This is a genomic window from Sporosarcina sp. QA0331 (assembly GCF_055808055.1).
Genome location: NZ_CM147850.1, coordinates 862353 through 977695, shown reverse-complemented (window position 1 = coordinate 977695; position 115343 = coordinate 862353). Strand labels below are relative to the sequence as shown.

The following is a 115343-nucleotide window of genomic DNA, read 5'->3' as shown; positions in this document are numbered from 1 at the left end:
AGTATTATTGTTCCCATTTATGATCCGTTGGCTGTTCTCTGCATTCGGTTGAATTGCGATATTGCATCATTTGCTTGTCCGCGTCCTGTTCGGGCTCGAAGTCTGGGTAACGTTTGGCGTTTGGCATTCCTGTGAATGCTTCTCCCTTTTCATCATTAGGGTTCGTTTGAAAACGGTTGTCCTTCATGGTGAGCAACTCCTCCACTTTCATTCTTACCATAACGATACCCATAATCCTATCTTTTAATCGAAAAGAAGGGCAAGGAATATTCCCTGCTCTTCTTACGATCAACTACTTATTTCAATTGGATGGAGAAGTTAGCGAAACCGTCTTTTGTCGGTGCGACAAATTCGATTCCACTATCTGTCGGGATGAGGTCTTTCGCTTTCTCTGATGTTTCGAATACGATTTTTACATCGCCAGCGACCGGAACGAACTTCCAGTTGTCATCCGTTGACGGGTCGATCGTTTCTTCTGCAATCATGTAATCCATGATCGCTTCACGGTTTTCGTATGCATATTCGATATTATCGGATGCATTGACGACGCCAGGGAAGCTTCCGCTAGCGCGGTAGTTATTCGTTACAACGACAAATTTCTGTTCAGAATCAATATCCTTGCCGTCGTATTGTAAATTGACGATACGGTTTGCATCTGCATTGACCGTTTTGCCAGCATAATCATATTTCGCCGGTTGTGTGACGTCGATTTCATACGTCACGCCGTCAATCACATCGAAATTGTACGTACGGAATTCAGGATTGACCAAATCTTGCTGTTCTGTTGAAGCAGGATCGATTTGATTGAATTGACCCGCAGACATTTCAAGCCATTCCTTCACGTCCGCGCCTGTTAGAACGATTGCATTCACTGTATTGTCGTATACATACAAGTCAGCGACGTTCTTAATGGCGACTTCGCCCGCAGGAATTTCCGTGTAATAGTTTGCCCCATTGCGTCCGCCCGCTTTGAATGGAGCACCTGCGGAAAGGATCGGCAAGCTTTCATACTCTGTGCCTTTCAATTGCTCTTCTACATACCATTTTTGTGCATTTGTTACGATTTGAATGGAAGGATCATCTTTCACTAATGAAAAATAGCTCGTAATCGCAGATGTCGTTTTGCCGACAGGGCTGCGGACATACTCGATTGTGCCTTCATGAGCTTCCTTCACAGCTGCGATCACTTTTTCCGAAGCCGCATCGGACTCGGAATCGATTTCACGGAGTGACCCTTTGCCGCTTACTACTTTCCAGCTATCGCCGTCTTTTTCAAGAATAAGATCCATCACGCCCAAATGGCTTCCGAATTTGCCCGGCATGACGATCGGTGTTCCATTGACAGTACCATTTTCACTGTCGACGTTTTTCAGATCCGCATAATCACCAGGGAATACGGAGTGGTTATGGCCTGTTAGAACTGCATCGACTCCATCGATTGCAGTAATTTGGTAGGCGACATCATCTTCCTCTTTCGTATGGATTTCATCTCCCATACCTGAGTGAGATAGGACGATGACTACATCTGCTCCTGCTTCTTTCATTTCAGGAACGAATTTTTCAACAGTATCCGCCGCGTCTTCTGCAGTCACTTTCCCTTCAAGATGGGAACGGTCCCAACGCATGATGCCTGGAGCTACGACACCGATGACGCCGACTTTCAGCTCATGAGTTTCTCCATTGCCATCTACGACTTCTTTATCAATGATGACGTATGGCGTGTAGCGGTTCTCGCCTGTTTCAGCATCATAGACGTTTGCATTTACTATTGGGAATGGTGATTCTGCCAATACGAGATCCAAATAGTCGAGTCCGTAGTTGAACTCGTGGTTCCCTAATGTGCTAGCATCAAAGTCGAGAGCTTGCAGTGCTGCGAGTGCAGGGTGCAGCTCTCCTTTTTCCAAAGGATCGACAGACACTTTATATCCGCCTAGCGGAGTTCCTTGAATCAAATCTCCATTGTCGAATAATAGGCTGTTCGGGTTTTCTGCACGTGCTGCTTCAATTAGAAGAGCTGTTTTCGCCAATCCGAATTCATTCGTCGGCTTGTCCTGATAATAATCATAGTTTACAAAGTTCGTATGCAAATCGCTCGTGCCGAGAATACGTAAAGCGACTGCGTCTTTATTCGTTTCTTCCACTTCATGTGCAGCATTATACACCGCGAGCATCCTGTCGATTATTTTCTTCACTTGGCCTTTTGTTACGATTTGCTGCGGCTTCGCAGTACCGTCCTCATAGCCTCTAAACAGATCCAAACCGACACTTTTCGCCAGTTCTTCCAGTTCATCAGTTTTGAAGTCCGCCTTATCTTTGAAACGATCTAATAACGTGACCGGATAGGCTTCCTCCGACTTCACTGTACGTGATGCGATTAGAAACGCATGCTCACGAGTCAGCTTCTCATCAGGTTTGAACTCGGTCGAAGTGGCACCTTTTATAAATCCGTGTTGTTGTGCCGCTTCAATGATAGGAGCCAACGTTTCGTCGACATCCGTAAATTCGATCGTGCTTCCATCTCCCACTTCCAGTTCAAGCGCTTCCACGACGGCTGCTATGAATTCCCCGCGTGTCACATCTTGAGCTCCTGCCGCTTTTACGACAGACATTGAAAAACCGCTGAATGCAAGCGCCATGACGGCAATCCACATTCCCGCTTTTCGAATGAAAGACATGATTCCATCTCCCCTACTGTAATTTTATTTTAAGTGCAATGATGCACGTAAAACCATTTCTATTAATCCGATATTCTATATATCCCCATAATTGGAAATATGGATGAATATACATTCACTTATTTCATTCCGAAAAAGCCGTCCGGCAATCGACACTCGATTACCGGACAGCCTATTGTCATTGTTTTGTCTTGTTCGCAATTTCCATTGCACGATTTGTTCCTTCTGCAGCTTTATCAAGCACTTCTTGCGGATCTTTCCCTTGGTATAGTTCTTCCAAGGCCGTTACGATCTGCTGTCTTGATTCAGGGAATACAGAAATGAGCGCACCTTGTGTTGCAAGGCCAGGAATCGTGTCTTGAAGCTGATCTACTGTCACTTTGTATTGTGGGAATTCCGCCCACTTATCTTTAACGCTTTGCTCGTCATATGCTGCAGGGTTGATAGCGAAGTAGCCTGTGTCGAGATGCCATTTCGCTTGGACTTCAGGCGTTGTCATGTATTTCATGAACTCCCAAGCCGCTTCCTGCTCTTCTTCTGCAATTCCTTTTGACATCCATAACGAAGCACCGCCGATAACGACGCCGTTTCGTTGAACTTCATCCGCATGCGGAATGTAAGCAACGCCGACTTCAAATGGAGCGTTATTGATAGCACCTGCTACACCAGCGGAAGAGTCCATATACATCGCAACTTTACCCGTTGCAAATGCGGAACGGATATCATCCCAATTCGTTCCAAAGTTACCAAATGTGCCTGCTTTATTCATCGTATCGAGGAAGCGGAATACATTCAGCCCTTCAGGACCGTTGAATAAAGCCTCAGTTGCATCGCCCGATCTTCCGTTGTCTTCATTGACATACAAGCCGCCTTGCGTCGCTACGAGCTGCTCGAAGAACCAGCCGTATGTCAGCATGGAAAACCCGTACATCTCATCCGTTTTCAGCTTCGCCGCCGCATCGATCACTTCTGCGAACGTTTCAGGAGCTTTTTCCGGATCGAGTCCAGCTGCTTTGAAAGCATCTTTGTTATAGATCATTACCGGCGTTGAGGAGTTGAACGGCATTGAATAAAGCTCGCCATCTACACGGTAGTAGTTCAAAATATTTTCCTCAAGCTGGGAAAGATCATAATTATCTTCGTCGATGAACTTTTGCATCGGCTCGATATAGCCGCTGTCGATCATATATTTCGTTCCGACTTCAAACACTTGTGTAATGGCTGGAGCATCTTTCGTACCGCCGACACCGCGGAGCTTTGTCAACGATTCCTCATAGGATCCTTGGAATTCTGCCTTCACTTCATATTTGTCTTGAGATTCATTGAACCCTTTGACGATGGCGTCAATCGACTCTTGCCCAGTGCCTGACATCGCATGCCAAAATTCGATTGTCACTTTTTCGCCGGACGCGGCGCTATCATCATTTGTCCCTTCCGTTCCGGATGTCGAGTCATTCGTCGTTGGTTCATCCGTATTTTTATCGCTATCGCTGTTCGTACATGCCGTCAAAAGTGCAACCGCAAGAATCAGCATCCAAAATAGAGAAGAACTGATTAGTTTCTTCAATTTCCATGCACCCCTTTTAATTGGTAGAATTGATCACTTTAATGCACCTTGGGATAACCCTTTTTGCAGCTGTTTCTGTCCGATGAACAGTAAAAGCAGCGTCGGTATGATGACTACGATGACTCCTGCCATGACCACCCCCCATTCGGTTGCGATTTCTTGGGACTGCAGCTGCTTCAGGCCGATTTGTACAGTCCGAACAGATTGGTTTGTCGTTATGAGCAGCGGCCATAAATACATATTCCAAGTCGTCAGGAAACCGTAGGCGCCCAACGTGACAAGGCTTGTTTTCGAAATAGGGAGGACAACCCGCCAGAAAAAGCGGAATCGGCTCAGCCCTGCGATTTGAGAAGCTTCGTGCAGTTCCTTCGGTATCGTAAGGAAATGCTGGCGAAGAAGGAATGTACCGAATGCAAGCGCAAAAAACGGTAATGTGAGCCCTTGATACGTGTTGAACCAATCAAGCTTACGGATCGTGAACACGTTCGGAATCATCGTTGCTTCCCAAGGAATCATCATTGTCGATATGAACAGGAAGAAAATGAAATCCCTCCCTTTGAACTTGAAGAAGACGAACGCATAAGCAGCCAGACTACAGACGACGAGCTGACCGAGCATGACACTCACAGAGACGATAAAGCTATTCAGCAAGTAGTTCAGCAACGGCAACCGGCTGAACACTTTGACGTAATTGTCAAAGTTGATCGATTCCGGGAAAAACTTTCCTTGGATGATCTCCGGACCCGTCATGAATGAAATCATGAATGCGTACAATACCGGGAAGAAGACGAATGCCGAAGTGACAATCAGTAAGAAATAGATCCATATTTTCGAAGCGAGCCCCATTTTCATTGATAATGCACCTTCCTTTCACCCAATTTGAATTGGAGGATGGTGACAACTAATATGATGAGGAATAAAATGACGGCTTGCGCACTGGCAGTTCCGAACTGGTAATTGATGAACGCCTCCCGATAGATCGAGTAGACGATTAAGTTCGTCGACTGCGAAGGACCGCCTTTCGTCAAAATATCGATCTGGCCGAATGTCTGGAACGCGTTAATCAAGGAAATGGTGATAATGAAAAACAACGTCGGCGATAGCATCGGCAACGTAATGCGTCTCAACCGATAGAAATAGCCCGCACCGTCGATTCTCGAACTCTCGTAAAGATGCTCGTCGATGTTTTGCAAACCGCCTAAAAGAATGAGGAATGAAAAACCGATATTCATCCAAATTGTCGAAATCGATACGGATAATAGTGCCCATTCCGGATCGAGAAGCCATTGGATTTGCGGGAAATTAAAGACGCTTAGCAATCGGTTGAACATCCCGATGCTCGGATTGAACATGAACAGCCAAATGACGGATGAAGCAGCGACGGAGATGCCCATCGTCGACGAATACATCGTCCGGAAAAATCCAATTCCCTTCAATTTTTCATTAGCGAGCAATGCAAAGAACAACGCCAGAATGATTGTAATCGGAACAGTATACAATACGAAAAGCGCTGTCGCTTTCATACTATTTTGGAATTCGGACGAACCAAGCAAGTATTGAAAGTTTTCAAATCCAACCATGATGGCGGCATTACCCGTTTGATCTGTCAGGAAAAAGCTTAAATAGAGCGTCCGGAACATCGGATAAAAAACGAAGACGGAAAATAGAATGATAGATGGCAATAAATAAAGGGCAGCTGTCCTGCCGTCTATGGATTTCCTCCACATTGTTGCAAACCGGGTCATGACGACACCTCTTGCTGCGTAACATAATTGCCATAGTCAATTGTTTTCTTAATGAGTTCCCCACTCTGCTCGTCAAAGATGGACAATGATTCAAATTCCATCCGAACTGGCAGACGATCGCCGATGCCGATATGCCATTGGCCGGTCCATTTCGCCATCCATTCCTCCTCGCCGAGTTTGAATGAAAAGACCGTTTCATTCCCAAGTATTTCGACATTCGTCACTTCGACATGGAAAACGTCCTCTGACTCAGTTTCAGGCGTTACAGGATGAAGGTTTTCAGGACGAACTCCGACTGTCATAGAAGTCCTTGGGAGTGTTCCGATTTCATCGACAGGGACATTCAGCTTGAATTCATTGCCGATAACGAGCTGTCTAGTCGATTCATTGTATTCCGCCTTAGCGAGATTCATAGGAGGCGATCCGATGAACGTCGCGACGAATGGATTTGCAGGATAATTGTAAATGTCAATCGGCTTGCCGATTTGCTGGATCTTCCCTTCATGGAGAATCATGATTCGATCACCCATCGTCATCGCTTCCACTTGGTCATGGGTGACGTAAATCATCGTAATGCCAAGACTTCTTTGTATCCTTCTAATTTCGGAGCGCATATGGGCACGCAACTTCGCATCAAGATTCGAAAGCGGCTCATCCATCAGGCAGATTGGCGTTTCACTGACGATCGCTCGCGCTAAGGCTACCCGTTGTCGCTGGCCTCCGGAAAGTTCACGCGGCTTCCGGTCGAGATATTCGGTCAAGCCTAGCATTTCTGCCACTTCTTTCGCCTTTTTCCGCTGTTCCTCCTTTTTCATCTTCTTTACATCGAGGCCGAATGTAATGTTTTGCTGGACCGACAAATGCGGGTAAAGGGCATAGTTTTGGAAAACCATAGAAAGGTCACGTTTATCGGGTGATAGATTATTCGCGACTTTCTCTCCAATTTTCAATGTTCCTCCTGTAATTTCTTCAAGGCCTGCAATCATACGGAGCATCGTACTTTTACCGCAGCCTGAAGGACCGACAAGGACAAAAAACTCGCCGGGCTCGATCGTTACGTTTATATTGGATATAACGTCCACTTGCTTATCGTATGATTTAGAGACGTCTATCAGTTCAACCCGTTTCATTGATCAAAATCCTTTCTGCTAAAAGTTTTCTAGTAGTCTGAAAAAGTAGTCTAGTAACACATTTCGCTAAAAGAAGTCATAATTCCTTCCTTTTTTCTCATTCTTTACAATTACTTTACGACCAAGGAGGAAATATACGTGAAAAAAGGAATACTTCTCGTCTTACTCGCCCTTCTTGCAGCATGTTCAACTACTTCAGAAGCGACTTCCTTACCTGAAGATAAATTTTTAGTGATCGCACATCGCGGGGCTTCCGCCTACGCGCCGGAGCATTCTTTATTGTCCTATGGATTGGCAGTCCAGATGGAAGCCGATTATATTGAATTGGATGTTCATATGACGAAGGATGGGGAACTTGTTTCCATGCACGATTCCATCGTTCATACGCCGAACGGCAAGAAGACGGTAGCGCAGGCCGAGTTTCAGGAGTTGAAGGATGTACAGCGCGAATCGGGTTACGACGGGAAGCTGCCGGTTTCTTTCCCACTTGAAATTGACCCGTTGCGGATTGTCAGTACGGAGGAGATTTTTTCGTATTTCCAAGATGATGTCAATTATTATATCGAACTGAAATCACCCGCCTCTTACCCGGGAATCGAGGAAGCGTTGCTCGGGCAGCTGCTGGAGTTCGGGCTGTTACCTTTGGATGACGCAGAAATGCCAAAAGTGATCCTGCAATCATTCGATGCCAATTCTTTGATGAAAATCCATGAACAGGAGCAGGCCATTCCGCTTATACAACTGTATTCGGCGAAAAATGAAACGATGCTAACGAAAAAGAGATTGGGGAATGTTGCGAAGTACGCTTCAGGCATCGGTATCGATAAGACAGTAGCAACAAAAGAATTAGTGGAGAATGCTCACGAAGAAGGGCTGCATGTCCATCCATTCACAGTGAATGAAGAAAAGGACATTAGACATATGATTGAAATCGGCGCAGACGGGATATTTACAGATGTACCGGATGTGGCGGTAAAAGTGTTGAAGGAGTTTCAGGAGGATTGAAAAGCCCCCTATCCCAAGCGATGGAATGGGGGGCTTGATTTTATTAAACGAGCGATGCTGTCGCTTCTTTGAATTGATTAACGGCTTGATCGATCGACACATCGCGACCGGCTTCTTTCAACGCTTCGCCGATCTTTTCGATTGCTGAAATGAGCATTTGTTCCGAAGTGTTGCCCATATGGCCGACGCGGAATGCTTTGCCTGCCAAATGCGCCAACGCGCCTGCGACAACGAGTCCTTCCTTCGCCAAAGCGGCACGGAATTCAGCGTCATTGATTCCTTCCGGATATAGGAAGCAGCTCAATGTCGATGCGGCAACTTCTTCGTTCGCCAATGGCTCCATGCCATATTTACGGAGTGCATCCCTTACGCCGTGTCCATATGCCTCGTGTCTTGCATAACGCTTTTCCAATCCTTCTTCAAGGACAAGTTTCATCCCTTCGTCATAAGCATAAATCAAGTTTACAGGAGGCGTCGCGAAATATTTGGACGGATCGTGCATGATTGGAATCCAATTTTCAATATCGCAATAATAAGCTGGAATGCGTCCGAGCTGTTTGCGCGCTTCCAATGCAGTTTGGTTGAATGCAACAATCGCAAGTCCCGGTGGAACACCAATTGCCTTTTGGGAGCCAGTCAGGACGACATCAATCTTATATCCTGCTTCGCCATAGTCCTTGCTCATATCTTCTTCCATCGCAGCAGTTGCGCAAACCCCGTCCAAAATTACGAGCGCGCCGTGCTTTTTTACGATCGGGACAAGCTTCTCCAAGTTGGCAGCCACTCCGGTGGACGTATCTGCATGCGTGATCGTCACCGCCTTGTATGTATGCTCCGATAATTGGCGCTCCACTTCTTCAGCTGCAACTTGTTTGCCCCACTCAGCTTGGAGGACATCGATTTCAATTCCGAATGCCTTCCCGAGCTGGATGAAACGGTCTCCGAAATAGCCATGGCTGATGACTAACAGCCGCTCTCCGGCACCAACCGTATTAACGAGCGCCATTTCCATGCCGATTGTCCCTGATCCAGCGATGACAAATACTTCCCCGTCCGTTTTGAACATCTCGCGTGTACGCTCAATCGAACGCTTGTAAATTTCGACGAAGCGAGGATCAGTATGCCCTCTTGTCTCACTTGCCATTGCGTCGTAAATCGAATCGACGACCGGCGTAGGTCCAGGAATTAAAAGCATCTCTTCATTACGCATCCTAACATCCCCTTTACATTTACTATTCCCTTCTATCATATCATCATCATTCGCCAGAGAGGGAGTGAAACCCTTTTACTAAAATGACCCGTTCTCCTCTAAGGGAGACCGGGCCACGTCTTATTCCTTATGTTTGCCGATGCAGCGCTCGCACTCATAGAGCAGGGATTCAACTTTCTCGACGATTTCGCACCCGCATTCTTGGCAATACTTTTTCGATTTCCCTTTCACGCCTGTCGTTTTCACCATTATGAACCTCCTCCTTTTCCTATGATAATTTTGTATATCCACGCAGCGTCAGAAATTCCTCGAACTCATCTTGCAGCGTCAATTCGACGAACAGATCGGCTGCCTCGTTAAATTTGCCGAAACGGAACTCCTTTTCGCCTACTGCTTCTTTCAATTTCTTCATTTCATCCGCAAAAATATCTTTGAACAATTCAATATTGATTTCTCTGCCGTCAACTAGCCAGCCTTGTGGGTGACGGATCCATTGCCATACTTGGGAGCGGGAAATTTCCGCAGTTGCTGCGTCTTCCATTAGATGATTGATCGGCACAGCTCCATTCCCTTTCAACCACGAAGCAATGTACTGGATGCCGACGCTGCAATTCATCCGCAATCCTTCCTCCGTTATCGTCCCAATCGGCACTTCCAGCAAATCTGCAGCTGTCACTTGCACATCTTCACGTTTCAGGTGGACTTGATTCGGTGTTTCCATATGAGCATTGAATTCAGCCAACGCAATTGGGACGAGCCCCGGATGTGCGACCCATGTTCCGTCGTGTCCGTCCGTCACTTCACGATGTTTATCTTCTGCGACCTTCCGGAATGCTTCCTCGTTCGCTTCAGGATTATTGCGGATAGGAATTTGTGCCGCCATCCCCCCCATTGCAAACGCGTTGCGCCGGTGGCATGTTTGGATGCAAAGTTGCGTATAAGCTCTCATGAAAGGCGACGTCATCGTCACTTGACCGCGATCCGGCAATATGACATTTGGCTGGCCCTGAAGTCTTTTAATGAAACTAAAAATATAATCCCAACGCCCGCAGTTTAGTCCTGTTATGTGATTTCGCAATTCATACAAGATTTCATCCATCTCGAATGCAGCCGGAATCGTTTCAATTAACACCGTCGCCCGGATCGTGCCTGTCGGTATACCTAACTTTTCCTGTGCGAAGACAAATACTTCATTCCACAGCCTCGCCTCCAAATGGCTTTCGAGCTTCGGTAAGTAAAAGTACGGACCTGTGCCCCGCCCCATCAATTCTTTTACGTTATGAAAGAAATAAAGTCCGAAATCGAAAAACCCTCCCGCCATCGGCTCGCCGTCGATGAGAATATGCTTTTCGTCCAAATGCAGTCCGCGTGCCCTTACCATTAACACTGCTGTTTCTTCATTCAAAAAATAACTCTTTCCATTGGACGCCTGCTCGAATGAAATCGTCCGTCTCACAGCGTCCTTCAGATTAAGCTGTCCTTCAACCATATTCGACCAAGTAGGCGAAGTTGCATCTTCAAAATCCGCCATGAACGCCTTCGCTTCGGAATTAAGGGCGTTGATAATCATTTTCCGATCGACAGGTCCTGTAATTTCAACCCGCCGATCTTGCAGATCAAATGGAATCGGTGCGACCGTCCAATCTCCCTCGCGAATATGCTTTGTTTCCTCGAGAAAGCCAGGTTTCTCGCCAGCATCAAATCTTCGCTGCCTCAATTCCCTCGCTGCAAGCAGTTCTTTCCTCCTGCCATTGAATTGCTCATGCAAGCTATAAATGAATTCAAGCGCTTCAGGCGTTAAAATTTCCTCCGTGGCTACAGTCATCTCACCAAGCACATCCATATTGAAACGCTCCTGTTGAATAGTCAGTTGAATCATCCTTTCGTATAATGTATGGATTTGGATTAGACGAACTGCGCCTCTTCTGTCGACCCTTTCATAGCTGTCGTTGAAGATGTGCCTCCCGAGATAGCTTGTGCAACTTCATCAAAATAGCTCGTTCCGACTTCCCGTTGATGGCGGGTCGCCGTATATCCTTTTGATTCATTCGCAAATTCAGCTTCCTGCAGCTTTGAATACGCCGCCATCCCGTCAGTTTTATAGCCGTGGGCCAATTCAAACATGCTATGGTTCAATGAATGGAAGCCTGCCAACGTGACGAATTGGAATTTATACCCCATCTTGCCGAGCTCCCGCTGAAATTTGGCGATTGTTTCGTCATCCAAATTCGCTTTCCAGTTAAAAGATGGTGAACAATTATAAGCGAGCATTTTGCCTGGAAACTTTTCATGGATAGCGTCCGCAAAACGTTTCGCTTCCTCGAGATCAGGTGTCGACGTTTCACACCAGACGAGATCGGCGTATGGCGCATATGCAAGGCCGCGGGCAATCGCCTGTTCAATACCGGCTTTCGTCCGGTAAAATCCTTCCGGCGTCCGCTCCCCGGTAATGAATTCATGGTCCCGAGCATCGATGTCGCTTGTGATCAGATCCGCTGCATCGGCATCCGTCCTCGCAATGATGATTGTCGGAACACCTAATACGTCAGCCGCTAGTCTCGCTGAAATTAAATTCCGGACTGCGTTTTGTGTCGGGAGAAGAACTTTTCCTCCGAGGTGACCGCATTTCTTTTCGGAAGCGAGTTGATCTTCGAAATGGACGCCTGCAGCTCCCGCTTCAATCATCGCTTTCATTAATTCGAACACATTTAGTGGACCTCCGAATCCGGCTTCCGCGTCAGCGACAATCGGAGCAAACCAATCGAATTCGTCCGTCCTGCCTTCCGCATGATCGATCTGATCTGCACGCTGCAGGGCTTGATTGATCCGCTTCACAACGTTCGGTACGCTGTTCACCGGATATAGGCTTTGATCGGGATACATCTGTCCTGCCACATTCGCATCCGCTGCCACTTGCCAACCGCTTAAGTAAATCGCTTTGAGTCCCGCTTTCACTTGTTGGACGGCTTGATTGCCCGTCAATGCGCCGAGAGCAGCGATGAAATTCTCTTCGTGCAGCGATTTCCAAAGCCGCTCTGCCCCTCTTTCCGCTAACGTATGCTCAATTTGAACAGATCCGCGTAATTTGATGACGTCCTCGGCACTGTATCCGCGCTCGATTCCCGACCAACGTTCCTCCTGCCAGCTTCTTTCCAACTGTTCAATTTGTTCCATTCGTCCTTTCTGATTCGCCATTTCAAACCACACCTTTCGATTAATAGAGTAATTGATACTTTCTTACTGTTCCACAACAGTTAAAGTTGTTATACATTAATATATAACAGAAGATTAAAACTGTCTGTGCATTCCGACAAATGGATAGTTTCAGAGGATGAATGAGGAAATAGCTCGATGAAATCGATGAAGGGGAAGATGGATCAATGGAGAAGAAAAGTTTACACGAGGAAATCTTGCATCAAATAACTAGTCTGCAAGGGGATTGGATGCCGATTGAAATAAACGGGGAACAAGCTGCACTCGTCGTCATCCTTACTCCTGATCAAATTAACCCACTGCGGATGCTTACCGGAAAGCTCGACGACGAATGGTACCCAGTGCCGATTGAACAGATCACCCATATCGAAAGCTATCAGAAAAAGACTTTCTTCTATACAGAGGACGGTCAATTCAGCGTGTCGAGCACGCTGAAGGAATTGGAAAAGCGGCTGCCTGAAATCTTCTTGCGCATTCACCGCTCTTATATTGTGAACACGGCCAGGATTTCACGGATTTCCCGCGATTTCTCTTCGAATCTCGTAGTGACGTTAGTGGATGGGACGGAACTGCCGGTGAGCCAGTCGTATGTGAATGATGTGAAGTGTATGTTGGGGTTTTGATGATGGGAGTTTTGACGTGGGAAGGATTCTTGAGCGCTTACTCCATAAAAAAACGCCGGATAAGCACTTATCCGGCGGCACACTCTATCATTTATTCAACGCATTCGTAAATTGAACAGTTCCATTCATTGCCTCATCATACAGCTTCTTCGACAGCTGTTCGGTTTGCTGCAAAGTCCCCTTCCAATCAGAATTCATTTCATTGAACGCACCGAGGAAATACTCGTCGTTTTCATGGAGTTCATCGATCGGGAATGAAAAGCGATCCAGCCCAGCCAAGCTCATGAAGTCTTTCACTTTATGATGGTATGAAATCGCCATGACTGGAGTTTCGGTGCAAGTCGCTAATATCAACGAGTGCAACCGGGTTCCGATGACGATATCTTGCTGCTCTGTCACTTCTAAAATTTTGGAAGGCAATAGATTTTCGTCGATAATTGTCGTTTTTTCACGTTCCGTCATGAGCTCTTGAATATCCTTCGTCACATTGGCGTCCTGTGGAAATTTCGTTGCGAAAAATGTAATTTCGACGTCTCGTCCAGATGCGAGCTTGTCCAGATTTTTCGCCATGCCTTCAACGTATTTCTGATAGATATCGGGATTCCCTTCCGGCCAGTAATCGGCGTTGTAATAAGGGACAGCGGTCACACCAATTTTAGTCGGTGCATCAGATTTATCTGCAGAGCCTTCTTCACGTAATGAAAACGCAGGATCGCCGATAACATCGACTTGTTCATTGACACCGATCGACCGCAATAACTCAGCGGATTCCGGGTCACGGACAGATACACTTTCCGCATGTTTGCACATATAGCGGATGAACCATTTTCCTAACGACGTATGCAATGGACCAGCCCCGCAACCATAAATGACATATGGCGTATTCGACTGTTTCGCCATCATTGCATACGATCCGTACAATGGCGCTTCCCGGCGGTACAAGTCCATCAAGATGCCGCCACCACCGATAATGAGCAAGTCCAGCTTTTTCACGACTCGTTTATTTTGGCGGAATGTCTCGATGAACGTCTTGACAGCGTTACCTTTTTTATAATAAAGCGGATAACTTTCCACACCGTAGCGCTCTGCCGTCTGCTGCGGATTATTGCTGAAAATGGTGAGCTGTGATGTACTGATATCGAAAGTGGATGTTACTTGTTTTACGAGGCTGAGCAAGATCGCTTCGTCCCCGTTATTATCGTTGCCGTAATTCCCTACAATTCCTATTTTCATAATCCAACATCCTTCTACAAATAGTGAATATATTATAACATGCAAAAGCGAAGGGCGCCTGCCAAAGCCGTCACGAAGAACGGCTTTTGCGAGTAAAAGCGAAGCGTTACGAGCACATCTTAGCACAAGCCGTCTTGTAGAGCGGTTTTTGCAGAAATTAAGGCATCCTTCCAGCGCCCGCAGCTAGATGATAATGCTTCCACCATAAAGAAAAAAATGCCGCGGACCGTCAATGCGATCCGTCGGCAAATCTTTCATTATTGATTAATGGCGCGGTATAGGAATGCGCTGAATTGCGCGCGGTTTACCGGTTTATTCGGTTCGAAGTTTCCTTTTTCATTCCCTGTCGTAATTTTATGGTTTGCCAGGATATGAACTTGTTTGTACGCCCAGTGGCTTGAAGGCACGTCTTTGAATTTCTTCTCGGACTCCCCTTGCAACTCGTAAGCTTTCACAAGAATTGCAGCCATTTGTGCACGCGTCAACTGACCAGCAGGGTCGAATGTGCCGTCCCCTTTACCTCCAACGAGTTTCGCTTCAGCAATGGCGTTGATTTCGTTGAAGTAACGATGTGTTGATGGCACGTCACTGAACTTTTGAGCACCTTTGACAGATGTATCCAAGTTGAAGACACGGCTCAAGATGACAGCGGCGTGTTCCCTTGATAACGTTTGTCCTGGATTGAACTTGCCGTCCAGGTCCCCTTTAATATAACCGAGGTCTTTCAAGAAACGGATTTCCGTATAGTATGCATAATCTGATGGGATATCCGTAAATGCAGGCATTCCATCTGACAATTCAATCGGAAGTGTCGCTGTTTTCGTTCCGAGCTTCACGTTTACGGACCCTTTGCCAGGCACTTTGGACGCTTTGAACGTTCCTGTTTCCGTAATAGCACCGACATCACCGCTGACGCTCCACGTCAATTGTTCAGGTGAATAAATGACCGGCTTTCCTTGAGCATCAGTTGCGGTTGCTTTAAATGTCACTGTCGAACCTGGTTCGATCGACGATGTGCTTGGTGAAATCGTCAACTTCGCAGGTGCTTCGACAATTGTGATCGGGAATGATTGTGTTGCTGTACCATATTGTACGTTGATACGATCAGTTCCTGCTGCTGTTGCTGTAAATGTTGTGCCTGAAACAGACGCTTTGCCGTTAGCTGACGTAATCGACAATTGAGATGGATCTACTTTCAACGGATTGTAATACGTATCCAACACGTAGTTGACCGTCAACGGGACGCTTGCGCCAACGAGCATTTCACCGACTTGTCCACGTGAAACACTAATATGTGCTGGGTCGCTGAGCGGCGCTGTGCTAATCGCTTCGATGATTGCAGACACTTTCCGCTGACTTGAATCTGTCGTTCGATTTGCAAGAACGACCGTATTGCTGCCATGTTTACGGATGCCCATCGTTGTCGAGCCGCCCCCGTCAAAGTTGATCGCACGGTCGTAACCTTGAGCTGCCAAATAATTCGCGAATTGCGTCAGCGTCATGCCGTTGCTGTATCCGCTTTTATTATCCACTGTGACAAGGTCGACTTTCTTTTTATCTTTACTGATGGCAATTGCCGTGCGTGCCGTCATCGCTTTTGCACGCCAGTTTGAAGTATCCATCGTAATGTACGGCTTGCCATCCTTCAACAACATCGGCCCGCTTGCCAACATGAAGGAGGAATCCATCCACTTCGAGTCTATTGATAAATTAAGAGAAACAGTTTCCCCTACTTTGATTTCCTTCAATCTTTCTAATGGCTTTTTACCGTGTGCGGAAATGACAAAGCCTGTTTTCGGAATCGTGATTTTTTCTTTTGACCCATAATCTCTTACTTGCACAACTTTTCCAGTCAATTGCTGCCCGTAATATGTAGACGTAATTGGTTCACCAGTATCTACGACGATTTCGATGCCGAATTCATTCGACCCGGTCGCAGACGAAATATGTTGTGGTGTAAATACGATTGTCTCTTCGGCTTGCCTTTCACGGTTCAACCCAGTCATCTTATAATCCGTGCCTTGATGGTTTATGGATACGTTGAAATTGAACTCGTCGATTTCCGCTCGGCCATCATTCATGACACCGAAAGCAATCGGCTTGTTGACATAATATTCACGTGAACTAGAGATGACGCCGCCGTTGACAATTTCATTTCCTTGTGAAATTAAATACATCGGCAATCCCGATTTCATGTCGAAAAATGAAGCATTCACTGCTCCGACTACACGGTTTCCATCACGTGTATCCCTATTTGCAAGCGTCGTCGTCGCATCCCGTTTCGCAAGAGGTGATGGCAATCCGATATCGAGCTTCGTGTAAGGGTCATTCAAATTGACACTTACATGATTAATATGATTTGTTCCCGAATGCGTGTAATGCGTATACGTCACTCCGGATGAAACCGGATAGCTATCCACTGTCTGCGTGTTCGCAGATGCTCCAGCTGGCACTGCCACTAAAAGTGAAACAGCAGCCGCTGTCATCGCGACCTTTTTCCCGAAATTTTTCAATGAATCTACTTTATTAATGATAAGTCGACACCTTCCTTTCTATGAATCAATGTCCAGCTTACCAAACGTTTCGACAAATTACTATAATCCATAAGAAGGAAATAGCGGCCAAAGTACTGTCATGTCTAGATTTCGACGTATTTCGACTGGTAATTACTGTTTGATTCAGGAAGGAATCGTCATAATTGAATGCAATACTAGGAGACTGGCTGAGGATGTTTTAGAATGGAATTTCAGTAGATTTATTCATTACAAAAAAAAAAGACCACCCAGCGAAGCAGCTGGATGGTGAGTAGTCAAATATCTTTCGTTTTGAATTTCGAGTATTGATTCGTCATGGAAGCGAAGACGCCGAACAAGATGAAATAGAACATCGTGTAAAGCTTCAGCTCCCATATATTATAGTAGAAACCGGAGAATCCAGTTGCGAACCAAAGCGCAATCATGAATTTGCCCATCGGTGTTTTCCGTTCCTTCCAGAACAAGTACAACATGCCAAGCAGGAAGGCTGCGAATAGGATGACGCCGATAATTCCTGTCTCCGTAATAATTTGGATATATTGGTTATCCGAATAGAAATACTTGCCTCCGTAAATATCCGAACGAATTCCATAATGATCGTATATCGGCGAACCGTACGATAATGTAGCGGAGCCGCCAAATGAACCGAATCCGGAACCTGCGACCGGATATTCCTTGAAGATTTCAAAGCCTTTCTTAATATAGAAGAATCGGCCGCTTTCAGACATGAGCGTCAAGTTCTGCTGATCGAACGTTTCACCGAATCGGCCGGCGATGCTGCCTGTGTCTACCTCCTCCGGTTCAAATCCGAATTTTGCCACCAACTTGACGCCCAAGTTCACCGGATAATAGATCAGGATGATCGAAGCGATACCTGCGATGACAAGCCTTTTCAGCAACTGCCAATTCTTTGTAGTTAGGATGAAAATTGCTCCAAGAATGAAAGCAGAAATCCATGTTCCACGTGAATACGTTAAGATGAAAACCCCGACGAACAGCACTAGGTTGATGTTCAAGAACCATTTATATTTTTCGCCTTTATAAATGTTTTGCAAGAACAGCAACGACATGATTCCGAATAGCAATAGTAGCGCCAAAGAGTTCGGATTGCCTGGCAATCCGTAAATGCGCACGAAGTTCGTTGCGCTTAACGTTTTATATTTCCACACATCCGGCAATAGCAGCTGGCGCATCGAAAGCTTTTCAATGAGGCCGTGGATGGAGGAGATCATGCTCGTCCAAACCGTTACCCAAGCGAGCCTTTTCAACCAGTCATCAGGCAATGTCATTCTTGCAATGATGTAATAAAGCAAGTACATGATGACGAATGTCCGAACTTGGAAGATGATTGCTGATGGCAGAACGTCTTGAAGCAACCCGCTGATTGATCCCGCAATCAGTAATGCGAAAAACGCCCATTCGAACCATTTGAATGAAAATAACGTCTTCCAATTACGTCCGCTTGAAATAACAATCTTGATGAACGCTATGAAAGTGATCAAATCACCGATCAGCTTCAGCCCTGAGTTCACTTCCACGAGCAATGGGCGGATGCTTACATAGATGACGAGAAATAACAGGCTCTGCTGCGGCCTAAAAAATGCAAAAAGAACAAAAAACAATGATGTCGCGACGAGTGCAATGGACGACGGAAGGAAAAGTGCGACTATGACGACCGCCAATGCGACTAAGAAATAAACTGTATCTTTTTCCTTCAATTTGTTTGTAAGTGTTGTCATTAACAATAAAACCCTTTCCACGAATGATCTCCAATAGGTTAATGGGTATGACCCTTAGTCATTATAGCATCTTATACGACGTTGCGGCTTACAGTTTAGTTGCATTTTCAAAAAAATCGACATGAAGTTGCCAAAAACCCTCTCCTTCTCACTTCTAGTAAACTATCAGAACAATTTATTTCTAGTGAATCGGTAAATCTCACCAAATTACACCTTATTATTTCATAAAGAATCTGATATTATAATAGATGATGTACAAAAGGAGGTTTATCGGTGAAAAAAATAATAACTTTTGCCTTGATCATGCTACTGATGTTTACTCCTCTATTCCAAAATCCGGTGGAAGCGAGCTCGGTCTCGGGACACCAAATGGAAACGGAGTTAAATTATTGGATCCAGAAAAATGTTATTCGGACAGACAGTAAATTCAATCCGAATAAAGCTGTCACTCGGGGCGAATTTGCTTCGTATCTCGCACGCGCCTTGGAATTGCCTGCATCTACGAAATATACGTTCAAAGATTTAAAAGCAGGTTCAAGTTTGACGATTGAAATCCAAAACGCAGCTGGTGCGGGTCTGCTTTCAGGCTACCCCGACGGTACGTTCAAACCGAATGATAAGATCACTCGTCAACAAATGGCAGGAATGATATATAAAGCATTCCGTTATATGGATCTTCCTATTCAAAAGACGAACTTTACATTCAAAGATACTCATAAGATTTCGCCTAACTTCCGCGAAGCTGTATCAGCGGCAGTGTACTTGGGCATTATCCGAGGAGATCATCAGAAGAACGGTGTTTATTTCAAACCGCAAGATAGCGCAACAATCGCCCATGCAGCAGCATTCCTTTTCAGAATGAATGCAGCAGCCGAGCTTTTGAAGCCGACTGAACCGACAGAACCTACTGTGCCTGAGACGCCTGAAGTGGATCCGGAAATTTACAAAGTAAGCTCGATTTCAAACGGACAAGTCGTCCCGACAATCGCATTGTACAAAACATATGAAGATGCATTGGCAGTCTACAATGCATCTTCATCCATTCGGGTCATCCAAAAAGGAAGCGATGTCATCAAGATGAAAGCGGGCCGTGCATTCGGCGCGCAAAATCCGAAGCAATACACATCCCTTTACAGTGATAAGACATTGCGGAATGAAGTGACGTATGTTACGAAAGGCCGCGAAATGAAGTACATCGGCAGTGGAGCGGACTATGCCATTGTCGAAGTCGCTGGTTCAACCTTTTATGCAAAACATAACGAAGTTGACCTCGTTCCTTCTGAACTTGTCACAGGCTATGATTACTATGAAGTGATCAGTGGCGTTTTGACTCATTCAACCTATGATAATATTAGTAAAACAAGAGGCGTCTATAACGTCGGACCTGCCGCTCCTGGCATGCCAAACGGCAAGAAGTATACGAGCTTAGATGGCGTTCACTTTATGGAATTCGGATCGAAAAACGTGATTACCTATTATCCATATTTCCAATTCCAATCCGTTCGACAGCCGACGACCTATACTGCGGCGGAGCTTGATTCCTATATCAATTGGGCGCTTGCAGACCGACAAAGTACTGGCATCGCGCGTTACAAAGATGCAACAGTCAACTCGAAACTGATCGGTTTAGGTGAATACTTGAAATCGGTGGAAGAGACGTACCGTGTCAACGCAATGTTCATCCTTGCAACAGCAATCCACGAAAGCGATTACGGCATAAGCGCGAATGCACAAACAAAGAATAATATTTTTGGTATCAAAGTCTTTGACTCTACTCCTGAAACAGGAGAAGTTTACGTGACTCCTGAGAATAGTGTTAATGCTTTCATTCAACGCTATATGAACTTGAATTATGCAAACCCTCTCGGTGCACATGCGAATGGCGCGGTTCCCGGCAATAAAGCGGTCGGCATCAACGTGAAATACGCATCCGACCCGAACTGGGGAAGTAAAATCGCAGGCCATATGTGGAAAATGGATACATTCCTTGGCGGGCGCGATTATAAGCAAGTGCAATTAGGAAGCATCAATTACACAGGTCCGACAGGGGTCAATGTCAGAACAAGCCCTGAAGTACGTGCCGACAACAAACTGTTTACATACAAACCGAAAGATCCCGGCTTTGAAGCTTCGTTCGGCTATCCAGTCGTCATCGTCGAAGAAGTCGCGGGCAGCGACGGATATGTATGGTACAAAGTGTTAGCGGATATTAACCCTCCTTCCGATTATGGATGGATCCGCTCCGATCTAGTGAATAAAATCAACTAAACAAATGTCCCGTACGATATTTTCATCGTACGGGACTTTCTTTATTTATAATGCATCGGTATGTTCCGCGCCTGCTGGCAATAATTCCGGCATGCCGATACGGTCGAGACCTTCTTTAATTTTCGTTGTGTAACCTTTATTATTCTTATCCATATAACCTGCCTTCGAACGGATCAACTTCTCAAAGACGGCCGTTTTGGATGGATCGATATTGGACCACATTTCATACGAATGAATGAGATCCTCCAACGTCAAATGCACGTAATCCTCTCCGACAAATGTATGGTCCGGCGAAATTTTATACCAAATATCACCGTTCGGTCGGATCCATTTATCGGCATCCTTCTCAAGAGCGGATTGAATGCTCTCCGCTGTTTGCAAGTAGACAGGATCGCCAAGTTCCTTGTAAGCAAGCAACAGGATGTTCATTCCCCCAAGCAGATGGTTCATCGAACTATGAGTCTTCACGTTTTGCTTCGCAGGGAAGTAGTCTTGGATGTAGAACGAATTTGCATCGACTTTGATAATATTGCCTTTCCCTTTTTGCGATACGAGAAGGTTTGCGTAATTTTTCAAGCCGACCGTATAGTCGTCATGTCCAAACGCCTTTCCTCCATTATATAGGAATAAAGCGATCTGTTCGTTGAATCGCGTATCCACGAATGGAGCTGTAATGCCGAACAGATTTTTTAAATACGTGCTCGTTACTTCGGTTTCCCAATACGTTTGCTCTCCACGGAAAATGTCGAGGTTCGCGAATGAATTGAATAGCAAGCTTTCAAAGTAGCGCTCTTTCGTTTCATTATACATTGCCATCGTGCGGTCCTCTTTCACGAGCAGCAAGTTTCGGCCATATCCTCTGCCTGATTTCGGCATCGGCTCAATAGTCGTCGCCATTTTATTGTACGGTCCGTTTGCTGTATACCATTTATTGCGCTTCTTATAATAAGTAGCGGATTCAAGCATCCACCGATCCATGCTTTGATGGCTGGAGAAGAGAAGCTCGTCGGAAACGAGAAGCCATTGATCGACAATATCATAGCCGCCCGACTTCAATGTATAGACAGAAAGCTGTGTATCTCCAAGAAGGATTCCGCTGAATGACTCACTTTCGTTCAGCAATTCACGAGTATGGCTGCTTGCGCCGTTCGGGTACGATTTTGTCAACTCTTTTGAGCGGTACGCTTTTCCGATCATCCGTTGCGCTTTGTCACCATTGTTTGTTGTCTTTTCAAATACACCTGTCGGATACGTCGTCAGATCGAAACCGAAAGTGCCGTCTGTTTCTTTTTTAATCGGATAGCGGCTGTACTCCCTCAGTATCCCTTTTTCCACATTGCCTTCCGTCTGGACGACATCGATTGTAATCGGCATCCGCTGAGGGTTTCTCAGTTCTGTGAAAATGAAATAGTCGCCGTTTTCCAGCTGTCGTTTTGTAACATTGACTTCGGCTTGGGACAATCCGCCAACTTTATATGTGTAGGTTGTATCCGTTGAATGGGCGTGCTTTCTCGTCTTTTCACCGGCAAATTGTAAATAATAATTGGAACGGAGATATGTTTTACTTGCTCCTGAGATCGGCACTTCGACGAAATTTTGTTCATGTCGGACCGTTTCATAGTTTCCGAGCGTTTGTGGTTTATTAAAGACGATCTCTTTGCTTTCTTCGATCTTTCCGGTTTCGACCATCGCACGATGAAGGAAAACAACATATGTTGCACGATTCACCGCTGTTTTCGGATCGAAGGTGCCGTCTTCTTTTCCGGTTGTAATCCCGTGCTGTGCAAGGATTCTTACACCGTCTTTATGCGATGCGCTAATCCGATTTTCGTCTTTAAAGTGGATTTCTTCGCCTGTATCTTGCAGGTCGAAGGCACGCACGATGACCGTCGCCATTTGTTCACGTGTCAATGAATCCGCGACGCCGAATGTACCGTCTTCTTTTCCAAGGAAAATACCAGCCTTATAAGTAGTCATCGCCCCTTTTAAATGGGAAGACTTGCTGCTGACGTCCTTGAAAACCGGTTCATATGGGGCTTCCGGTAATTGAAGCGCGCTTGAAAGAAGATTTGCCGCCTGGCCACGCGATACTTCAAGAGCCGGTCTGAACTGTTTGTCAGGATATCCATTAATGATGCTCATATCGACAAGCTGCGTCACTTCATTTTTAGCCCAAAACTCATTATGTATGTCAGAAAAGTTTTGGTCGATCGTTATTGTATTCGCATCCGTCGGGCTGCATCCGAATAACACTAACGCTAAAGAGAATACGCTCGTTAGTACGACCGTCGTCATTCTTTTTTTCATCACTATTTTTTCACCCTCCTACTACCATCCTTTTCGTAAATCTTGTCCTATCATACCATAAAATTCGACACAAAAACCCCCTAGATTTTAGGAGGTTGCTAGTTTGTACATTATGCTTTATAAGCTTTTCTGCGTGTTTATGCGCATGTATAGGCTTTTATGAGCTTTTTTGGCGAATTATGCGTTTTTAAATGCGTTTATGCTTCTTTTGATTCATTTATGCGTTTTTCGGGGCATTTATGCTTATATGGCGGTTTTTATGCGTATTTATACGATTCATGTAAAACGTGCAAGCTGGGAGGCTTGCACGTTTCTTGTTACACAATGCTATATTTTCGTTCTGCCGCTTGTTGGTTTAATCTATCCCGTAAAGCATCAAAGCTTGTTTGCGTGTCTGACTGCTCTTTCTTCGCAAACAGCTCCATCGCAAGATTTTGTGTAGTAAACTGGCGGGCGAATTGCTCCACTTTCACGGCAGTCGCTTCCGCAAGTGCAGTTGACGCTTGCTCCACGATTCTGGCACTTTCCACCTGATCATTTTCCTTCACTTCTTCAATAACTGCTTGTTCGACCGGCTTGGCATTGAATGAAGAAGATGCGACATTCCGCTCGTAAGCGCCTTTATTAATGGAGGCGGCAATTTTTACGATATCAGGTCTATATTCTTTCACAGCTTCCAATGCGAAATTCATTTCGTCTGGATGATCCGCAAAATAAGGGTTTTCATACCAATATTTATCTTCAAAACGGCCTTGTGACGCAGCAAGTGCGTTATTATAAGGTGAGTTAAACCAAGCGCTCGATGGCTTCGGTATGCCATGCGCTTCTGCCAATGCTGGATCTTGGGCAAATGCGATGACGTGCGGTACTTCCCCCGGAGCGTTTTTGAAATCTGCAATCAGCTCATTCATATGCGCTTGCCGTTTCGCAATTTCCTCCTTATCGCCTGATTGGATCGCTTCTTTCAACGAACGATTTTGCACATCGATAAGATTGCCGTAATAGAGCTTATTTTGCTTCATAACTCCGCCGACGTTGTCATACCAGGCAGGATGCTGTTTTGCTTGGAAATTGTGGTAGTCCGACCAATCATTCGTACGCACGGCTTCTAGGATTAAGGAATTACGTCCTTGGTTCACAGCAGCTAGCGGATTGATGGCGGCAGCTTCCTTGCCCCACACTTTTCTCCAGCCGTCGCCTGACATGCTATTTGTATCCCGGACTTGCATCGAGACGGATTGTCGATCATTTAATACAGAAACAAACACGTGCCCACCCCTTGTTAAATTTAGTATATATGTCATAGTCATTTATCTGCATGTTTTCATCTATTGTATACTATTTCGACAGTAGTAGACAGAGAATGTGATAGATTCGATGTCAAAATGAGAACTATTTTTGAGATTTATTACAAGAATTGAGAACTTCATTAAAAAATCCGCCTCCAGTAGTGATGGAAGGCGGATCTGTAATTATGCATGCTGTTTTTCATATGCAGCGATATGCTCTTCATATTGGAATGTCAACGAAATTTCGTCCCAACCATTCAACAGCATTTGCTTATAGTACGGGTCGATATCAAATGAATATGTTTTGCCGTCTTCGCCTGTTACCGTCTGCTGTTCAAGATTGATTTCCAATGTATAAGAATCTGTTTGGCCTTTCGATAAAAGCTCTTCGACTTCCTCAACGCGTAGACGAATCGGCAAGATGCCGTTCTTGAAGCAGTTGTTATGGAAAATATCCGCGAATGACGGTGCGATGACAACTTCGAATCCATAGTCAAGGATCGCCCATGGCGCATGTTCCCGGGAGGAACCGCAGCCGAAATTATCGTGCGCAACGAGTATTTTCGAGTCTTTGAAACGGTCGTCGTTCAAGACGAATTCCTTGTTTTCTGTGCCGTCTGCTTGGAAACGCCAATGATAGAAAAGGTATTTTCCGAAGCCGGTCCGTTCGATCCGCTTCAGAAATTCCTTCGATATGATTTGGTCTGTATCTACATTCTTTCGATCGAGCGGGGTCATGACGCTGCGCACTTCATTGATCGGTTTCATCGAATCATCCTTTCTCATGCCAATCGCTTTTATTATCGTCTAGACTCCGGGTGGCAACTGCTCGGGTCATAAGTCAGCTCTGCTACACGGCAAAAAGCGCCGTTTCGCAGATCCGCCTTATGCCTGTCGCAGTTAACCGCCACCCTTCGCTTTTGTTAAGCGTGGGCCAATTTCATTTCTCGAACATCTGTGAAACGTCCCGAAATCGCAGCTGCTGCCGCCATTGCAGGGCTCATTAGATGAGTGCGGGAGCCAGCACCTTGTCTGCCTTCGAAATTTCGGTTCGATGTCGATGCACATCTCTCGCCAGCCGGAACGACATCATCGTTCATTGCGAGGCACATGCTGCAGCCTGATTCGCGCCATTCGAATCCTGATTCGATGAAGACTTTATCCAAGCCTTCCTCTTCCGCCTGCCGTTTCACCGTACGTGAACCTGGTACGACGATCGCTGTCACATTCGGATGCACTTTTTGTCCCGTGATCACTTCCGCAGCAGCCCGTAGATCGCTTAAGCGTGCGTTCGTGCAGGAACCGATGAAGACATGCTGGATTTCAATCGAAGAGAGCGGTGTTCCTTCTTCAAGCCCCATATAAGCGAGCGCTTTTTTCAATGCTTCTTTATCGGATTCATTGTCAAAGTCATCAGTCGACGGGACTTGGGCGCTTATGCCTGAACCCATCGAAGGATTCGTGCCCCACGTAACGAATGGTTCGATTTCATCTGCATCGATTTCAAGAACTGTATCATATACTGCTCCTTCATCAGTTGCCAAAGAGAGCCATTGTTCCGCAGCCTTATCGAACGCTTCTCCTTCAGGGACATGACGACGCACCCTCAAATACTCGATTGTCGTCTCGTCCGGGCTAATCAAACCGGCTTTCGCCCCAGCCTCAATCGACATATTGCAAATGGTCATCCGTTCCTCCATCGTCATGGAACGGATCGCTTCACCTGTATACTCGGCGATATGTCCTGTTCCGACGTCGATGCCAAATTTCGAGATGATCGCAAGGATGACGTCTTTAGCAGTGACGCCGAAGCCAAGCTTCCCATTGATCCGTATTTCCATCGTTTTTGGTTTTGATTGCCATAACGTCTGTGTCGAAAGGACGTGCTCAACTTCGCTCGTGCCGATTCCGAATGCGATGGCGCCGAATGCACCGTGTGTCGATGTATGGCTATCTCCGCAAACAATCGTCTTCCCAGGCTGGGTCAAACCGAGCTCAGGTCCGATTATATGGACGATTCCCTGATCCGGGTGCTCCATATCGGCAAGTTCAATGCCAAACTCCTCACAGTTTTTCTCTAGCGTCGTAATTTGCTTTTTAGCAATTGGATCGTTGATCGTCGGCAAATTCCGAGTTGGAACGTTATGATCCATCGTCGCGAAGCAGAGGTCGGGACGGCGAACTTTCCGTCCCGCGAGCCGCAAACCTTCAAACGCTTGTGGAGAAGTCACTTCATGCAATAAATGAAGGTCGATATATAATAGGTCAGGTTTCCCCTGTTCTTCGTATACAACGTGTTGATCCCAAATTTTTTCGATGATCGTCTTCGCCATTTGAGCTTCTCCTTTCTAATTCATTTTGCTTTTCTTATTTACTTACACATAGGAAAACATGATGCTATTTGAGACGAACTGCAGATCAAGCTCGTTAATCACTTTATCCGTCCATTCAGTTGTCGAAAGGGCACGGTCTGAGTCTCCCGCTAGGTCAATAGTAAAATGACCATCCTCGAACACTGTGTCTACTGCTTTTTCGATCGCTGCCGCTTCCGTTTCCATTCCGAATGAATAGCGCAACATCATTGCGGCTGATAAAATGGCTGCAGCCGGATTTGCAACACCCTTACCCGCAACATCTGGCGCAGATCCGTGAACTGGTTCATAAAGGCCGAACCCATCCGAGCGAACACTTGCGGATGGAAGCAGGCCAAGCGATCCAGTAATGACGGACGCCTCATCGCTTAAAATGTCTCCGAACATATTTTCAGTGACGACAACATCAAAAGATTTCGGGTTCGTAATCAACTTCATGGCCGCTGAATCGACGAGCTGATGCTCGACTTCGACATCCGGATAGCCTTTCCGCTTCTCTTCGACGACTTCCCGCCAAAGCTTGCTAGACTCCAAGACGTTCGCCTTGTCGACAGAAGTGACTTTTCCTCGTCTTAATCGCGCGAGCTCAAATGCCTTTTCAACGATACGTTCGATTTCTTCACGTGTATAGACAAGCGTATCGACTGCGGATGTTTCTGTTTTGCGGCTCGGTTGCCCGAAATAGATGCCGCCCGTTAATTCACGGACGATCATCATATCGACTTCTTGAACAATTTCCTCTTTGAGAGGAGAAGCTTGGAGCAAGGAAGGGACTGCCTTTACCGGTCTTAAGTTCGCAAACAGGTCAAAATGCTTCCTAATGGCGAGCAATCCTTTTTCAGGACGCAATTCCGATGGGTTGTTATCCCATTTAGGACCACCGACTGCCCCTAAGAGTACTGCATCACTTGATTCACAGAGTTCTACTGTCTCCTTCGGAAGCGGATCATTGAATGAATCAATTGCCGCTCCTCCGATTGAACCGTAATTAAATTGGAATGTGTGGTTGAATCGTCTTGCAACCACTTCAAGAACACGTACTGCCGCCGACGTCACTTCTGGTCCAATTCCATCGCCCTGTAATACAGCTACTCTTTTTTCCATTGAACTTCTCCTCCTTGTTGTCATTCCCATTTGCATAACTTTCTGGCTCAGTGATATAAAAATATATATCTAATCGGGATTTCCGCTTCAGGCGGACGCTTTCCGTGGGCGAGCATCAAACCTGCTCGCAACGCTACTGCTTTTGCTCGCAAAAGCCGTTCTTCGTGACGGCTTTCATAGGAGTCGCCGCCTTCCGCTTCAATCCCTTCAAATAATATTTAATATTAATTTTCTTTTAATTCAGAAACTCATAAACAGTTGAATTCACGCATAAATTCCGTGAAAAGCACATAAATCGCAGTAATTACGCATAAAACTTTTTATCCGCGCATAAACGCATTAATTCGCGCATAATCCGCAATTCTCACGCATAAAGCAATTCCCCACACCGTTATTGACTAACTGTTTCCAGTACTTTCACTTGATCTTCCACTAATTTCCTATTAATTGCGTTCAAGTAGGCTTTGGCGGATGCTTCCAGGACGTCTTGGGAGATGTCGCGGCCAGTGAATGTTTCGCCGTTGAAACGCAAGTTAACGACGGCTTCCCCTAGAGCGTCTCGCCCTTTGCCGATAGAAGTTACGCGGTAATCCAATATGTTGACTTGCCCTTTCACGAGCAGTTCGAGTGCATTGAAGATTGCTTCAACGGAGCCAGCGCCTGTTGTTGCAACGACGACGTTTTCCCCGGAAGGAACATTTGCTGAAATGGTCGCTGTCGGGACGTTGGAAGTCCCGTATTGCACTTGCACATTCGTCAGTTCATAAATGTCCGCATCAGCGTTCGCAATTTGCTTTCCTGTGAAAAGGACAAATAGATCGTCTTCGGTAATTTCCTTTTTGCGATCGGCGAGCTTTTTAAATTCCGCAAACGCTTCATTTAATTGTGCGTCGCTTAGCTCGAAGCCCATTGTGATGGCGCGGTCCTTGAATGCGTGGCGTCCGGAATGTTTGCCGAGTGCTAGAGGAGCTGTCGTTTCACCGATCAGTTCCGGAGTGATGATTTCATATGTTTCCCGGTTTTTCAGCATGCCGTCTTGGTGAATTCCCGATTCGTGTGCGAAAGCGTTCTTTCCGACGACTGCTTTATTCGGCTGGATGACGACGCCTGTCAACTGGCTGACCAATTGGCTTGTGCGTTTGATTTCCTGTAGATTGATGCCTGTTTCAAATCCATAAATATCTTTGCGGATATGGAGGGCGACTGCGATTTCTTCGAGCGCTGCATTTCCAGCCCGTTCACCGATCCCGTTAATCGTGCCTTCGACTTGATCGGCACCATTTTCAATCGCTGCGATGGAGTTTGCGACAGCCATCCCTAAATCGTTATGGCAATGTGCAGATAGCTTCACGCGCTCAATGCCCGTCACATTCTCCTTTAAGAATTTGAATAGAGCACCGTATTCTTGCGGCGTTGCATAACCGACCGTGTCAGGGATATTGATTGTCGTCGCACCAGCTTTGATTACTTGATTGATGATCCGGACGAGGAATTCAGGGTCGGAACGGAATGCGTCTTCTGCTGACCATTGAACGAGAGGAAAGAATTTTTTTGCGTATTTTACGGCTTCCACTGCAATATCCACGACTTGGTCAGGCGTCTTCATCAATTTATGTTCCATATGGATTGGAGAAGTTGCCAAAAATACGTGGAGATGTGGTTGCTGTCCGCCTTTCAGCGCTTCCCATGATGTATCGATATCGCTTTTCATGGCACGGGCAAGGCCTGTCACTGTCGAGTTCTTAACTGTATTCGCAATGCGCTGCACTGCTTCGAAATCACCAGGTGAGGAAGCAGGGAATCCTGCTTCGATCACCGTAGCACCAAAACGTTCTAGTTGGCGGGCAATTTCCATCTTTTCTGCCGTGTTCAGATTAATGCCGGCTGATTGTTCACCATCACGAAGTGTCGTATCAAAGATGTCAATTTTTCGCACTACCCACCACTTCCTCCTGTTTTGTTTTCTTGCCTTCATTTACGAATGGCATCATTGCACGAAGCTTTTCACCAACGACTTCAATTTGATGTTTTGCTTCTGATTCTTCATATGCATTGAAGTTCGGACGACCGTTTTCGTTCTCTGCGATCCATCCTTCTGCGAATTTACCTTCTTGGATATCTGTCAAAATGTCTTTCATGCGAGCTTTCGTATCAGCGTCAACTACACGTGGGCCGGATACGAAATCGCCCCATTCAGCAGTGTCGGAAATCGAGTAGCGCATTCCGGACATGCCGCCTTCGTACATGAGGTCAACGATGAGTTTCAATTCATGCATCGTTTCGAAATAAGCAAGCTCAGGCTGATATCCTGCTTCTACCAATGTTTCGAAGCCTGCTTTGACGAGGGAAGTCAATCCGCCGCAAAGTACTGCCTGCTCACCGAATAGATCCGTCTCTGTTTCTTCTTTGAATGAAGTTTCAAGTACGCCAGCACGCGCTGCGCCGATTCCTTTTGCGTATGCAAGTGCTACATCTTTCGCTTGGCCTGAAACATCTTGGAATACTGCGAATAGTGCCGGTACGCCAGCGCCTGCTTCATATGTTCTGCGGACGAGGTGTCCTGGTCCTTTTGGTGCGACGAGGAATACGTCAACGTCTGCTGGTGGTACGATTTGTCCGAAGTGGACGTTGAATCCGTGTGCGAATACGAGTGATTTGCCCGCTTTCAAAGCTGGTTGGATTTCTTCGTCGTACACTTGCTTTTGTCTTTCGTCAGGAAGCAAGATCATGATGATGTCTGCTTGTTCAGCCGCTTCGGCAACTGTTTTTACGTTAAGTCCGTCTTCTTTTGCTTGATCGAAAGATTTACCTGGGCGTACGCCGACAACTACGTTATGTCCTGATTCTTTCAAGTTTTGTGCATGTGCGTGCCCTTGTGAGCCGTAACCGATGATTGCGATCGTTTTTCCTTGTAGTAGTCCTTCATTGATATCCTGGTTGTAATACATTTTAGCCATTGTTAGTTCCTCCTCGATTTTGGGTTTTATTTTTATTATTTAATACTGTTGATTTTCGCTACAAGCGGACATTCCGTTAATCCTGCTCGCAACGCTACGCTTTCGCTACAATCAACTAGAATTACAAAATTTAACAAAGCTTATTTTAAAATGGATAACTGTGGTGAGTTGACCTTTTGGATTTCACGGGTGAATGCCGTTGCTCCGGTCCTTGCTAATTCTTTGATGCCATACGGCTTGACGAGATCGATGAATGCTTCGATCTTTTCCGGGGCACCCGTCACTTGGTAAGTGACGACGTTTTTCCCGGAGTCGATGACAGTTGCGCGAAACGGTTCGACGATGCTGTTGATTTCACTGCGTGCATGCGGTGGTGAGACGACTTTCACGAGTGCGAGTTCCCGCATGACAATTGCTTTATCAGTAATGTCATTCACTTTGATGACATCGATCTGCTTTTGCAGCTGCTTGACGAGCTGTTCGATTTTCTGTTCATCTTCTACGTGGACGATGAATGTCATTTTCGACATGCCCGGCTGTTCAGTATGACCGACGGTTATGCTTTCGATATTGAATTGCCGTTTCATAAGCAATCCCGTCACCCGGTTCAATACTCCGCTTTGATTAATGACTGTAACCGTAATGACTCTTTTCATTCGTTCTTCACCCCGATCATATCTTGTAGTCCTTTTCCTGGCGCCACCATCGGATAGACGTTTTCCAACATTTTCACCCGGCAATCGATAAGCACCGGTTCATCCGATAGGAGGGCTTCCCGGAAAATCTGTTCTGCGTCCTCTTTTTTCGTAATGCGGTATCCTTTCAAGTCATACGCTTCCGCTAGCTTGACGAAATCAGGCTGTATTGGAATCAATGACTGTGAGTAGCGTTCATCGTAGAATGTCTCCTGCCATTGGCGCACCATTCCGAGCGCTCCGTTGTTCAAGATCACGACTTTTACCGGGATTCTCATTTCCTGTAAGAGAGATAGTTCTTGAGCTGTCATTTGGAATCCGCCATCGCCGACGATAGCAATAACTCTTTCATTCGGCTTCGCGATTTGCGCACCGATCGCTGCCGGGAATCCGAAGCCCATCGTTCCGAGGCCGCCAGACGTAACCCAATGATCGGGATTGTTCAATGAATAATATTGAGCCGCCCACATTTGATGCTGTCCGACATCCGTTGTGACGATTGCATTGCCCTTCGTAATGCGATGGATCATTTGGATTGCTTCTTGCGGCAAGACTTCATGCTCGTCGGTGTTGTACCATAACGGCGCCTCTTCTTGTAACCCTTTCAAGTATGAAAGCCAATCTGCAGTGTCCGGTGCATCGAATTCTTGGTTGAGCAATGCTTTCAATGCTTCTTTTGAATCCGCGACGATCGGAATGTCAGTCGGTACATTCTTTCCGATTTCCGCAGGGTCGATGTCGATATGGATCACTTTTGCATGCGGTGCGAATGAATCCAGATTGCCTGTCAATCGGTCGTCGAATCGAGCTCCGACATTGATCAACACGTCGCATTCGCTAATTGCCATGTTTGCCGTGTACGTTCCATGCATGCCTGCCATGCCAAGGAAGTATTCATGATCTCCTGCAATGCTGCCAAGTCCGAGCAATGTGTTCGTAACTGGAATCCGTTTCGTCTCGACTAATGTTTTTAGTTCTTCCATCGCCTGGCCGTGCAACACGCCCGCACCGGCTAGGATAAGCGGTTTCCGTGCAAAGCGGATCGCTTCTACCGCCTTTTGTATTTGCAAGTAATTCGGAGTAGTTGTCGGTTGGTATCCCGGTAGATTCACCTCGGCATTGCGTTCCTCCTCCGTGACGAAAATTTCTGTAGCCACGTTTTTCGGAATGTCGACAACAACTGGGCCGCGTCTGCCCGTTGAAGCGATATGGAATGCCTCTTTGATGATTCGCGGGAGATCCGCAACGTCCTGCACTTGGTAGTTATGCTTTGTGATTGGCTGCGTAATGCCGATGACATCTGCCTCTTGGAATGCATCCGTCCCGATGACGGTGCTAGCCACCTGTCCAGTGAAAACGACGAGCGGCAATGAATCCATCATCGCATCCGTAATTCCTGTCACCAGATTTGTCGCGCCAGGTCCCGATGTCGCAATGACGACGCCCGGTTTGCCGGATACTCGCGCATAGCCTTCCGCTGCATGGATGGCTCCCTGTTCATGACGGGCAAGCACATGTGGAATCGGATCCTTGTATAATGCATCGTAAATTGGTAGGACAGCACCTCCGGGATAACCGAAAATAACTTCGACACCTTGGTCTTTCAACCCTTGAATCAAGACAGCAGATCCATCCATCGGTTGAATATTCCGTCTTTCACCTGTAGGCTCAGGCGCCATTTCCATTACTGCCTGCTTCGTTTGAACTTCCGCACTCATATACGGACCCCTCCTTACTATTCTATTTGATCATTTTATTTAAAAAGAAAAAGCCTTTTCTCCCCACACAAAGAAACCTTGTTCTTCGTATAAGGGATGAAAAAGCTTTTCATGGTACCACCCTTGTTCGCGGCATCCGCCGCCTCGTGAACGGACGTTACAAAACGTCCATTCGCTGATAACGAGCCTGTTTTCCACAAGCCCGGGATTGCCTACTAAGTTTCCTTTTCAGCACTCCACTCCGGGGTGATATCGCGGATAGTTGCATTGCCGGCTTCCAGCACGACCGGCTCTCTGTGAATGCAAGGATCTATCCCCTTTTGCCCCATCATCGATTTATTATATCTTCATGACGCCGCCTGTACTTGCGGACGTAACGAGTTTTGAATATCTGGCTAAATAGCCTTTTTTAATTTTCGGTTCAAATGGCTGCAACTTCGCTCTACGCTCCGCCAGCACTTCGTCTGTAACTTTCAGCTCGATTGTCCGGTTCGTCAAATCGATGTCAATGATATCTCCATCTTCGACTAACGCGATTGGACCACCTTCAGCTGCTTCCGGGGAAATGTGGCCGATGGAAATTCCTCGGGATGCCCCGGAGAAACGACCGTCTGTAATGAGCGCCACTTTTGTTCCTAAGCCTCTTCCTTGAATTGCCGATGTTGGAGCGAGCATTTCCGGCATTCCCGGTCCACCTTTCGGACCTTCGTAGCGGATGACGACGACATACCCTTCACGGACAGTACCGTTGTCGATGTTCTCCTGCGCAGCCTCTTGGGAATCAAAGACGATCGCTTCACCAGTGAATTGTTTGATGGATGGATCGACTGCTCCGACTTTGATGACTCCGCCGTCTGGAGCGATATTTCCGAATAGGACGGATAAGCCGCCTACCGGACTGTACGGATTATCTTTCGTCCGGATTACTTGATCGTTTGTAATATGATAGTCCTGGACGTCTTCCCTCATCGTTTTCCCAGTAATGGTGATTCGATCTGGATGGATGGCTCCAGGAATTTTTGTAAGCTCATTGATGATGGCACTGACTCCGCCTGCTTTAAAAATATCATCCATTGATATATCAGATGCCGGCATGATTTTCGCTAAATACGGAACCCGTTCGGCAACTTTGTTAATATCTTGGACGCTATATTCGATTTCCGCTTCGTGTGCAATCGCCAATGTATGTAAAACTGTATTGGTCGATCCACCCATCGCCATATCGAGCGCGAAAGCATCATCGATCGCTTCTTTCGTGACGATATCTCGTGGTTTGACTCCCTCTTTCACCATGCGGACCAAGTGCTTCGCCGCATCTTTGATGAGTTTATGACGCTCATCGGAAGTGGCGACGATTGTTCCATTGCCCGGAAGCGCCAATCCTAGCATTTCCATGAGGCAGTTCATAGAGTTCGCAGTAAACATTCCCGAACATGAGCCGCAAGTCGGACATGCATTGTTTTCAATGTCGAGAAGCTCTTCTGCTGTCATCTTGCCGGATTTGTATGCGCCGACTCCTTCGAATACAGATGTGAGGGAGAGAGGAGCACCCGATGAAGAGACGCCGGCTTCCATCGGCCCACCGGAGACGAATACAGAAGGGACATTCGTCCGGACTGCCGCCATTAGCATGCCTGGAGTGATCTTGTCACAGTTTGGAATGTAGAACACTCCATCGAACCAGTGTGCATTAATGACAGTTTCGGCAGAGTCTGCAATCAGTTCGCGGCTCGGCAGCGAGTAACGCATTCCGATATGCCCCATCGCGATTCCATCATCTACACCAATCGTGTTGAATTCGAATGGAACTCCGCCTGCTTCCCAAATTGCCTCTTTAACAATTTCAGCAAATTTATTCAAATGTTTATGGCCTGGAATAATATCAATATATGAATTACAGACGCCTATGAAAGGTTTCTCCAAATCTTTCGTTTTGACGCCGGTCGCATATAGCAGACTTCTATGAGGCGCCCGGTCGATCCCTTTTTTAATCATGTCACTTCTCATTGCAATCTCTCCTAATCAAATCATCCAAGACCTTATGAACTGAATGAATTATGTGAAATGAATCACATATCTAAATAGATTGTTGCTATCATATATCGTATTTTAGCTCCCGTCAACCGTCTTTTTATAATTATTGTTCAATTATGAATTATGATTAATTTTGTATCCGCTTACATTAGCGATATATTGCATATTGTAGGAAATATGACAATTTGAAAATATTTTTTAATTTTGTTGTTGACTAGAATGGTTGATGAGTAAAATTTGGAGTAGTGGGAGAAGATCGTTTGGTGGGATAAAGATTTTTATCAAGATTTTTGATGGAATAAAAGAGCACTTCTGCTATTCATTGAATTTATCGATTCGCCAGCCGGATTTTTTTACATAGACGTAGCTGACGATGATCGTTTCGGCTGTTCGGGTATCGCCGATCGGTATAGTAAGTTCGAATGTCATCTTTCTTTTCTTCGACTTAAGCTCCCTTGCCGTTGCAATATCCCATAGCAGCAATGAGTCGGGTGGAGCATCGGTTTCTGGAGACGCCAACTTCCCTTCATGTTTCAAAATGCCGTTTTCTTTCAAGAACCGCTTCGCTTTTTTCTTCGTCACGAATTGCTGCAGCTCCGCCCTCAATTTCTTTTTGGAATCCAAGTAGGCAGCCAAATAACGATATTCCGAACCTTTGTAGGCAAATGTCTTATATTCGCCTTCTTTGTATAATCCACCGGCCTGGATGATCGCTTCCGCTCCTGTCCATGCAGTTGCCAGTTCGACAGCGTCCTTTGGCGTAAGGGCGGATTGACCGACTGCTGATTTTCCTCCGCAAGACGCCATTATGAGCAATAGTAAAATGACAGCCACTACGTTCATTATCCTTTTTTTCAACATGCAACCCCCTGATAGCTAATACTTTAACGTATGAACTATCAAGGGGCTGCATACGCCGTCGTGCTGAATTCATTTACTCATAACTACAGATTCAGTCTTCGGCAATTTAAATTTATTATCAAATAGACTTGCAACGAGCGCTCCAACAGTCAGATTGACGACCATATTGGCAACAGCCGGCACGGCGGCGAGTGAGCTGACGTGCTCCATTGCGAGTGTCGCCGCAAGCGCGGTATTGCATATGCCCGTATGGAACAGGATAGCGCGCGCATTCTGCTCAGCGACCTTCAACAGCTTCGCAATGAAATAGCCGCCTGCCATCGGAATGCACACTTGAAGCACGACTGCTACGAACACTAATGGCAACACTGATAAATTTTGCTGCAATGATTGCTGTGCACTCGAGATGACCGACAAAATAACGATAAATAAAGCGAGCTGGGAGAGGACTGATGTATAAGGCTTAATGACTTCTACCTTTTTCGTCCACTTCCATTGAATGAACAATCCTGCCAATAATGGAATGAACACAATGTAAATGATATTGAGAAACAATGGCCAAAATGCGACCGGTATTAACTTACCAGCAAACACTTGAACGAGAGTCGGTGTCAGGACCGGCGAGATGAATGTATCCATCGTTGCCATCGTGATGCTCAATGCCACTTCGCCACCTGCGATGAATGTGTAAATGTTGGCGGACGTACCACTTGGAACTGTCCCCGCCAAAATGACGCCTGTCGCAATTTCTGCTTCATCTTTAAAGAATAAATACGCAATCACAATCGAGACACCGACTGTCATCGTCCACTTGAGGAAGACGCCGATAAAGGCAAATTTCGGATTTTTGATGACCGTCATCAGTTTATCCGTCGACAAAGAAAGTCCCATCAGAAGAAAGATCGTTCCGAGCCCAACGCCTGTCAACCCACGGATCGGAATAAAGAAATCAGGGACCAAGTATGCGATTACAGATAGAAGGACAATCCATACCGGCAAATATTTCGATACGATTCCTGTCGCCACTTGCAAAGCTTTCAACGGATTCTCTCCTTTATAAAAAGACATGTGCCTAAAATCGACCAAGCCGATTTCAAGCACAAGCCATCATATTTTCGTATATAAATAAGCGCCATCCTCGACCTTTTCAAAGTCGACATTGTCACCGATCTGCACGGGGCTATCCATTCTGGCAGTCACTTTCACATCCGCCTCGTCGAGCTGAATGAGAGCGATCGTGTAAGGAGCGATGCCAGCAAATTCCGCCGGAGCGATATGAATATCCGTAAAGCTGAAAACCGTTCCTTTCGGAGATACTTCTTTCTCTTCAAGCTTGCCAGTTCTGCATTCGGGGCATGTGTATTTCGACGAAACACTTCCGTAATTGCATGAATTGCATTTGTATATCTTCATATCATCACACCCTCTCCAAAATGTGCACAGTTGAATACGAACCAGTTCCGCCCAAGTTTTGCGCCAATGCAAGCCTCGCACCATCCACTTGGTTCGGAGCCGTCCCTCGAAGCTGCCTCACAAGGTGATAAATTTGGGCGATTCCCGTTGCCCCAATCGGATGGCCGCGCGAAAGCAATCCACCGCTCGTATTGACCGGTTTGTCCCCCGTCGATTTCGTCCGTCCCTCTTCAACCGCCTTCCATCCTTCGCGGCTTTTGAAGAAGCCCAATTCCTCGATTGCGAGCACTTCCGTCATTGAGAAGCAATCATGGATTTCGACGACATCGATATCTTCCGGCCCTACACCCGCTTTTTCATAAGCAAGGCGTCCCGATTCCCGGATAGCTGGAATGGATAATAGATCTTGCGCATCCTGCATTTGCGTCGGTCCCGAGCTTTGGGCGGATGAACGGATATGCACACCCGATTGCTTCTTTGAGATGACGAGCGCCGCTGCCCCGTCCGTCATCGGCGAGCAGTCGAACAGGCCTAATGGATTCGTAATGATCCGTGCATTCATGATTTCGTCAAGCGTCGCCGGCTTTTGGAATTGCGCAAGCGGATTATTGAGCGCATGCTCGCGATTCTTCAACGCGACCATCGCCAAATGTTTTTTTGTGGCTCCAGTTTCGTAGAAATATCGGTTTGCCAAGACGCCAAAAAATCCTGGGAACGTCAATCCCGCCTGCTTTTCATTTGAATCATTGTCCATCGCTGCATTGATCGCCTGCGTAACGTCAGATGTTGACGCATGCTTCATCTTTTCCACACCTGCTACTAGGACCGTTTCATATTCTCCGCTCAAAATCCCCATGATACCTTGCCGCAAAGCAATCCCGCCTGAAGCGCAAGCTCCTTCGACTTTCGCTGTCGGAATGAAACCTAGACCGAGCTCATTAGCGACGATTGCACCGAGGATCTCTTGATTATAAATAGCGCCGCCCATGAAATTCCCGACGAATACAGCGTCGACTTTCGGGTTGCCTGCATCCTCCAATGCTTGGATGCAAGCTTCCATAAGCATTTCTTTCATTGACCGGTCGACGAATGTCCCAAATTGCGTCATTCCGATTCCGTGGACATATACATTTGTCATGCCTTGACCTCCTCATGCTTGTTCCGGAGTTCCCGTTTCAGGATTTTTCCGTATGAGCTTTTAGGCAATTCATTCACGATGTGGATTTCCTTAGGCTTTTTGAAGCTTGCCATGTTTTCGATGCATAAAGCGACGAGTTCCTCTTCTGTCACTTCCTCAGTTCCATTCAAAACGACATAAGCGACGACATTCTCGCCCCATTTTTCATCCGGAATGCCTATGACACAAGTCTCCTTCACGCCGGCATGTAAATTGAGCACTTCTTCCACTTCACGCGGATAAATATTTACGCCTCCTGAAATGATGACGTCCTTTTTCCGATCGACAATATGGAGATACCCTTCCGCACTTTTCCAGCCTAAGTCTCCTGTATGGAGCCAGCCGTCCTTCAACGTTTCTTCGGTCGCCTTCTTATTATTCCAATAGCCTTGCATGACGAGGGATCCTTTGCAGATAATCTCGCCCACTTCTCCGTCTGCGACTTCATTCCCTTCGTCATCGACGATTTTCACGTCGACGAAAAGACCTGTACGGCCGCATGACTCAAGTCTTTTCCCCATTTCATTCTTCGGCATCATCGTAATGCACATCGGTGCTTCGACTTGCCCGTATGTTTGGGCGAAAATAGGTCCAGCGAGCGATAATGCCTGTTCGAGCTTACTTGCTGCAATCGCCGAGCCTGCCATATTGATCGTTTTCAACGTCGATAGCTTTGCCGGATCGAAATTCGGATGCTGAATCATTAAGTTTACCATTGTCGGCACGAGGAAAATCGTCGATACTCGTTCTCGCGCCAAGTCATTGACAAACTCTTCGGGCTCGAATTTATCGAACACGACTTGCGTCAAGCCATACAGCCAAGCGACATGCGACAAAAAGTTGCTGCCGTGCGTCAATGGAGCAACATGGCCAATAATGTCGTCATAATTCGTATCGCAAGCGACTGCTAGCGATAAAGCGCCGGATATCATATTGCGGTGTGACAGCATGACGCCTTTCGGATTGCCTGTCGTTCCCGATGTATACATAATCGCAAACAGATCGTCTTCTCCGACTTCTTCCAAATGACGTTTTCCGATATGCGCATTGACCGCTTTTTCATATTCGTCCCCGATTGTCAAGACAGCGACATCCGTCCCGATCGGTTCAATTAATCCTTTATCCCCGATAATGAGACTTACATCAGCATCCTTCAGCATATATTCATGCTCCTTCGGATGTAGACGATAATTCAATGGGACTTTGATGACTCCCGCGAGTGCTGTCGCAACGTCAAGCTCGATATGCTCGATACGATTGGCCATTAGTATTCCGACCCGGTCTCCTTTTTGCAACCCCAGCTCATGGACATATGATGTCAGGGCAAAAACCCGTTCCATCATTTCCCGGTATGTAAATGACCGATCTTTATCTTTCATTGCCACCTTATCCGGATAGGCGGCGGCTGACTTCATTGCCAACTTCCCCAATGTTTCCATGCCCCTCACTCCTTCTCCCTAAATTGAAAAACAGGAATGCCGTAAATCTCATCCAATCCCCGTTGCATACGGATGTCATTCAAAGGTAAGAGTACGAACTCAATCGTGACAGCGACCGGATTTTTTCCGTCAATAAAATGCCCGCCATTCAAACTCTTATTGCAATCGACGAACATGCCGTGAAAATGGACTTCCAATTCCCCTTCCATATCAAGGCCTACAAACCCGGTTCCCGATAACAATTCAACCGGTGTACCGGTTACGACCTCCGATGAGTATTGCAAACTTCCATCTTCATTTTGATCCAATTGGACATATGTGGCGTGCTGGAGAGATCCGAGGCATTGAAATTGAGCCGCTTCCACCCCGAACTCCTTGCAAGCACCTATAATACCTTCAAATAAATCGATTCCTTTCATTAAGCGCCCGGCAATCCGATTAGATGTCTTATCATGTACGGCTTGAATTCGCTTATCCAAAGCTATAGCCCCCATCCACCTTCAAAACTTGTCCGGTCGTATAGCCGGATTCCGGCAATGCGAAGTATAGGACCGCTTCCGCGATATCAGCGGGTGTTCCCATCCGCTTGATCACTTGCTGACTGACATCATAAGGAACCCCTGAAGTGATGCCCGTCTCAGTTGCCCCCGGTGCCACGGAATTGCACGTAATATTGAGAGGGCCCAGCTCTTTTGCAGCCCATTTCGTCAAGGCAATAACTGCCCCTTTCGATGCAGCATAAGCTGGTCCTGAACGTCCATTCGCCCCTTCCCCCGAAGTGACGCCGCCGTTGATCCCGGAAACAGAACTGATATTGATGATTCTTCCATATTGCTGTTCAACCATATGCGGATATACGACCGCCTGGATGAACAGAAATGTGGCTTTGACATTCGTGTCCATGTCACGGTCCCAAATATCGAGTGTCATCGTGTCGATGCCAAGTCTCCCGCAAGTTCCCGCATTGTTCACTAAAATATGAAGTTCTCCGAATGAATCCGAAGCACGCGCGACAGCCGCTTTAACGAATTCCGGGTCACGGATATCTCCTAGACATTCCAAAACTTTCGAATCTGGGTTTTCCGATTGGATGGAATTGATCGTTTTGCTACAAGGATTCAAATCGATCAGGATGATATTAGCGCCTTCTCTTGCAAGACGGATGGCAGATTCGGCACCTATGCCGCTCGCCGCTCCCGTAATGATTGCTGTCTGCCCCTTAAGTTTCATGCCAAACTCCCCCTATTTGACGTTTAACAGATCTGGTAAAAATGTCGATATTTGCGGTATAAACGTTATGAGCATTAGAATGATGAGCGAAGCGACGATAAAAGGAAGAACCCCTATCGACAACCTTCCGATCGATGTATCCGATATGCCTGCCGCGACGAACAAATTCAACCCTACTGGCGGTGTGAATAAACCGATCGCCAAGTTGACAGTCATGAATACGCCGAATACGGTTGGATCAACGTTCAAAAGGAGCATAATCGGTAATAAAATCGGAACGAAAATGTAGTAGGCTGAAATTGCATCGATAAACATCCCCGCAATCAACAGCAAGACGTTGACGAGCAACAAAATGATGATCGGATTTTCCGAAATGCTAAGCATCGCATCGGATATTTGTCTCGCAATCTGCTCCGTTGTAATGATATACGCGTAAACTGACGCCGCACTGACGATGAACATAACTGTCGCAGTCTGAACGGAGGCCGCTACTAAAATGTCATAAAGCTTTTTCAAGTTCAGTTCGCGATAAATGACGAAGCCGACAAACAGGCCGTAAAACACTGCAACAACCGCAGCTTCTGTCGGTGTGAAGTAGCCGCCGTAAATTCCACCTAAAATGATGACAGGAATCAATAATCCCCAAAGCGCATCGACAAACGCTTTTACTCGCTCTTTGCCTGTAGCTTTCTTATTTTGGACAATCCCTTGAATAGGACCTTCTTTACGCTCTTGTTTCCATCTGACATACATTGCGGCAAGGATGAAAGCGCCGCCAAGCAATAACCCCGGGACGATACCAGCGATAAATAGGCGTCCGATCGATACCGGGATCTGATCACCTGCAACGACCGCGAATACGATAAATGCGATACTTGGAGGAATAATGATGCCGATTGCGCCCGAGCTTGCAATTAAGCCGCCCGCAGTTTCCTTTTTATAACCGTTCTTCACCATGGCTGGAATTAGGATTCCTCCGATTGCGGCGACTGTCGCCGGACCTGATCCTGAAATCGCTGCAAAGAAGATTGCGGTCATAACAGTAACGAAGACAATACCGCTTTTTCGATGTCCTACTAATGCTTGCGCAAAATCTATCAACCTTTTTGAAATGCCCGCCTGCTCCATAATGACCCCCGCTAAAATGAAAAACGGGATAGCAAGTAACGTAAACTTGGACACGCTTGAATACATAATATCTGCGACCAATTCAAGGCCGAACATCCCACTGCCTGTAAACAGCACAGCAATGGACGAAATAGCAAGCGCAACAGCAATCGGCAGCCGCAGCATTACGAGCAAGAAAAAGAGACCAAATAAAATTAATGCCATCATACCGATTGCTCCCCTCTCCCATTTTGCTCGCGATATTCTTTGATTGTCGCTTGCACTGTCCTGAATAGGCACAAAGCCGCTCCAATCGGCATTGCCATTGAGAACACCCATTGCGGCCATCCAAGTGCCGGTGTTTTCTGTCCCATTTCAACTTGGAACATAAGCATTTGGATTCCAAAGTAAATTAGAATGACAAATAAAAGCGACATCAACACGCCAACTAGAATCGTAATGATATTTTTAACAACGATATTCGCCAGATCATAAATGAGCGTAAAGCCAAGGTGTGCGTATTGACGCACACCTATGGCTGTTCCGACGAAAGTGAGTGCTACAAACAAGTTCACTGTAACTTCCTCAGCAAAGGAGAACGAGTGGCCTAGAAGACCCCTCGAAACGATATTGACAAAGGCGATGGTGGACATAATGGACAAAACGATTACAACAATCCACTCTTCTAATCTGCTAATCACTCTTTCCATTTATGTTCTCCCCCACTTAATTAATAATCTTGGAACGCCTTCAGCAAATCTTCGCCCCAGATATCTGTATATTTTTCGTAAAGCGGCTGAACTGCTGCCTTAAATTCTTCCATTTCAGCTTCTGTAGGCTGATAGAATTGCATGCCAGCTGCTTTTAATTCTTCAATTTGCTTCGCTTCTTTTTCACGTGCAAGCTCGACTTGGTACGCCGCGGCTTCTTTCCCTAGCTTTTTGAACAGTTCTTGGTCTTCCTTGCTCATTGAGTCGAAAAGCTTTTTATTAATACCAAACACTAATGGATCGTAGGAATAGTTCCACTCCGTCAAATAATCTTGTACTTCATTCAACTTGGAAGAATGGATGACGTCAATCGGATTTTCTTGTCCATTGATTGTTCCTTGCTGCAATGACGTAAATACTTCAGAGAATGCCATTGTCGTTGGGTCTGCACCTAATGCACGATACAAATCGGTGTACATGTTAATGCCCGGGATCCGGATTTTCAGACCTTTCATATCTGCAGGCGATTTGATTTCCTGCTTGCTGTTCGTCACTTGGCGGAAGCCGTTTTCTCCGAAACCAAGCAATTCAACGCCTTTTTCATTCAAGATGTCACCAATCATTTCTCCGCCTTTTCCAGCAAACACTTTATCCGCTTGCGCATGTTCGCTGAACAGGAATGGCGCACTTGCTACCCCGAATCGATCATCCAGAATGGAATAAATGATTGTGGAGTGGACGCTTAGATCTGTCTGCCCTTTCGCGAGCAACTCGACGCCTTTCCCTTGGTCACCGCCTGATAGTTGCTCATTCGGGAACACATCGATATTGATCCTGCCGTCCGTCTCGTCCCTCAAGTCATTGGCGAGCTTCTCTGCGGCTTGGTACCATGTAGAAGAGTCGTTTACTGTTACAGACATTTTCAAATTATATTTTTTATCACTTGCTGCGCTGCCCGTATCATCTTTTGAACAAGCACCGAGCATGAGCATTGCCGTTAGACCGATTGCCCCTAAAATTCTACCTTTTTTCAACTTCATTTCATTTCCCTCCATTGGGTCTCATTATTTTTTCATGAATAAAATCGACAACATGCATGGCGCGAGCAGTTCCAGACAAACCTTCCCTTTCGACGCCGACTTTCATTTGCAGCAAACATCCTGGATTCGTCGTAATGATTGTCGTTGCTTGAACCCGTTTCACCTCTTCCATTTTCGAACCGAGAATTCGTGAAGCCATTTCTGGTTGAAGTAAATTATATACACCGGCGGAACCGCAGCATAAATGCGCGCCGGGCATTTCCACAAATAAACTGCCTTTAGCTGCTTTCAGCATTTCCCTCGGCTCGTCCTTCACCCCATTCACATTCCGCAAATGACATGAATCTTGATAAGTGACGATTTCAGTCGCTTCCACCGTTGGCTGCTTCAAAAGTTCATCGATAATGCCAAGCTTTACGAGCAGCGAGGAAATATCAATCTGTTTTTCTACGAATTGCTGTGCCGACGCGAGCAGCGCCGGTTCATTTTCAAACAGCCTGTCATACTCGGATAAAAACGCACCACACCCTCCAGCATTGTTGACGATGTAGTCAATACCGTTAAGATCGAACGCTTCAAGATTCGCTTTTGCGTTTCGCCTTGCCCGTTCCATTTCGCCGCTATGTCCTTGCAAGGCGCCGCAGCATTGTTGACCTTTCGGAATGATGACTTCGCATCCAAGCCGTTCCAACAAGTCAATCGTATTCCGATTTGTCTCTTGAAACATCGTATCCATGAGGCAACCGGAGAAAAAGGCGACCGTCGTTTTCTTTTCGGTTGATAGAGCTTGTACTCGTCGCTTTTTCGGCGGATCAGGCAGCGACTTTTCCATATCTTTCATGAACGGCGGAAAGAGCTCCATGAAACCGACCTTCCGCACGACTTTCTGCAAGCCCGATTTTTGATAGAACGTCACCAGTTTTACTGCAGTTTTCATCTTTCGCTGGTCTGCGAAAAGATGGTCGAATGCTCCTTTACGGATTGCTTTTTCTTTTAATGATTGCGATTTGACGGATACAATTGCCTCGCGTGTTTCCTCGATAAGTGTTCCGTATTGGACACCCGCGGGACATGCAGGTTCGCACGCCCGGCAGCCGAGGCAAAGATCGAATGCCTCTTCTATGGAACCATCCCATTCGACTTTCCCGTCTCGCACCGCTTTCATAAGGGCAATCCTTCCGCGTGGCGACTGAGTTTCATCATAGTCGGAATGGATATATGTCGGGCATGCCGGCAAACAGAAGCCGCAGCGCATACAGTCCATCAACCTGTTTTCATCAACATGTGTAACGAATGATTGCCTGATCAGCTCCGCCTGTGCGTTACTCATGCTGCACCACTACCCTTTTCTTCGATGACTTGGCGAATATTTTCCCCGGGTTCATAATATTGAGAGGATCGATTGCCTGCTTTATGCTTTTCATCGTGTCAATTCCTGACTTGCCGATTTTCCATTCCAAATATGGCGCTTTCATTTCCCCTACTCCGTGTTCTCCTGTAATCGTTCCGCCAAGTTTAATAGCGTGGTCGAAGATTTCCGCGAACGCCATTTCCACCCTAGCCATTTCTGCATCATCCCTCACATCCGTCAAAATCGTCGGATGCAAATTGCCATCTCCCGCGTGTCCAAATGTGCAGATAAGCAGATCGTATTTCACAGCGATTTCTTGTACTGCCTTCACCATCTTCGCAATTTCAGAACGAGGTACGGTCGCATCTTCAAGAATTGTAGTCGGCCGCTTCCTCGCGAGCGCGGATAAAGCGACCCTTCGAGCAATGCTCAACTGCGCGGCCTCCTCCATCGTTTGCGCCATTTGGGTCGACGTCGCGCCGTGCTCCATGCACAATTTATGGACGAGTTCCATATCTCTTTCGACGATTGCCGGATCCCCATCCTGTTCAATAAGAAGCATTGCTTCGCAATTCGTCGGCAAGCCGATTTTCATGAACTCCTCAACCGCTTCAATTGTTCCTTGGTCCATAAACTCAAGCGTCGCCGGCACAATTTTTGCCGCTATAATCGATGACACCGTCTGTGCAGCCTCTTCAAGTGTGTCGTAAAACACTAATAACGTCTTTTTCGTTTCTGGCTCAGGTATAAGACTTAATGTAATCTCCACAATAATTCCAAGTGTCCCTTCCGAACCGACAAAGAGGCTCGTCAAATCGTAGCCAGCCACGTCTTTCGCAAGTTTGCCGCCCGTCGTAAGCAATTCACCGCTTGGCAGTACGATCTTCAATGCCTTCACGTAATCCCTTGTAACGCCATATTTTAATCCTCGCAAGCCACCGGAGTTTTCGCTAACATTCCCTCCGATTGTCGAAATGCTCATCGAACTCGGATCGGGAGGATAAAACAACCCTTTTTCCGCAACCTTTTCATTTATTGCCTGCGTGATGACACCTGGCTGGACCGTCAACGTCAAATTCTCTTCATCCAGTTCCAAAATCCGATTCATCCGGTGGAATAAAATAACGACCCCCCCTGAAGTCGGTGTCGTCCCCGCTGCAAGATTTGTTCCAGACCCACGAGAGACAATCGGCACGCCGTATTCGCTGCAAACTTTCACAATCTCTTGGATTTCCTCAATGGAAGCAGGAGAAAGGACTAAGTCGGGCAATGCTTGGAAGTTAGCCGTCGCATCATAGGAATACGCCAATTTCTGCGCTGTCGTCGTCCTTGCATGAGCACTGCCAGTAATGGCAATCAATTGCTCCTTCACTTGCACATCCATGAAGCAGCCTCCTTCAAATTTTTAATTCTTTTTTTAATTTTAATAGTGCAACGATTAGGAAGATATAGGTGCATGCACAACCTTTCATTCATAATTCGACATTTTTTTGTTCGGACAAACAAAAAATACATACTGGGTAGAATATTTAGCTATATAAAAAAGATCCCTTTGAATTTGTAAAAGGGATCTTTTACTTCCTTTCATCCAGCAATCTTATTCCTAGATAGAGGAGGAGAACGTCGTGGACATTCGAAACGGAAAGTCCGGTGAGTTGCTCGACCTTTTGCAAGCGATATGAAAGTGTGTTTTTATGGATATGCAATTTTTGAGCGGTATTTTGCATCGATTGGTTTTCATTGAACCAAACTTGGAGATTATGAAGGAGCTCCCTATCTTCGAGCAGCGGGGCAACAGTGCGCTGAATGAATTCCTCGCGGGTCGATTCATCGATACTTTGTAGGATCAATTCAAAACGGAGCTCGTGTTCAAAAAGAATTCGATTCAATTTTTTCGAAGCATTCGCCGCCCTTTCCGCTTGGATGAACGATGTCGATAGATTAAAGCAATCAGTTTTTCCACCGATTCCTGCCGCAGCGATTATCTTTTTTCTCCTCTTAATAGATAAAAGGAAATATTCAAGTTCGCTTTTAAGCATGTCCTGATTCATATCCGGCAACAGTATAAGAATCTTATTTTGTCCCCATCTGATCATTTGCAGATCGGGATGGATGTTTTGATTGGACATGAAACTATCCACTTCGTCTATTGTAAACTGGTCTTCCGTGTTCATTACCTCAATGACGACGACCTGCATATAGATGTCAACATCGATGCCGAGTACAGCTCCCCTTTCACGAAACCGGATATCTTTCTTTGATGAGGTGAGCCAGTCAAACACGAAAAACTCCAAGTCGCGCACTTTTTCCTCTTTCTGCTTTCGCTTCATGGCGTCTTGGATGAACAGCTCCGCAACCCGCAAGATGAGCTGCGCCTGCGGATGGATATGCTTTGGATCCCCCGTTATACCGAGTACGGCAATCGGATTCCCTTCAATGACAATCGGCAGGACAACGCCTTTTCGCACACCTTGTAACTGGTTGAGTTCCTTATCCGTCATATGAAGAATCTTTTTTTCCCGCAAACTTAATAAGGCGCCTTCATGGAATTGGTTCATCCTTTCCGGATCGGTGCTCGCTTGGATGAAACCGCGGCGATCCGTCAGTATCACTTGTTCCTGTATCAAGTGGGAGAGCTCTTCTACAATTTCCTGGCCAAGCGTGTCGAATTGAAACACTTTCCCACTCCCTTTTTAGTTTTTATATAATATTATGTGAATTCCGTCAGAACATCAATAGGATTTCACATAAATATGTACTTTCAGAAAAATCTTTCGACAATTTTCGCGCTTTTCAATATCTGTGGATAACCTTGTCCACGTTATCCACCTTACTCTGCTTGACTTATGCAATTTACAAACAAGTTAACCACAACTTATCCACGGTCAACTGTGGATATCGGAACGGTTGTTCTTACAATTGAAATTTGATAAGGTAAAAACAGCCAAACTTCAAGATATGCAACCGGAAACGATATGATGACAAGGAGGAGAGCCAAATTGTACAGTATACCGGATGATTTTCTTTTGGACTCGTATAAAAAAGCGATTGCACTCAATCTTTGCCCGCAGTTCATTATCCTTCTGGAAAAAGAGATCAAGCGTCGTTCCATCCATTCCTCTAAGCGAGATACAGAGTCTCCCTATAATGAAAATGAGAGCCCATCCATTCATTAACGGACAAGCTCTCACTCTCTTTTTATTTAACTGTCACATCCAAATAGATCCCTTTCTTCATCCCAATTCCAAGCTTATCCCTCCAAGCCGGATGAATAATCAGCATATATTTTTTGCCGGAAAGCAATGGTACTTCAGGAATCACTTCAATCGTCTTACCATCCTTCTCTTCAATACGGACACTGCTCTCTTTTCCACCGATTTCAATTAACTGGACCGATCGGTTTCCGAGTTGCCGCCAATCCATTTCCTTCGTCATCGTCACCGTGAATCTTTTCGTCGTCTTTACATTTTCCAATGAAGGGAATTTCGTATAGCCGTTCAATGTAGCTAGCAGCTGGTCATAATGTGCAGTGGTCAATTCTTCATTTTCAGGCGTCTTGACGTGTGGCGCGACGCCGGCTTTATCCACTGCAATGCCGTGCGGTGAATAAAAACGGGCGGTTGTCATTTTCAACACACTGCCATCGTTGAATTCGAACATCGATTGCATTGTCCCTTTTCCGTAAGTGTTTTCTCCATACAGTGTAGCGGCCTTCTGCTCTTTCAAGTTGACCGCAAGCATTTCAGATGCACTTGCACTATATTCATTGACAAGCAATGATACAGGCCCTTCGATTTTCTGTTTTTGATTCACGGACGGATAAATTGTGGGCTTCTTGTTTTTCTCACGCAATTGAAAAGCTTGCTCCACTCCCGGGAAGAACCCCGCAATTTCCTGTGCAGCGGTAATATAGCCTCCGCCGTTATTTCGGATGTCAACGATGAATCCGTCAGCGCCGGCAAGGGATCGAATGGCTTTTTCCATTTCACTGCTCGATTCGGTGGCAAAACTGTTTAGTCGGATGTAGCCGATATTGCCACCAAGCATTTCTGATTCAATCGTCGGCAAATGGATTTCAGCCCGACGAATCGTCATTTTCATAGGCTTCTCCGATTTTTCTTTTTCAATTGTAAGGGTGACATCCGTGTTTTCTTTTCCGCTGATCAAAGGCACTGCCGCTTGTACCGACTTCCCTTTCAGCGATTTTCCATCTACATGGGTAATGACGTCGCCCGGAACAATACCTGCCTTAAAAGCGGGGCCGTCCGTAATGACCGAAATCACCTTTATGCCGTTTTCGCTTTCCTCCAGCACGACACCGATCCCGACGATACGTTGCTCGATTCCGTTAATGAATGCTTCATATTCCTGCTTGGACATGTAATCGGAATGCGGATCCAGACCATTTGTAATCTCTTTTCCAGTGCTTCTCGATAATACCGTTTCAGGAACATCATCAATATAATAGTTTTTAATAAGCTGCCGAATCTCGTTAATCGGTTCTGCTGCAGCAACTTGCGTGAGCGGCAGCATGACAAAAAGAATGGCAAACAGCATGATGAAGCGTTGCATTTGTATTCTTAACAAGTTATGTTCCCCGTTTCTGAATAGAGTTCCTACTATTATACTGTTTTTAATTAGATTCAGTAAGTGATCATACAAAGAAAATTTTCCATCTAACATCCTACTGCTTCCGTCCGATATACTAAGTAGATTTACTTAATCAAATTCGTGGAGGTGTCGCCGTGTACCGTCGAAATCATTAAACAAGGTATTAAAAGAGGAGAAAATTTTTGAGAACTGGCAGTGGCGGAATCATACATATAAGAGCACAAGCAGTTATACGTATTCGACAAAGATGCCGATCTACTTTATGTATCCCCATCCGTGAAAATTACAGCGAGCGATGTTTTCATGGAGACGGATATCCGCGAAGCTTGCGGAGAAATTGCAAAAGTTATCGTCCGATTTGAATCGACGATAGGGTATGGATTATGAATTGGTACATCGAGGACAGAACAATTATCGATTTATCCGTGGAATTAATGAAATGGAAGATATTCAATTTTATAGAGAAAGACAGTTCCTTGCATATGGCCGTGATGGAAAACGGATCGGTGCAGCACGGACTGTGAATATTGTACCTAGTTGATTGTGCATGAAACCTTTGTGGACAAGACAACTTGTTCATAAAGGTTTTTCCATGTTCATCATCGGGGCGGGAAATGAAAGGGAGTAAGAATTTTGAAGAAAGTTTTTTGGTTGACGCTTCTATTCGTGCTGGCATTTCCATTATTGCCAGAAGCGGGAAGCGTTCAGACCGTCAACATCACAGAAACGACACCTGTTTATAACCAATCACAAAAAGTCGCAGTTTTCATGAAAGGCACTTCCACTTCCATCGTGAAGGAAACGGATCGTTATTATCACACGGTTATCGGCGGAGATGAAGTAATGTTCTCAAAGAAGCGTGCGAAGGCCGTCAAAGATAGCTATGGTTCTTTGAAAGGTGCCTATCCGGTCCGGGCAATTACGAAAAAGCATGTCCCGATTTTGAACTCACCTAACAAAAAAGCAAAAACAATCGGACAGTTGCAGCCGAATCTGACCATCCAACTTCAACGGGCTCAAGGCAATTATTATCCGATCAATTTCGGTGGAAAGACGGCCTATATTGAAAAGAAAGATATCGAGATTGACTCCGGCATCCCTGTGCTTATGTACCATGATTTGACGAGAGTCAAACTGAGCGATAATGTATCCGTTCTTGAAGTGAAGAACTTCGAAGAGCAGATGACCTATTTGAAAAAGAACAATTGGACAACAATTACGCCGAGGCAATTGGAATTATGGGTGCAAGGCAAGATCAATCTCCCCGAAAAGTCAGTTCTCATTACATTTGACGACGGCTATGAGTCAACAATCGAATTGGGTTACCCAATCTTGAAGCGAAATGGACTACAGGCGACTTCTTTTCTAATCACAAGCAGAATCGGCAAGCCGGGAATGGTTTCCGAATATGATTTGCAAAGGACAACAGACGTATATTCCTATGAAAATCATACACATTCTTTCCATATGTTTAATTCGCGTACCGGCTTGAGCTATATGCAATCGGAATCCCGCTATTCCATCGGTGCTGACTTGCAGGAGGCAAATGATACGATTGAACAAATATTGAGCGGCCATAAAGTGCGAGCGCATGCCTATCCATACGGAAAAAACAGCCCTCAAGCCGTTCAAGCTTTGAAAGATGCTGGAATCTCCATCGCTTTCACGATCGAGGAAGGCAATGTCCACCGTGGCGATTCGATTTATGCATTGAATCGGCAGCGAGTCCATTCGCATATGAGTTTGAAGGATTTCGTGGATAAATTGAATGGAATGTAACGAATTAGATGGGGCTCTTATGCGGATTTCTAGGCGTTTATGCGTCGTTTAGGAAGTTTATGCGCGGATTGAAGCGTTTATGCGTGAAGTTTTTCGTTTATGAGCTTTTCTGTAGGTTTATGAGTTTTTGGAAGCATTTATGCGTCAATTCAACCGTTTATGCGTTTTTGAAATAAGAGGAGCCCCTTCTGACTCAAAAAAGGGGCTCCTCTATTATATTGTTGAGTGTACGTTGGAACGCAACGTATGCTTCAACACTTTTCCTGATGCGTTCCTCGGGAGTTCATCTAGGATTTCGATTTCTACAGGGACTTTATATTTTGCGAGATTGTTTGAGCAATAGCTGATTACGTCGGCCTCAGTGAGGGTCGCTCCTTCTTTTACAACGACGTATGCTTTCGGCACTTCGCCTAACACTTCATGAGGAACGCCAACAACTGCTGCTTCGAACAGTCCTGGAATTTGATATAGCACTTCTTCCACTTCCACAGGATAGACGTTTTCTCCACCACGGATGATCATATCTTTCTTTCGGTCAACGATATAGAGAAGTCCGTCTTCATCCATTTTGCCTAGATCTCCTGTATAGAGCCAGCCATCTTTAATCGCCCTTTTCGTTTCTTCCTCGTCTTTTAAATAGCCTTTCATCACTTGCGGTCCGCGCATGACAATTTCACCGACTTGACCAGTCGGAAGCGATTCTCCGAATTCATCGACGACCCGCACTTCAGTTTGTGGCAACGCTTCTCCGACTGAGCCGATTTTGTCTAGCGCCAAATGATCTTTCAACGTCGAAGCTGCCGGCGAGTTCTCCGTTTGGCCGTACAGATTTTGCACTTTCACATTCGGGAATGTTTCTTTCAGCTTTTTCACCATTTCATACGGCATCGGCGCGGCTCCGTAGCAGAACAGCCGTAATGATGAAAGGTCCAAGTGTTTTATTTCCGGCAAGTTCAACATAATGGTATACATCGCCGGAACACCGAAAAACATCGTTGGGGCTGTTTTTTGCAATAAATCAAGTGTTCCTTTCGGCGAAAAGGCCTCCTCGATAATGACCGTCCCACCTTTATACGTTACAGGAATCATGAACACATGGGAGGCTGCGCAATGGAATAACGGCGTTGAAATAAGCATCCTGTCCGCTTCCGTAATTGACATTGCTTCCGACCAAATTTCCGCAGTCGAAATGATATTTTGATGTGTCAGCATAACCCCTTTCGGCTTGCCTGTCGTCCCGGACGTATACATGACGACTGTTGTATCTTCCCCATTCAATGTTACAGGCTTAAACGCCTCCGCATCACTTGCGAGCAATCGATCGATGTCCCCTTCTTCCCGGATCGATAATTTTTCTTTGAATGGATGCTTCGACTGTTGAACGACGTCTTCTAATCTTTTATCATAAATAATCGCTTTTGCCTCTGAATGGTTGTAAATGTATTCCACTTCTCTCGGGGCCAATTTCGTATTGACGGGCATGACGGTAAACCCGCCCAATTGAATGCCGAAATAACAGACGAGAAAGAGATCGGAATTCAGCGCATAAAGAGCGATAATATCCCCTTTTCCATACCCCTCCGCTTGGAAATGCCCCGCCACTTTCTTCGCTTTCTCATAAAACTCGCTATACGTCCACTCTCTGCCATTATATGATATGAAAACTTTGTCCGGCTGACTTTTTGCATATTCTCCCAACACTTCCGTCATGAACATGGACAATCTCCCCTTTACTTTTCACTGTCTATTCATATTCTAGCAAGCGATATTTCAGATTACAATATATATAGTTAATATTCCGATAACAACGCAAGTGTCTATTTCTTTTATTCTCTGCGTAAACTGCTACGAAGCATCTTTATTTATTCTAAAAGAGCGGCGGGAGAGAAAAATGACGGAAGTTAAGAAAAAATCGTATAGGAAGCTTTTATTTTGGATGGGAGGGATTGTCTGTCTTCTTTTTGTCAGCATCGTTTGCTATGCGCTGATTTTCGTGAATGAACTGACGGAAACGGCGAAAGATATCCATGAGCCAATCGAGCGTGTCTTCTCCGAAAAACGGGAGGACCCAATCGTCATTCAAGAGAAAGACCCCTTCTCTGTTCTCATATTAGGTGTGGATGAAAGAGAGGGTGACAAAGGACGTTCTGACACGATGATTGTCCTGACCGTCAATCCAACGCTTCAATCTACGAAAATGCTGAGCATCCCGCGGGATACATATAGTGAGATTGTCGGAATGGGGTTCGATGATAAACTGAATCACGCTTACGCCTTTGGCGGCATCGAAATGTCATTAGCCACTGTAGAGCATTTTCTCGACATTCCAATTGACTATGTCGTTCAAGTGAATATGGAAAGCTTTAAGGAAATCATTGATGCTGTCGGTGGAGTTTCTGTCTCGAATTCGCTCGATTTCAGCGTCGATGAGCATTCATTTCCGAAAGGTGAACTTTTGTTAAACGGAGAGGAAGCACTCGCTTTTGTCCGCATGCGAATGGATGACCCTCGAGGAGATTTCGGTCGGCAAGACAGGCAAAAACAAGTGATTCAAGGAATCTTGCAAAAAGGTGCGAAGCTCTCGAGTTTGTTGAAATATAAAAGTATTTTTGAGGCAATTGGCAAAAATGTACGTACGAATATGACGTTCGATGAAATGGTGGACGTACAAAAAAATTACCGGGATGCCGCAAAGTCTGTCGATCAGATTCGATTTGAAAAAGGCGAAGGAAAACGAATGAAAGGTATTTGGTATTATATGACGGATCCGGATGAGCTTGAAGATGTGAAGAACGAGCTAAGGACCCATTTGGAAATGAAATGACATTGCAGCCCAATAATGATGGGCTGCTTTTTAGTTTTATTTGATAAGCCGTCGGTTGTATTGGATAATCTTATTAGAGCCTGGCTCCTATATGATTATTGAAAGGGGGTATATAAATGAAACGTGCGCTATGGTTTTTATTAATAGTTTCAATATTACTTGTTGCAGGATGCTCGAAAGAAAAAGCTGAACAAACGCCAATCACCGAGGAAGATGAATTAGACGTTGAAGAAGAAGTGCAGGACGATGATGTGCAAGGCGAAGAAGGCACCTACCAAAATATTGGGGCGGAAAATAAACCGCCCATCTTTAATATGGAAGATGACAATTTAGTAGTGTATGGACTGACATTAGGCGATTCTCCTTCAGACGCAGAGGCGATATGGGGAGTTCCTGAAATCTTGGATGAAGAGCCAATGGGAGATGCAGACACATATCATTACTACCCTGCGCTAGGCATGACGGTCGGTTACTACGATGAGAAGCTGACATTTATAGCAGTAGATGCGGATGAAGAAGACCTTAAGGAAATCAGCAGTAAATTCAAAGGTGACCATTATAGGAATCCAGAAGGGGATGCTAATTTCTTCTTCTCACCTGAAAACGGCCAATTGCTCATTTACGGTACTGCAAACAGCGTTGACGGCGATTCTGAATTGCGCCTGCTCATGTCTGATGAAAACTTCTTTTATTATGTAGATGAAGGGATTTATGAGAAAGTTGAATAAAGGATAACTCCGCTCCTATGTTAGATGATTTTGAAACAGGGAATACTCAAAGTATCTCAATGTGACAGGAGTTGGAGAATATGATGCCAATACCAGTGGATAAAGGCCTTGATCATACTTTCGATTTACTGACGGAAGGGTATCATTTTATGCGGAATCGCTTTGATGAACTTGGAAGCGATATTTTTGAGACGAGATTGATGGGGAAAAAGATGATTTGCATGACAGGTCCGGATGCAGTGGAATTAATGTATGATGCTTCGCGGTTCCAACGGTCGGGAGCCGTTCCGAAGCGAATTCAGAAATCGCTGTTCGGGGAAGGTGGTGTGCAGACGCTAGATGGAACGGCACATCAAGTTCGGAAATTGATGTTTTTATCACTTATGACGGAGCCTGCAATAAAGCGAGTACATGAATTGACGGTAGAACAATGGAGATTACGAGCAAGTCAATGGAAGAGCGGACAGAATGTCATTTTATTCGATGAAGCCGAGGAGGTCCTATGCAAGGTCGCTTGTTTATGGGCAGGTGTGCCGTTGAAAGAGTCTGAAGTGTACCAGAGGGCCTATGATTTAGGAGCTTTAATTGATGCGTTCGGTGGTGTCGGGTCAAGATATCGTGAAGGGCGGAATGCACGGAAACGGACGGAGGACTGGATCCGTTCACTCATCGAAGAGTTCCGTTTGGGGGCAGTCACTGGCGCCAATGACGCGCTTGAAGTCATCTCCACTCACCGTGATGAGAACGGGCAATTGCTGGATGCACAAATTGCGGCGGTCGAATTGATCAGCATCCTGCGTCCGATTGTGGCGGTTGCCCGTTTCATTGTTTTTGAAGCCCTTGCCCTGCATGAATATCCACAATTTCGTGAGAGGTTGAATGGAGCGGATGATAATTATTTAGAGGCGTTTGCTCAGGAAGTTCGACGCTATTACCCTTTTACACCTTTTCTAGGCGCGATGGCCCGCCATGATTTTGAATGGAAAGGATACCAATTCACGAAAGGCGATACGGTACTCGTCGATATGTACGGTACAAATCACGATCCAAAGAGTTGGAAGGAGCCTGAAGTGTTCAGGCCAGAGCGCTTTTTCGAGGAGAAAGTGACACTTTATAACTTTGTTCCGCAAGGCGGTGGAGACCCTGCGCGGGGACATCGTTGTCCAGGCGAGGATATAACCGTCGCGATTATGAAGGCGAGTCTTTCCTTCCTTATAAATGAACTTGATTATACAGTCGTCGAAGACCAGGATTTGTCGATTGATCTTGTCCGCATGCCGACCCTTCCGGCAAGTCGCATGGTTATAAAGTTTAACTAGCAAATAAAAAAGATGAGGGAAAATGTAGGTTTTCCTTCATCTTTATCATCCGCCGGTCGACACGCCTCTTAAAAATTCCAATGAAGGGCCATAGCCTTTTTGCGGCACTTCATCTGTCATGCTTTTGATGTATTGCTCAGCGCTGTCTGTAATCGATTCATATGTTACGTCTGCTTCCACTTCTACACGGAAGTCAGTTGTGAAGGTAACTTCAATCCGTTCCTCGTTGCCACCGTTTTCCTTAACTACGTCGCGCACCGTCTGCTTAAAAGAATCTTCAACCCCGTCTACATGCGTCTTAACTAGGGAATGTAATAGGCTATAAGCTGCCATCCTTGGAGGTAGGATTTCATTCATCGCATTGATGTATGCAATATCTTTTGTCAATCCCTGATATTGGTATTCTTGAGCTTTTTCATCAACAAGCACGCTTACAGATTTTCCCTCGTCAACCTCCAGTTGCAATATCACGTCATCTGCGTCCGATTGTTGATCAAACGCTTTTACCGCCTCTTTCCCAGCATTCACCAATACAGACGTCCCGGCAAGCGCTGCAAGTTGTGTTGCATTAGCTGCCTGTTGCTTGACAGCATACACTTTCGCGACATTCAACACAATTACGCAAATGGCAATCGATACGACCATAATCCAAAGCATATACACCAATCCGTTGCCCCGTTCATTTTTCAAATGCTTCACTGGAGCATCACCTTGCCTGCAGCCTTTGAATCAATCGCAACCGACATTGTCGACTTCCATTTTTCGGGTATAAACACGAGAGGATGCTTTGCTGAAATCTTCAAGTCGAATAGGCCGTCTCCGCCTGATGAGACGGTGACAGTCGCATTTGTGAGCAAACTGCTATTGCCGATTGATTCGTTTACAGCTTCCCTCGCTTTGACCTCACTGCCTGTCAATGCATACACTTGAGCCCCGTCATTCGCAGCTGATTTCAAACTGAGCACCGCATAGCCCGAAGCAACAACTTGCCAAAGCAATAGGAAAAACAGGAAGTAAAAAGGGAGTATGCCTATGAACTCAATGCTCATTGATCCTCTTTCATTACGGATTGATTTGAATTTTTTCAGCTTAAACACCCCTTCGATCACTCATATCTATTGATTTTGTATTGCAAATACCAGATGTGAAATAAAATCAATAGCACCCGGTTGAAAATCATGTCGCCGGCTTTTTCTTCAATTGCCTCCGCAACACGGAATACCGAATAGTATGTAATGCCAAGTCCGATGAATGTGATGATAATATTGAATGTATCCATAAAATCAACACCCATCTCGGTCAGGAATGCTCCTCCGATTACAAAATAAAATGCTAGAAACGCATACATGACAAACAGGAATTTCAACCAGTTGTAATTCAATTGCACTTTGCCAAGTTGGCTGATCGAATCTCTACGTGAAATGAACCAATACGGCAAGTACACGCCCATTGTTACATTCGTCAACAGAACAGCGAGCGCGGTATTCGTCTTTTTAAATGTCAGTTCGCCCATTCTTCCACCTCTTCTGTCATGCTTAGTAGTTTTTCAGATAAAGAGAACACTACAAAAGGAAAAACCACTAATGAAAATACTAGTCTCGTCGCATTGAATGCAACATAATTCATTTCCAAGAAGGAAGTGATATAAAGTACGCCAAACCATAACAATGTAGTAAAGCATGACCAAATGATGATTTGTATCCATACTTGAATAAAATTGTTTAGGTAGAATTCAATAGATGTTTTTATCCAATTGCGCAATGTACTATCATGTCGATACATGAAAGGTAATACGAACAAAAGGGGCGCAATCAAAAACCCTGGAATGTAAAATGCGAATATGCCCCCATACACCAAGGCAGCAATCAAAATGCTAACTACTAAGATTGGTCCGATCGACCAAATAAAGCTTTTCACCATTTCCTTGAATTCCATTTCTTCGTCTACACTTACTCTTTTGTATAATAAATATAATGGATGAACAAAAATTGTAAAAAGGATGATATTCAATAATAAGTTGACAAGGCTTTCCCTTCCACCCCAATCGACGGATAACAATGTTAAGCTATAATTGGATATAATCATCCAGACCGGAACCATCACCACAATTCCATACCCGATAAGCTTCAGTAGCTGTGCATTGTAATAATACGCTACCTCTCTCAACTAAGAGCCCTCCTTGCTTCTACCTTCCTAAAAATGAATACACTTACTATCGCAATCACAGTTGCATTGACAAAACTGAACAGCGCAATATCCGGTTCAAACAACATCGGAAGCCCGTAAAAGAATTGAGCAAATAGTGTATTAAAGACAACCAATGCGCATGCCAACATGTAAGCAGAAAAGTATGGAAAATGAAATGACCTTGTCAAATATCCCAATAATCCATATGAAAAAATCATGACAATCGTCGAATGAACCAAGAAATTCGGGATGGCGAGAACCATGATAAAGCTAAATACAATCATTGCTAAAGTTACAATTCCAAGAACCTGTATATATTTCATTTCTCCAAATACCCCTCCTTTACATGGGACTTATAAGCAAGTGAGCTTAGTAGAAACAGGAGCCAGCATGAAAATAGATAAATAATCGTAGAAAAATAAGGCATCATAGTAGTTGTACCAAAATAATCGAATAAAACCCGGATCGCCGAGATATTCCCCCCGACGCCAAGAATTGCAAGCACAAAAGGTATTGTATAATAAGGGTAGGCAATCCACTTCACTTTGTCTGAATCAGGGTAGACGACTGGGACTTCCGTCCGCTGATCGATCCGTGCAAGAAAGTACATACTGACGAATACGCCGATTAAAAGTAATTGAATTACTAAATGCTCTTTCAATACTCTTAATAAGGGGAAAGCGAAAAAGAAGGTGAAAGCGTACAATTGATACATGAGTGTCAATTTATACGCTTTCTCCCTATTGGTCGGGAATCGGAATGATAATAGTATTGGCATCGTTAGCAAAATAGCAAAGACTGCTATCACCCAAACTACTGTAGTGATATCGTAATCTGGAATGAATATTACAATCACTGCCGCCAGTAGCGGTAGAAAGTATCCCATTATCATTGCCTTGTACGGATTTCCCATTCCCTACGACCCCCAACCGAACTTCTTAAACAAGCTTTTCCCTAAATTTACTGCTCCATCGTATACCTTCTTTGCACCTGCCTCGATTGCATCGGTAACCTTTCTGCCCACAGGCGTCGTAGTAAGTACTCCAAATAAAAGTCCAGCTCCGACTCCCACTACAGTACCTAAGCCTGGAACAACACTTCCAAGTGCGGCTCCAGAAAGAGCTGCAGCTCCGACTCCGGCAGCAGCGCTAACAGCTGTTGTAGCCGCTCCTACGATAACATCCTTAGTAATGCCGGCTGCCAAAGAGGTACCTGTCTTACCTTGAGAAAGATTGCTGGTGACGCTTAGAGCAACATTCAATACACCATTGCCCTTCATGATTGTCTTCATTTTGAAGAAATCTTTGTTCGGCACCCAGTTGTTCTTAAAATACGATTTGACATCATTCACAATCTTTTTTGGTGATCCGACTTCCTTCATGAATCCACTTATATGCTTCTTCTTGATCTCTTTACCATCCCGAGGCTTATATACTCCATCGTTATTACCGATGATGACGTCTTTCCTGTTGTCAAATGAGTTAAGATAATCAGAGTACCGCTTATTCACCCATTTGCTAAAACGGTTGTCGCCTTTGAGAATCTGGGCCTTTCCATTAACGCGATACAAATTTCGATTTCCTTTGTGCGTCTTCAAATCTGTAATCTTGAATCCTGCAATCATCGCTAACGTGCCATCTAAGCCTTTAAAAAAACTTTTTTGATAACTATTTAAAGATTTAGCGTGCTCTGCTAGACTTTTTTCTTCGCTCTCTGGTGGGGCATTTTCAATCGTTGGGCCTCCACCTGTCGTATCTCCGGAAGTTCCGTCACCCGAACCGGTTGAGCCGCCCGTCGAACCTGTTCCGTCGGTGGAACCATCTCCACCATTCGGGCCGCCTCCTGTAGAACCGTCTCCACCATTTGGAGCGTCGCCTCCAGCGGAGCCATCTCCGCCATTCGGACCGTCGCCTCCAGTGGAACCATCTCCGCCATTCGGACCGTCGCCTCCAGTGGAACCATCTCCGCCATTCGGGACGTCGCCTCCAGTGGAACCATCTCCGCCATTCGGGACGTCGCCTCCAGCAGAAATATCTCCGCCATTCGGACCGTCGCCTCCAGTGGAACCGTCTCCACCATTCGGATCGTTTCCTCCGATGGAGCCATCTCCACCATTTGGACCGTTGCCTCCGGTGGTGCCATCTCCTCCATTTGGAACTTCACCGCCGTTCGGGACATTGCCTCCGTCCGGACCGTTGCCGCCGCTTCCTGTGTTACCTCCGTTTGGACCGTCGCCACCGGAAGGTCCCTTCCCGCCATTAGGTCCGTCTCCGCCGGTTACATTGTCACCAGAGTTGCCGGATTTCCCGCCATTCGGTCCTTCACCGCCGCTCACCGCTTCCCCGGTTGTAGGCGGTGTTCCGTTAATGTTTGGAACCTGCCCGCCATTCGGCGTCTGTCCTCCTGAAATGATATCTCCCGCTTTTAGGAATTCACCGTATTTTGTACCGTTCAACGTACTAGGAATCAAAAACAATCCATTGTTCTGTGCGGTTACAGGAACAATGACCGTGCCGGATGTAAGGGAAAATGTACCTTCAAAGGTATTTCCATATTTATATACCTCTCCAGGAACTATGAATTCACCAACTGTCATTGGTTTAACACCCGTGATTGCCTCGCCCCCGGTAATCGGTTCCGTAACATCAATTGCTTTTCCTGCTTTCAACCAGTCTGCCATTGCGATTCCAGGCAATACTGTCCAAGACAAGATGATTGTCAGCATGAATATGGCGTAAGATTTTCTTAACCGTCTACTGTTCAAATTCATCCTCCTTTCTTAGTCAGGAGTGTTTTGTAGATACTTCTCTTCTAGTGCTTGAATTGCTTCACTGTATTGCATTTCATTCATGTTCTCTAAATCAGCTTTAAGTGCTTCATATTGGGTTTGCATCCAACTATGATATTCTGTATTCTTCTTTACGAGATAGTCATAGCTTTCAGACGACATTATTTTTTTCGTCTGGTACAGATATTGTAAAGTGAAGCCGACTTGTTGCCTCTCGTCTACGATCTTTGTGAATTGCTGACTATCAAAAACAAATATTTCCAGATCTTTTTTTATTCTTTCATGGCTAAGATTTTGCGCCTCGCGTTTTTTCCACTCAGCCCATTGCTTAGCAATTTCACTTGCTTGATCCAACTCCTTTTGGAGCGTCGCAGCATCTTGGACGTCTTGATAAGTCCCTTCAACCGCCTTTGCCACTTCTTTCAGTTGCCGCTGCCCTTCATTATCGACATTAAACCCAATGACATTAATAATTGGTGTTATGTTGGAATCGTAAAGGTCTTTCGCAGCTGCAACCGGGTCATCATCGCAAGTCGATATCCCATCCCCCACAAGGTAGACAATGTTCGTATTTTGCTCTCCATCAAATTCCGCAAGATCCTTTTTCGCTTCTCTAATGGCAAGCTCTGTCGGAGTCCAGCCTGCAGGCTTCACTTGATCGAGCGACTGCTTAAAGGAAACTTTATCGTATGCTTGCAGCGGATAGAGTAAATCACTGCTAGAGCATGACATCGCCTTATCAGCCGAACTGCCGGTTCCTTCATGACCATAGACGCGGAGGGCTACATTTGCCTCCTTCGGTAAGTTTTCAACAAACTGGACAATAGCCTTTTTTGCAGCCTCCATTTGCGTTTGACCGCCGACATATTTACCCATGCTGCCTGAAGCATCCAAAATGACGAGGACATTCATGTTTTCCTTGAACTGCATGCGTGGGTTGTCGATATCCGGGCTGCCGATTGAATGGAACTTCAATCTTGCAATCAGCTCACTCGGTCCGTTGAAATCCTGTTGGAATACTGCCAAAAGTTCGTTGTAATAGTGATCCAACTCATTTTGGGAAGGCTCCCCTATAATAGAAGGCAAATGGGATGTCAACTCGTCAATTTTCTTCTGCCCTTCCTCATCGAGAATCGAGATAAATGACGTGTACCCCGAAGGCAACTGCTCTAGCTCCTCCAATGATTGCGGCATCGGAGCAGCTGTAACCTCCTCACTCTTGCTCTCCTTTTGCCCGGCTTGTTCCTCTTGAATATCAACGTCCTGTTCTTCTTCTTTTTCATCTGATGAAACAATTTCATCTGCTGGATCCTTTTTATTCTCTTTAGCTTTATCACTGCATGCTGCTAGTAGAAGGAGCATAAGCAAGAGGATGATTGGAACTATTCTTTTTCTATTCATTAGTACTCCTTTTAGTTATCTAGTTGTTTTATTAACCTACCATTCCTTTAATCTTTGTAATGATACTAGTAACCAACTCACCGATTGCTCCTTTTTGATCACTTAATGCTGTTGAAATGATACCCAACACCAAAATAAGCAATGCCGCAATCCCTAACCACTCCAACGATTGTGCTCCTTTTTCATTCTTTACAGGAAACATCATTTTCGTCCAAGCCATCATCAATTTTTCTTTCATCTTCAATTCTCTCCTTGAATAAATGTATTTTAGTTGAATAACTCAAAAATCCCTTTGTTCTGGTTGAATATATTTATAATCATCAAGCCTCCGATTAGGACGAGGGCAGAAGGCAACACGAGGAAAGTAGTCACAAGCGTTACTTTCGGCGATGCTTTGGCAGCCTTCTCCTTGATCAATTCTTTCTTTAGCTTCCTCATCTCTTCGGCTTGTTGTTTAAACGTGTCTGCAATCGGAACACCGAGGCGCTCCCCTTGCAACAATGATTTAATTAAAATCTGAAATTCTTTGCTGTCATTCCGTTCGAGCAATGATTTATACGCTTCCGACCGCGGAACCCCTACACTCAATTCCTGAATGAAACGACCGAACTCCTCTTTGACGGGGCCTTCGAAATAATGCACGATGTCGCGAAGCGCCTGGTCCATTCCGACCCCTGCCTGCAGCGTGACACTCATCGTATCGAGGAAGTCGGGAAGCTGGTAGGAAATTTCCTCTTGTCTCTTCTGCGCCTTGGATCTGAGCCAAAGGACGGTTCCGCCAAATCCCGCAATCGGCATAAGAATAGGCATGAATTGAGAAAGCGGAAACCCGAGGATGAATAAAATCCCCCCGATGAAAAATCCCGCAATCAGCATGAAGATTTTTAACCCCTGGAATCGGGCAACCGTTAATCCGTACGGATAGCCAGCTTGAATAAGATACTTTTTCACTTCAATATTTTCACTGAAGAAGTTGACACGTTGCCCAAGGTCGGAAAAGTCGTCTGCGAACTTGAACAGCTTTTCCAATACTTTCTCTTTCCGCGATTTCTTTTTACGGATCCACGTTTCGATATAGGCGGACTCGTTGATTTCTTCGCGTAAACTTCGTTTTTCATTCAAATAGACGTAGTACGCACGCAATGAGATTCCGATTGTTGCTACAACTAGAAACGTAAATAATGCAATTATGCCATCCATTCATTCACACCCTGATATTCGTAATTTTCCTGACGATGACAAATGTCAGGACGGTCCCGAAAAGGAAGAACGTCAACAGGATCAAGCCGATCCCTGAAAATAAAGGATCGAGGAAGCCGTCGATGATGTTGTTCATCATGAGAACCAAGAAGATCGGGATGACCGGAACGAGCGTCGAGACATACCGTTGTTCCGCAGTCATCGTCTTCACTTCCTGCTTCAATAATTTCCGTTCGTCTAGCGTCTGGCTCATTTCATCTAAGACTGCGGACAAGTTACCTCCCGCTTTTTTTTGGATGAGCATCGTTGCTGCGAACAATTGGAATTCCTTATGATCAATCCGTTTTTCCATCGTTCGAAGTGCCGTTTGGAATTCAATGCCCAATGATAGCTCATGGGCCATCCGTTTGAACTCCCTTTTTGCCGGCTCATTTATTTCCTGCGTGACGAGCTGAATCCCTTGATTCAACGTCATTCCTGAACGAGTCGAGTTTGCGAGTATCCGGCAAATTTCAGGCAGTTGGTCGATGAGCATCTGCTTCTTCTTGTTCTTTCTGAGCAGGAATAATAGTCTTCGCGCTCCTTCAACAAGCAGCATGCCAACAAGTAAAGCTGGAACCAAATCCAAGTTGAACAAGTTAACAAGCAAGAAAATAATACCCATATACCCGACAATGAGAGCTCCAAAGAACTCTGACGGGGTGAATGGAATGTTGGCGTCTGCGAGTTTCGGCTCCAATTCCTTTGCCGTCTCCGTCTCATCGAATTTCGTACCGATTAAGATAATGACACTTTTTCGCTTTTCACCATCCAAATAAAACTGCTCGACTTCCTTCCGCCACTCTCTCTTCGACTTTCGGTAATCCAGCAAGAAATAGACTGCGATCAGGAATATGAAGACAGTCGCAGCGGCAACGAATGCTGCTACCATGTCGCAACCTCCTCTTTCACTCGGAAGTCCGACTTATCCATATGGATGCCGAAAATCTTGAGGCGATCAAGGCAAGCAGGGATTTCGCCGGTTGCTGTGAAGTGTCCAAGGACTGTCCCGTCTTCCAGCATCCCGGTCCGCTTGAATTTAAAGATTTCAACAATACGAAACGTGCCATCCTCTTCATTTTTCTGCACTTCCGAAATCGAGATGATTTTCCGCGTACCGTCCGTTAAGCGAGTCGCCTGGATAATGATATCAAGCGCTCCAACGATGTATTCACGAATGACAGTCGATGGTAGATCCATTCCTGCCATGATGACCATGGACTCAACACGTCGCATTGCGTCAGCAGGCGAGTTAGCATGCACTGTCGTCAAGGATCCTTCATGGCCCGTATTCATGGCCTGGAGCATATCGAACGCTTCCCCGCTTCGGACCTCTCCGACGATGATTCGGTCTGGACGCATCCTTAGAGCGTTACGTACGAGATTTCGAATTGTTACTTCCCCACGGCCTTCCACGTTCGCTGGCCGCGCTTCCATGCCAACGACATTTGGCCGATCGAGGCGTAGCTCCGCAGAGTCTTCAATTGTAATGACCCGTTCGCCATGCGGAATAGCTGTAGCGACGACGTTCAATAATGTCGTCTTCCCTGAGCCCGTACCGCCGGAAATAAGGGTGTTCATCTTTCCTTTCACGACGCCTTGCAGGAACTTTGCCATCGTTTCATTCAAGGAATCGAATCTGAGCAGATCCTCCATTTGGAAAGGCTCTTCCCGAAATTTCCGGATGGAGACCAATGTCCCTGATAAGCTGACAGGCGCGATGACGGCGTTGACACGGCTGCCGTCGGGCAATCTGGCGTCAACCATCGGGGAGCTTTCATCAACACGTCTTCCTAATGGGGCAACGATACGATCGACGATATGCCTGACGTGTTCATCGTCCCTGAAAGCGACATCCACCATTTCAAGGCGACCCGTTCTTTCGATATACACTTCATCGAATCCGTTGATGAGAATTTCAGTTATCGTTGGATCTTTGATGAGCGGCTCCAGCGGCCCGTATCCGACCGCTTCGTCGAGAATCCTTGTGATCAACAGATCTTTATCATTCCGTGAGATGATCACTTTCTCTTCGGACATGAAATGGGAGACATATTGTTCGATTCGTAGACGCATTTCCCCAGATGACAATTGGGTTAGCGCCTCCAGATTCGTATCCCTCAGCAATCTCGCTTTGTAATGGTCGACCAATTCATCGACGAGATGATTTTCATACTTGTAATTCGTTGAATTCTGTTTTGCCAACTTCTCTTTGCGCCGTTCGAATAAAGAGCTCATCCTTCACCACCTCCTACTGCTTTGCGACTTGACGGGCGAATTTCCGAATATCTTTTGCAAACGGGATCAGTTTCCTTTCCTTGGCTTGCTTCCGTATTGGCTGCCCCTGATTGATGAATGATTGAAGACCTTTTGTATCCTGTCTGATCGAAGCGATAATTGGGTAGCGCAATACATTTTTCAAATCCTTCTGTTTCACTTCATAGTTCTTCGATAATTTATTCAGAGCGATTTCCATCCTGCTCGTAAGGACTAGCCCAAGTCTTTCGGACAGCTCCTCGTATTGCTTCATGATTTTCAATGAAGGAGTGTCCGGAGTAAGTACATAATAGATTTTATCCGACTCCTCCATCGCTGTTACGACAAGTCCATTGATTGAGGAAGGCAAATCGACAACTACATAATCGAATGACCTCCTGCACGTTCTGAGCAGCCTTGCGATGAATTCCTCATCAAGCGTTTCCAGTATTTCCGCATCACACGGACTGATCAGCACTTCCATTTTGGAATGTTCCTGCGTTTGAGAGACGTTCCTGATATGGCTTTCATTCAACTCTTCAATGACCGGTTGCAAGTCTGCAAGCGAGCGGTTTGATTCAATGGAAAGCAACGTTTCCACACCTCCGAACTGCCCATTCAAATCGATGAGTATCACTTCCGCAGATGACTCAAGCTTCATCGTCTGGGCAAAGGAAGCGGCAAGTAATGAACAACCGCTTCCGCCCTTCCCGCTATAAAATGAAATGATCTTCCCTCTTCCCCGACCGAAAGTCGGTGTAGCCGATTCCTCGTTCTTCGTTTTTTTGGCAGCATAGCTTTTGACGATATTCGGGAATCTGCTTGAGAAGAGGCCTGCCTCTTCAGGAAAGACGAAGAATTCATCAGCACCAGCCCTCGTCATATTGCGAAGTAAGCCGAAGTCAGATTCATTCGCAATGAACAGGATGAGTGCATTCGGATTTATGATTTTCAACATTTGAACGACTTCGACTGATGTATCGGTATCCGTTTGGCCAAAAATGACGATATGCGCCATTTCCCGGTTCATTTCCCTCACTGCTTCGTTCGAACGTACACCAATGACTTGTTCCGACCTCGTCTCAGCAATGGTCTTCAACTGCGACATGAGTGCTTCTTCATCGGAGACGATCATAATATTCAATTTATTTTCCAACTGCCTCACCCTTCGATAAGTGACTGTTCACCTTTATTCTCCTGAATCTTCCGTCTTTTGTTCTGTTGATTGCTCCGTTTTATCGGTAATGTCTTCTTTATTCTCTGCTTCTTTTGCAGTCGAACCTTCCGTCTCACCTTCAGGCTTTTCTTTCGGTTCTTCCTTCACTTCCGATTTTTCCTCAACTTTGGAAGTCTCTACTTCGTCTCCAAATGACGAAGCCTGCCCGACGTTTGCCTTCAAGACACGGATATGTTCTGCGTAATTTTGCATATGTATTAAGGTCGGTGCCTCATCAGCCGTCACTTCCACTGCGATGCCGGAGAAGCTGTCATTCGTCCCTTGCGCAAACGCGACTAACACGTCTTTCATGAAGACCTCTGTCTTTTTCTTCCCATTGTTATTTGTCGATACGATGATATCGACGCGATCCAAAGCCGTCAGTACTTGATCGAACTGAATCTTATCCGTCCGATACATCGTGACGAGGCGATTGTTGGCATCTTGTAGATTTGAAACTGGTTTGATCATGTTTTTCGTAATGATATCCCCTGGATTCAATGGAACGATTGATACTTGATGTTCGAATTCATCAGCGGAAAGAATATGGCTGTCCGTTACGAACTTATTAGGAATATCCATTTTCGTCACTTGTGAAGCTTCAATCGGTGAACGGGAAGGAATCGACCCTTTCGCAATATAAATCGATGTCATGCCCCCTAATTCAGCATTCAATTCTTTGACCTTTTCCAGCACGAGATAACCTGTCACAGCAGCTAATATGAAGGCCAATATTAAAAATATAGCTGCACGTCTCTTAGCCTCTAACATCCCAATCCCTCTTTCATCCTAACGAAATCGAGAAACCTTCCGTCTCTTTTCCAATTGGTAGATTCCTATGTTCATAATTAATATCATTGTGACGAATGTATGTCAAAACCGTGACGGATGCACTCGAATTTCGCTAAGACAATAGTCATTGGACCAAAGGGAAATGGTGACTTAGTAAGATTTACCAAAGGCATTTCACTTGTAATCCAATAATGAAAAACAAGGTCGAATAGCATAAATTTTATTGCGTTCCGCAACTAATGAATCATTTTCCATAAATTGAAAATCTAGAATTTAAGATATTTAATTTCGAGACTATGGTAACGCTGGATAAATTGCTTTTTTCATATGCTAGAAGGATTCTTATCGTTATTTTTGTATAGGAATGTAGCTACAGGTGCTGGAAGTATAAATGAAATAGTGAAGTACTTTTAGAGGAACAAAAAAGGACCAGAGTATGTTGCTCCTCTGGTCCACTACTTCATTAAGATGCTTTTTTCAGATTGGTAGAACCGGAAGTTTGCCAGATTGACTGCACCCATTCCGGATGGTCGATGAAAGGATTCCGGTTGCCTTGAATTGGCTCGATTACATCATTTCTGTTCATTTCAAATGCATCTACAGGGTCCATTTCATGCCATTCCAAGAGTACGGAAAGCTTGCCATGATAAGGATTGTTGCCGTTGTTGAGCAGTTCATTCAATTCCAAATCAACACGGTCTCCCGCTTCGTAACGGGTTGCCATATAGAATAGCATCCTTGCTACATCACCTTTCACACGATCTGGCGGCTCCCACGAATTGGCGGTTTTGAAACATCCATCACAGCCCTTCACCGAGCTGCCGCCATAATCGAAATCCAAGTTGCCGCGTGCACTGTTCACTTGGACGTCGGTCGGACGCAAATGGTGGATATCTGTTCCTGGCCCTTTGCTCGTGCCAAAGTCGCCATGTGATTTCGCCCAAACATGCTCCCGATTCCAATCCCCGACATTTCCACCGTTCCGATCTTTGGAACGGGGTTCACCTGAATAGAACAGAATAACGTTATTCGGGTTGTTAGGATCTTTATCCGTTTCCTTCAACGCTTCCCACACTTCCGCATAGGATAGCTGGCGGTGATCGGAAATGATATCGTGAAGAGCCGCCTTCAATTCCTGCCCTTCTTTGCCAGTTGCATTTTTATAATAGCCATCCGCAGGCACTTCCTCTTTTGTGACAGTGACTGAGAAGCTTGCCGTTACGGATTTATCCCCGTCTTTCGCCGTCACCCCGACGATGTGCGTGCCTTCCTCCAATTGTAAAGTCAAGATGTTCGTATTTAGATCGACTATCCCTTTCGTCGCAGAAAATGTCAGCTTGTCGCCGTCCGGGTCACTGAAATATTCGGAGAGAGCGATTGAAATCTTCTCGCCGACTTTTGCTTGCTTATTCGGAATCGGTTTCGTGACAATAGGCGCGGTGTTTACTACAGGCACACCAATCCGCTTACCTTTCGAGTTGTAGAAAATGATGCCGGAAGGGTCTGCGCCTTTGACAAAATCAATCCTCTGAATATTTTCAGCGCCTCTAATTTCGAGAGGATGTGTGCCTTCTACGATTACATGGCCCATTTCCGTCCCTTTCATATCGACGATCAAACCTTTTTTCTTCGGCTGCAAAATGACGGTATTCGTTTTAAATCCTTCACCCGTCAGCTCTGCATAGTCCCCTTTCAAGTACATGCCATCCTTCAATGATGACTGCGCGTCCATATAGACAGAGACACTCGGCTCAGCAATCATAATTTGTTTTTTATGTTCATTGATGAGATTGTAAACTTTTTTAATCGGAACAGGTTCCCAAACGACTGGAGCTTCGAAGCCGATTTGCACCATGACAGGATCATGGTCACTTGCACGTCCCGCCATGTCCGTAAAGTCTGCGTTTATGTGTAAAATGTCAATTTCTGTTTGATCGACCAAGTTATTTGACACTAAAATATGGTCGAGTACTTGTGAATTTCCTTGATAGACGTACGAATAGCGGTCAGCCGGTTCGACATGGTTGATCATATTCGTCATCAAGCTTCCTTCGTGGATTTTCAATGCATCCGCAAATTGATAGTCATTGAAATCTCCAAGGGAGACGATATTCGCTTCCGGGTTATCTGTTTTAATTTCAGTAATGAAATCATAGACAAGCTGTGCAATCTGTTTCCGCTGCACTTCACTTCCATAGACCGGCGGCTGAATAGATCCGAATAAAGGAGTATCCCCTGTTTTGGAATTCCAATGGTTCACGATTGCGATGACCGACTCGCCTTGGAAATCAAATTGCGCAGTGAGTGGCTTCCGGCTGCTGTTGAACGCTGGATCATTCGGAGCGATGCGTCCAGGATTAAGCGTCAACTTGCCATTCTCATAGTGAGCAGCTGTCGTTGCATCCCCACGCGGATTGCCTTCCGTCAATGAAACGCGTGCAGGATTGTAAAGGAAACCGACGCGGATATTCGCGTTTGGCTGTCCGCCATCCTCATTGTTTATCGGATCGATATTGACATACTCATACTGGACACCGCCCGCATCAACAATCGCTTGGATGAGGCGTTCATAGCTTTCATTCGCACGGGAATCGCCTGCGTCCGGTCCATTATTATCCTGTACTTCGGTCACGCCGATAATGTCAGGATTTTGCATGTCCTGTACAAATGCTCGAGCTAATTTCTTCGCTTTGTCATTTGAAGTCGTTTTTGTATTGTTCGAGAAGTTCTCCAAGTTGTAGGAGGCGATCGTCAGCTTCTCATCATCTTTCTCAATCGTCGTCTTCTCCGGAACCGCTGCACCTTTCGAATGCGCTTGCTGCATGTCACTCAGAGAAGTGTAGATTTTGTAGTTTTGGAATGAATAGCCGACTACTCCTCTAATCGGTCCTTCGAATCGGTCTCCTGTTGCGACTTCGAAATCACGTGCCGGCCCGTTCGGCTCGAGTCTGAATTGGACCCGCTCTGCATTTTGATCATTTTCCTTGTAAAGAAGTCCCCCATGTATAGTTTCTGTTGCGGTATTTTCGAACACCGTTACAAGGTCGCCATGTTCCTGAGGCGCTACCGCTTTCACATTGCCGACTTCTACGAGCATCGCTTCACGGCTTTCCCAGAAATCCGCGGCATATTTCGTCGGATCGAATTCAGCTAACTGATGGCTGGCAATTTTCTCTTGTGGCAAATTCTCTTTATTGATATTGAATGGCGTTGGAAGCGGGACATTGCGCTCAATAATTCGTACATTACCTCCACGGTCGTCACGGACGTTGATCTGTGTCGTCTTCAAGTCCGTTTCCTGGCGGTCCGCATACCCATCGATCGCATATTCGCTAACTGTTCCAGTGACAGAAACTAAATCTCCTATCGAAAGATTCCAAGCATCCCTGCCACTATACAATACGATCGCTTCGGACGTATTCAAATCGCCGTCTCGCTTATCATCGGGAGTTTGGATATGATAATATGTCGAGCCGTTCAGCTCATACTTGTATGTGACAATCCCTTCAATGCCTTCCACAACTTGCCCGTCAAATGGAGAGGTATGTCCTTCTCCTTGTATATCATGGATTTGCAGGCTTTCCGTAATGACATACGTGAATGTCGATAGGTTGCCAAAACGCCCATCATCCGTTTTCACGACTGCCTTCACTGTCGTGTCTTCATGGATATTAATCGGCGAAGCATACGTTGCTCCGTTTTCAATCGGATTTGTTCCATCCAATGTGTACAGGATTTCCGCACCAGGCGTAGATGTCGTCAAGGAAACCTTCACACTTCCCACGAACGTTCCGCTAGCTGGATTCGCATTGACGGGTTGGATGACGGAGCTGTCTACTATAATATCCAACGTCGAACGCGGTATGATCTGATAATCATTGTCGAACTGCTGGACGATTCCAGTGATCGAATCATAAGCTGTACCGACAGTGAGGCCTAATGACGCTGTCTCATCACGAACGATGAATTCACCTGTTCCATCTGTCGCTGTAAAATTCGCCCATCCGCTGCCGGCTTGTTCATCTGTTAGTATGGCGTTATTTACAGTGACAAGTTGCGATTCTGTAGTTTCACCGACTTCTGATCCTGTAATGATAATAGGTTCAGGAGTTCCGGCACCTTCCGTGACATCAATAATCGCAGCGCCATCCAACTGCAGCAAGCCACGGTAATCGGCAAGCGCTCCCGTTAATGTGACTTCGTCACCGACTTGCACATTCAAACTTGTCGGCCTGACAGCGATTCCACCCGTTCCATCTTGTACCGAAATCGTATTCTTCAATTTGGCCGCAACAGTACCTTTGATCGTTACCGTTTCTCCAAGTGCCTTGGTGCGCGCATCTCCGATTGTTGAAATGTCCCCCGGCTCTTCAGGCTCTCCCGGTTCGCCAGGTTCTGATCCGTTCATTTCATGTGCACCTAAGTAATTGAATGTATCTTTCGGATAAGCCGTCCACTCATCACCACTGTTAAATGCATCCTCTGTATTCGTATCTCCGCTCATTATTGAAGCGTTCCGAACGAGTGTCACATCCGTGCCCCAGTTTGTCCGCACCCCGACTTGACCGAATGAATCAATAGTTGTGCTTCCTTTTTTGAGAACGAGCGCATCATCTCCATTGAAATTAATGACGCTCGAGTTTTCAAGATTTCCTTTGTCCTTTATTTCCGAAGCCGCATCACGATGGTATAAAACATACGTTTCACCATCACCCAATGTACCTGACAACGCCAATTTCGCAGTAGCCGCCGTAGCACCGTTCGCATACAATTCTAACGAATAATTACTCAAATCGACGGCTTGTCCCGATCCGTTATAGAGTTCAACCGCTTTATTAAAACTGCTGCCCTCAACATATTCGGAAATAATCAGATCCGTTGCCCCAGACTCCGCATTTGCAACGGCAGGAATTGACGGTACAACCACCGTTGTAGCAAGTCCAGCCGCCAATAAAGCATTCAAACGCTTCTTCCACCTTTTACTACGCATGAAACCATTCTCCCTTCATCATTGAAAAATATGGTGAACTGCGTGAAGATTGACCGCGAACCGCTCCCTTTCCATAAAAGTTTGATAGATTAATAGACTGCACTCCTATCGTACCATTGCGTCTATGTCGAGACCATGCGACTTTTCTCAATATTTCGCTATTTTTATATCAAACTTTTGACACGTTTTTCTTGGATGGATTTGTGAGATTAGGCGCAATGGCAACAGTTAGGTTAGTTTTTATGGAGTGTTTTAATTGCCACGGGTAAATTCATTTTATTCCATAAAAAAACCCCTAGCCCCGAAGGACTAAGGAGTGCTTCAATCAATACACGATTACTAACTCTTTTACTTCTTCTACACCTTTACCATCAACAATTTTCTGCACTTCAGAGCCGTCCAATGTCTCCTTTTGGAATAAGACATTGACCAATTCCTCGAACTGCGCGGCATTTTCCTGAATGAGCGTTTCGGTTTTTCGCAACGCTTCTCCGAAGAGAGCTTGCATTTTTAATTCTTTTTCACCTTTATTGAAGGTCAGCATGAACCCATCTTGAAGCAAGCCCGTGTCTACCATCCGCTCGATAATATCCTTCGCCTGCTGCACATCTCCACTCACGCCAATGCTATGCTCCCCAAGATATAGCCGCTCTGCGACGCCTCCTGCTAGAATCATGCTCACTTGATCGAGCAACTCGCTTGCTGTCTGCAAATGTAGCTCCTTCTGAATCGGAGCCACATAACCAAGTGCTTGTCCGCGCGGAATGATTGTCGCTTTACGGACAGAGCCCGGTTTTGTGATAGCAGCGATTAACGCATGGCCAGATTCATGAATAGCAACTCTTCTTTTCGTATCAGGATCGTTCAGTGTACGTGATGTACTTCCAAGAATCGTCCTGTCGATTGCGAAATCGAGGTCTCCCTTGCCAATTTCTTCGCGGCCATCACGAATTGCCCGCTTGCTCGCCGTTTCAAATAAAGAGCTGAGCTCCGCACCTGAAAATCCCGATGTGCTTTCAGCCAATACATCAAGTGAAGCATACACTTCTTTCGCCAACAGTCGGCCTTTCGTATGGATGTCGATAATTTCACGACGTCCATGCGTGTCCGGAAGTGGTACATTGAATGTATAATCAATACGACCCGGACGAAGGAACGCTTCATCTAGCATGTCTTTACGGTTCGTCGCCGCGATGAACAAGATCCCTTCATTATCGTTGCCGCCGTCCAACTGAACAAGCAGCTCCGTCAATGTCTTTTCAGACTCTTCACCGCCATGCTCTTTCCGTTTGCCTGCAAGTGCGTCTACTTCATCGATAAAGATAACGGCCGGACGATTTTTACGGGCATTTTGGAATAATGTGCGCACGCGTGAAGCGCCGACCCCGACAAACAGCTCCGTAAACGCAGAACCGCTGGAAGAATAGAAAGTAGCTCCAATTTCACGAGCGATTGCTTGGGCAAGCAATGTTTTTCCGGTCCCCGGAGGCCCATACAAAAGAATCCCTTTTGGCGCTTGGATACCGACTTGTGTTGCACGTTTCGGATCTTTGATGATCGAAAGCGTCTGGTGAATCTCTTCCTTCATCTCTTCCGGAAGCCCACCGATATCGTTAAGAGTAATATCAGGAAGCGGAGTCGCTTTCGAAGCTCCGTTCTTCATCGAAGAAACGCCTACCCCAAGCTTCCCTTTCTTGTGAAGAATTACCAATGTCAAAAACGCTGCTAGAATCAAACCACCGACAATCAAACTGTTATATTGGCTAGCGTCGGCAAATGTATATGAAAGATTATATTTTTCCACTAATTGTTCTGCAAGTTGGCTTTGTGGACGGACTTGCGTTACATACAGTCCATCATTCGTTTCCAAATGCAATGTGCCATCAGCCTTTTCCTTCAAGGACAACGGCTTTCCTTCTTGAGCCTGAATCGTCTTCTCAAAATCAGAAAACGACACATTCATTCCCTTATTTGCACCCGAGACATACCATCCGACACTTGTTACAATTCCAATGACCAAAACGACAAGGACGACAATCTTCGTTGCAAATTTTGAATTCGGCTTCAAGCCATCCCCAACTCCCTTAAGAAAGATATTTTTATTATATAGGAAATAGAGTCATTTAAACAACAAGAATGATGTAGAATTAGTGACAATACTATTGCGTTAACTGGCTAGCTTGCAGGTTTTATCCGTATCTATCAAATTATTCCATAATAAAAACATACTATTTTTCCAGGTAAAGATATTTCCCCCAATCGATAATTCGATGACATACTTAATTTGCAAAACAAGTAGAAACCAGTCGAAAAAAGCATATTTCCCGGGGAATATGTATAAAATCTATGCTCATTTCCCAACAGCACTTGCTTCCCACATATATCTATGCTATAATTAATTAGTTAACGCCATAGTAACTTTTAATTTGACATGGCATTCTACGTACTGTTTTTGAGGACACTTATTCACACTGGCGCGGCTAAAGGGTCGCAAGGACGCAAGAGATGGTAGGGCTTGCGTTGCTTAAGGATAGAAGACACCCAGTGGAAAATGACCGCGGCATTGATCATTTTCAATAGAATCCGGATCACGGATCTTTAGATGGACATAAACTTCAACAATAAAAGTTACTATACAAAATAAGGGTTGCTTCTCATCATGAGAGCAACCCTTTTCCAATTTATGAATATATACGTTCTTCTGTTTCAACATCAAAGAAATGCGCTTTCTCCATATCAAATGCGAGCGGAATCGTGTCTGTTGGTCGGATCGACGTGTCGGAATCGATTCTTGCGATGAAATCAAATCCGTTCAACGCTGCGTATAAATACGTTTCAGCTCCCATTAGTTCCGCCACTTCGATTGTCGCCTGGAAAGTCGCCTTTCCATTCGATTCGATGTCGGACGCTTTCGTATAAATATCTTCCGGCCGGACGCCGAGGATTAATTCCTTCCCTGCATACCCATTCTCTTGAAGCATTTTGCGTTTCCCTTCCGGAATAAAAACCTTTGTTTCCCCAATGGCGAAGCCTTCCTCCGTCATTGTCCCTTTGAAAAAGTTCATTGCTGGTGAACCGATGAAACCTCCGACAAATACATTCCTCGGGAAATCATATACTTCTTTCGGCGTTCCAACTTGTTGGATATAACCGTCTTTCATGACGACGAGTCGTGTCGCCATTGTCATCGCTTCTGTCTGGTCATGCGTTACGTAAATCGTTGTCGTCTGCAGTCGTCTATGCAGCTTTTGGATTTCGGCGCGCATTTGCACCCTCAGCTTAGCGTCCAAATTGGACAGCGGCTCATCCATGAGGAAAATTTTCGCATCCCTTACGATTGCCCGCCCAAGTGCTACCCGTTGACGCTGTCCTCCAGACAATGCTTTCGGCTTACGGTCCAAATACTCCTCCAATCCTAAAATCTTTGCGGCCTCTTGGACTTTCACTTCAATCTCTTTCTTCTTCACTTTCCGAAGCTTTAAACTGAACGCCATATTTTCATAGACGGTCATATGCGGGTAAAGCGCATAGTTTTGGAATACCATCGCGATATCCCGATTTTTCGGGGCTACGTCATTCATCCGCTTGCCGTCGATTTCAAAATCGCCATCCGTTATATCTTCCAAACCGGCAATCATTCGCAACGTCGTCGATTTTCCACAGCCAGAAGGACCGACAAATACGATAAATTCCTTATCTTCTATATTTAAATTGAAATCTTTGACGGCAACGACACCTTTGTCATATTCCTTCGTCAAATTGGTCAACTTCAGTTCAGCCATGCTTTATCCCCCCTAAATATCTTCGGAGCCTGTTCGCTTCCCATATAGAACCGTGACATTCGCATGTCTATGTAAACAGCTCGCCGGAAATTCCTTCGATACGACTTCACTTTTCAACCGCTCGATCGCTTCCGTCTTTTCATCTCCAAATGCAAGAAGGATAATTTCCTTCGCCTCGAGAATTGTTTGGATGCCCATCGTAATCGCTCGCCTCGGGACATCTTCCTCGCAATGAAAATACTTTGCATTCATTGTACGAGTCGATTCCGCCAGATCGACGATATGTGTCCGTGAATGGAATGGTGTTCCCGGTTCATTGAAACCGATATGACTGTTCACCCCGATACCGAGCAATTGTATGTCGATTCCTCCACTTTCATGAATCAATCTTTCATACCGTACACATTCTTCATTCAAATCGGTTGCCTTTCCATCCGGCAAATGCCAATGAGTAGCTGGCAAATCAACCTTCGAAAATAAATGGTCCTCCATATAACTGTGAAAGCTCGTCGGATGGGATGATTCTAGTCCGATATACTCATCCAAATTGAATGTTCGTACTTTTGCAAAGGAAATCCGTCCTTGTACATGCCGTTCCACGAGATGTCGATAAAAGCCGGTAGGACTAGCACCTGTCGCAAGGCCAAGAACACTGTCTGGCTTCCTGTATACCTGCTGTTCAAACAAATCCGCGGCAAGACGACTCATTTCGTCATAGTCAGCTACTTCAACCCAATTGAACTCATAAACTTCATCATTCACGGGAATAACTCACCTTCCCTCTGCAAATGGTCGCCTGAACTTGAAAATCGGTATCCAAGAGTACAAGATCAGCGTCTTTTCCGGTCTCAATGCTTCCTTTTCGGTCAAACACTCCTAACCGTTTGGCTGCATTGGATGAAGACATTTTTATCAAGTCGGACAGATTCGCCCCTATGTTCCGCATCATTTGAACGGCTCCACCCATCTTCAAAACGCTGCCAGCCAATGTACCATTCGCTAATGTCGCTTTAGGACCGACTACTTCCACGGTCTGGCGCGCCAATGTATACGATCCATCCGGCAAACCTTTCGCCCGCATTGAATCCGTAATAAGGGTTATTCGTTCCGGTCCGATTTTATTATACAGAAGACGTAGCATGTCCTTCGACAAATGGATCCCATCTGCAATCACTTCACAATAGAGCTGCTCCAGCAAAAAACCTGCGCCAACCGTCCCGATCTCCCGATGGTGCATGCCAGTCATCGCGTTGCCAAAATGGGTAAGATGCGATAGACCATGATCAACCGCCTGCGCAATTTCCTCAAAAGACGCTTTCGTATGGCCTGCAGAAACGACGATGCCACGATCTGCAAGTCGCCTTGTCATATCTAGATCTTCATCACATTCCGGGGCAAGCGTTACGACTTTCAAATGAGCAAGACTTTCACCGAACCATCTTTCTAAAAGAGCAAAAGAAGGTTTTCGAATAAATTCAATTGGCTGCGCACCTGCTTGTTCCGGGTGAATGAAAGGTCCTTCCAAATGAAATCCGAGCATTTCAGCACCTGTTTCATTCTGCTCTAGGAATCTATAGCCGATATCGACTGCTTTTGCGATATCATCCGTCGACTGGGTCAGCGTCGTCGCAAGAAATGAAGTCGTCCCTTCTATTGGCAAAGCGTTTGAGATCTTTTCAAATGACTCCTCGTTTCCATCCATGAAATCAGCGCCAACCGCTCCATGTATGTGGATATCAATGAATCCTGGAAGGACAAGACAGCCTTGACCGTCCATCCGTTTTCCTGCGAAGTCGTTAATTGCTCTGCTTGAAACGGTTCTGATTTTCCCATCATCCACAACAATTTCGCCTTCCATGACGCCATCCGGCAATGCAATCCGGACATTATGAATGAGCAATGATGTCAAAGCTGTCACCTCCCGAATTATTTTTTCCGTTTCTTGAACGAATCGTTCCGAATATCATCAATCGCTTCACGTGTTGCATCCAAATAAGTAATTGTCGTTTCGAATTGCTTTGAGGCAACCGACATGAACAAGATATCCATAATATGCAGCTGTGCAAGCCTCGACGACGTAGCGCCGCTTCGCAAATTTGCTTCCTTTGCAGGTGATGTATGCAGTTGGATATCTGAAATTCGCGAAATCGGTGTCTGGCCGAATTTCGTCAAACTGATGGTCGTTGCTCCATTCGCTTGCGCAAGCTCAAGAATTTTCCCAACTTCAAATGTCGCTCCCGAGAAGGAGATGCCAACGACAACATCTTTCTCGTCAACATTCGCCATGATCGTTGCCCCCATATGTAAATCCGTGCTGACAGTTGAGGCTTTATGGATCCGCAAAAACTTCTGCTGTGCATCAATTGCCGCAATTCCTGAGGCACCAACGCCGAAAAAGTGGATATTTTGCGCTTTCACAATTGCATCGACAGCACATTCCAATTGCTTATGGTCAAGCAATTCCGCTGTTTCCAGCAATGTATGGACGGCATGCTCCGTCACCTTCTGAATCGTCGTAGCAACTGGTTCATTCGGCTGGATGTCCCGCGTCGTAATTTCCATTTTCCGTCCAAGATCACCGTTAATACGTAATTTCAACTCCTGAAAACCTTTCAATTGCAATGATTTGCATAGTCTCGTGACAGCAGCGCCGCTCGTTTGGCTCACTTCGCCTAGCTCCGAAACGGTCATCGTCACAATATCTTGCGGGTTCGCTAAAATATAGTCGGCTATTTTCTGTTCCGAAGGAGGGAGCAATTGCCTCATTTCTTTCAGCAGCACTAAGCCGCCGCTCGCTATAGCCATATATAACCCTCCATTTTCTTCAATCTAATTCCTTCACCATGACATGGAATATCCGGTATGTCTTAAATCCATTTTTCAAATATAAATGTCCTGCCGAGCTCTTTTCACTCGTCCAAAGGAACCAAGCACCTTGGATAGTCATTTGCTTCATTGAATGTAGAGCCTCATGCAATAATACCTTTCCAAGCCCTTTTCCTTGCTCGCTGTCATCGACTCCGAAAGGACCGAAACGTTCCCGGATCCCTTCGTAGCCGCCATACATTGCAAAGCCTACAATCCTGCCTTCCTTTTTCGCAACTAGAATTTGAGATGGGTCGATCCCTTGCAATAAACCTTCTCGGATTGCACGTCCCCAATCTGGGTTGAAGACGGTATTTGCGAACCAGATAACGGCAGGCAAGTCACCGTCCCGAACCGTTTCAAACATATAACCTTCCTGCTCGCGCTTCAATTTTACTGCCTTCACCGCGTCAGGATAAACATAATCCGTCAACGCTCTATGCATGGCGACCGGTGAATAGGCGCGTTTAAACCCTTCTTTTTGCAAGAAATTGAAACCGGATGGATAGACAGCTTCATCGATTCCCGGAAGGAAATAATTCGGTGCGTAAGAAGAAAAGAACACTTTCTTAGCCCCTTGCCCGCGAATATAATCAATTGCCTTCTCCATAAGCCCATTGCCGATTCCTTTTCTCCCGAAGTCAGGATGCACCATGAAAAAGGTGATCCATCCCGTATCGGGCTCAAGTTCAGTACCGCTCATCGGCAGCTTTCGCGTGATGGCTAAGATCGCTCCGACAATCCGCCCTCCGTCAACCGCGACGATCAAGCCTTCAGGGTCGAAGTTTGCATCGAGAAGCACTTGTGTCCTGAAACGTTTTTCATTGATTGGATCGTGGATCAGAACGTCATTCCATAGTCCGACAATCCCTATTTCATCTCCGCTTTGAAACGTATGATACATAACGTTTACCCTTCTTCCATACTTGCGAGTTTAACGGCTTTGCCTACGAATCCATCCGCCGCTATGATCAATTCTTGAGCTTTTTCTTTATCGACTTGTGCAAGAATCATGACGATGGCAAGCTTAACATTGTAACCGGTCTCTCTCAGAACAGATTCTGCCTTGTCTTCATCCATTTCGGTAATCGTGCAAACCATCTTTTTCGCACGTTCCCGCAATTTGAAATTGCTTGCATTTAAATCGACCATTAAGTTTTGATACACCTTGCCTGTCTTCACCATCGCCGTTGTCGAAATCATATTCAAAATGAGCTTGTGGGAAGTCGCGGCACGCAATCGAGTCGACCCTGTCAATATTTCTGGACCGGTAATGACTTCGATCGGTATATCCGCATAGTTGCTAATGAGCGAGTTTTCATTATTGGAAAGGCTGACAGTCGTTGCGCCGCATGACTTCGCATACACGAGCGCACCTTTCACATAAGGCGTCCTTCCGCTTGCAGCGATGCCGATAATGACATCCTTACTGTTCACTTGAAGATCCTCGACGTCCTTCGCTCCAAGTGTTTCATCATCTTCAGCGCCTTCGACGGCCTGATACATCGCCCCTTCTCCCCCTGCCAATACCGCCTTTACGAGATCGGGGGAAGTTCCAAATGTCGGAGGGCATTCCACTGCATCCATGACGCCGACTCTGCCGCTCGTTCCTGCACCTATATAGAGAAGCCTACCACCATTTTTAAAAGCTTCCACTACTTTTTCAACAGTCTTTTCAATTTCCGGGATCACTTGCCGAACAGCTAAGGCAACGGTCTGATCCTCATCATTCATCGTTCTCAATATGTCCCCGATTGACATTTCATCCAATCTCTTTGTCTTCGGATTGGATCCTTCAGTCGTCAGAAGTGATAATTTTTCCATCGTCCGCCTTCCTATCTGTATCGTAAGTAACGTTCTCTCATTTTCATGAATTTCCCCGTATCTCGACTGCACTCCTGCAAATACCGGTGTATATTCCCTTCCAATAGCCCACGGCGCAATGCATCATTCCCTGCAAGCAGATCGATCATCGGATGCCCCAATTTGCCATACTCCAAAAACTCGAGTTTTCCGGGGTACATCTCTGCAACGACTGCAAGGATTTTAACGAATGACTCCACTGGTTTAAACGTCTGCCGATCCGTTATATGAAGCTGAATCCCCTCGCAAAGTTGTCCATTGTACTTTTGATACATCGGCGTGAAGGAGAGTGCGCGTGCGCGGATCCCTTCCAAGCCTAAAGCATTTACATTATCTTGCAACTTCTCTCCGTCAATGAAAGGAGCGCCGATAATTTCAAACGGTTGTGTCGTCCCACGTCCTTCGGAAAGATTCGTTCCTTCTACCAAACATGTCCCCGGATATAGCAGCATCATATCGAGCGATGTCGTATTTGGCGAAGGCGGTATCCAAGGCAGCCCATTATCCGTTTGGAATGAACGCCTATTCCAGCCTTTCATCTCGACCACTTCCAATTCGCATCCGATGTGAAACTCTTCGTTAAAATAGGTAGCAAGCTCACCGACTGTCATACCATGCCTGTTCGGAATCGGATATAGTCCGACGAAAGACGTGTAATCCGGATCGATTAAATTCCCTTCGACTATGTCTCCGCCAATCGGATTCGGCCGATCGAGGACAATCATTCTTTTTCCTGTTCGAGCGCAAGCTTCCATCATATATGCCATCGTGTAAATATACGTATAATATCTCGCGCCGATGTCTTGTATATCGAAGACGACGATGTCGACTTTTTCCATCATTGCATCCGTCGGTTTTTTCGACTGCCCGTACAGGCTAAATATCGGAATGCCCGTTGAACGATGGATGGCGTCGGTGAATTTCTCGCCTTCCTTCACATTCGTCAACAAGCCGTGCTCCGGCGCGAAAAGCACCGCCAACTGAAGCTCGGGATGCTCATGGAATAAACGAATCGTAGAGACAAGCTCTGCATTTGCACCTGTTTGATTCGTCAATAAACCGAGCCTCTTCCCACGTAGTTCCGACAAGTCCCTCTCAAAAAATGCGTCAACACCCAACTTCACTTGAATGTGCCCCATCATTCTTTCACGCCGCCAAGCGTCAAGCCTTTGACGAAATAACGTTGGAATAAAATGAAGACGATGATCATCGGAATGGCAGCAACTGCAGCACCGCTCATAAGCAATTTAAAGCTTGCCAAGTTCGCGTCCTGCAATGTTTTCAACCCTACAGGCAATGTGTAAAGCTCTGCAGTGTTCAGCACGATGATCGGCCATAGGAATGAATTCCATACGTTCATGAACGTGAAGATGCCAAGCGCGGCAAGTCCCGGTCTTGCGAGCGGCAGGACGACTGTCCAAAATGTCCGCCATTCACTTGCCCCGTCCATTCTGGCAGCCTCAAGCAATTCGTCCGGAATGGAATACATGAACTGCCTCATGAGGAATACGCCGAATACCATGGAAAGATCAGGTAGGATCAATGCCCAATGCGTATCCATCAAACCTAAATTCCCGACCATAATGAATAGTGGGACGAGTGTTACTTGACCAGGGATCATCATCGTCGAAATAATAATCCAGAAGATCAAATTCCGTCCTGGGAATCTCTTCTTCGCCAACACATAGCCTGCCATCGAGTCGATAAGCAAAATGCCTATCGTGACGACAACCGCAATGTAAATACTATTGAAAAACCATTTTCCAACGTCATGCTTCTTGAACAATGTCTTGAAGCTACCGAACGAATTCGAAACGATATGGTCCATCATATCGCGATGATACGCTTCCTCTTTGGCATCCCCAGCTTTAGCCGCATCCCTCGCCTCGCCCCAATGCTTGAAATATAGCGGTATTCCCATCGGATACATTTTCGGCGGATTGGAGTCGACGTATGAAACTGGACGCTCCATATCTTGGGATTGATAGCTGCTTAGCTGAAGAGAAGTCGAGAACACCCAATACAACGGAAGCAATGAAACAATGGCGAAAACAGTAAGCAATCCGAAAATAATTAGTTTATTTAAACGATCGAGCGGTTTTTTCTTCATTTCCTATCCCCCAATCACTCATCATGGCGAAGCACCCGGAATTGGATGACAGAAAAGATGAGGATAATGACAAATAATACGACTGATTGAGCCCCTGCCAAACCGAATTCGAAATCACGGAAGCCCGTTTTATAAATGAGGTGGACGAGCGTTTCTGTCGCGCTCCCCGGTCCTCCCCCGGTCATCATGATGATTTGCGTAAACACTTGGAATGAACCAATCGTGCTCAATAGCACTAAATATAATGTCGTCGGTTTCAATAAAGGAATCGTAATATGGATCCACTGTTTGAATCGGCTTGCACCATCTATCCGCGCGGCTTCATATAACGATTGGGAAATCGATCCCATCGAAGCTAAATACATGATGATCCCAACTCCAAACGGGATGAGACATTGCATAATGATCAGCGCCCATAACGCCGTACTCGACTGTCCAAGCCAGTTGACGGGACCAGCGCCGAACCAACCTAACACATAGTTGAAAAGCCCGAAATCGTAATTGTACATCCAGCGCCACACCATCGCGATGATGACCATCGAGGTGACCGTCGGCAAATAGAACGCAGATCTGAACAAGCTTTGTGATACTTTCCCTAATTCAAAAATGAGTGTGGACAGCACAAGAGCGCTAATAACGCCGAACGGAACTGTTACGACCGTAAATAGCAAAGTGTTTTTCAATGCAATCCGGAATGCTTCGCTCTCAAACACTTTTATGTAGTTCTCTAATCCGACAAATTCACTGCCGAAGATTTTGTATTTCTGAAAGGATAAAATGAACGCCCACACAACGGGGATTGCAACGAAAAGCGTGAAAAGAATAAGCTTTGGCAGCAGGAAGAGGTACGCGCTATAGTTCCGCTTCATCTCGTAAAGCACTTTTTTAGGACTCTTTTTCGATTTTCCGATAACTTTCAGTTTTTCCTTATTCTTTTTCGGCACTGCACCCATAGGCATCTGAGTCATATTGACACCCCCCTAAAAGTGAAGCAGGCGTACGCGATGCATAGCCTGCTTTCTTTTTATCCCGCATTAACTGGCAGTAAGACTCCCACCTATGTGGGAGGTAGACTGCCAGTAAATGCCCGATTGGTTCAACTAACACTCACTGGGGGAAAAGCACCCCCATTGAGTGAAGTTTCACTTTATTACTCCATTATTTGGTCTACTGCTTTTTTAGCATCTGCCATCGCTTGCTCGGCAGTTTTTTCACCATTGAACACGAGTTGCAGTTCACTTTGGATTGCTTCATCAATTTTTTTCCATTCCGGATGACGTGGAAGCATGATAACTTGATCGGACATTTCCATTGCACGTGTCATTTCCGGATTGTCTTTGAACGGATCCATTTCAGCAGCACTAATGCGCGCCGGGAAAATACCGTAATTTTGTGCCATATGATATTGTTCATCAGCTGTAGAAATAAATTTCATGAAATCTGCAACTGCTGCTTTCTTGTTCACATCTTCTTGGTGCATCATGACCCAACCGCCGACGCCGCCGATTGTCGATGCATCTTTATCACCTGACGGATATTCAGCAACCATGAAGTTTGTCGGATATGCACCTTGTGCAGCACCGATTGCCCATGTTGCCCAAGGTTGCATGGCGACTGTACGCTGCTCTTCATTCGCCCACGCTTGGAAAGTACCACCAACATCATTGCCGCCATGCGTCTCTGGAGCAACTTTATGCGTCAATTTCATATCAGCCAAATCTTGAATCGCCTTTACAGCTTCCGGAGAATCGAATGTGAACTCCGTCATATCCTCGTTAAGCGGTGATCCGCCATTTTTATAGAAGAATGGCCAAGCTTCATAATAGCCAGGCATGATGTACGTCGAGAATCCGTATACATCCGTCTTGCCATCGCCATCGCGGTCGAACGTCAATTTTTCTGCTGCTTGTAAAAACTCTTCATATGTCCACTTTCCATCTTTCGGCGGCTCAACGCCTGCCTCTTCGAATAGATCCAAGTTCAACAGCATCGTGTGCAACGTAATACTGTTCGGAATTCCGTATAGCTTTCCATCATACGTATATGCTTCAAGCGCATTGTCGTAGAAGTCCGCTTTTGCATCTTTATCGAAATATGGATCTAGTGATTCGATGACGCCTTGCTCGATATGATCGATGCTTACCGCGCTGCCGCTAATATCGACTGGCGCGATATCCGGCCAAGCTTTACCTGCGATGGCGACGCCGAGCTTATCTCCCATTTCCGCCCATGGCACTTGCACTAATTCGATTTCAATGCCTTCATTTGCTTCTTCGTATTCTTTAATCTTATCTTCTAGCCAATGGAACTTATTATCGTCCGCATCCGGCCATCTTGGTCCATCCCAAATGGTGATCTTTCCTTTGAACTCTTCAGCATTTCCCGCTTCTTCTTTGTCGCCGCAAGCTGCAAGCATCGTCGCGGCAAGCCCTAGCGTTAAGGCCGCAAGAGCGGATTTCTTCCATACTTTCTTCATTTTTTGACCCCCTAAAATTTTTCTCGTGAATTTCCCCATTTTTTAATTTCTAGCAGATAAAACGGTTGTGCCCAAACGCATAAAACAGAGGAAACGCGCATAAATCCCGGAAACGACGCATAAACGTCTACAAATACTCATAACTTGCCAAATTCGTGCATAAACGCCGCGAATCACGCATAAACCATAAAATACACGCATAATTGCCTGCAAGCACTTATGATCCCCAAGCTATTTTCCCCATTATCGTCGCTTTCTCCGCGCCCGTCGCTGCTGGCAATGAATTTGGAATTTTGTTGATGCCCAAATAGCCAAGCAAGGCAAAGACGAACGCTTCCTTCGCATCTGCGTCGATTCCTAGATCACCTGTCGTTGCAAATTTTACATCTTCAGGTAGGAGTGCCTTCAGAAACCCCATTAATGTCTGATTATGCACACCACCTCCGCTGACAATCAATTCTTTCACGTCATGCGTTTCTATATATCTTTGAATCTCTGTAGCTATTGTTTTTGCCGTCAGCATTGTTGCTGTGGCGATTTTATCGGTGGATGATCGACCACGCTCATCCCCTTCCGTCCAAAATGCTTCAACGAAAGAAGATCCGAATAATTCCCTCCCCGTGCTTTTCGGTGCTTGTAAAGCGAAATATTCATGGCTCGTCAGTCGACCTATCCATTCATCGTCGACAGTGCCGCCAGCAGCTAGCTTTCCGTCCTGATCGAAGGAGCTTTGCCCGCCGGTTAGCTTTGCAACACAAGCATCGATCAACATATTTCCAGGACCTGTATCGTAGGCGACAATCGATTGCTCCGACCCACGCCGCGGCAGCACTGTCAAATTGGCGATGCCTCCGATGTTTAGAAGGACACGCCCGATCAGCTCCGATTGGAATAAAACCTGGTCCGCAAATGGAACTAATGGAGCACCTTGCCCACCCGCCGCCATATCACGTGTTCTGAAATCCCCAATGACTGTTTTGCCTATACGCTCCGCTAAAACAGCGATATCACCAATTTGCATCGTATTCGGACGGGCGTACATTCGTTTCAGTTCAACTACCGGCTCATGCCATATTGTCTGACCATGAGAACTGATGAGATCAATCGTATCCAGTCCGATTCCCGCTTGCTGTAAAGCTTCCGTAAGCGACTCTGCATATCGTTCCCCTAAATACATATTCATCGAAGATACTAGATGCAGTGGTGCTGCCGGGTCCATCAACTTATGCAGCTCTTGCTTAAGTCCATCGTCATATGGCATCGTCACGAAATGAAGCAAGTCATGCCGGATATTCCCTTCTTCAAACGAGAAATCGACAATCGCAATATCGAGGCCATCCAAAGAAGTTCCCGACATTAATCCACAGACGCGCATTGGTTTCACGGGCATGCTCCTTTCCAAAATCTCTCATTGAAAACGCTTACTGTCATTTTAGCGTTTCTGAAATTAAATATCAATACTAATTTATTTTTCTAAAAAGAATTTTCACTCATTCGATAGTGACTGGTAATCTACCATTTATTGATGTTGTTCCTGTCAAATATGAAGCTACAACTTCAAACGCAGATTGTGTGAATTCATATGTGCAAATGACCCGATTTGCCTCCGGAAAATATGACGCATCATAAGGCGACCGCACAGCAATAACATCAACTGGCTTGCCACTATCCAATAATTCATCGACGAGCTGCCTCTGTTTTTCATGCTTATCGGCATTCAACGTCAGCACGATAATATGATCGTACTCGCCCGCGAGTTCCTTCATATGGACATCACTCGAACTATTACCGTCGATTTCCATTGATATAACGTTTCCGTGAAGCTTCTTCAACTGCTCCGCCATCGTCAACGTCGCATACCGTTTATCTTCCACCATCATCGCATATTCATTTTTTGGGTGGACGAGCAGCACACGGTCCTCCACTGCAATCGGAATACCCGGACCTTTCACTTCTGTTATGCCTTGCTTATAAATTTCTTCCATTTCATCATGATGCTTCTTCGAGCCGACAAAATCGGCAACCGTTTTATTCGCTTCAATCTCTTCCCATGATGTATATTTACGCGCAACTTTCTCGATTCTTTCAATTGACTCCTCAATCCGACGCTCGGATATCCGGCCGCTTTCGACAGCTTCCGCCAAACGTATGACTGCCTGCTCCTGTAAATCATGCAAATGGGATACCATGACGAAGTCTACTCCCGCCTCAACCGCCTTTACGCATCCTTCCACTGTACCGATCCTTTTCGAAATCGCGTCCATTTCCATGCAATCCGTTGTAATGACGCCGTCGAACCCGAGCTCTTCCCGAAGAAGCCCCGTAATGACTGAATGTGATAACGTCGCCGGGACATTCTCTTTGTCTTCAAGTGCAGGGAAATAAACATGTGCACTCATAACAGCATCCGCACCAGCCGCCATGCATTCCTTGAACGGTACTAGCTCGACAGCGTGCAACCTTTCAAGATCATGATCGATCACCGGTAAATCGAGATGGGAATCAACACTCGTATCTCCATGGCCCGGGAAATGCTTTAACGTCGTCATGACCTCTGCCTCTTGCATTCCGAGCATCGAATGTTTCGCCATTTCCGCTACATTCGCAGTGTCTTCCCCGAAGGAACGGACACCGATGACCGGATTTTTCGGGTTATTGTTAATATCAACGACAGGCGCCAAATTCCAGTTGATGCCAAGCGCTTTTAATTCTTTGCCGGTCATATATCCAGCTTTTCTAGCATTCGCCGGATCATGTGTCGCTCCGAGTAGCATTGCGCCAGGGATGATCGTTGTCCCTTCACCGAGTCTCCTGACGACACCATTTTCCTGATCGATACAAATGAGCAAAGGCGTTTCATATCCCGCCTTCTTCGCTTCCGCTTGGAGGCTGTTCGTCAACGCGAGAATTTCTTCCGGCGTGCCGATATTCCGTCCGAATAGGATGATCCCTCCAATATGATATGTGTGAATCAAATGTTTAATTTCCTCCGACATCGTAATGCCTTTGAATCCGGCAATCAGCAATCGGCCTACCTTTTTTTGCAAATTCATGTTGTTTCCCCCTCTTCACATCTCTTTTACTTAAATCGGAAATCCCGGGATATACCCTTCCCGTCTTACATGCAATCCCCTTGAGTTCTTCAACGTCTGCGCATACGTTGTGCGAGCCAGACAGCCGCGCATCGTCCCTAGCGCTTTATAATAATCGTAATATCGGAAACTAGTAGAATTCATAATGAACCAGTAGCAAGACAAAGCCTTCAAGTAAGCATCGAACGAATCTGTCACATCGACGTAAATATCCGGTTCATACCCATCCATGTCCTCCCAGTTTTCACTATGGAAAACGCGTCGAAGACCGTGCGGGGGCAGTCCTTCAAGATCGAATCCCGGCAAGGAAGCTTTCAGCCATGCATCTTGTACAATCTTTTGACAGAGTGCATGATCAGGATGCATGCTGTTCTCCCAATGTGTAATGACGAATTCTGGCTTTTCCCTCCGAAAAATCGTCGCCACTTCCTTGACGATTTCTTCATTGAACGTCAATTCTGCATCCCGATGTGCGAGTGTGATGCTCGTTCCTCCTAAAATGGCCGCTGCTGCTTCAGCCTCCCGGATCTTTTGCAGACGGTATTTCTCTACATCCATATTCGGCGGTGCTCCCTTCTCCCCTGCCGTTAAATGAAGGAACGTTACTTGATATCCTGCCTGTGCGTATTTATGGGCGATTGCGCCGGCTTGGATTTCCCCATCCCCGCAATGCGCTCCGACGATCATGACACGTTGCATACTAATTCCCCCTATGAAAACAATGTTGTATAGACAATATTATGTAGGCGGGGCCGCAGACGGAGCATTTCAAGATGCCGCCCAAAATACACACGGTTCGTCAGCAGCATGACCGTCAATTCCTTTTCTGGATCAATATAAAAGCTCGTCCCGGTGAATCCCGTATGCCCATACGTGCTTTCCGACATTAAATCTCCTGCTGGACTCGCCCCGCTCCCTTTCAATTGCCATCCGAGACCTCTGCTTTCATCCGCAAACGGTGTGAAGTTGCGTCGCGACAGCGCAAGCCAATGCGGATCGAGGATTTTCTTCCCTTCGTGCACTCCGTCGTTTTCGAGCATTCTTGTGTAAATAGACAAATCGTCCATCGTTGAAAACAATCCCGCATGACCGCTTATCCCGTCCATGAATTCCGTATTATCATCGTGGACGATGCCATATTTATGGCCTTGCAAATGATCGTAATACTCGGTCGGTGCATACCGCTGCCGCTCACACGTCGGCTTATATCCCGTATCCTTCATTCCCATTGGCTCGAATAGATGCTGTTGCGCATATTCGTCAATCTTCTGCCAGCTAACCTTTTCGATAATTTCCATAAGGAGAATGAACCCGAGGTCGCTATAAACGACATTAGTGTCAGGTGTATATTCCAGCTGCTCATCTTCAATCTCCTTCAACACTTGCGCGTCTGAAAGTTTCCTTTCAAAGTAAGGACGATGGGCAATCAAACCCGAAGAATGGGTGAGCAGCTGCTTAATTGTCGTACCTTCTTTCCCGTGTTTTTGGAATGAAGGGATGAATCTCGCAACTTTATCATGCAAATGGATTTCCCCAGCTTCACATAATTGCAAGACGGCAGGCAACGTCACCATCACCTTCGTCAACGACGCCATATCGAACAGATGACTGCTCGTTACGGGTACTTTATCTTCTTCCAAACTATTCGTTCCAACTGCTTCGTCGAGTATGATTTTTCCTTTGTGCCGGACACGGATGACCGCTCCCGGTGTCACTTGCAAATCGATTTCGCGCTGTAAAAAGTCCTTCACCGCTTCTCTCATTCATTCCACCCCAATTGTTTAGACATCGACTGATACTGCTTCCAAGGTGTGAAGCCGAGCTTTTCATAAAATGCAACGAGCTGTGTCCAATCAATGACGATATCCGTCACTCCCCTGCTGATCAGTTCATTCGCCGCAGCCTTCACTAAGTCGATTCCAAAATGATTCCCTCGGATTTCACGGTCAATTCCTAAAGGTCCGATGCCACCCATCTCCCCTTTGCTTAACGCCGACCAATATACGTTTTGCGCAATGACCGGTGATAGTGGGTCGTTTATCCGGCAAAATCCTTGCAGTTCACCGTCAATGAAAAAACCGATAAACTCCCTTCCCGAGCCGGCAATTAATTCATAATGAATAACTTCATAATGCCAGCGACCCGGAAAGACGCGCTCCAAAAACTGGAGCAGAGAAGGGATGTCATCTTTCGTCAATAGACGATAATGCTCACTCGAATTCGTTAGCTTGTATAACTCACTTTCTCGGACATTTTTAATCAAATCCGTTTCAATCCCGCCCTTGATGTATCCACGCTTTTCAAACCAGCCGATCGTTGCTACGTCTTCAACTGGAACGCCAGGGAAGTAATGCCATGGATCACGCCCTAATCGGATTTCATCAACTCCCGCTTCAAGCAGCGCCTGTTCCGCGAGCCGAAGCAACTCCGAGCCGACCCCATCTTTTTGAAATGGCTTCCCGACCAACATGCATTGAATCCATCCGACCGTCTTCGGCATACGGGCATCAAGCTTCTCCACATACCGTTTCGCGACAATAAATCCACAAAGTTGCCCTTCCTTAACGACAGCGAAAGACCCTTCCGTCACCACATTCGGTTCAGTCGTTGTGTTTTGATTCCATAACGCGGCGTTCATCGGAAATCGTTCGCCGATTTCCTTATTCCAAAGCTCCACGATATCAGATGCAAGTATTTCTACTAAAGGCACTACCGTCATGGCGCCACCCTTTCTTGAAGCTGTTCATTCAAACGGCTGGCGAATTCCGGATGGACAGTCTTTTGCCTTTCCGCCAATCCTGCAAGAACCGCCCCTCCGACAGGCGGCACTTGCGTCGATTGGAAGACGGCGTTCGGAATCGATTGATGGGCCAATTCACGGAACCTTTCTGCAAACAGCTCAAATTCGGTGAAGACGCCGCCCGACAATACAATTGCAGTTGGATCGTTTTTATCGAATATACGGTGATGGCAAGCTTCAATTGAATGCATCATTTCCTCGCACGCTCTCTCCACAATCCCTTTTGCAACTTCATCATCCGCCTGCGCTTCTTGAAAAACGAGACGGGCAAGCGGCGCGACGACTGAACGCGGATGTTCTTTCCCGTACACTTTGCCGATAATATCCGGGACGTTTTGGACAGCAAAATACTCCTTGACCCGATCCGTCAATGATGTCGCCGAGCCGCGATTATCAAACGAACGGAACACCGCTTTCAACGCTTCATTCCCTAAATAAAACCCGCTTCCTTCGTCATCGAATAAATAACCCCATCCACCAGAACGGGCGGTTTCCCCGTTTTCATTAATGCCTAATGTGACAGCGCCGGTACCTGCTATCTGGACGATGCCCGGTCCGCCGAGCGTGCCGGAATATAAAGCATTAAACGCATCGTTCCGTACAGTGACTGTCGTTCCGGCTGGCAGCTCCTGTGCTAACAGGGCCGCCACTTCTACATCCCGCCCACTTTCCCCGACGCCTGCAATTCCAGCAAAACAGACGGACAATTGATTGAAAACAGCTTCGTTCTGCTTTTTCAACTCTCTTGCCAATCCGCAAATCACTTCTTCGAATTCTGCCTGCAGCAACGTGTTCGGATTGCTCCGTCCAGTTACTGCATGCATGTAAACGTTTCCAAATACATCGGCGACAATGCCCGTCGTCCTCGTTCCGCCACCGTCGATTCCTAATACATACATCTGTTGACTACCGCCTTTTTTTCCGTCGAATTAATATCTTGTCACTAAATCAATCCCTGTGTAGAAATGCTTCAAAATAACATCATACGTATATCCTTTTTCAGCCATTCCGACCGCACCGACTTGGGACATTCCGACGCCATGGCCCCATCCGCCGCCGTCCACTTTGTATCCGATCGTCTCATTCGTTTCCTTATCGATGACAGGCTCAATAATGAACAATGTGCTTAACAACACTGCCGGATTGCCGTTCGCATCGATATATTGGAGTGCCCAGCGGATGCGGTCCTTGTATTCGTAGAACGTACCGTTGTCCGTAACGAATTCAATGACAGCCGCACGACCCGAGCTGGACCGTTCTGTTACATTGATTTCCAACACTTCGCCGACTTCAGTGTTGAAGTAGGTTCCAACGATTTCGCTGATTTCCTCTGCCGTCCATTCAAAATGCCAACGATAATATTTGGACCAATTCGCTTCGAAATCTCCTGTCTTCACTTCACGCAATGATTCCCCTGCGCCTGTTTTCTTATAAATGTCCAAAGCCGGGACGTATTTTAAGTCATTCCCTTTTTGCGCTACATGCTTTGCTCGTAAATAAGGAGTCGCTTCCGAGTTCCATACATCTTCGTTATTCGCCGTGAAACCGCCGCTCGTTGAATGGAAAACCGCTGTTATGAGCTTCCCTTCATACGTCGCGACAATCCCTCTAGTACCGTCGACAGCTTCATTCGAGATCGGATGCTCCGCGCTAAATCCTCCATACACTTGATCGGAAGTTGTCGGCAATAGATCATAGCCGTCCGCACTCCGCTTGCCCATATTGGATAAAGCATATGTGCGTGCTGCAATCGCCTGTGCTTTTTGTGCTTCCACTTCTGCATATGGAACCGGAGGAAGCTCACGAGGAACGACACCGTATAAATATTGCTCGATGCTCAATTCATTGATACCTGCCAACGTTCCGCTGCTGTTGAAGCCAACTTCCGCAAGTCCGCGATACGTTTGTCCGTTGATTTTAACGAATCCGGACGGCGCTAAAACTTGAACAGGATTCGAAGTTTCCTTCTCTTCCCCGTTTTTCGTCACTTTCAATTGTGTTTCGCCTTCTGCAATCGTTATGATTTTCCAAAATGCGTCGCTCGCAGCCAATCCTTTTGCGACAACTTCATCCTTGAATGCAGTCCTGTCTGCGAATGATGCATCCGCCGCAAATTTGCCAAGATACAAACGCCAACCGCCGTTATAATCTTCTGCGTACGTCGGATACCCTTCAGCATGCGCCCGTCGAAGCCAATCATCTAAATATGCTTGACTCGTCGTGAAAGCGACTTGCAGACGGTAGTGAGTTTGAACAGTTGAAGCGGAACCCAATTCCACGAACACTTCTTCATCCGTTCCGGTAAATATTACCTCTCCTGTGTACTTATCGATCAATTCAAATGCACCTTGCCCGCCGATAGTCAATGAACCGACGGTCGGCACAACGCCAATCCGGATTGTCGGATCCTCGCCGGTTTGTGCAGACGCCGTATGTCCTCCCACCCCTTGGAAAAATAATGCGCACGCCATTAAACTAGCGGCTGCATACTTCAGGACTTTCATCCAATCGTTCATCCTCTCTATTATTGGTATTTTCGTTGCTACCAATAGAGATTCGACGAAGCTATGAAATTCCCTTTTAGATTATCAAACTATTTTTGATATTTATTTTCAGGAAGAACGAATACGCAATTCGGTTTCCTTATCGAAGAAATGGACTTTATCCATCGAAAACGCAAGGTTTACTTGCTCGCCAGGACGGATTGCTGTTTCTGCGCTTAACCGTGCGACGAAGTTCTGCCCTTCCAAACTGGAATAGACCATCGTTTCAGCGCCGGTCAGCTCGGATACATCGACTTGGACAGTTACATTTGATTTCATCCCGCCATCACCGCTGCTTGCAGCTTCCTCAATATGCTCCGGTCGGATGCCGATCATCGCTTCTTTTCCGATATAGCCCAAGCCGCGGAGCATCTCCATCCGGCTTTCTGGAATGAACAGCTTTGTATTCCCTGTCGTGAAGATTCCTTCACCGACAATGCCTGTGAAAAAGTTCATTGCAGGCGAACCAATGAATCCACCGACGAATACATTCTCCGGATATTCATACACTTCCTTCGGTGAACCTATTTGTTGAATGAACCCGTCTTTCATGACGACGAGCCTTGTCGCCATCGTCATCGCTTCCGTCTGGTCATGTGTCACATAGATCGTCGTCGTTTTCAGCCGTTGATGAAGCATCGCAATTTCCGCCCGCATTTGGACACGCAGTTTTGCATCCAAATTCGAGAGCGGCTCATCCATAAGGAACACTTGTGCATCGCGGACGATCGCTCTTCCTAACGCAACCCGCTGTCGTTGCCCGCCGGAAAGCGCCTTCGGTTTTCGGTCTAATAACTCCTCTAGCCCCAAAATTCTTGCGGCATTCATGACCCTTTCGTGGATTTCTGCTTTCGGAAACTTCCTGTTCTTTAAACCGAATGCCATATTTCCATACACGGTCATATGCGGATACAGTGCGTAGTTTTGAAAGACCATGGCGATATCACGGTCCTTCGGCGCCACATCATTCACTCTTTTTCCGTTGAGATAAATACTTCCGGACGTAATTTCCTCTAGCCCTGCAATCATCCGGAGCGTCGTCGACTTTCCGCATCCAGAAGGACCGACAAATACGATGAACTCCTCGTCTTCAATATGCAGGTGAAAATCCGACACAGCCGTTACATTCTTATCGAATTCCTTATAAATATGTTCCAAAATCAACTCTGCCATTATTTCGCACCTCTCTCACTTACTAATAACGGATGGCAATTCTGAAAGACTCTCAATCACGTCTTGTGGAATCGCCTCTGTCGGAAGCGACTCAAAATGCTTTTTCGTTTCCCGCTCCAATTTCCGCAACGCAATGTCGCGGATTTCTAGTACTCCCCTTCGTTCGGCTGGTGCCAGCTCTTTCAATGTATCCGGCAAATGACGGCATATCCAAATGGAACGCACACCAATCGCATTTGCAGAAATGACGTCATGATCGATTCGATCCCCTACATGTGCAACGATTTCACCGAGCTCCAAGACAGAGCCGTACATCCTTTTATCCGGTTTCGCAAGCCCTACTTCCTCAGGGGTGACAATCAAATCGAAATGCCTCGTCAGCTTCAATGCATCCATGACCGGCAATTGATATTTCGTAAAGCCATTCGTGACGACCGCCAATGAATACCCAAGCTGCTTCAGTTCATCCAGCACGTCACAAACTGACTCTTCCAGTAAATAAACATTCGGTTCCATGCAAAACCCTCTTACAATCTCTTCTACATTAATAGACAGTTGCAGGCCATTCGCTTTCACATAATGCATGACAATATCGTCCCAGTCATATGCATCCGCAGTCCTTCCGTCCTTCAAACGAGTTTCATGCTCCAGCACGAGTTGACCGACGATGTTTTCCAGCAATTTATTCTCAAGTAAAACCCGTCTTTCAATTTCCGGAAACACATGGCCGACGAAAGGATTTTGCATGAGCGTCCCATCCAAGTCGAACGTAATCCATTTCTTCATTTCACAGCACCTGTCGTCAAACCTTCAATGAACTGCTTGGAGGCTAATAAAAATGCGACAATCATCGGAAGCGATGAAATCGTCAATCCTGCAAATAACAAATTCCATTGCGTGTCATATTCGCCGAAAAGGGAAAGCATTCCTAACGGTATCGTGTTTTTCGCGTCATCATGGATGAAAATCAATGGATAGAAAAAGTCATTCCATACGCCGATCAAGTTGACGATCCCAACAATCGCCAGCGACGGCCTCATTAGCGGCAAAATGATTTTGTAATAAATCTGGAATTCATTGCACCCGTCCAGCCGTGCCGACTGATCCAAATCTTTCGGCAGCGACCTGAAAAACCCGTAAAAAACGAATACGGCAAACGGCACATTTCCCGCAATGTAGACGATGACGAGCGAGTTGAGCGAATTTAAGAGGCCTAGCTTCAACATCATCATATATAGCGGCAGAATCGCCAGTTTCATAGGAATCATGAGCCCCAGCATGAAGAAAAACAGGATAAATGCATTCCACTTGAAGTCGTAGCGGGACAAGTAAAATGCGGCCAATGACGAAAAGAACAAAATGAAGAAGATAGACAATGCACTTACGTACACGCTGTTCCATACATAGCTATCAAAATTCACTTTTTCCCAAACAACAGCGAAGTTCTCTAACGTAAATTCCTTCGGAAATGAAAGAGGGGCTGTCAGTATTTCAAGATTCGGTTTAACGGACGAAAGGAACATTAAAAATATCGGATAAAGGGCAATGAGCGAGAACACAATCAAAATCGGATACTTCATAAATTGTTTAAGACTTTTTGACATGCTTACACCCCATTATTGTTCGATTTCTTTCCTCTTGAAGAAGAAAAGTGAAATAGCGGTCGCCGTGCAGATGATTAGGAATAGAATGACCGCAAGCGCAGAACCAAGCCCGATCGCATCCCCACCATCAACAGATCCGAACGCCAACCGGTAGAAAAACAGTGCCAATACGTCTGTGGAATAATAAGGTCCACCGGAAGAGCCTTGCATTGCAAACACGAGTTCAAACGTTTCAAATGAACCGATAAATGTCAAAATCGTCATGATCATAATGGACGGCATCGCCATCGGAATCGTAATCCGGAATAACATTTTCAACCCAGACGCCCCATCGATTTTCGCCGCTTCGTAAATCTCCTCCGGTATCGCTTGAAGTCCTGCGAGGAAGATGAGGATCGCAAATCCGATTCCGTACCAACTGTTCACGAGGATGATCGTGTAAAGCGCCGTTTTCGGGTCCCCTAGCCACGGATGAGCCCATTCGGCCAACCCTACCATCTTCAAAAAACTGTTCAGCGCCCCGTTTGTCGGGTTCAAAATCAAGCTGAACAGGAAACCGACGACGATGACGGATAATAATTTCGGCATGAAAAAGACTGCTTTGAAAAATTCCCTTCCTTTAATTTTGCTATTGATTAATAACGCCAAAGCGAACGCTAATACGAGTTTCGTCACAACAGTTCCGATGAAATAAATGATGTTATGCCAAAATGCATTTGTGAAAATGGTGTTATACGGCTCTTCCGTAAATAGCCGAATGAAATTTTCCAAGCCGATAAAGTCTTGCCTCACCATCCCTTTAAAGGAATAGAAGCTATTCACGAAGGCCGCAAGAATTGGATACACTTGAAAGCCGACGTAGAAAATAAGTGCAGGCAGTAAAAACAGATGCAAAAAGTGCCTCTTCATACTTCTTTTATTCCTGGAGGGTTTGTGTGAAGCTTTTACGTCTGCCACTTGTTCCTTCATTACCATCGAATCTCCCCCTATGCATTTCAAAAAAATCAGCCGGCGGAGTACCGTCTACCAGCTGATTTCCGTCAAATTATTTCACTGGTTCAAACCATTTATCCATCGATTTCTGTGACTCATCGATTACGCCGTCGACTGTCAGTTCCTTTATATACATTCCTTGCAATGCGTTTTCAAAGGTCGTTTTCGTTGTTGGTGAGCCTCCGCCCAAATAGACGAGCATTAAGTAAGGTGTCGGATCCTTTTCGCCTAGCTCCGTCATTTCCTTCACTAATTCGTGGCTCGGTTCGACTCCAGGAATGGCACTAATCCGCGCCAATTCATCGCTGAACATTTGACCGAATTCCTTAGAAGCCATGAATTCCATGAACTTTTTCGCTTCCTCTTGATGCTTGGATGCTTTGACGACTGCGTAAGAGCCATCCACCCATGTGACAAGCGGCGTCTCTCCGCCTTCTTCATTCGCAAATGAAGGAAGGATTCCGATATTCAAATCGGGAGCTGTATTTTCGAATGTTTCAAGACGGTAGCTTCCGTTAATGTACATCGCTGCTTGACCTGTATAGAACATCGCTTGTGTATCTTTATCATCCAAGGCGATGAAGTCTTTTGGGAAAAGCCCTTCCAATTGTTCCATACGCTTCACCGACTCGACGAAGCGATCATCAGTCAAATCAGCGCTTCCGCTCAGTACATCATCGATATACGATTGGTCATAAGATGTGGCCCCGATGACACTATGCGTTAGCGAGAGCAAGTAAGCTGCTTTCCCAGCTTGAGCAATCGGAACGATGCCTTTTGCCTTCATCTCCTCCCCGACTTTCAGCAACTCATCCCATGTTGTCGGCAAGTCGAATCCATGCTCTTCAAATACATCTTTATTGTAAAAAATGACGCCGGCATTCAACGATAATGGAACGCCATACACGTTACCGTCCGAACCTCTTGCCGCAGTCAAATACTCTTCGGAAATTTCATCGATCCCTTCAATATCGTCCAAAGGAACAATGAAATCGCCATCGATAATAGAGACGGCTCCTTCATATGGGCGAAGCTGGATGATATCCGGACCTTGCCCTGCTGTAAGTGCATTCGTCAATATCGTTCCGTATTCCGTCGACTTATACGGTTTGAATGTTACTGTAATGCCTGGATTTTGATCCTCAAATTCCTTGATGAATTTTTCATATGCTTCCCGGTCTTCTGGACGCCAGCTGTACATCGTTAACTCAACAGGATCTTTTTCTTCCGCTTTCTCTTCTACTTTGCCTTCCGTACCTGTCGTCGTTTCCTCCTCTGTTTTTGTCTCTACTTCCGTGTTCTCCTCTTTCCCCGAACAGGCTGCTAGTAGGAAAATGCCTGTCAACAGAAAAGCCGCCAGAACCATCCATCTTCTCTTCATCCCATCCATCCCTTCACTTGAAATATTTTTTTACTTTCGGTTGGAAATTTTGATTGAAATGACCAACGAATCACTAATATCTTATTAATTTGATATAAGTAATACGACAAGAAACGCACATTAATTTTATGGATCGAATAATTTTCGGGCATAAAAAAAACAGCTGAATGGATTTATCGTCCAATCAGCCGTTTTTCTTCATTTCAGGTAATATTAACCTCTATTTCTAGTATATACTTTTATTAAATAAGCGTCATCTCAATGTAATGTTTTTGTAATATCATTGCCCCTGTCTTGTAATATTGAGGCTCTACAATTGGAAAGGTGATCAGCAAGAAATATAAAAATATAAAACCATCTTAGATCAGTGGTAGATAGGGGAATAGTGTGAAGAAAGTTGCTTTATCGTTATTCGTAGCAGGTTCATTGGCATTTGGATTTACGGCAGCAGATGCGGAGGCAAGTGCTCCTTCATCACAAACCGTATCAGCACATACAGGTACATATTCAACCGCATATAATGTTAATATCCGTTCTGGAGCGGGAACAAACTATAAAATTCTCACATTAGCTAAAAAAGGTACAAAAGTCACGTACGTGAATGAAAAGAAAATCGGTAAAGAAGTATGGTACCAAGTGAAAGCGAACGGCAAAACTGGCTGGGCGCTCAGCACTTTATTGACAAAAAAGTCTGTTGCTAAGAGCAATAACAATGTTGCGCTAGCAGACAATGTCGTTAAACGTGCAACTGGATTGACAGGCATTCCGTACCGTTTTGGCGGAACAACGACGAAAGGGTTCGACTGCAGCGGTTTTGTTCAATACGTTTATAAAAAATCCGGCAAATCGGTTGCCCGTGATACGTTAGGGCAATACGCTCAATCGAAAAAAGTTAGCAAACCTCAACCGGGTGATTTAGTATTCTTCCAAAACACGTACCGCAAAGGGATTTCCCATGTCGGCATTTACGTCGGAAATAATAAGTTCGTCCATGCTGGCGGGAAGCAATCACAAGTCGTCAGCTTGAACAATAGCTATTGGAAATCGAAATTCCATAGTTTCAAAAGATTATAAGGTGAAATTACACGATAAAAACCGTCTGCACAAATGTTGCAGACGGTTTTTTGCTTTAAATAATCAACCTGAAATTCTGGGTTTCTTCCATTGAATGAGACCATGTTCGCAGAAACTCATTAGTGCGCTCATGCCCCATGGCCATGAGTGCATCCTTTTGTTCATCTTCCATATTGAATTGTGTCGCGCTATATTGCTCGACGGGAATGAAAATAATATCTTTTTCATGCTTCCGGGAAATATACCTGTCGTCATGCGCGTTTTTCATCGTTGAAAACAATGCCTCGAACAAGTTGAGCGCATTTTTAATGTCTCTGCCGCCCATATCATCTTTCCGATGACTCAGCTTCATGCCAATCAAAGGACGTTCCCGCCTTCCTTCCGCATCATCGAAAATCCACATCGGGAAATTGCTTAGCACTCCTCCATCGACGACGATCATTTCCCCTGACGGCGCTTTGAATCGGACAGGTTCAAAAAAGAACGGGATATTGCAGCTCATTCTCAATGCGCGTGCTACCGGAAACATTCCGGGCTCAATGCCATAATGGACAAGATCATCAGGCAGCACGATCATCTTCCCATGTGTCAGATCAGACGCCACTAGCTTGAGTGAACCAGGCGGAACATCAGCAAAATTGTAAATCCCTTTCGCAGACAGCTTTTCGAAGAACCAGTCCTCGAGAGCATTCCCTTGATAAAGACCCATGCGCCAATAGAGCAGCAGCCATTTCATGAATGGTATTGGAAGAATCGTCTGGCGCGGATCGAGCAATGATTGCAAATCCTCTTCCTGCATCATTTGCTCGATTTCCCTGCCCGAATAACCTGAGGCAATGAAACACGCAAGAATCGCTCCCGCACTCGTTCCCGCCACCCGTTTGAAACGATATCCTTTCTCCTCCAACGCCTGGTACGCACCGACCAAAGCAAACCCCTTCAATCCGCCACCTGCAAATACCCCATCAATTAACACAGCATCCCTCCCATGGCGTTGTTACACTATAATGTTTTTCGGGGGAATGTAGAACTTGGAAAGGTAAATCTCGTATTCTTTGAGTGCGGAGCGGATTGTTTTGGGCGCGGGAACTCCTTTCTTGAGCGCGAAATGGCATTCTTGGGCGCGGGGACCGCTTTCTTGAGCGCACAACTCCATTCTTGAGCGCAGAACAGCCCTTTCCGCTTCAGGAAAGGGCTGTTCTCCATTTCATTTCAAATATCTACGCGCGCCGGCGTAGTTTGTTTTGTACGTACCTATGTCGAACTTAATGATCTCAACTTTTTTAGATGAATTGGGAGCGTGCACCATTTTGCCGTCGCCGATATACATCCCGACGTGATACACTTTCCCTTTTCCTTTATTATGAGCGAAAAATAGCAGGTCGCCGGGCTGCAAGTCTTTTCGTTTCACCGCCAGTCCATTCGTCGCTTGGACGGAAGAGTCGCGTGGAATGAGGATGCCGTAATTTTTATAGACTGCATACATCAATCCTGAACAATCAAATCCATACGCAGATACACCTGCCCATAAGTACGGAAGACCAATATACTGCTTAGCACTTTCAACAAGATCCTGTTGCGTCGGCTTTGGAATTGATTTGAAATCGGCGTATACTTTCACGTCGCTTTTACGAACATATTTCAAGCCGTCTGTCTTCGTCTGTACTTGAAGCCAGTCTCTTTCTTCCTTCACGACTTCTAGGATTGTCGTATAACTTATATCTATGAATTTATATTTGTCATGGAGCTTCGGTGCATTGTATAAAGAAGCGATTTTTGCCGTAACGACTGCTATTCCTGCATCTGTATTTGTCGAGGAATACGCTTTTACATGAGACTTCGGCACCCATCCTTCATAGCCTTTCGCTTGGCCTTTATTATTAAACTGGTCGGCCACCGCGATATATAGCCAGTCCCCGCTCGATTTCAACACTTCCACACGATCCCCATACAACGCTTGCGTGTCGGTCCGGCCAATGAGCCAATTTTTATCAGCTACCGTTAAGCTTTTCGTCCATTTTGCTATATCAGGTTGCGCTGCAATCGAGATGGCGTCGATTTTGCGGGTTTTATTCGGCACACGCCATACGTTTGTTACTGGAACGCTAATCGCATATTGTACCGTTTCAGCTTTTCCTGATGACTCCTTGGGCTCCACAGCGGCAGATGTTTGATGAAAAGTGATGAATAAACAAAATATTAATATGAAAGCTGCAATCTTTTTCTGCATGATTCTTCTCCCCCTATTCTATCAATTTTAGTATATTCTTAATTGATTGCATAGCGAGTCTTTCATTGAAAAAGTTTTCAACTTGATAGATTGGGTATTTATATGACCAGTACCATCAATCAAAGAGAAGGAGAGATTTTACATGGATGATAAAAAATTTATCGGAATGTATCACAACGACTCGGAATTGATGACAAAAATAGATGATTTGAAAAATCAGGGCATCGATGGTGAAAATATTTATGTCATTGCGCAAGATGATTCAGATGTAACTATGTTTCAAGGAATGAAGTATGGTGATGTGCAAACGACACCTGAATCTTGGTTCGATCGTTTCATGAACTTCTTAACTGGTGAAAACCACGTCCGCAGCATGCTGAAAGAAGCCGGTGTAGCGGATGGCGATATGGACAACTATTATAACGAAATTCAAAATGGCGGGAAGCTGCTATATGTCGATGAAGGCGAATTGAATCGACTGCATACGAGAACTGATGGAAGCTTTGGCATCGTTGACGTCGGCGTTGATCCGAACTTAGGCGGAAACCGCGTTTCCGAATATGAAGAAAATGAATTAGATCAAACATTACGTGCCAATTCGTATTCCGCAGCATTCCAAGACTCCAATATGTATGAAGGTGCAGATGAAAATTACGGTAGGGTCGGCGGCGAAGCAGCGCGCAACTACTCGGACTATGAAACTCCTCCGAGCAACTATTTCGGAGTACAGAACCGTTTCGACGAAACCGATCAATTCGACCGGAATATGCAGGAAGAAAAGATGCGTCTGCGTGAAGAGCGACTTAGCGTTGACAAGGAAGAGGTAGAAAGAGGCGAAGTTACGCTCCATAAAGATGTTGTCGAAGAAGAGCAATCCTTCGATGTCCCTGTCATGCGCGAAGAAGTTTACGTCGAGCGTCGTCCTGTAAATGAGTACGAATCCGATGTAAATGAATTCAAAATGCAACAGAATGATGAAACGATCCGAGTACCAATCACTGAGGAGCGGATCGAAGTGACGAAGAAACCATATGTTTCTGAAGAAATCGTCGTTGGAAAACGACAAGTGGAAGATACCGAATCCGTGAATGAAACAGTTAAACGGGAAGAAGCCCGTCTCGAGCAATCAGGCGAAGTCGACGTGCAAGATGAATTCGTTGATGAGCCGACGATGCGTAGAAAATGGGATGACGAACAGTATTGATTACAATAATCGAGCCCGCAAAGCTGGATCCTAGCTTTGCGGGCTTTTCTATGTTTTATAGTGCCCGATTTGGGGTGAGACACTTTTATGTTTGATGATAATTGAAGGGCTTGAGGATTTTCATTAGGCTGGATGCTATCTCTGCCCGAATGTTGCTGAAACTTCATCCGCTATTAAATTTCAATGAGGGAAATCCGATTGCAGTCGACGACTACAGTCGTTCCTACATAATTGAAAAAGGCGAGAGATCGCTCTCTCTCAATCGTAGTCAATGACGACACCGGCTGCTGAAGTCCACTTACTACAATACTTGATAACGAGGTATTCGTTGGAAATGTTTCCAACAGATCACAAATGGCCCGTGACATATCGGGTCAACTCCTTTCTTCGTAGATGGTCGCCTTGGGTAGCATGTCCATGGTTTATCCCCAACAAAAATTCTAGAAAATCACTTGGGAGATGCTATCGCAATCCACAATAAGAGTCGTTCCGGTGATTGACGTGAAATATGCAAGATTCGTATCCGTATTCAGATTTATGAATGCAGTTACTGTAAATGGCACATCGTCAACGAGGATTTCCGACAGTGTGGAGTTTGGAGGCAAAGTAGACAAGAATTCGCATATCGGCCCATTATGCTTAGAACCGCTATTCAGCCAATTCGTGCTATCTGTATCCATCCTGTTCATGTTGCCCATGGCTTGGTCACCCCCTTTCAGATCCCTTTGCATTAAAGGGGTCCTTATACTGTATTACTGCAATTTCATCCTATATAGGACGTCTGCTTGGTTGTCCTTATTTTTTTCTTGATTTCAAGGCAAATGGACGGCATTTCGCAAAAAAAGTTCAACTTGAGGCGTTTTGCTTTGCGCCCAAATTGAACTGATTTATGAAATGAACAGCAATTCCCCTTACCAATGAATTGCATCCAGTTTATCAATTGCCACTGTTACAATGCCCGTTGCGGAAGAAAAATAGGCAACTCCTTTCTTCTCATCAACATTCAGCAAATGATCGACGTCAACTGTCATGCCCTCGACTACGATACGTTGCATCGGATATTTTGGTGGCAACGTGGAAAGCAATAAGCCGATGCTCTTCTTTGCGTGAAGGATTTTTTCGATAGACTTCTCCACTTCCTCCACTTCCCGTTTCCGCTGTAAATCATGTGCTTCCAGCTTGTCGATGACTTTCTCTTGCAACTCGCCGATTTTTGCATGTTGACTGCTCATTCGATCAAGCATGTCCAGTACGTCATGCAAATCATCATATTGGTGAATCGTAAATTCACGCATCGACATCCGATGATTTTGGAAGCTTTTTCGCAAACGAAAAACGGCATCCCCTTGTTTACCGAGCTCGTCTCGGATTGCGTCCTGCCTGACGGATGCATCCCTCAGCTTTTCATGGACTTCCCAAATCCTGTCCCGCAAATGGATATGACGGTTCCGATGGACATGCTGCTGGTGGGTAACGACTTCCAACATCTTGCCGCAAAGTATTTCTAACCGTTCAATCGCCGCCAGCAGCTGCGCATTGACCCCATTTTGCTCCTGTATAAAAGCCACATACGGATTCCAGACGAACCGATCTTGATTCGCCGGAAAACCGCTTGGCTTCTCACTTTGATGCACTTTCGAAATTTCCAAATCCCTTGGCTCCTCTACCGAGTCTTTCTCCTATACTATGTCGCCCGGCCCGCCTATTGTTCACGTTTTTAACGGAAGGCGGCAATCTTGGTTGTTTCCTTTTCACCCAACAAGGGTATTTTCCAAGACAAAGATGTTTGAGGAGGTACAATGATGAATAAAACATTTATCGGAAGTTTTCCGAATCAAGAGCGATTAATGTCTAAAATAATGGAGCTGAAGCACGAAGGTGTGGAGGAGCAAGATTTGTATATTGGCATGAAAGACGATTTGGCAGTCGATGAGCTGCGGAGCCATGCACTGCAGGAAGGTGAGGATTCCCCATACAATCTATTCAATCATTTCATGGGGTTTCTAGCTGGCGAACAAAATGTACGCCGCCTCCTTAAAGAATCAGGTTTCACGAATGACGAAGCAAAACGATATTTCGACGCTGTCCAAGAAGGAGCTTTACTGCTCTACATGAATGGAAAGCTGAAAAAAGAACATAGTGCAGAACCGATTGCGGTTGAAAGGCAATATGACGGTTACAAACCGATTCCGTTAGATGAAATTGAGGCGAGTTCTGATAGTTAATAAACAACACCCATGGAACACGATAGATTCCATGGGTGTTGTTTATAGATATGTCTCTCGCCATTCCGAAAGCTCTTGCTCCAGAATCTGCTTTTCAAGCGTTTCGTCCCACTCTCCTGTCAACGTGTTCCAAACCCGTACATACAGTCGGTCGTCTGCGGTTTGATGGAGTCGGAATTCAATGCAGGAGGTAGACTTTCGTTCTAGCTCTTTGACTGCCGTTATTGCTTCGACAACAAGTTGCACGTCGCCGACCGTATAAGCGACTTCCAATTGATCGAGTGCATTCCGCCACTCATCGTCACTGAAATCCTTCACATTCCGGAAATTAGGTGCATGCCGGTACGTCTCTCCACCATCATCCGTCGGCTCTCCCTGAAAAAACAGACGATGCGACGGGCTATAATAGACCGTCGACTCCTCCTTCTCGGGTGGCTGAATGTAAATGCCTGATTCAAGCTGCTGCTTTCCTGTTTCAGTCAATGTAAACGCATCGTTGCTCTTTCCTATCATGCCGGCCCGGTTCATCCGATCAATGACATCCTGAATGAATAACGGTTCGACGATGAGCATGTCGCTCAATTCTTCAACTGACTCAAACCGTGAAGCACGGAAAGCGACTAACAGCATCTTCATCAAAATGTCCATTTTTGTGCGCTTCACCGTTTCGTACTCGACGTCAATCACCTGAATCGGCAATGACCACTTCACCGTTTCAAGCAATTTCACATTCAAGTCCCTCAGCAATTCTTCACGCAGCCGTTTTTCCAATGCATCCATTCACCCATCCCTTTCAACGTTCATTACGTTCAATCATTGACTGCAAGTGCAGGCTCCTTGAATCCGCCCTGCAATTTCACCTGTTCAACAAGCCTTGTATACATCGCCTTTGTCGCCGCTTTCTTTGGACGGTTCATAAACATATCCGAGCTGCCGACGATGATTAGTAGTTCCTTCGCACGCGACAACGCGACATTCAAACGTCGATAATCTTCAGCGAAACCGATTGTGCCGCTCGGCTGCTGGTGGTTCCGTACGAAGCTTAAAATGATGATATCCATTTCCATCCCTTGGAATTTATCGACGGAGCCCGTTCGACAATGCAAATGCTTCGGCATGATTTCCTGTTCAATAAGCCGATCGATCCGCTTCACTTGCTCGCCGTAGAAGCTAATGACGCCGACGCTTTTCTTCTCATCCGGCTGCATCCTGCCTTCCCGTTTCGCAAGCTCGGTAGCCTCTTCGATATCTACCAGCAATTCACGGACTCTTTCCAGCTCCCCTTCATTGTATAAGCTCGTTCCGCCTTTCACTTGCGCTTCGAAAAACGCAGGCTCATTCGGCATATCGATCCAAAGAAGATGATCGTCTCGTTTAATATACTTCGAAGTCAGCAAATGATCGCGAGCCGCATCCGAATCAGGCAGACCACACTGCAGACGGTACTCGCCATCCACATAAAATGGCGCAATCGTCTCCATAATTTCCTCATGCATCCGATATTGGATACCGAGCATCGTTTTATTCTGTTTCGGCAATGTTCTGAACAGCCGTTCGAACAGCGATTCTTTCAACATGCCGCGCAGTTCATCCTTTTCCGCTTCGTCCTTGATTTCCTCGATGAATTCCTCCATCGTCTCTCGTCCAACGAGCGGCGGAAGCTGATGATGATCCCCGACGAGGACAATCTTCTTGCCTTTCAGCATCGGCAACAGCAATTCTGGTGGCGTCGCTTTCGACACTTCATCGATAATGACGACGTCGAATTCTGGGTAATCCTCCATGAAATCACGCCGAGCGGAAGCGACACAAGTCGTCCCGATAACATTCGCATGCTTTACGTACAGCTTGCGGATTTCATCCAAGTCAAACTCTCCTGCTCCCGCAAGCATCTCGCTCCACTCGTCTTGCAATAGACGTGCGACTGGCAATCGATCAAGCTCCCGTTGCAATTCAGCGGCTTTTGCGGAATTCTCATCGATTTCTTCGATCAATTCCTTCTTCTGCTTTTCCGGCTCGGAATCGATGATTTCTTGCAACAAGCGAATTCGCTCTTCAATTCTTTTCATCTGCTCTTCCGACTCGGCTTTATCGTTCTGCAATGCTTCAGTCTCTTCCTTTAAAGCTTCAAGCTGTTCGGAAAACTGACTAGATTCAATCGCGTTCTCTTCAATACCCTGCTCAATCTGTCGTACTAAGACCTTCCGCTCTTCAAAATCGGCAATTGTCTTTTCAATACGTTCAATCGTCTTCTCAACGTCTTGTCGGTTCGTATGCTCGTCAACATGTACCGCAAGCACAGAACATTCTTCCTTCAACTGAAGGAGCTGTTCCTTATGTTCCTCGATTGCCCTTTCTGCGGCCATAACCTCAGCTTCAATTTCACGAACTTGAGCAGTCATTTCTTCCAGAATCTCATTTTTCAAAGCCGTGAACCTGCCCGCTGCCTCACGGTCAGATGACACTTTGATCGTCGCAGAGATTTTCCGCACATCGTCTGCCTTTCCGTATAAATAGGCGAGATTGTCGGCAAGTCGATGCAAAAGAGCCGCCTTTTCAGCGTTTGCTGGAGCCGCCAATAGTTGCTTCGTCTGAGGCTTTACAAAAAAGCGGCCAATTTGATCAAGCATGTCATGCATCTCTTCGGCTGTTTTGTATCTTTCATCTTGCTTGCTGCGAACTTGTTCGACAGGATAATGATGCTTCCGCAGCAAACCTTCCGCATGCGTAATGCCATTCGTCAGCCGCTCCGCCACTTCCTTCCATTCGAGAAGCGAATACGGATAGACACCGTTTTGAATATCCACACGCAAACGGCGAAGTGTATTTATTTCAAGGCTCGTTGGCAAAGAAGGTTCAATGTTGTGCGCTTTGAAGAGCCTTTCCAGTTCTTGCAGCTTGTGGACGTCAGGAAGTTCTTCGATGAATCGCGGCAAGGAGCCCACCTTCGATCTGTGCATCGCAGATTCTTCCGTCAGTCTACGGACAGCTATTTCCGCGTACTCAATCGCTTCGGCCGCCTGATAATAACGAAGTTTTTTACGGTACTCCGACAACTCAAGCTCCGCCTCAGTCATTTCTTCATGCATTTCCGTACTGATTGCAGCGGCTTCCTTTTTTTCATGCATCCGATCTTTTTCAATCGTCAATTTTGCCAGCGAATCGCTTAATTCTTCCATTTGCTGTACGATCGAATTATGTTTCTCTTCAAGCTCCGCCAGCAGACGCTGTAAAGAGTTCAGCTGTTCGTGAACATCTTTACTTTCCTTCTCTGCCGCTTGCTTCTCAGCTATCCGCCGGTCCATTTCTTCCCGCTTTGCGTACAGACGCTGTTTTTCTTCCTCAAGTCGTCCAATTTCTTCAGAGATTTCTTGCTCCCGTTCTGAACGCTTTTCCCGCTGTTCATTGACCGCAGCCAATGTTTCGTCCCGCCAATAGGAAGCGACGTTTTCCTCGATGAACCGCTTCCCTTCCTCTTCGATGCTTTCCGTCCGACCATAACGCAAAATCCGAATGCCTGGATCGGATAGCAGTCTGCCGAGCGCATTGTCCACCGCCAAATTCGATTGCGAAGCGACGAGCGTCCGTTGCCCCGCTTTCATCAGCTGGTGGCAAAGCTCTGAGATAACCGTCGTTTTCCCTGTTCCGGGAGGACCTTGAATGACATACAGATCATGCGCGGACATCGCGCCAGTGACCGCTTCACGCTGGAATTCATTCAACGGGTGGTGGAAATCGAGCTCCATCCGCTTATTCGTAATTTGGACGACAGGCCGTTCCTCGAATAGCACCTTCTCCAAATTGGCATTCGCCGCAAATCCGTCCTGAAGATCCTTGAACCCTTTTCGCAGCCGACGTATTTGGCTTAGTTCGGCAAAATTGCTGAAAACAATCTCTCGAGCACCATTCGGCAATAAAGACCCACGACGAGCATTCGCTTGATGTTTCCGGCTCAACTCAATTTTAACCGACCGTTTTCCTCTATTTACGTCAACGACCGTTCCGAGGTCATCGCTTGAACCTTTCAACTTGGCGCTGAAACCGGTTATCGAGCTCCAACCTTTCGCTTCCAATCCGCTACAAATGATCGTCAGCTGACTGAACGATTCATTGACGACTGGTTGTGAAAAATGGGCAGTGATATCCGCTACGTCCGCATTTTTCTCTTCGATTCGCAAGTATCCTTCCCAGCTCTTGATCCGTTTTTCCACGTATGCCGAACGCTCCTGCGCAATCGGGAGTTCCCGAAGGCTCGTATATAGTTGGATCGGCATTGGACTGCCGGTACGCCGGTTGACTGCGAATGCCAAACGGACGCCTAGTCGGCGATTCGTCCGAACAGGCTCTTTACGCCCTTTCACTCTGAAACTTGTCGCGAGGAACCCTTCGTTTTTGTAGACGCATTCCATGACGGCGACCCGTTCGTTCAAGTGGTTAGCGAGCTGTGGATTTTCTTCCGGGTCGAAGTAGAAGGAGAATGTCATGTTGTCTTGTTTTGCGGGAAGTTTTTCGATATAGACGGTGAAGCTGTCTTGCATGGAAAAGAGTTCGTTTTCGTCAATCGCCCAATTTCCGATTTCTTTGCGCGCACGATGCGTCATATCGAGCCGGCAGCTCATCACTTCGCTTTTCTTCATCATGACATCCTCCTTTCCGATCTATATCCGACATCCGCCGGAGGCTTTATTTTGATTCAGCAGGAGTCTAGTTCCAAAAGGAACAAAATAAATCATACTCATCCCACAACAATAAAAGAGGGACTTCCGCTGAATCAAAATAAAACCATACGTTCTATCATACAACAAAAACGGGTCCGACTTCATTAAAAATCGGGAAGTGGAACTTGTTGCAATCGTTTCCCATTTTGAAGATTCGGGTATTGCATAAGTAGATTGTTACTGTTTTCCAATTGATATAAGGAGTGAGTGTTTATGAACCAAAAAACCTTCGTTGGGTTGTACGATACAGATGAGGCGCTGCTTGCCACCATTGAGGAGTTGGATAAAAAAGGGATTAATCCGGAGAATATGTATGTCATTTCGAGGAATGAGGAAGATGTCGAGATGCTACGGCGCCGAACGTCCGAAGATATCCAATCGGCTCCTTCGAATTGGCTCGATCGGTTTATCGGCTATATTTCAGGGGAGAATCATGTGCGCAGCATGCTTGTCGAAGTCGGTTTTGATGAAGCGGACTTAAGACGATATGAGGCGGAGATCAAGCAAGGAAAACGGCTGTTGTATGTTGACGGTGAACCGGAAAAATCCGCGTATGAAATTAACGAGGAGCGGCAAAAAGCGGAAACGAACCCGTTCAATCATCCCGTTTCGGAAGCTGAACGTTTGAATAGGGAGGATGATTCGCCTGTCGGTATCGGCAACGATGGATTGCCGAAAAATGAGTACAGGGATAGTTTATTGACGGACAGTTATGAGGGCAGTCGACCAGTCGCAAAAGAAGATCTACTGTTTGGCAGGGTGGGTGCAGAAGCTTTATTTGACAGGTCAGAATATGAACCACAACCGGCCAATCTATCGCCGCCTTCGCAAATACGTGGCACGCCTTCCGGGGAACGGGGTCATTTGCACCGGGTGGCCCGGCACAGGGAGTTGGACGGTATCAATCAACAACGCCATGACGTCATCCCTGACCCGCAAAATTTTATGGAAAGCCAGATGGATCGCCAAGACGCAATGGCAGAAACGGCAGATTTCGATGATACTTCAGACAGCCCCGATCCGATGATGGGCATTCATTCAGAGGATGTCGGCAGACGACAGAAGCCGATTGTCATCGACTTACGGAATGTCAGTAAAATGGAGGCCGATGCCGAAACATGGCTGCAGCCAAAGAATCGGGATCGTGATTAATAATGAAATCGGCCATGCACCTTACAACAGGTGTATGGTCTTTTTGTGACGTCATAAACTGGCGAAATGCGCTAATAATCGGTAATGCTTATTCTTTTTTCTTTCTATCATCCTTCTCTATAAACTTTTCTGCTATAATACTAGAGTGAATTTAGTAATGGTTTATTCCAAACTAAGTTATAAAAAAATAATAGATGACTTGTGGAGGATGGAAATTTGAAAGGCTTGTTACAAATATTTATCGGATTATTACTCGTTGGAATACTCGTTCTTGGGGGATGCGCTGCGCCAAACGAAGATGAAGAGCTGAATGAAAAAGCTTCTACTGAGCAGGTTGAAAAAGAAACGACTGTAGAGAAAGCACCTAAGGAAGACAGTTCAATATCTGAAAAAGAAGACGCTGCGGAAAATACCCCTGCGGCCGTTGAAAAGAAACCAGCATCCACCGCAAAACCGACCCCGGCGAAGAACCGAGACGTCAGGTACGACGGCGCAAGTTCCCGTCAAGTTGGTGAAGACGATTGATGGCGATACGATCAAAGTATTGTATAACGGTCAGGAGATCAACGTTCGCTATTTATTGATCGATACGCCAGAAACGAATCATCCGCGGCTCGGCAAGCAGCCTTTCGGCGAAGAGGCGAAGGAGCGGAATCGGCAATTAGTCACCAGCGGCTCGCTCACTCTCGAATTTGATATCGGTGAGCGAATTGATAAATACGATCGATTGCTCGCTTATGTTTACGTCGATGGAAAAAGCGTCCAAAAAACATTGCTTGCGGAAGGTTTGGCACGCGTTGCATATGTATACCCGCCGAACACCCGTCATTTGACGCCTTTTGAGGAAGTTCAAGCAGGAGCGAAGAAAAAAGGGTTAGGTATCTGGTCGATCGAAAACTATGCGACCGATTCAGGATTTGATAGTGATGCAGTTCCTGCTAAAAGTTCCGGCCAAACGACAACTACGTCTAAAGCGCCGAGCTCAACCGTTAGCAAACCTGCAACGACGCCGAGCACGAATGTTGCATCCAGTCAGGAATGGTTCCAAAACTGTACGGAGCTGCGAAAGAAATATCCGAGCGGTGTTCCCGAAGGCCATGCCGCCTACCAGGCTAAAATGGACCGTGACAAAGACGGATATGCGTGTGAAAGATAATAAATGACAAAAAGCCGATTGCCTCCGAATGGACCAATCGGCTTTTTCGTGGATTCGAATCAAGATTTGCGATGTCCAAGCATATACATCTAAAAAATCTTGTAATAGGCGGGGTCCTTATTTTCATTCAAAGAGCTATTATCATTTTAATTGGCAGTTTATTAGTTGGAATCGGTGTGAATTTATTTCTTGTTCCATTTGAATTATTGGACGGTGGCGCTCTTGGGATTAGTTTAATTTTTCACTATGTGAGTGATGTAAAAGTAGGCATGGCACTACTGTTAGTGAATATACCAATCTTTATTGGAGCGTGGTTCTTTTATCGATCGTTTTTTTATAATGGAATCCATGGTTTGCTATTTTCCTCGTTAATGATAGATTTTCTGTACCCTATCCATATTTTCGGAAAGAATGTATTAACTGTCCCTCTTTTAAGCGCTGCACTTGGGGGTATTTTTATTGGGGCAGGCGTTGGGATGATGCTTCGTCACGAAATTAGTGTAGGCGGAACTGATTTACTCGCTCAAATGTTTGCAAGGCGCATGAAATTAAATCCAGGGTATGTCATTTTCTCTTTTGATATTCTAATCGTTACGATCGGAAGCATTCTCATATCTTCAACACAACTATTCGTTTCGTATACGACCGTGTTCTTTGTAGGCGTGACGATTAGTCTACTCGTATCTACTTCGAAAAAACGAACTATTGCATTCGACAAAGCGAGTGACAAATATGCATGAAGCCGGAAGAGCGCCTCCTCCGGCTTTTCATTTACTTTTTATTTCCGACGATACACAAAGGATTTTTACATCACTGTCCGTGTAGTTATACCAATAATGCGGACGGGTGGAGTCGAGCATCAGCGAATCTGTCGGACCCAATTCGTAAAGCTCGTTTTCGATACGGACGGTGAGAGTCCCCTCGATTACATAAAGAAATTCTTGTCCTCTATGTGTAATCAGATTGCCTTCATTCTGCCCCGGTTTCAAAACAACTAATAGCGGGGCGAAATCACGGTCGGTAACC

General features: G+C 45.8%; 100 protein-coding genes (1 of these 100 only partly in view). 16 read left to right on the top strand and 84 right to left on the bottom strand.

The genetic code is table 11. The annotated features are described in order from the left end of the window. Window positions 1–4: 4 nt before the first annotated feature. The 6 genes from AC0L13_RS04640 to AC0L13_RS04615 form a co-directional block, all read right to left on the bottom strand. The gene (locus AC0L13_RS04640) at window positions 5–187 is read right to left on the bottom strand and encodes a hypothetical protein (RefSeq protein ID WP_473644453.1); all 183 of its coding nucleotides are present in this window, start codon (window positions 185–187) and stop codon (window positions 5–7) included. Between the two features lie 109 nt (window positions 188–296). Further along, on the bottom strand, window positions 297–2675 hold the full coding sequence (locus AC0L13_RS04635; protein ID WP_473644451.1) for a bifunctional 2',3'-cyclic-nucleotide 2'-phosphodiesterase/3'-nucleotidase: 2379 nt from the start codon (window positions 2673–2675) through the stop codon (window positions 297–299). 178 nt (window positions 2676–2853) lie between these two features. Next, window positions 2854–4242: an ABC transporter substrate-binding protein gene (locus AC0L13_RS04630; protein ID WP_473644449.1), complete on the bottom strand. Its 1389-nt coding sequence runs from the start codon at window positions 4240–4242 to the stop codon at window positions 2854–2856. A gap of 33 nt (window positions 4243–4275) precedes the next feature. Further along, window positions 4276–5088: a carbohydrate ABC transporter permease gene (locus AC0L13_RS04625; protein WP_473646848.1), complete on the bottom strand. Its 813-nt coding sequence runs from the start codon at window positions 5086–5088 to the stop codon at window positions 4276–4278. A gap of 2 nt (window positions 5089–5090) precedes the next feature. Beyond that, the gene (locus AC0L13_RS04620) at window positions 5091–5987 is read right to left on the bottom strand and encodes a carbohydrate ABC transporter permease (RefSeq protein WP_473644447.1); all 897 of its coding nucleotides are present in this window, start codon (window positions 5985–5987) and stop codon (window positions 5091–5093) included. Next, on the bottom strand, window positions 5984–7117 hold the full coding sequence (locus tag AC0L13_RS04615; RefSeq protein WP_473644445.1) for an ABC transporter ATP-binding protein: 1134 nt from the start codon (window positions 7115–7117) through the stop codon (window positions 5984–5986). The genes AC0L13_RS04620 and AC0L13_RS04615 overlap by 4 nt, the downstream gene beginning before the upstream one ends. A 138-nt stretch (window positions 7118–7255) precedes the next feature. Between AC0L13_RS04615 and AC0L13_RS04610 the strand changes: the two genes are divergently transcribed. Next, the gene (locus tag AC0L13_RS04610; RefSeq protein ID WP_473644443.1) at window positions 7256–8122 is read left to right on the top strand and encodes a glycerophosphodiester phosphodiesterase family protein; all 867 of its coding nucleotides are present in this window, start codon (window positions 7256–7258) and stop codon (window positions 8120–8122) included. Window positions 8123–8165: 43 nt separating this feature from the next. On the opposite strand, the gene AC0L13_RS04605 is transcribed toward AC0L13_RS04610, so the two are convergent. From AC0L13_RS04605 to aceA, 4 genes are all read right to left on the bottom strand, one after another. Further along, window positions 8166–9332, bottom strand: coding sequence for a pyridoxal-phosphate-dependent aminotransferase family protein (locus AC0L13_RS04605; protein ID WP_473644441.1), 1167 nt, complete (start codon window positions 9330–9332; stop codon window positions 8166–8168). Window positions 9333–9452: 120 nt separating this feature from the next. Continuing rightward, window positions 9453–9581 carry a protein YhfH gene (locus AC0L13_RS04600; RefSeq protein WP_473644439.1) on the bottom strand — a complete coding sequence of 43 codons (129 nt, stop codon included), beginning with the start codon at window positions 9579–9581 and terminating at the stop codon, window positions 9453–9455. Window positions 9582–9600: 19 nt separating this feature from the next. Further along, on the bottom strand, window positions 9601–11175 hold the full coding sequence (gene aceB, locus AC0L13_RS04595) for a malate synthase A (protein WP_473644437.1): 1575 nt from the start codon (window positions 11173–11175) through the stop codon (window positions 9601–9603). Between the two features lie 62 nt (window positions 11176–11237). After that, complete coding sequence (gene aceA / locus AC0L13_RS04590) at window positions 11238–12527, bottom strand: isocitrate lyase (protein ID WP_473644434.1); 1290 nt, start codon at window positions 12525–12527, stop codon at window positions 11238–11240. Between the two features lie 185 nt (window positions 12528–12712). Between aceA and AC0L13_RS04585 the strand changes: the two genes are divergently transcribed. Then, a complete protein-coding gene (locus AC0L13_RS04585; RefSeq protein ID WP_473644432.1) occupies window positions 12713–13168 on the top strand; it encodes a LytR/AlgR family response regulator transcription factor in 456 nt (151 codons plus the stop codon). Between the two features lie 87 nt (window positions 13169–13255). On the opposite strand, the gene AC0L13_RS04580 is transcribed toward AC0L13_RS04585, so the two are convergent. The 3 genes from AC0L13_RS04580 to AC0L13_RS04570 form a co-directional block, all read right to left on the bottom strand. Beyond that, window positions 13256–14401: a polysaccharide pyruvyl transferase family protein gene (locus AC0L13_RS04580; RefSeq protein WP_473644430.1), complete on the bottom strand. Its 1146-nt coding sequence runs from the start codon at window positions 14399–14401 to the stop codon at window positions 13256–13258. A 257-nt stretch (window positions 14402–14658) separates the two neighbouring features. Beyond that, window positions 14659–16914, bottom strand: a complete 2256-nt coding sequence (locus AC0L13_RS04575) for an S-layer homology domain-containing protein (RefSeq protein WP_473644428.1) — start codon at window positions 16912–16914, stop codon at window positions 14659–14661. 296 nt (window positions 16915–17210) lie between these two features. Continuing rightward, the gene (locus tag AC0L13_RS04570; protein ID WP_473644426.1) at window positions 17211–18695 is read right to left on the bottom strand and encodes an O-antigen ligase family protein; all 1485 of its coding nucleotides are present in this window, start codon (window positions 18693–18695) and stop codon (window positions 17211–17213) included. 252 nt (window positions 18696–18947) lie between these two features. Here AC0L13_RS04570 and AC0L13_RS04565 point away from each other — a divergent pair, with 252 nt between their 5' ends. After that, entirely contained in the window at window positions 18948–20942 is a 1995-nt protein-coding gene (locus AC0L13_RS04565) for an S-layer homology domain-containing protein (protein ID WP_473644424.1), read from the top strand. Between the two features lie 45 nt (window positions 20943–20987). On the opposite strand, the gene AC0L13_RS04560 is transcribed toward AC0L13_RS04565, so the two are convergent. The 23 genes from AC0L13_RS04560 to AC0L13_RS04450 form a co-directional block, all read right to left on the bottom strand. Continuing rightward, window positions 20988–23249, bottom strand: a complete 2262-nt coding sequence (locus tag AC0L13_RS04560; protein WP_473646845.1) for an S-layer homology domain-containing protein — start codon at window positions 23247–23249, stop codon at window positions 20988–20990. A 317-nt stretch (window positions 23250–23566) separates the two neighbouring features. After that, window positions 23567–24517 (bottom strand): hypothetical protein, encoded by a 951-nt coding sequence (locus AC0L13_RS04555; protein WP_473644422.1) that lies wholly within the window; start codon window positions 24515–24517, stop codon window positions 23567–23569. 204 nt (window positions 24518–24721) lie between these two features. After that, window positions 24722–25306 carry a 3-isopropylmalate dehydratase small subunit gene (leuD, locus tag AC0L13_RS04550; RefSeq protein ID WP_473644420.1) on the bottom strand — a complete coding sequence of 195 codons (585 nt, stop codon included), beginning with the start codon at window positions 25304–25306 and terminating at the stop codon, window positions 24722–24724. 155 nt (window positions 25307–25461) lie between these two features. Then, window positions 25462–26871 carry a 3-isopropylmalate dehydratase large subunit gene (gene leuC, locus AC0L13_RS04545; protein ID WP_473644418.1) on the bottom strand — a complete coding sequence of 470 codons (1410 nt, stop codon included), beginning with the start codon at window positions 26869–26871 and terminating at the stop codon, window positions 25462–25464. 42 nt (window positions 26872–26913) lie between these two features. Next, window positions 26914–28014, bottom strand: a complete 1101-nt coding sequence (leuB, locus tag AC0L13_RS04540) for a 3-isopropylmalate dehydrogenase (RefSeq protein ID WP_473644417.1) — start codon at window positions 28012–28014, stop codon at window positions 26914–26916. A 391-nt stretch (window positions 28015–28405) separates the two neighbouring features. Continuing rightward, window positions 28406–29950, bottom strand: coding sequence for a 2-isopropylmalate synthase (locus AC0L13_RS04535; RefSeq protein ID WP_473644415.1), 1545 nt, complete (start codon window positions 29948–29950; stop codon window positions 28406–28408). After that, window positions 29937–30971 (bottom strand): ketol-acid reductoisomerase, encoded by a 1035-nt coding sequence (gene ilvC, locus AC0L13_RS04530; RefSeq protein ID WP_473644413.1) that lies wholly within the window; start codon window positions 30969–30971, stop codon window positions 29937–29939. The genes AC0L13_RS04535 and ilvC overlap by 14 nt, the downstream gene beginning before the upstream one ends. Window positions 30972–31111: 140 nt before the next feature. After that, complete coding sequence (gene ilvN, locus AC0L13_RS04525) at window positions 31112–31627, bottom strand: acetolactate synthase small subunit (RefSeq protein ID WP_473644410.1); 516 nt, start codon at window positions 31625–31627, stop codon at window positions 31112–31114. Next, on the bottom strand, window positions 31624–33384 hold the full coding sequence (gene ilvB, locus AC0L13_RS04520; RefSeq protein WP_473644408.1) for an acetolactate synthase large subunit: 1761 nt from the start codon (window positions 33382–33384) through the stop codon (window positions 31624–31626). Before ilvB ends, ilvN begins: the two co-directional genes overlap by 4 nt. 339 nt (window positions 33385–33723) lie before the next feature. Beyond that, window positions 33724–35391 carry a dihydroxy-acid dehydratase gene (ilvD, locus tag AC0L13_RS04515; RefSeq protein WP_473644406.1) on the bottom strand — a complete coding sequence of 556 codons (1668 nt, stop codon included), beginning with the start codon at window positions 35389–35391 and terminating at the stop codon, window positions 33724–33726. Between the two features lie 342 nt (window positions 35392–35733). Further along, window positions 35734–36276, bottom strand: coding sequence for a DL-endopeptidase inhibitor IseA family protein (locus tag AC0L13_RS04510; RefSeq protein WP_473644404.1), 543 nt, complete (start codon window positions 36274–36276; stop codon window positions 35734–35736). Between the two features lie 72 nt (window positions 36277–36348). Further along, window positions 36349–37320 (bottom strand): bile acid:sodium symporter family protein, encoded by a 972-nt coding sequence (locus AC0L13_RS04505; protein WP_473644402.1) that lies wholly within the window; start codon window positions 37318–37320, stop codon window positions 36349–36351. Between the two features lie 66 nt (window positions 37321–37386). Next, window positions 37387–37692: a Zn-ribbon domain-containing OB-fold protein gene (locus tag AC0L13_RS04500; RefSeq protein ID WP_473644400.1), complete on the bottom strand. Its 306-nt coding sequence runs from the start codon at window positions 37690–37692 to the stop codon at window positions 37387–37389. A 4-nt stretch (window positions 37693–37696) separates the two neighbouring features. Further along, window positions 37697–38830 carry a thiolase C-terminal domain-containing protein gene (locus AC0L13_RS04495; protein WP_473644398.1) on the bottom strand — a complete coding sequence of 378 codons (1134 nt, stop codon included), beginning with the start codon at window positions 38828–38830 and terminating at the stop codon, window positions 37697–37699. Further along, the gene (locus tag AC0L13_RS04490) at window positions 38827–40308 is read right to left on the bottom strand and encodes a class I adenylate-forming enzyme family protein (protein WP_473644396.1); all 1482 of its coding nucleotides are present in this window, start codon (window positions 40306–40308) and stop codon (window positions 38827–38829) included. Before AC0L13_RS04490 ends, AC0L13_RS04495 begins: the two co-directional genes overlap by 4 nt. 5 nt (window positions 40309–40313) lie before the next feature. Further along, window positions 40314–40787 carry a PPC domain-containing DNA-binding protein gene (locus AC0L13_RS04485; protein WP_473644394.1) on the bottom strand — a complete coding sequence of 158 codons (474 nt, stop codon included), beginning with the start codon at window positions 40785–40787 and terminating at the stop codon, window positions 40314–40316. After that, window positions 40780–41538, bottom strand: coding sequence for an SDR family NAD(P)-dependent oxidoreductase (locus tag AC0L13_RS04480; RefSeq protein ID WP_473644392.1), 759 nt, complete (start codon window positions 41536–41538; stop codon window positions 40780–40782). Before AC0L13_RS04480 ends, AC0L13_RS04485 begins: the two co-directional genes overlap by 8 nt. A 12-nt stretch (window positions 41539–41550) precedes the next feature. Then, window positions 41551–42873 carry a TRAP transporter large permease gene (locus AC0L13_RS04475; protein WP_473644390.1) on the bottom strand — a complete coding sequence of 441 codons (1323 nt, stop codon included), beginning with the start codon at window positions 42871–42873 and terminating at the stop codon, window positions 41551–41553. After that, window positions 42870–43355, bottom strand: a complete 486-nt coding sequence (locus AC0L13_RS04470) for a TRAP transporter small permease (protein WP_473644388.1) — start codon at window positions 43353–43355, stop codon at window positions 42870–42872. Before AC0L13_RS04470 ends, AC0L13_RS04475 begins: the two co-directional genes overlap by 4 nt. 20 nt (window positions 43356–43375) lie before the next feature. Continuing rightward, on the bottom strand, window positions 43376–44395 hold the full coding sequence (locus AC0L13_RS04465; RefSeq protein ID WP_473644386.1) for a DctP family TRAP transporter solute-binding subunit: 1020 nt from the start codon (window positions 44393–44395) through the stop codon (window positions 43376–43378). A gap of 1 nt (window position 44396) precedes the next feature. Beyond that, the gene (locus AC0L13_RS04460) at window positions 44397–45725 is read right to left on the bottom strand and encodes a (Fe-S)-binding protein (RefSeq protein ID WP_473644384.1); all 1329 of its coding nucleotides are present in this window, start codon (window positions 45723–45725) and stop codon (window positions 44397–44399) included. Further along, window positions 45718–47130: an FAD-linked oxidase C-terminal domain-containing protein gene (locus tag AC0L13_RS04455; protein ID WP_473644381.1), complete on the bottom strand. Its 1413-nt coding sequence runs from the start codon at window positions 47128–47130 to the stop codon at window positions 45718–45720. Before AC0L13_RS04455 ends, AC0L13_RS04460 begins: the two co-directional genes overlap by 8 nt. Before the next feature lie 190 nt (window positions 47131–47320). After that, window positions 47321–48424 (bottom strand): CdaR family transcriptional regulator, encoded by a 1104-nt coding sequence (locus AC0L13_RS04450; RefSeq protein WP_473644379.1) that lies wholly within the window; start codon window positions 48422–48424, stop codon window positions 47321–47323. A gap of 321 nt (window positions 48425–48745) precedes the next feature. Here AC0L13_RS04450 and sda point away from each other — a divergent pair, with 321 nt between their 5' ends. After that, the gene (gene sda, locus AC0L13_RS04445) at window positions 48746–48922 is read left to right on the top strand and encodes a sporulation histidine kinase inhibitor Sda (protein ID WP_473644377.1); all 177 of its coding nucleotides are present in this window, start codon (window positions 48746–48748) and stop codon (window positions 48920–48922) included. A 22-nt stretch (window positions 48923–48944) separates the two neighbouring features. Here the strand turns inward: sda and AC0L13_RS04440 are convergent, their stop codons facing one another. Then, complete coding sequence (locus tag AC0L13_RS04440; RefSeq protein WP_473644375.1) at window positions 48945–50333, bottom strand: S41 family peptidase; 1389 nt, start codon at window positions 50331–50333, stop codon at window positions 48945–48947. 407 nt (window positions 50334–50740) lie between these two features. Between AC0L13_RS04440 and AC0L13_RS04435 the strand changes: the two genes are divergently transcribed. Together AC0L13_RS04435 and AC0L13_RS04430 are read left to right on the top strand one after the other, a co-directional pair. Then, window positions 50741–50881 (top strand): hypothetical protein, encoded by a 141-nt coding sequence (locus AC0L13_RS04435; RefSeq protein ID WP_473644373.1) that lies wholly within the window; start codon window positions 50741–50743, stop codon window positions 50879–50881. 109 nt (window positions 50882–50990) lie between these two features. Further along, window positions 50991–52136: a polysaccharide deacetylase family protein gene (locus AC0L13_RS04430; protein WP_473644371.1), complete on the top strand. Its 1146-nt coding sequence runs from the start codon at window positions 50991–50993 to the stop codon at window positions 52134–52136. A 213-nt stretch (window positions 52137–52349) separates the two neighbouring features. On the opposite strand, the gene AC0L13_RS04425 is transcribed toward AC0L13_RS04430, so the two are convergent. Continuing rightward, complete coding sequence (locus AC0L13_RS04425; protein ID WP_473644369.1) at window positions 52350–53852, bottom strand: class I adenylate-forming enzyme family protein; 1503 nt, start codon at window positions 53850–53852, stop codon at window positions 52350–52352. A 175-nt stretch (window positions 53853–54027) separates the two neighbouring features. On the opposite strand from AC0L13_RS04425, the gene AC0L13_RS04420 reads away from it, so the two are divergent. The 3 genes from AC0L13_RS04420 to AC0L13_RS04410 all read left to right on the top strand — a co-directional run bounded on the left by AC0L13_RS04420 (window position 54028) and on the right by AC0L13_RS04410 (window position 57007). Continuing rightward, on the top strand, window positions 54028–54960 hold the full coding sequence (locus tag AC0L13_RS04420) for an LCP family glycopolymer transferase (RefSeq protein ID WP_473644367.1): 933 nt from the start codon (window positions 54028–54030) through the stop codon (window positions 54958–54960). Between the two features lie 116 nt (window positions 54961–55076). Then, window positions 55077–55688 (top strand): hypothetical protein, encoded by a 612-nt coding sequence (locus tag AC0L13_RS04415; protein ID WP_473644366.1) that lies wholly within the window; start codon window positions 55077–55079, stop codon window positions 55686–55688. 80 nt (window positions 55689–55768) lie between these two features. Then, a complete protein-coding gene (locus AC0L13_RS04410) occupies window positions 55769–57007 on the top strand; it encodes a cytochrome P450 (protein ID WP_473644364.1) in 1239 nt (412 codons plus the stop codon). A 45-nt stretch (window positions 57008–57052) separates the two neighbouring features. Here AC0L13_RS04410 and AC0L13_RS04405 read toward each other — a convergent pair whose 3' ends face one another. From AC0L13_RS04405 to AC0L13_RS04220, 38 genes are all read right to left on the bottom strand, one after another. Continuing rightward, complete coding sequence (locus tag AC0L13_RS04405; RefSeq protein ID WP_473644362.1) at window positions 57053–57706, bottom strand: Tad domain-containing protein; 654 nt, start codon at window positions 57704–57706, stop codon at window positions 57053–57055. Further along, window positions 57703–58056, bottom strand: a complete 354-nt coding sequence (locus tag AC0L13_RS04400; RefSeq protein WP_473644360.1) for a pilus assembly protein — start codon at window positions 58054–58056, stop codon at window positions 57703–57705. The genes AC0L13_RS04405 and AC0L13_RS04400 overlap by 4 nt, the downstream gene beginning before the upstream one ends. A 56-nt stretch (window positions 58057–58112) precedes the next feature. Then, window positions 58113–58520 carry a hypothetical protein gene (locus tag AC0L13_RS04395; protein ID WP_473644358.1) on the bottom strand — a complete coding sequence of 136 codons (408 nt, stop codon included), beginning with the start codon at window positions 58518–58520 and terminating at the stop codon, window positions 58113–58115. Further along, window positions 58508–59173 carry a hypothetical protein gene (locus AC0L13_RS04390; protein WP_473644356.1) on the bottom strand — a complete coding sequence of 222 codons (666 nt, stop codon included), beginning with the start codon at window positions 59171–59173 and terminating at the stop codon, window positions 58508–58510. Before AC0L13_RS04390 ends, AC0L13_RS04395 begins: the two co-directional genes overlap by 13 nt. Then, window positions 59170–59517 (bottom strand): hypothetical protein, encoded by a 348-nt coding sequence (locus AC0L13_RS04385; protein ID WP_473644354.1) that lies wholly within the window; start codon window positions 59515–59517, stop codon window positions 59170–59172. The genes AC0L13_RS04390 and AC0L13_RS04385 overlap by 4 nt, the downstream gene beginning before the upstream one ends. After that, window positions 59514–60107, bottom strand: a complete 594-nt coding sequence (locus AC0L13_RS04380; RefSeq protein WP_473644352.1) for a hypothetical protein — start codon at window positions 60105–60107, stop codon at window positions 59514–59516. Before AC0L13_RS04380 ends, AC0L13_RS04385 begins: the two co-directional genes overlap by 4 nt. Window positions 60108–60110: 3 nt before the next feature. Further along, the gene (locus AC0L13_RS04375; RefSeq protein ID WP_473644349.1) at window positions 60111–61958 is read right to left on the bottom strand and encodes a hypothetical protein; all 1848 of its coding nucleotides are present in this window, start codon (window positions 61956–61958) and stop codon (window positions 60111–60113) included. Between the two features lie 15 nt (window positions 61959–61973). Further along, on the bottom strand, window positions 61974–63383 hold the full coding sequence (locus AC0L13_RS04370; RefSeq protein ID WP_473644347.1) for a vWA domain-containing protein: 1410 nt from the start codon (window positions 63381–63383) through the stop codon (window positions 61974–61976). Window positions 63384–63414: 31 nt separating this feature from the next. Then, window positions 63415–63621 carry a hypothetical protein gene (locus AC0L13_RS04365; RefSeq protein WP_473644345.1) on the bottom strand — a complete coding sequence of 69 codons (207 nt, stop codon included), beginning with the start codon at window positions 63619–63621 and terminating at the stop codon, window positions 63415–63417. Window positions 63622–63650: 29 nt separating this feature from the next. Further along, the gene (locus AC0L13_RS04360; RefSeq protein ID WP_473644343.1) at window positions 63651–64583 is read right to left on the bottom strand and encodes a type II secretion system F family protein; all 933 of its coding nucleotides are present in this window, start codon (window positions 64581–64583) and stop codon (window positions 63651–63653) included. 4 nt (window positions 64584–64587) lie between these two features. Next, complete coding sequence (locus tag AC0L13_RS04355; protein ID WP_473644341.1) at window positions 64588–65514, bottom strand: type II secretion system F family protein; 927 nt, start codon at window positions 65512–65514, stop codon at window positions 64588–64590. Next, window positions 65508–66860 (bottom strand): CpaF family protein, encoded by a 1353-nt coding sequence (locus tag AC0L13_RS04350; protein WP_473644339.1) that lies wholly within the window; start codon window positions 66858–66860, stop codon window positions 65508–65510. Before AC0L13_RS04350 ends, AC0L13_RS04355 begins: the two co-directional genes overlap by 7 nt. Window positions 66861–66873: 13 nt before the next feature. Further along, a complete protein-coding gene (locus AC0L13_RS04345; protein WP_473644337.1) occupies window positions 66874–68043 on the bottom strand; it encodes a CpaE/TadZ family protein in 1170 nt (389 codons plus the stop codon). Between the two features lie 24 nt (window positions 68044–68067). Continuing rightward, window positions 68068–68865, bottom strand: coding sequence for a CpaB family protein (locus AC0L13_RS04340; protein ID WP_473644335.1), 798 nt, complete (start codon window positions 68863–68865; stop codon window positions 68068–68070). Window positions 68866–69349: 484 nt separating this feature from the next. Then, window positions 69350–73876: an endonuclease gene (locus AC0L13_RS04335; protein WP_473644333.1), complete on the bottom strand. Its 4527-nt coding sequence runs from the start codon at window positions 73874–73876 to the stop codon at window positions 69350–69352. A gap of 325 nt (window positions 73877–74201) precedes the next feature. Then, entirely contained in the window at window positions 74202–75944 is a 1743-nt protein-coding gene (locus AC0L13_RS04330) for an AAA family ATPase (protein ID WP_473644331.1), read from the bottom strand. A gap of 613 nt (window positions 75945–76557) precedes the next feature. Continuing rightward, window positions 76558–77658: an ABC transporter ATP-binding protein gene (locus AC0L13_RS04325; protein ID WP_473644329.1), complete on the bottom strand. Its 1101-nt coding sequence runs from the start codon at window positions 77656–77658 to the stop codon at window positions 76558–76560. Window positions 77659–77670: 12 nt separating this feature from the next. Next, window positions 77671–78420: a glucosamine-6-phosphate deaminase gene (nagB, locus tag AC0L13_RS04320; protein ID WP_473644327.1), complete on the bottom strand. Its 750-nt coding sequence runs from the start codon at window positions 78418–78420 to the stop codon at window positions 77671–77673. Continuing rightward, window positions 78413–79567 carry an N-acetylglucosamine-6-phosphate deacetylase gene (gene nagA, locus AC0L13_RS04315; protein ID WP_473644325.1) on the bottom strand — a complete coding sequence of 385 codons (1155 nt, stop codon included), beginning with the start codon at window positions 79565–79567 and terminating at the stop codon, window positions 78413–78415. The genes nagB and nagA overlap by 8 nt, the downstream gene beginning before the upstream one ends. Before the next feature lie 17 nt (window positions 79568–79584). After that, window positions 79585–80463, bottom strand: a complete 879-nt coding sequence (locus AC0L13_RS04310; RefSeq protein WP_473644323.1) for a MurR/RpiR family transcriptional regulator — start codon at window positions 80461–80463, stop codon at window positions 79585–79587. A 19-nt stretch (window positions 80464–80482) separates the two neighbouring features. Further along, window positions 80483–81427, bottom strand: coding sequence for a GNAT family N-acetyltransferase (locus AC0L13_RS04305; RefSeq protein WP_473644321.1), 945 nt, complete (start codon window positions 81425–81427; stop codon window positions 80483–80485). A gap of 5 nt (window positions 81428–81432) precedes the next feature. Next, the gene (murQ, locus tag AC0L13_RS04300; RefSeq protein WP_473644319.1) at window positions 81433–82347 is read right to left on the bottom strand and encodes an N-acetylmuramic acid 6-phosphate etherase; all 915 of its coding nucleotides are present in this window, start codon (window positions 82345–82347) and stop codon (window positions 81433–81435) included. Between the two features lie 11 nt (window positions 82348–82358). Beyond that, the gene (locus AC0L13_RS04295) at window positions 82359–83528 is read right to left on the bottom strand and encodes an exo-beta-N-acetylmuramidase NamZ family protein (protein WP_473644317.1); all 1170 of its coding nucleotides are present in this window, start codon (window positions 83526–83528) and stop codon (window positions 82359–82361) included. Next, on the bottom strand, window positions 83525–84496 hold the full coding sequence (locus tag AC0L13_RS04290; RefSeq protein WP_473644315.1) for a carbohydrate ABC transporter permease: 972 nt from the start codon (window positions 84494–84496) through the stop codon (window positions 83525–83527). The genes AC0L13_RS04295 and AC0L13_RS04290 overlap by 4 nt, the downstream gene beginning before the upstream one ends. 14 nt (window positions 84497–84510) lie before the next feature. After that, complete coding sequence (locus AC0L13_RS04285) at window positions 84511–85464, bottom strand: carbohydrate ABC transporter permease (RefSeq protein WP_473644313.1); 954 nt, start codon at window positions 85462–85464, stop codon at window positions 84511–84513. 182 nt (window positions 85465–85646) lie between these two features. Beyond that, window positions 85647–86972 carry an extracellular solute-binding protein gene (locus tag AC0L13_RS04280; protein ID WP_473644311.1) on the bottom strand — a complete coding sequence of 442 codons (1326 nt, stop codon included), beginning with the start codon at window positions 86970–86972 and terminating at the stop codon, window positions 85647–85649. A gap of 217 nt (window positions 86973–87189) precedes the next feature. Beyond that, window positions 87190–88347, bottom strand: a complete 1158-nt coding sequence (locus AC0L13_RS04275) for an anhydro-N-acetylmuramic acid kinase (protein ID WP_473646842.1) — start codon at window positions 88345–88347, stop codon at window positions 87190–87192. Window positions 88348–88462: 115 nt separating this feature from the next. Beyond that, on the bottom strand, window positions 88463–90025 hold the full coding sequence (gene nagZ, locus AC0L13_RS04270) for a beta-N-acetylhexosaminidase (RefSeq protein WP_473644309.1): 1563 nt from the start codon (window positions 90023–90025) through the stop codon (window positions 88463–88465). Window positions 90026–90055: 30 nt separating this feature from the next. Continuing rightward, window positions 90056–90763 (bottom strand): PIG-L deacetylase family protein, encoded by a 708-nt coding sequence (locus AC0L13_RS04265; RefSeq protein WP_473644307.1) that lies wholly within the window; start codon window positions 90761–90763, stop codon window positions 90056–90058. A gap of 11 nt (window positions 90764–90774) precedes the next feature. Continuing rightward, window positions 90775–91827, bottom strand: coding sequence for a serine hydrolase domain-containing protein (locus AC0L13_RS04260; RefSeq protein WP_473644305.1), 1053 nt, complete (start codon window positions 91825–91827; stop codon window positions 90775–90777). Further along, window positions 91824–92783 carry a GNAT family N-acetyltransferase gene (locus AC0L13_RS04255; RefSeq protein WP_473644303.1) on the bottom strand — a complete coding sequence of 320 codons (960 nt, stop codon included), beginning with the start codon at window positions 92781–92783 and terminating at the stop codon, window positions 91824–91826. Before AC0L13_RS04255 ends, AC0L13_RS04260 begins: the two co-directional genes overlap by 4 nt. Beyond that, window positions 92780–93763 (bottom strand): BadF/BadG/BcrA/BcrD ATPase family protein, encoded by a 984-nt coding sequence (locus tag AC0L13_RS04250; RefSeq protein ID WP_473644301.1) that lies wholly within the window; start codon window positions 93761–93763, stop codon window positions 92780–92782. The genes AC0L13_RS04255 and AC0L13_RS04250 overlap by 4 nt, the downstream gene beginning before the upstream one ends. Window positions 93764–93793: 30 nt before the next feature. Then, window positions 93794–95368, bottom strand: coding sequence for a SpoIID/LytB domain-containing protein (locus AC0L13_RS04245; protein ID WP_473644299.1), 1575 nt, complete (start codon window positions 95366–95368; stop codon window positions 93794–93796). A 108-nt stretch (window positions 95369–95476) separates the two neighbouring features. After that, window positions 95477–96580, bottom strand: coding sequence for an ABC transporter ATP-binding protein (locus AC0L13_RS04240; RefSeq protein ID WP_473644297.1), 1104 nt, complete (start codon window positions 96578–96580; stop codon window positions 95477–95479). A 15-nt stretch (window positions 96581–96595) separates the two neighbouring features. Next, window positions 96596–97366: an HAD family hydrolase gene (locus AC0L13_RS04235; protein WP_473644295.1), complete on the bottom strand. Its 771-nt coding sequence runs from the start codon at window positions 97364–97366 to the stop codon at window positions 96596–96598. Further along, window positions 97363–98184 (bottom strand): carbohydrate ABC transporter permease, encoded by an 822-nt coding sequence (locus AC0L13_RS04230; RefSeq protein WP_473644293.1) that lies wholly within the window; start codon window positions 98182–98184, stop codon window positions 97363–97365. Before AC0L13_RS04230 ends, AC0L13_RS04235 begins: the two co-directional genes overlap by 4 nt. Before the next feature lie 12 nt (window positions 98185–98196). Continuing rightward, window positions 98197–99159 (bottom strand): carbohydrate ABC transporter permease, encoded by a 963-nt coding sequence (locus AC0L13_RS04225; protein WP_473644291.1) that lies wholly within the window; start codon window positions 99157–99159, stop codon window positions 98197–98199. Window positions 99160–99229: 70 nt separating this feature from the next. Then, window positions 99230–100558 carry an ABC transporter substrate-binding protein gene (locus AC0L13_RS04220; RefSeq protein WP_473644290.1) on the bottom strand — a complete coding sequence of 443 codons (1329 nt, stop codon included), beginning with the start codon at window positions 100556–100558 and terminating at the stop codon, window positions 99230–99232. A 387-nt stretch (window positions 100559–100945) separates the two neighbouring features. Between AC0L13_RS04220 and AC0L13_RS04215 the strand changes: the two genes are divergently transcribed. Next, window positions 100946–101632: a C40 family peptidase gene (locus AC0L13_RS04215; protein ID WP_473644288.1), complete on the top strand. Its 687-nt coding sequence runs from the start codon at window positions 100946–100948 to the stop codon at window positions 101630–101632. Window positions 101633–101687: 55 nt separating this feature from the next. Here the strand turns inward: AC0L13_RS04215 and AC0L13_RS04210 are convergent, their stop codons facing one another. Then, window positions 101688–102608, bottom strand: coding sequence for a patatin-like phospholipase family protein (locus AC0L13_RS04210; protein ID WP_473644286.1), 921 nt, complete (start codon window positions 102606–102608; stop codon window positions 101688–101690). 231 nt (window positions 102609–102839) lie between these two features. Then, complete coding sequence (locus AC0L13_RS04205) at window positions 102840–103862, bottom strand: C40 family peptidase (RefSeq protein ID WP_473644284.1); 1023 nt, start codon at window positions 103860–103862, stop codon at window positions 102840–102842. Window positions 103863–104004: 142 nt separating this feature from the next. Between AC0L13_RS04205 and AC0L13_RS04200 the strand changes: the two genes are divergently transcribed. After that, window positions 104005–105066: a YsnF/AvaK domain-containing protein gene (locus tag AC0L13_RS04200; RefSeq protein ID WP_473644282.1), complete on the top strand. Its 1062-nt coding sequence runs from the start codon at window positions 104005–104007 to the stop codon at window positions 105064–105066. 173 nt (window positions 105067–105239) lie between these two features. Here AC0L13_RS04200 and AC0L13_RS04195 read toward each other — a convergent pair whose 3' ends face one another. The 3 genes from AC0L13_RS04195 to AC0L13_RS04185 form a co-directional block, all read right to left on the bottom strand. Next, window positions 105240–105434 carry a hypothetical protein gene (locus AC0L13_RS04195; RefSeq protein ID WP_473644280.1) on the bottom strand — a complete coding sequence of 65 codons (195 nt, stop codon included), beginning with the start codon at window positions 105432–105434 and terminating at the stop codon, window positions 105240–105242. A gap of 72 nt (window positions 105435–105506) precedes the next feature. Next, window positions 105507–105764, bottom strand: a complete 258-nt coding sequence (locus tag AC0L13_RS04190; RefSeq protein ID WP_473644278.1) for a hypothetical protein — start codon at window positions 105762–105764, stop codon at window positions 105507–105509. Between the two features lie 213 nt (window positions 105765–105977). Continuing rightward, on the bottom strand, window positions 105978–106715 hold the full coding sequence (locus tag AC0L13_RS04185; RefSeq protein WP_473644276.1) for a hypothetical protein: 738 nt from the start codon (window positions 106713–106715) through the stop codon (window positions 105978–105980). Window positions 106716–106868: 153 nt separating this feature from the next. On the opposite strand from AC0L13_RS04185, the gene AC0L13_RS04180 reads away from it, so the two are divergent. Next, entirely contained in the window at window positions 106869–107291 is a 423-nt protein-coding gene (locus tag AC0L13_RS04180) for a general stress protein (RefSeq protein ID WP_473644274.1), read from the top strand. Between the two features lie 42 nt (window positions 107292–107333). Here AC0L13_RS04180 and AC0L13_RS04175 read toward each other — a convergent pair whose 3' ends face one another. Then, window positions 107334–108071, bottom strand: coding sequence for a hypothetical protein (locus tag AC0L13_RS04175; RefSeq protein ID WP_473644272.1), 738 nt, complete (start codon window positions 108069–108071; stop codon window positions 107334–107336). A 29-nt stretch (window positions 108072–108100) separates the two neighbouring features. Further along, complete coding sequence (locus AC0L13_RS04170) at window positions 108101–111931, bottom strand: DEAD/DEAH box helicase (RefSeq protein ID WP_473644270.1); 3831 nt, start codon at window positions 111929–111931, stop codon at window positions 108101–108103. A 291-nt stretch (window positions 111932–112222) separates the two neighbouring features. Here AC0L13_RS04170 and AC0L13_RS04165 point away from each other — a divergent pair, with 291 nt between their 5' ends. The 4 genes from AC0L13_RS04165 to AC0L13_RS04150 all read left to right on the top strand — a co-directional run bounded on the left by AC0L13_RS04165 (window position 112223) and on the right by AC0L13_RS04150 (window position 115057). Further along, window positions 112223–113161: a YflT domain-containing protein gene (locus tag AC0L13_RS04165; RefSeq protein WP_473644268.1), complete on the top strand. Its 939-nt coding sequence runs from the start codon at window positions 112223–112225 to the stop codon at window positions 113159–113161. Between the two features lie 216 nt (window positions 113162–113377). Next, window positions 113378–113686: a hypothetical protein gene (locus tag AC0L13_RS04160; protein ID WP_473644266.1), complete on the top strand. Its 309-nt coding sequence runs from the start codon at window positions 113378–113380 to the stop codon at window positions 113684–113686. Then, complete coding sequence (locus AC0L13_RS04155) at window positions 113673–114317, top strand: thermonuclease family protein (protein WP_473646840.1); 645 nt, start codon at window positions 113673–113675, stop codon at window positions 114315–114317. The genes AC0L13_RS04160 and AC0L13_RS04155 overlap by 14 nt, the downstream gene beginning before the upstream one ends. A gap of 71 nt (window positions 114318–114388) precedes the next feature. Then, on the top strand, window positions 114389–115057 hold the full coding sequence (locus tag AC0L13_RS04150) for a YitT family protein (RefSeq protein WP_473644264.1): 669 nt from the start codon (window positions 114389–114391) through the stop codon (window positions 115055–115057). A 27-nt stretch (window positions 115058–115084) separates the two neighbouring features. Here the strand turns inward: AC0L13_RS04150 and AC0L13_RS04145 are convergent, their stop codons facing one another. Further along, window positions 115085–115343, bottom strand: the final stretch of a protein-coding gene (locus AC0L13_RS04145; RefSeq protein WP_473644262.1) for a helix-turn-helix domain-containing protein. The gene runs 284 nt beyond the window's last position; 259 of the gene's 543 nt are visible here — the last part of the coding sequence; the start codon falls outside the window, past its right edge; it ends in the stop codon at window positions 115085–115087.

What these genes read in the sequence shown, in the direction of transcription:
- AC0L13_RS04225 (WP_473644291.1), bottom strand. Translation starts at nt 99,159, where the DNA reads ATGGTAATGAAGGAACAAGTGGCAGACGTAAAAGCTTCACACAAACCC.
- AC0L13_RS04395 (WP_473644358.1), bottom strand. Translation starts at nt 58,520, where the DNA reads ATGGGCGAACTGACATTTAAAAAGACGAATACCGCGCTCGCTGTTCTG.
- ilvB (WP_473644408.1), bottom strand. Translation starts at nt 33,384, where the DNA reads ATGAGTGCGGAAGTTCAAACGAAGCAGGCAGTAATGGAAATGGCGCCT.
- AC0L13_RS04560 (WP_473646845.1), bottom strand. Translation starts at nt 23,249, where the DNA reads ATGAAAAAAAGAATGACGACGGTCGTACTAACGAGCGTATTCTCTTTA.
- AC0L13_RS04340 (WP_473644335.1), bottom strand. Translation starts at nt 68,865, where the DNA reads ATGTTAGAGGCTAAGAGACGTGCAGCTATATTTTTAATATTGGCCTTC.
- AC0L13_RS04385 (WP_473644354.1), bottom strand. Translation starts at nt 59,517, where the DNA reads ATGAAATATATACAGGTTCTTGGAATTGTAACTTTAGCAATGATTGTA.
- AC0L13_RS04460 (WP_473644384.1), bottom strand. Translation starts at nt 45,725, where the DNA reads ATGAGTAACGCACAGGCGGAGCTGATCAGGCAATCATTCGTTACACAT.
- AC0L13_RS04640 (WP_473644453.1), bottom strand. Translation starts at nt 187, where the DNA reads ATGAAGGACAACCGTTTTCAAACGAACCCTAATGATGAAAAGGGAGAA.
- AC0L13_RS04275 (WP_473646842.1), bottom strand. Translation starts at nt 88,347, where the DNA reads ATGCGCGTCTGTGGATTAATGTCGGGAACTTCTTTGGATGGCCTCGAT.
- AC0L13_RS04335 (WP_473644333.1), bottom strand. Translation starts at nt 73,876, where the DNA reads ATGCGTAGTAAAAGGTGGAAGAAGCGTTTGAATGCTTTATTGGCGGCT.
- AC0L13_RS04350 (WP_473644339.1), bottom strand. Translation starts at nt 66,860, where the DNA reads ATGAGCTCTTTATTCGAACGGCGCAAAGAGAAGTTGGCAAAACAGAAT.
- AC0L13_RS04310 (WP_473644323.1), bottom strand. Translation starts at nt 80,463, where the DNA reads ATGGCTATAGCGAGCGGCGGCTTAGTGCTGCTGAAAGAAATGAGGCAA.
- AC0L13_RS04200 (WP_473644282.1), top strand. Translation starts at nt 104,005, where the DNA reads ATGGATGATAAAAAATTTATCGGAATGTATCACAACGACTCGGAATTG.
- AC0L13_RS04410 (WP_473644364.1), top strand. Translation starts at nt 55,769, where the DNA reads ATGATGCCAATACCAGTGGATAAAGGCCTTGATCATACTTTCGATTTA.
- AC0L13_RS04480 (WP_473644392.1), bottom strand. Translation starts at nt 41,538, where the DNA reads ATGAAACTTAAGGGGCAGACAGCAATCATTACGGGAGCGGCGAGCGGC.
- AC0L13_RS04620 (WP_473644447.1), bottom strand. Translation starts at nt 5,987, where the DNA reads ATGACCCGGTTTGCAACAATGTGGAGGAAATCCATAGACGGCAGGACA.
- AC0L13_RS04425 (WP_473644369.1), bottom strand. Translation starts at nt 53,852, where the DNA reads ATGTTCATGACGGAAGTGTTGGGAGAATATGCAAAAAGTCAGCCGGAC.
- AC0L13_RS04150 (WP_473644264.1), top strand. Translation starts at nt 114,389, where the DNA reads ATGTCCAAGCATATACATCTAAAAAATCTTGTAATAGGCGGGGTCCTT.
- aceB (WP_473644437.1), bottom strand. Translation starts at nt 11,175, where the DNA reads ATGGATGTGCTTGGTGAGATGACTGTAGCCACGGAGGAAATTTTAACG.
- AC0L13_RS04490 (WP_473644396.1), bottom strand. Translation starts at nt 40,308, where the DNA reads ATGGAAACATTGGGGAAGTTGGCAATGAAGTCAGCCGCCGCCTATCCG.
- AC0L13_RS04455 (WP_473644381.1), bottom strand. Translation starts at nt 47,130, where the DNA reads ATGGATGTGCAAGTGAAGGAGCAATTGATTGCCATTACTGGCAGTGCT.
- AC0L13_RS04190 (WP_473644278.1), bottom strand. Translation starts at nt 105,764, where the DNA reads ATGGGCAACATGAACAGGATGGATACAGATAGCACGAATTGGCTGAAT.
- AC0L13_RS04170 (WP_473644270.1), bottom strand. Translation starts at nt 111,931, where the DNA reads ATGATGAAGAAAAGCGAAGTGATGAGCTGCCGGCTCGATATGACGCAT.
- aceA (WP_473644434.1), bottom strand. Translation starts at nt 12,527, where the DNA reads ATGGCGAATCAGAAAGGACGAATGGAACAAATTGAACAGTTGGAAAGA.
- AC0L13_RS04615 (WP_473644445.1), bottom strand. Translation starts at nt 7,117, where the DNA reads ATGAAACGGGTTGAACTGATAGACGTCTCTAAATCATACGATAAGCAA.
- nagZ (WP_473644309.1), bottom strand. Translation starts at nt 90,025, where the DNA reads ATGAATTTGCAAAAAAAGGTAGGCCGATTGCTGATTGCCGGATTCAAA.
- AC0L13_RS04230 (WP_473644293.1), bottom strand. Translation starts at nt 98,184, where the DNA reads ATGTCAAAAAGTCTTAAACAATTTATGAAGTATCCGATTTTGATTGTG.
- ilvD (WP_473644406.1), bottom strand. Translation starts at nt 35,391, where the DNA reads ATGAGAAGTGACATGATTAAAAAAGGGATCGACCGGGCGCCTCATAGA.
- AC0L13_RS04465 (WP_473644386.1), bottom strand. Translation starts at nt 44,395, where the DNA reads ATGAAGTTGAAAAAAGGTAGAATTTTAGGGGCAATCGGTCTAACGGCA.
- AC0L13_RS04580 (WP_473644430.1), bottom strand. Translation starts at nt 14,401, where the DNA reads ATGAAAATAGGAATTGTAGGGAATTACGGCAACGATAATAACGGGGAC.
- AC0L13_RS04380 (WP_473644352.1), bottom strand. Translation starts at nt 60,107, where the DNA reads ATGGGAAATCCGTACAAGGCAATGATAATGGGATACTTTCTACCGCTA.
- leuB (WP_473644417.1), bottom strand. Translation starts at nt 28,014, where the DNA reads ATGGAAAAAAGAGTAGCTGTATTACAGGGCGATGGAATTGGACCAGAA.
- AC0L13_RS04180 (WP_473644274.1), top strand. Translation starts at nt 106,869, where the DNA reads ATGAATAAAACATTTATCGGAAGTTTTCCGAATCAAGAGCGATTAATG.
- AC0L13_RS04165 (WP_473644268.1), top strand. Translation starts at nt 112,223, where the DNA reads ATGAACCAAAAAACCTTCGTTGGGTTGTACGATACAGATGAGGCGCTG.
- AC0L13_RS04295 (WP_473644317.1), bottom strand. Translation starts at nt 83,528, where the DNA reads ATGATGGGGCACATTCAAGTGAAGTTGGGTGTTGACGCATTTTTTGAG.
- AC0L13_RS04400 (WP_473644360.1), bottom strand. Translation starts at nt 58,056, where the DNA reads ATGAGCATTGAGTTCATAGGCATACTCCCTTTTTACTTCCTGTTTTTC.
- leuC (WP_473644418.1), bottom strand. Translation starts at nt 26,871, where the DNA reads ATGGCGAAGACGATCATCGAAAAAATTTGGGATCAACACGTTGTATAC.
- AC0L13_RS04175 (WP_473644272.1), bottom strand. Translation starts at nt 108,071, where the DNA reads ATGGATGCATTGGAAAAACGGCTGCGTGAAGAATTGCTGAGGGACTTG.
- murQ (WP_473644319.1), bottom strand. Translation starts at nt 82,347, where the DNA reads ATGGAAAAATTATCACTTCTGACGACTGAAGGATCCAATCCGAAGACA.
- AC0L13_RS04265 (WP_473644307.1), bottom strand. Translation starts at nt 90,763, where the DNA reads ATGCAACGTGTCATGATCGTCGGAGCGCATTGCGGGGATGGGGAAATC.
- AC0L13_RS04365 (WP_473644345.1), bottom strand. Translation starts at nt 63,621, where the DNA reads ATGAAAGAAAAATTGATGATGGCTTGGACGAAAATGATGTTTCCTGTA.
- AC0L13_RS04205 (WP_473644284.1), bottom strand. Translation starts at nt 103,862, where the DNA reads ATGCAGAAAAAGATTGCAGCTTTCATATTAATATTTTGTTTATTCATC.
- AC0L13_RS04475 (WP_473644390.1), bottom strand. Translation starts at nt 42,873, where the DNA reads ATGATGGCATTAATTTTATTTGGTCTCTTTTTCTTGCTCGTAATGCTG.
- AC0L13_RS04435 (WP_473644373.1), top strand. Translation starts at nt 50,741, where the DNA reads ATGAATTGGTACATCGAGGACAGAACAATTATCGATTTATCCGTGGAA.
- AC0L13_RS04635 (WP_473644451.1), bottom strand. Translation starts at nt 2,675, where the DNA reads ATGTCTTTCATTCGAAAAGCGGGAATGTGGATTGCCGTCATGGCGCTT.
- AC0L13_RS04250 (WP_473644301.1), bottom strand. Translation starts at nt 93,763, where the DNA reads ATGTATGTATTAGGAATCGACGGTGGCGGAACGAGGACGACGGGCATT.
- AC0L13_RS04220 (WP_473644290.1), bottom strand. Translation starts at nt 100,558, where the DNA reads ATGAAGAGAAGATGGATGGTTCTGGCGGCTTTTCTGTTGACAGGCATT.
- AC0L13_RS04370 (WP_473644347.1), bottom strand. Translation starts at nt 63,383, where the DNA reads ATGAATAGAAAAAGAATAGTTCCAATCATCCTCTTGCTTATGCTCCTT.
- AC0L13_RS04470 (WP_473644388.1), bottom strand. Translation starts at nt 43,355, where the DNA reads ATGGAAAGAGTGATTAGCAGATTAGAAGAGTGGATTGTTGTAATCGTT.
- AC0L13_RS04355 (WP_473644341.1), bottom strand. Translation starts at nt 65,514, where the DNA reads ATGGTAGCAGCATTCGTTGCCGCTGCGACTGTCTTCATATTCCTGATC.
- ilvN (WP_473644410.1), bottom strand. Translation starts at nt 31,627, where the DNA reads ATGAAAAGAGTCATTACGGTTACAGTCATTAATCAAAGCGGAGTATTG.
- AC0L13_RS04585 (WP_473644432.1), top strand. Translation starts at nt 12,713, where the DNA reads ATGGAGAAGAAAAGTTTACACGAGGAAATCTTGCATCAAATAACTAGT.
- AC0L13_RS04290 (WP_473644315.1), bottom strand. Translation starts at nt 84,496, where the DNA reads ATGAAGAAAAAACCGCTCGATCGTTTAAATAAACTAATTATTTTCGGA.
- AC0L13_RS04260 (WP_473644305.1), bottom strand. Translation starts at nt 91,827, where the DNA reads ATGAGAGAAGCGGTGAAGGACTTTTTACAGCGCGAAATCGATTTGCAA.
- AC0L13_RS04415 (WP_473644366.1), top strand. Translation starts at nt 55,077, where the DNA reads ATGAAACGTGCGCTATGGTTTTTATTAATAGTTTCAATATTACTTGTT.
- AC0L13_RS04195 (WP_473644280.1), bottom strand. Translation starts at nt 105,434, where the DNA reads ATGTCACGGGCCATTTGTGATCTGTTGGAAACATTTCCAACGAATACC.
- leuD (WP_473644420.1), bottom strand. Translation starts at nt 25,306, where the DNA reads ATGAAACCGATCAATGAAGTGCGCAGCGTCATGACCCCGCTCGATCGA.
- AC0L13_RS04240 (WP_473644297.1), bottom strand. Translation starts at nt 96,580, where the DNA reads ATGGCAGAGTTGATTTTGGAACATATTTATAAGGAATTCGATAAGAAT.
- AC0L13_RS04500 (WP_473644400.1), bottom strand. Translation starts at nt 37,692, where the DNA reads ATGAAGATATACAAATGCAATTCATGCAATTACGGAAGTGTTTCGTCG.
- AC0L13_RS04600 (WP_473644439.1), bottom strand. Translation starts at nt 9,581, where the DNA reads ATGGTGAAAACGACAGGCGTGAAAGGGAAATCGAAAAAGTATTGCCAA.
- AC0L13_RS04280 (WP_473644311.1), bottom strand. Translation starts at nt 86,972, where the DNA reads ATGAAGAAAGTATGGAAGAAATCCGCTCTTGCGGCCTTAACGCTAGGG.
- AC0L13_RS04285 (WP_473644313.1), bottom strand. Translation starts at nt 85,464, where the DNA reads ATGACTCAGATGCCTATGGGTGCAGTGCCGAAAAAGAATAAGGAAAAA.
- AC0L13_RS04625 (WP_473646848.1), bottom strand. Translation starts at nt 5,088, where the DNA reads ATGGGGCTCGCTTCGAAAATATGGATCTATTTCTTACTGATTGTCACT.
- AC0L13_RS04255 (WP_473644303.1), bottom strand. Translation starts at nt 92,783, where the DNA reads ATGACGGTAGTGCCTTTAGTAGAAATACTTGCATCTGATATCGTGGAG.
- AC0L13_RS04245 (WP_473644299.1), bottom strand. Translation starts at nt 95,368, where the DNA reads ATGAAAGTCCTGAAGTATGCAGCCGCTAGTTTAATGGCGTGCGCATTA.
- AC0L13_RS04325 (WP_473644329.1), bottom strand. Translation starts at nt 77,658, where the DNA reads ATGGCTGAACTGAAGTTGACCAATTTGACGAAGGAATATGACAAAGGT.
- AC0L13_RS04495 (WP_473644398.1), bottom strand. Translation starts at nt 38,830, where the DNA reads ATGACAAATGTATATGTCCACGGAATCGGAATGACGCAATTTGGGACA.
- AC0L13_RS04605 (WP_473644441.1), bottom strand. Translation starts at nt 9,332, where the DNA reads ATGCGTAATGAAGAGATGCTTTTAATTCCTGGACCTACGCCGGTCGTC.
- AC0L13_RS04235 (WP_473644295.1), bottom strand. Translation starts at nt 97,366, where the DNA reads ATGAAGAAATGGATTACGTTCGACTTGGATGGGACGCTCATGCAAAAT.
- ilvC (WP_473644413.1), bottom strand. Translation starts at nt 30,971, where the DNA reads ATGGCTAAAATGTATTACAACCAGGATATCAATGAAGGACTACTACAA.
- AC0L13_RS04420 (WP_473644367.1), top strand. Translation starts at nt 54,028, where the DNA reads ATGACGGAAGTTAAGAAAAAATCGTATAGGAAGCTTTTATTTTGGATG.
- AC0L13_RS04360 (WP_473644343.1), bottom strand. Translation starts at nt 64,583, where the DNA reads ATGGATGGCATAATTGCATTATTTACGTTTCTAGTTGTAGCAACAATC.
- AC0L13_RS04305 (WP_473644321.1), bottom strand. Translation starts at nt 81,427, where the DNA reads ATGTATCATACGTTTCAAAGCGGAGATGAAATAGGGATTGTCGGACTA.